Source organism: Streptomyces sp. NPDC058637 (assembly GCF_042717325.1).
GTDB lineage: Bacteria > Actinomycetota > Actinomycetes > Streptomycetales > Streptomycetaceae > Streptomyces.
Genome location: NZ_JBHXRD010000016.1, coordinates 1 through 115343 on the forward strand (window position 1 = coordinate 1; position 115343 = coordinate 115343).

The 115343-nt window shown below is 70.3% G+C and carries 90 protein-coding genes, 5 pseudogenes and 1 riboswitch (1 of these 96 running past the window's edge); of the genes and pseudogenes, 58 read left to right on the forward strand and 37 right to left on the reverse strand.

Translation table 11 applies throughout. From position 1 onward, the window contains the following. Positions 1-105: 105 nt before the first annotated feature. Positions 106-1323, reverse strand: a complete 1218-nt coding sequence (locus ACFWVP_RS17825; protein WP_384497656.1) for a trypsin-like serine peptidase — start codon at positions 1321-1323, stop codon at positions 106-108. Positions 1324-1664: 341 nt separating this feature from the next. Between ACFWVP_RS17825 and ACFWVP_RS17830 the strand changes: the two genes are divergently transcribed. The 5 genes from ACFWVP_RS17830 to ACFWVP_RS17850 are packed head-to-tail and all read left to right on the forward strand — an operon-like array spanning position 1665 to position 9938. Beyond that, positions 1665-3056 (forward strand): diaminobutyrate--2-oxoglutarate transaminase family protein, encoded by a 1392-nt coding sequence (locus tag ACFWVP_RS17830; RefSeq protein WP_384497657.1) that lies wholly within the window; start codon positions 1665-1667, stop codon positions 3054-3056. A 28-nt stretch (positions 3057-3084) separates the two neighbouring features. Next, a complete protein-coding gene (locus ACFWVP_RS17835; protein WP_384497658.1) occupies positions 3085-5016 on the forward strand; it encodes an IucA/IucC family protein in 1932 nt (643 codons plus the stop codon). 40 nt (positions 5017-5056) lie between these two features. Continuing rightward, the gene (locus ACFWVP_RS17840; protein ID WP_384497659.1) at positions 5057-5857 is read left to right on the forward strand and encodes a GNAT family N-acetyltransferase; all 801 of its coding nucleotides are present in this window, start codon (positions 5057-5059) and stop codon (positions 5855-5857) included. A gap of 59 nt (positions 5858-5916) precedes the next feature. Further along, positions 5917-7917: an IucA/IucC family protein gene (locus tag ACFWVP_RS17845; RefSeq protein ID WP_384497661.1), complete on the forward strand. Its 2001-nt coding sequence runs from the start codon at positions 5917-5919 to the stop codon at positions 7915-7917. Between the two features lie 50 nt (positions 7918-7967). After that, entirely contained in the window at positions 7968-9938 is a 1971-nt protein-coding gene (locus tag ACFWVP_RS17850) for an ATP-dependent DNA helicase (RefSeq protein WP_384497662.1), read from the forward strand. A 163-nt stretch (positions 9939-10101) separates the two neighbouring features. Here ACFWVP_RS17850 and lexA read toward each other — a convergent pair whose 3' ends face one another. Then, positions 10102-10899, reverse strand: a complete 798-nt coding sequence (gene lexA, locus ACFWVP_RS17855; protein ID WP_384497663.1) for a transcriptional repressor LexA — start codon at positions 10897-10899, stop codon at positions 10102-10104. A 671-nt stretch (positions 10900-11570) separates the two neighbouring features. On the opposite strand from lexA, the gene nrdR reads away from it, so the two are divergent. Together nrdR and ACFWVP_RS17865 are read left to right on the forward strand one after the other, a co-directional pair. Continuing rightward, positions 11571-12086, forward strand: a complete 516-nt coding sequence (gene nrdR / locus ACFWVP_RS17860) for a transcriptional regulator NrdR (protein WP_384497665.1) — start codon at positions 11571-11573, stop codon at positions 12084-12086. 158 nt (positions 12087-12244) lie between these two features. Continuing rightward, positions 12245-15154 (forward strand): vitamin B12-dependent ribonucleotide reductase, encoded by a 2910-nt coding sequence (locus ACFWVP_RS17865; RefSeq protein ID WP_384497667.1) that lies wholly within the window; start codon positions 12245-12247, stop codon positions 15152-15154. Positions 15155-15628: 474 nt separating this feature from the next. Here ACFWVP_RS17865 and ACFWVP_RS17870 read toward each other — a convergent pair whose 3' ends face one another. After that, positions 15629-16159 carry a TerD family protein gene (locus ACFWVP_RS17870; protein WP_384497669.1) on the reverse strand — a complete coding sequence of 177 codons (531 nt, stop codon included), beginning with the start codon at positions 16157-16159 and terminating at the stop codon, positions 15629-15631. Positions 16160-16361: 202 nt separating this feature from the next. Here ACFWVP_RS17870 and ACFWVP_RS17875 point away from each other — a divergent pair, with 202 nt between their 5' ends. The 4 genes from ACFWVP_RS17875 (at position 16362) to ACFWVP_RS17890 (ending at position 20807) form a co-directional block, all read left to right on the forward strand. After that, positions 16362-16967 (forward strand): YdbC family protein, encoded by a 606-nt coding sequence (locus tag ACFWVP_RS17875; RefSeq protein ID WP_384497671.1) that lies wholly within the window; start codon positions 16362-16364, stop codon positions 16965-16967. 149 nt (positions 16968-17116) lie between these two features. Next, on the forward strand, positions 17117-17776 hold the full coding sequence (locus ACFWVP_RS17880) for a histidine phosphatase family protein (protein ID WP_384497673.1): 660 nt from the start codon (positions 17117-17119) through the stop codon (positions 17774-17776). Between the two features lie 12 nt (positions 17777-17788). Next, entirely contained in the window at positions 17789-18697 is a 909-nt protein-coding gene (locus ACFWVP_RS17885) for an ADP-ribosylglycohydrolase family protein (RefSeq protein ID WP_384497675.1), read from the forward strand. Positions 18698-19019: 322 nt separating this feature from the next. Then, a complete protein-coding gene (locus ACFWVP_RS17890; protein ID WP_384497677.1) occupies positions 19020-20807 on the forward strand; it encodes a DUF4153 domain-containing protein in 1788 nt (595 codons plus the stop codon). Positions 20808-20899: 92 nt separating this feature from the next. Here the strand turns inward: ACFWVP_RS17890 and ACFWVP_RS17895 are convergent, their stop codons facing one another. Continuing rightward, positions 20900-22453, reverse strand: coding sequence for an MFS transporter (locus ACFWVP_RS17895; RefSeq protein WP_384497678.1), 1554 nt, complete (start codon positions 22451-22453; stop codon positions 20900-20902). A 195-nt stretch (positions 22454-22648) separates the two neighbouring features. Between ACFWVP_RS17895 and ACFWVP_RS17900 the strand changes: the two genes are divergently transcribed. The 3 genes from ACFWVP_RS17900 to ACFWVP_RS17910 all read left to right on the forward strand — a co-directional run bounded on the left by ACFWVP_RS17900 (position 22649) and on the right by ACFWVP_RS17910 (position 24900). Then, positions 22649-23266 carry a TetR/AcrR family transcriptional regulator gene (locus tag ACFWVP_RS17900; RefSeq protein WP_384497680.1) on the forward strand — a complete coding sequence of 206 codons (618 nt, stop codon included), beginning with the start codon at positions 22649-22651 and terminating at the stop codon, positions 23264-23266. Positions 23267-23500: 234 nt separating this feature from the next. After that, positions 23501-24211, forward strand: coding sequence for a ribonuclease HII (locus ACFWVP_RS17905; protein ID WP_384497681.1), 711 nt, complete (start codon positions 23501-23503; stop codon positions 24209-24211). 62 nt (positions 24212-24273) lie between these two features. Next, on the forward strand, positions 24274-24900 hold the full coding sequence (locus ACFWVP_RS17910) for a hypothetical protein (protein ID WP_384497683.1): 627 nt from the start codon (positions 24274-24276) through the stop codon (positions 24898-24900). Positions 24901-24981: 81 nt separating this feature from the next. Here ACFWVP_RS17910 and ACFWVP_RS17915 read toward each other — a convergent pair whose 3' ends face one another. Further along, positions 24982-25623, reverse strand: coding sequence for a hypothetical protein (locus ACFWVP_RS17915; RefSeq protein WP_384497684.1), 642 nt, complete (start codon positions 25621-25623; stop codon positions 24982-24984). A 216-nt stretch (positions 25624-25839) separates the two neighbouring features. Continuing rightward, on the reverse strand, positions 25840-28011 hold the full coding sequence (locus tag ACFWVP_RS17920) for a RecQ family ATP-dependent DNA helicase (RefSeq protein WP_384497685.1): 2172 nt from the start codon (positions 28009-28011) through the stop codon (positions 25840-25842). A gap of 110 nt (positions 28012-28121) precedes the next feature. Here ACFWVP_RS17920 and ACFWVP_RS17925 point away from each other — a divergent pair, with 110 nt between their 5' ends. From ACFWVP_RS17925 to ACFWVP_RS17950, 6 genes are all read left to right on the forward strand, one after another. Then, positions 28122-29507, forward strand: a complete 1386-nt coding sequence (locus ACFWVP_RS17925; RefSeq protein WP_384497687.1) for a DUF4192 domain-containing protein — start codon at positions 28122-28124, stop codon at positions 29505-29507. 158 nt (positions 29508-29665) lie between these two features. Then, complete coding sequence (locus tag ACFWVP_RS17930; RefSeq protein WP_384497688.1) at positions 29666-30430, forward strand: NUDIX domain-containing protein; 765 nt, start codon at positions 29666-29668, stop codon at positions 30428-30430. Between the two features lie 337 nt (positions 30431-30767). Beyond that, on the forward strand, positions 30768-32516 hold the full coding sequence (locus ACFWVP_RS17935) for an ATP-binding cassette domain-containing protein (protein WP_384497689.1): 1749 nt from the start codon (positions 30768-30770) through the stop codon (positions 32514-32516). A gap of 181 nt (positions 32517-32697) precedes the next feature. Next, on the forward strand, positions 32698-33555 hold the full coding sequence (locus tag ACFWVP_RS17940; RefSeq protein ID WP_384497881.1) for a FadR/GntR family transcriptional regulator: 858 nt from the start codon (positions 32698-32700) through the stop codon (positions 33553-33555). A 324-nt stretch (positions 33556-33879) separates the two neighbouring features. Next, positions 33880-35427, forward strand: coding sequence for an RNA polymerase sigma factor (locus tag ACFWVP_RS17945; protein ID WP_384497690.1), 1548 nt, complete (start codon positions 33880-33882; stop codon positions 35425-35427). A gap of 133 nt (positions 35428-35560) precedes the next feature. Beyond that, positions 35561-36391 carry a S1 family peptidase gene (locus ACFWVP_RS17950; RefSeq protein WP_384497692.1) on the forward strand — a complete coding sequence of 277 codons (831 nt, stop codon included), beginning with the start codon at positions 35561-35563 and terminating at the stop codon, positions 36389-36391. A 118-nt stretch (positions 36392-36509) separates the two neighbouring features. Here ACFWVP_RS17950 and ACFWVP_RS17955 read toward each other — a convergent pair whose 3' ends face one another. Continuing rightward, positions 36510-36743 carry a hypothetical protein gene (locus tag ACFWVP_RS17955; protein ID WP_014153643.1) on the reverse strand — a complete coding sequence of 78 codons (234 nt, stop codon included), beginning with the start codon at positions 36741-36743 and terminating at the stop codon, positions 36510-36512. A gap of 432 nt (positions 36744-37175) precedes the next feature. Here ACFWVP_RS17955 and ACFWVP_RS17960 point away from each other — a divergent pair, with 432 nt between their 5' ends. From ACFWVP_RS17960 to ACFWVP_RS17970, 3 genes are all read left to right on the forward strand, one after another. Continuing rightward, positions 37176-39302 carry a type IIA DNA topoisomerase subunit B gene (locus ACFWVP_RS17960; RefSeq protein ID WP_384497693.1) on the forward strand — a complete coding sequence of 709 codons (2127 nt, stop codon included), beginning with the start codon at positions 37176-37178 and terminating at the stop codon, positions 39300-39302. A 233-nt stretch (positions 39303-39535) separates the two neighbouring features. After that, the gene (locus ACFWVP_RS17965) at positions 39536-40009 is read left to right on the forward strand and encodes a DUF485 domain-containing protein (protein ID WP_384497695.1); all 474 of its coding nucleotides are present in this window, start codon (positions 39536-39538) and stop codon (positions 40007-40009) included. After that, positions 40006-41598 (forward strand): cation acetate symporter, encoded by a 1593-nt coding sequence (locus tag ACFWVP_RS17970; RefSeq protein ID WP_384497697.1) that lies wholly within the window; start codon positions 40006-40008, stop codon positions 41596-41598. The genes ACFWVP_RS17965 and ACFWVP_RS17970 overlap by 4 nt, the downstream gene beginning before the upstream one ends. Before the next feature lie 119 nt (positions 41599-41717). On the opposite strand, the gene ACFWVP_RS17975 is transcribed toward ACFWVP_RS17970, so the two are convergent. After that, positions 41718-42395, reverse strand: coding sequence for a response regulator (locus ACFWVP_RS17975; protein ID WP_384497698.1), 678 nt, complete (start codon positions 42393-42395; stop codon positions 41718-41720). Then, the gene (locus ACFWVP_RS17980) at positions 42392-44068 is read right to left on the reverse strand and encodes an ATP-binding protein (protein ID WP_384497700.1); all 1677 of its coding nucleotides are present in this window, start codon (positions 44066-44068) and stop codon (positions 42392-42394) included. Before ACFWVP_RS17980 ends, ACFWVP_RS17975 begins: the two co-directional genes overlap by 4 nt. A gap of 254 nt (positions 44069-44322) precedes the next feature. On the opposite strand from ACFWVP_RS17980, the gene ACFWVP_RS17985 reads away from it, so the two are divergent. Beyond that, positions 44323-45342 (forward strand): LacI family DNA-binding transcriptional regulator, encoded by a 1020-nt coding sequence (locus ACFWVP_RS17985; protein ID WP_384497702.1) that lies wholly within the window; start codon positions 44323-44325, stop codon positions 45340-45342. A gap of 6 nt (positions 45343-45348) precedes the next feature. Here the strand turns inward: ACFWVP_RS17985 and ACFWVP_RS17990 are convergent, their stop codons facing one another. Beyond that, a complete protein-coding gene (locus tag ACFWVP_RS17990) occupies positions 45349-46680 on the reverse strand; it encodes a citrate/2-methylcitrate synthase (protein ID WP_384497704.1) in 1332 nt (443 codons plus the stop codon). Positions 46681-46810: 130 nt separating this feature from the next. Between ACFWVP_RS17990 and ACFWVP_RS17995 the strand changes: the two genes are divergently transcribed. Both ACFWVP_RS17995 and ACFWVP_RS18000 read left to right on the forward strand, forming a co-directional pair. Next, positions 46811-47974 (forward strand): citrate synthase, encoded by a 1164-nt coding sequence (locus tag ACFWVP_RS17995; RefSeq protein WP_384497705.1) that lies wholly within the window; start codon positions 46811-46813, stop codon positions 47972-47974. A 22-nt stretch (positions 47975-47996) separates the two neighbouring features. After that, positions 47997-49115, forward strand: a complete 1119-nt coding sequence (locus ACFWVP_RS18000) for a CobW family GTP-binding protein (protein WP_384497707.1) — start codon at positions 47997-47999, stop codon at positions 49113-49115. A 44-nt stretch (positions 49116-49159) separates the two neighbouring features. Here ACFWVP_RS18000 and ACFWVP_RS18005 read toward each other — a convergent pair. Continuing rightward, a pseudogene (locus ACFWVP_RS18005) lies at positions 49160-51607 on the reverse strand (DNA topoisomerase (ATP-hydrolyzing) subunit A); the annotation flags it as partial. 246 nt (positions 51608-51853) lie between these two features. Here ACFWVP_RS18005 and ACFWVP_RS18010 point away from each other — a divergent pair. The 4 genes from ACFWVP_RS18010 to ACFWVP_RS18025 all read left to right on the forward strand — a co-directional run bounded on the left by ACFWVP_RS18010 (position 51854) and on the right by ACFWVP_RS18025 (position 56731). Then, positions 51854-53209 carry a M16 family metallopeptidase gene (locus ACFWVP_RS18010; protein WP_384497709.1) on the forward strand — a complete coding sequence of 452 codons (1356 nt, stop codon included), beginning with the start codon at positions 51854-51856 and terminating at the stop codon, positions 53207-53209. Between the two features lie 26 nt (positions 53210-53235). Beyond that, positions 53236-54618, forward strand: coding sequence for a M16 family metallopeptidase (locus ACFWVP_RS18015; protein ID WP_384497883.1), 1383 nt, complete (start codon positions 53236-53238; stop codon positions 54616-54618). Positions 54619-54810: 192 nt separating this feature from the next. Then, positions 54811-54979, forward strand: a riboswitch (cyclic di-AMP (ydaO/yuaA leader). Between the two features lie 13 nt (positions 54980-54992). After that, positions 54993-55805: a M23 family metallopeptidase gene (locus ACFWVP_RS18020; RefSeq protein ID WP_384497711.1), complete on the forward strand. Its 813-nt coding sequence runs from the start codon at positions 54993-54995 to the stop codon at positions 55803-55805. A 221-nt stretch (positions 55806-56026) separates the two neighbouring features. Continuing rightward, positions 56027-56731 carry a GntR family transcriptional regulator gene (locus tag ACFWVP_RS18025; protein WP_384497713.1) on the forward strand — a complete coding sequence of 235 codons (705 nt, stop codon included), beginning with the start codon at positions 56027-56029 and terminating at the stop codon, positions 56729-56731. Positions 56732-56912: 181 nt separating this feature from the next. Here ACFWVP_RS18025 and ACFWVP_RS18030 read toward each other — a convergent pair whose 3' ends face one another. Beyond that, positions 56913-57194: an HPr family phosphocarrier protein gene (locus tag ACFWVP_RS18030; protein WP_384497714.1), complete on the reverse strand. Its 282-nt coding sequence runs from the start codon at positions 57192-57194 to the stop codon at positions 56913-56915. A 165-nt stretch (positions 57195-57359) separates the two neighbouring features. Between ACFWVP_RS18030 and ACFWVP_RS18035 the strand changes: the two genes are divergently transcribed. From ACFWVP_RS18035 to ACFWVP_RS18050, 4 genes are all read left to right on the forward strand, one after another. Then, on the forward strand, positions 57360-60533 hold the full coding sequence (locus tag ACFWVP_RS18035; RefSeq protein ID WP_384497716.1) for a GNAT family N-acetyltransferase: 3174 nt from the start codon (positions 57360-57362) through the stop codon (positions 60531-60533). 68 nt (positions 60534-60601) lie between these two features. Further along, positions 60602-61198, forward strand: a complete 597-nt coding sequence (locus ACFWVP_RS18040; RefSeq protein ID WP_384497718.1) for a DUF5998 family protein — start codon at positions 60602-60604, stop codon at positions 61196-61198. After that, on the forward strand, positions 61198-62385 hold the full coding sequence (locus ACFWVP_RS18045; protein WP_384497719.1) for an alkaline phosphatase family protein: 1188 nt from the start codon (positions 61198-61200) through the stop codon (positions 62383-62385). Before ACFWVP_RS18040 ends, ACFWVP_RS18045 begins: the two co-directional genes overlap by 1 nt. A gap of 47 nt (positions 62386-62432) precedes the next feature. Then, positions 62433-63083 (forward strand): thymidine kinase, encoded by a 651-nt coding sequence (locus ACFWVP_RS18050; RefSeq protein WP_384497721.1) that lies wholly within the window; start codon positions 62433-62435, stop codon positions 63081-63083. Between the two features lie 29 nt (positions 63084-63112). Here ACFWVP_RS18050 and ACFWVP_RS18055 read toward each other — a convergent pair whose 3' ends face one another. Further along, positions 63113-63394: a hypothetical protein gene (locus ACFWVP_RS18055; protein WP_384497722.1), complete on the reverse strand. Its 282-nt coding sequence runs from the start codon at positions 63392-63394 to the stop codon at positions 63113-63115. A 40-nt stretch (positions 63395-63434) separates the two neighbouring features. Then, positions 63435-64211, reverse strand: a complete 777-nt coding sequence (locus ACFWVP_RS18060; protein WP_384497723.1) for a VOC family protein — start codon at positions 64209-64211, stop codon at positions 63435-63437. A gap of 257 nt (positions 64212-64468) precedes the next feature. Between ACFWVP_RS18060 and ACFWVP_RS18065 the strand changes: the two genes are divergently transcribed. Then, the gene (locus ACFWVP_RS18065) at positions 64469-65296 is read left to right on the forward strand and encodes a sulfurtransferase (RefSeq protein WP_384497724.1); all 828 of its coding nucleotides are present in this window, start codon (positions 64469-64471) and stop codon (positions 65294-65296) included. 77 nt (positions 65297-65373) lie between these two features. Here the strand turns inward: ACFWVP_RS18065 and sepH are convergent, their stop codons facing one another. Beyond that, on the reverse strand, positions 65374-66435 hold the full coding sequence (gene sepH / locus ACFWVP_RS18070; RefSeq protein ID WP_384497726.1) for a septation protein SepH: 1062 nt from the start codon (positions 66433-66435) through the stop codon (positions 65374-65376). Positions 66436-66934: 499 nt separating this feature from the next. On the opposite strand from sepH, the pseudogene ACFWVP_RS18075 reads away from it, so the two are divergent. Further along, positions 66935-68007, forward strand: a pseudogene (locus tag ACFWVP_RS18075) (hypothetical protein). Between the two features lie 33 nt (positions 68008-68040). On the opposite strand, the gene ACFWVP_RS18080 reads toward ACFWVP_RS18075, so the two are convergent. Continuing rightward, positions 68041-69360, reverse strand: coding sequence for a D-arabinono-1,4-lactone oxidase (locus ACFWVP_RS18080; RefSeq protein WP_384497728.1), 1320 nt, complete (start codon positions 69358-69360; stop codon positions 68041-68043). Next, positions 69320-70564: an MFS transporter gene (locus ACFWVP_RS18085; RefSeq protein WP_384497730.1), complete on the reverse strand. Its 1245-nt coding sequence runs from the start codon at positions 70562-70564 to the stop codon at positions 69320-69322. The genes ACFWVP_RS18080 and ACFWVP_RS18085 overlap by 41 nt, the downstream gene beginning before the upstream one ends. 171 nt (positions 70565-70735) lie before the next feature. Here ACFWVP_RS18085 and ACFWVP_RS18090 point away from each other — a divergent pair, with 171 nt between their 5' ends. Together ACFWVP_RS18090 and ACFWVP_RS18095 are read left to right on the forward strand one after the other, a co-directional pair. Further along, on the forward strand, positions 70736-71863 hold the full coding sequence (locus ACFWVP_RS18090) for a ferrochelatase (protein ID WP_384497731.1): 1128 nt from the start codon (positions 70736-70738) through the stop codon (positions 71861-71863). Between the two features lie 93 nt (positions 71864-71956). Beyond that, entirely contained in the window at positions 71957-72757 is an 801-nt protein-coding gene (locus tag ACFWVP_RS18095) for an inositol monophosphatase family protein (protein WP_384497732.1), read from the forward strand. A gap of 96 nt (positions 72758-72853) precedes the next feature. Here ACFWVP_RS18095 and ACFWVP_RS18100 read toward each other — a convergent pair whose 3' ends face one another. After that, positions 72854-73027 (reverse strand): hypothetical protein, encoded by a 174-nt coding sequence (locus tag ACFWVP_RS18100; protein ID WP_176740391.1) that lies wholly within the window; start codon positions 73025-73027, stop codon positions 72854-72856. 362 nt (positions 73028-73389) lie between these two features. Here ACFWVP_RS18100 and ACFWVP_RS18105 point away from each other — a divergent pair, with 362 nt between their 5' ends. From ACFWVP_RS18105 to ACFWVP_RS18120, 4 genes are all read left to right on the forward strand, one after another. Next, entirely contained in the window at positions 73390-74043 is a 654-nt protein-coding gene (locus ACFWVP_RS18105; RefSeq protein ID WP_056790703.1) for a response regulator transcription factor, read from the forward strand. 7 nt (positions 74044-74050) lie between these two features. Continuing rightward, positions 74051-75292 (forward strand): sensor histidine kinase, encoded by a 1242-nt coding sequence (locus ACFWVP_RS18110; protein WP_384497735.1) that lies wholly within the window; start codon positions 74051-74053, stop codon positions 75290-75292. A 403-nt stretch (positions 75293-75695) separates the two neighbouring features. Beyond that, positions 75696-75992 (forward strand): DUF4193 family protein, encoded by a 297-nt coding sequence (locus ACFWVP_RS18115; RefSeq protein ID WP_353792738.1) that lies wholly within the window; start codon positions 75696-75698, stop codon positions 75990-75992. A gap of 12 nt (positions 75993-76004) precedes the next feature. Continuing rightward, positions 76005-76955 (forward strand): hypothetical protein, encoded by a 951-nt coding sequence (locus ACFWVP_RS18120; RefSeq protein ID WP_384497736.1) that lies wholly within the window; start codon positions 76005-76007, stop codon positions 76953-76955. A gap of 4 nt (positions 76956-76959) precedes the next feature. Here the strand turns inward: ACFWVP_RS18120 and ACFWVP_RS18125 are convergent, their stop codons facing one another. After that, positions 76960-77415, reverse strand: a complete 456-nt coding sequence (locus ACFWVP_RS18125) for a DUF3093 domain-containing protein (RefSeq protein ID WP_384497737.1) — start codon at positions 77413-77415, stop codon at positions 76960-76962. A 58-nt stretch (positions 77416-77473) separates the two neighbouring features. On the opposite strand from ACFWVP_RS18125, the gene ACFWVP_RS18130 reads away from it, so the two are divergent. The 8 genes from ACFWVP_RS18130 to ACFWVP_RS18165 all read left to right on the forward strand — a co-directional run bounded on the left by ACFWVP_RS18130 (position 77474) and on the right by ACFWVP_RS18165 (position 85019). Next, positions 77474-78058, forward strand: a complete 585-nt coding sequence (locus ACFWVP_RS18130) for a PaaI family thioesterase (protein WP_384497739.1) — start codon at positions 77474-77476, stop codon at positions 78056-78058. Continuing rightward, positions 78055-78585, forward strand: coding sequence for a dUTP diphosphatase (dut, locus tag ACFWVP_RS18135; RefSeq protein ID WP_384497740.1), 531 nt, complete (start codon positions 78055-78057; stop codon positions 78583-78585). The genes ACFWVP_RS18130 and dut overlap by 4 nt, the downstream gene beginning before the upstream one ends. A gap of 1 nt (position 78586) precedes the next feature. Then, positions 78587-79363: a DUF3710 domain-containing protein gene (locus ACFWVP_RS18140; protein ID WP_384497741.1), complete on the forward strand. Its 777-nt coding sequence runs from the start codon at positions 78587-78589 to the stop codon at positions 79361-79363. Between the two features lie 185 nt (positions 79364-79548). Then, positions 79549-80283 carry an ABC transporter ATP-binding protein gene (locus ACFWVP_RS18145; protein WP_384497743.1) on the forward strand — a complete coding sequence of 245 codons (735 nt, stop codon included), beginning with the start codon at positions 79549-79551 and terminating at the stop codon, positions 80281-80283. 137 nt (positions 80284-80420) lie between these two features. Continuing rightward, positions 80421-82964: a DUF4118 domain-containing protein gene (locus ACFWVP_RS18150; protein WP_384497745.1), complete on the forward strand. Its 2544-nt coding sequence runs from the start codon at positions 80421-80423 to the stop codon at positions 82962-82964. An 85-nt stretch (positions 82965-83049) separates the two neighbouring features. Continuing rightward, complete coding sequence (locus ACFWVP_RS18155; RefSeq protein ID WP_384497747.1) at positions 83050-83742, forward strand: response regulator; 693 nt, start codon at positions 83050-83052, stop codon at positions 83740-83742. A 152-nt stretch (positions 83743-83894) separates the two neighbouring features. Next, entirely contained in the window at positions 83895-84245 is a 351-nt protein-coding gene (locus tag ACFWVP_RS18160; RefSeq protein WP_384497885.1) for an OB-fold nucleic acid binding domain-containing protein, read from the forward strand. A 3-nt stretch (positions 84246-84248) separates the two neighbouring features. Continuing rightward, on the forward strand, positions 84249-85019 hold the full coding sequence (locus ACFWVP_RS18165) for a DUF3159 domain-containing protein (RefSeq protein ID WP_384497749.1): 771 nt from the start codon (positions 84249-84251) through the stop codon (positions 85017-85019). Between the two features lie 131 nt (positions 85020-85150). On the opposite strand, the gene ACFWVP_RS18170 is transcribed toward ACFWVP_RS18165, so the two are convergent. Next, positions 85151-85831 carry a potassium channel family protein gene (locus ACFWVP_RS18170; protein WP_384497750.1) on the reverse strand — a complete coding sequence of 227 codons (681 nt, stop codon included), beginning with the start codon at positions 85829-85831 and terminating at the stop codon, positions 85151-85153. Beyond that, on the reverse strand, positions 85831-86499 hold the full coding sequence (locus tag ACFWVP_RS18175; protein ID WP_056790670.1) for a TrkA family potassium uptake protein: 669 nt from the start codon (positions 86497-86499) through the stop codon (positions 85831-85833). The genes ACFWVP_RS18170 and ACFWVP_RS18175 overlap by 1 nt, the downstream gene beginning before the upstream one ends. A gap of 344 nt (positions 86500-86843) precedes the next feature. Between ACFWVP_RS18175 and ACFWVP_RS18180 the strand changes: the two genes are divergently transcribed. Both ACFWVP_RS18180 and ACFWVP_RS18185 read left to right on the forward strand, forming a co-directional pair. Next, on the forward strand, positions 86844-88892 hold the full coding sequence (locus tag ACFWVP_RS18180) for an APC family permease (protein WP_384497752.1): 2049 nt from the start codon (positions 86844-86846) through the stop codon (positions 88890-88892). Between the two features lie 101 nt (positions 88893-88993). Beyond that, positions 88994-90337, forward strand: coding sequence for a class I SAM-dependent RNA methyltransferase (locus tag ACFWVP_RS18185; RefSeq protein ID WP_384497753.1), 1344 nt, complete (start codon positions 88994-88996; stop codon positions 90335-90337). 693 nt (positions 90338-91030) lie between these two features. On the opposite strand, the gene ACFWVP_RS18190 is transcribed toward ACFWVP_RS18185, so the two are convergent. Further along, positions 91031-91348 (reverse strand): nucleoside triphosphate pyrophosphohydrolase, encoded by a 318-nt coding sequence (locus ACFWVP_RS18190; RefSeq protein WP_384497755.1) that lies wholly within the window; start codon positions 91346-91348, stop codon positions 91031-91033. Between the two features lie 249 nt (positions 91349-91597). Between ACFWVP_RS18190 and ACFWVP_RS18195 the strand changes: the two are divergent. Continuing rightward, a pseudogene (locus tag ACFWVP_RS18195) lies at positions 91598-92032 on the forward strand (DNA phosphorothioation-associated putative methyltransferase); the annotation flags it as partial. Between the two features lie 11 nt (positions 92033-92043). Here ACFWVP_RS18195 and ACFWVP_RS18200 read toward each other — a convergent pair. The 9 genes and pseudogenes from ACFWVP_RS18200 to ACFWVP_RS18240 all read right to left on the reverse strand — a co-directional run bounded on the left by ACFWVP_RS18200 (position 92044) and on the right by ACFWVP_RS18240 (position 99116). Beyond that, positions 92044-92496 (reverse strand): DUF317 domain-containing protein, encoded by a 453-nt coding sequence (locus ACFWVP_RS18200; RefSeq protein ID WP_384497756.1) that lies wholly within the window; start codon positions 92494-92496, stop codon positions 92044-92046. Between the two features lie 132 nt (positions 92497-92628). Further along, the gene (locus tag ACFWVP_RS18205) at positions 92629-93249 is read right to left on the reverse strand and encodes a hypothetical protein (RefSeq protein ID WP_384497757.1); all 621 of its coding nucleotides are present in this window, start codon (positions 93247-93249) and stop codon (positions 92629-92631) included. After that, positions 93221-94045 (reverse strand): DUF317 domain-containing protein, encoded by an 825-nt coding sequence (locus ACFWVP_RS18210; RefSeq protein ID WP_384497887.1) that lies wholly within the window; start codon positions 94043-94045, stop codon positions 93221-93223. Before ACFWVP_RS18210 ends, ACFWVP_RS18205 begins: the two co-directional genes overlap by 29 nt. A 34-nt stretch (positions 94046-94079) precedes the next feature. Then, positions 94080-94388, reverse strand: a complete 309-nt coding sequence (locus tag ACFWVP_RS18215; protein ID WP_384497759.1) for a hypothetical protein — start codon at positions 94386-94388, stop codon at positions 94080-94082. 26 nt (positions 94389-94414) lie between these two features. After that, a pseudogene (locus tag ACFWVP_RS18220) lies at positions 94415-95221 on the reverse strand (DUF317 domain-containing protein). Further along, positions 95218-95601 carry a hypothetical protein gene (locus ACFWVP_RS18225; protein ID WP_299532935.1) on the reverse strand — a complete coding sequence of 128 codons (384 nt, stop codon included), beginning with the start codon at positions 95599-95601 and terminating at the stop codon, positions 95218-95220. Before ACFWVP_RS18225 ends, ACFWVP_RS18220 begins: the two are co-directional and overlap by 4 nt. A gap of 266 nt (positions 95602-95867) precedes the next feature. Continuing rightward, positions 95868-96437: a hypothetical protein gene (locus tag ACFWVP_RS18230; RefSeq protein WP_384497761.1), complete on the reverse strand. Its 570-nt coding sequence runs from the start codon at positions 96435-96437 to the stop codon at positions 95868-95870. A 12-nt stretch (positions 96438-96449) separates the two neighbouring features. Continuing rightward, positions 96450-96896 (reverse strand): annotated as a pseudogene (locus ACFWVP_RS18235) (hypothetical protein); the annotation flags it as partial. Between the two features lie 150 nt (positions 96897-97046). Continuing rightward, entirely contained in the window at positions 97047-99116 is a 2070-nt protein-coding gene (locus ACFWVP_RS18240; RefSeq protein WP_384497763.1) for a helix-turn-helix domain-containing protein, read from the reverse strand. A gap of 171 nt (positions 99117-99287) precedes the next feature. Here ACFWVP_RS18240 and ACFWVP_RS18245 point away from each other — a divergent pair, with 171 nt between their 5' ends. From ACFWVP_RS18245 to ACFWVP_RS18255, 3 genes are all read left to right on the forward strand, one after another. Then, positions 99288-99572: a hypothetical protein gene (locus ACFWVP_RS18245; protein ID WP_384497765.1), complete on the forward strand. Its 285-nt coding sequence runs from the start codon at positions 99288-99290 to the stop codon at positions 99570-99572. 24 nt (positions 99573-99596) lie between these two features. Next, complete coding sequence (locus tag ACFWVP_RS18250; protein WP_384497767.1) at positions 99597-99878, forward strand: hypothetical protein; 282 nt, start codon at positions 99597-99599, stop codon at positions 99876-99878. Between the two features lie 177 nt (positions 99879-100055). Continuing rightward, a complete protein-coding gene (locus ACFWVP_RS18255) occupies positions 100056-100196 on the forward strand; it encodes a hypothetical protein (RefSeq protein WP_384497769.1) in 141 nt (46 codons plus the stop codon). Between the two features lie 37 nt (positions 100197-100233). Here ACFWVP_RS18255 and ACFWVP_RS18260 read toward each other — a convergent pair whose 3' ends face one another. Then, positions 100234-100923, reverse strand: a complete 690-nt coding sequence (locus tag ACFWVP_RS18260) for a hypothetical protein (RefSeq protein WP_384497771.1) — start codon at positions 100921-100923, stop codon at positions 100234-100236. Positions 100924-102238: 1315 nt separating this feature from the next. Between ACFWVP_RS18260 and ACFWVP_RS18265 the strand changes: the two genes are divergently transcribed. Further along, complete coding sequence (locus ACFWVP_RS18265; RefSeq protein ID WP_384497773.1) at positions 102239-106561, forward strand: sacsin N-terminal ATP-binding-like domain-containing protein; 4323 nt, start codon at positions 102239-102241, stop codon at positions 106559-106561. A 258-nt stretch (positions 106562-106819) separates the two neighbouring features. Here ACFWVP_RS18265 and ACFWVP_RS18270 read toward each other — a convergent pair whose 3' ends face one another. The 4 genes from ACFWVP_RS18270 to ACFWVP_RS18285 form a co-directional block, all read right to left on the reverse strand. Further along, entirely contained in the window at positions 106820-107770 is a 951-nt protein-coding gene (locus tag ACFWVP_RS18270; protein ID WP_384497775.1) for a hypothetical protein, read from the reverse strand. After that, positions 107758-108927: a hypothetical protein gene (locus ACFWVP_RS18275; RefSeq protein ID WP_384497777.1), complete on the reverse strand. Its 1170-nt coding sequence runs from the start codon at positions 108925-108927 to the stop codon at positions 107758-107760. Before ACFWVP_RS18275 ends, ACFWVP_RS18270 begins: the two co-directional genes overlap by 13 nt. Continuing rightward, complete coding sequence (locus ACFWVP_RS18280; protein WP_384497779.1) at positions 108924-110231, reverse strand: class I SAM-dependent DNA methyltransferase; 1308 nt, start codon at positions 110229-110231, stop codon at positions 108924-108926. The genes ACFWVP_RS18275 and ACFWVP_RS18280 overlap by 4 nt, the downstream gene beginning before the upstream one ends. 392 nt (positions 110232-110623) lie before the next feature. Then, a complete protein-coding gene (locus ACFWVP_RS18285; RefSeq protein ID WP_384497781.1) occupies positions 110624-111748 on the reverse strand; it encodes a DUF4062 domain-containing protein in 1125 nt (374 codons plus the stop codon). A 65-nt stretch (positions 111749-111813) separates the two neighbouring features. Between ACFWVP_RS18285 and ACFWVP_RS18290 the strand changes: the two genes are divergently transcribed. Then, positions 111814-112266: a hypothetical protein gene (locus ACFWVP_RS18290; protein WP_381493533.1), complete on the forward strand. Its 453-nt coding sequence runs from the start codon at positions 111814-111816 to the stop codon at positions 112264-112266. 292 nt (positions 112267-112558) lie between these two features. Here ACFWVP_RS18290 and ACFWVP_RS18295 read toward each other — a convergent pair whose 3' ends face one another. Further along, positions 112559-115343, reverse strand: the 3' portion of a protein-coding gene (locus tag ACFWVP_RS18295; protein WP_384497783.1) for an N-6 DNA methylase. 470 nt of this gene lie beyond the right edge of the window; only the last 2785 of its 3255 coding nucleotides appear in the window; its start codon lies beyond the right edge, outside the window; its stop codon occupies positions 112559-112561.

A 115343-nucleotide genomic window follows, 5' to 3' on the forward strand; every position in this document is an offset into this window, starting at 1 on the left:
GGGCCGGGCCATCCGGCTGTGGGGCCTGCGGGCCGTCCGGCCCGCAGGCCCCGGCCGGCGACCGCCGTGCCGAGGACCGCGGACAACGGACAACGGACAACGGACCTACTGTCCCGCGTACTTCTTGCTGACCGAGTCGTAGATGCCCTTGGCCTCCGTACCGAGGCGGGGGCCGGCCAGCCAGCCTGCCGTCACCGGGCCGATCGAGGTGTTCGAGACCAGGGCCGGCTCACCGTCCCGGCCCTCGGCCACCCAGCCACCGCCTGAGGAACCACCGGTCATCGTGCACCCGATGCGGTACATCGTCGGCTGCCCCTCGAAGACCGAGAGCCGTCCGGGCCTGTCCGTGCACTGGAGCGCCTTCTGGCCGTCGAACGGCGGAGCCGCCGGGTAGCCGGTCGCCGTCATGCTGTCCATCTCAGGGACGGCCGGGGCGTCGAAGTCGACGGGGAGCGCCGAACCGACGGTCTCCTCCAGGGACTTGCCCGTCGAGCCCTTCTCCGGGGTGACCCGCAGGACCGCGAAGTCGTACGGGGCGCCCTGGCCGCCGGACGCCGCACCCTGGGCGATCCACTGCTCGGACGTCTGCGCCCACTGGCCCCACCACACGCCGTACGGAGCGACGTCCTCCTTGGGCGCGTTCTGCAGCTCGGCCACCGAGAGACCGGTGTTGTTGTACGACGGGACGAAGGCGATGTTGCGGTACCAGCCGCCCTTCTTGCCGGCGTGCACGCAGTGCCCCGCCGTCCACACCATGTTGGACTTCCCGGGGTTGGCCGGGTCCTTCACCACGGTCGCGGAACAGACCATGGATCCCTCGGGACCGTCGAAGAACAGCTTGCCGGACTCCGGGGCGTTGTCGTGGTACGGCGTCCGCAGGCCGGCGGCCCGGACCGGGGCGGGGGTCGGGTCGGTCACCCCGTCGTCGCCCGAGATGTCGTTGTCGACCGGGTTCTCCGGGGTCTTGTCGGCATCCCGCATCCGGTCGGGGTCCCAGAGGTCCTCGATGATCGGGTTGACGTAGTCCTTGGCCTCACGCAGCCACTTGTCCCTGTCCCAGTTCTTCCACTCGCCGTCCCTCCACTGGTCGAGGTCGATCCCGTGCTCCTTGAGCCGGTCCTTCAGATCGTCCGGGATCGTGACCTTGCCGTCGGAGGCCTGGCTCGCGGCGTCGCTCGGCGTCTTCGCCGCGTCCTCCTCCGGCCCGCAGGCGGTGGCGGTGAACGTCAGGACCGCGGCGAGGGCCGCCGCGGCGAACACGGGGGAGGTGCGGCGGGCGCTCCTCCCGCGGCGTGCGGTGTCGATCGGGCGCATGGGTCGCATCTGGTGATCCCCCTGGGACTTCGTCACTGACTTCGGTACTGCACTGCGGACGTGCCCGGTGCGTGCGGCGCCGTCCCGTGGACCCGCGGCCCGCACCGAGGGCGTCGGAGCGGGGGCCCCGTGCCGAGTGCGGCCCCCACTATGCCGGTGCCGATGGGGACGGTCTGCGGCAGGGCCACGGTTCCGTATCCGCAAGGATCTTCCGATTTACCCGTGATCCCCGGCGTCCCGCGTCGTTGGTACGTACGGGGGACACCCGGACAGCGTTCACCCGCGCGGTCCGTACCTGGGGCAACGTACCGACGTGCAACGCAACTGTTACAGCAGGAGGACCCACAGCCGTGGCCGTGACCGAACCAGCTCCGGTGGCACTTCCCCCTGCGCACGAGGGGATTCTGCGACGTCAGGCACTGCGTGAGTCGGCGGCCCGTACGTACGCGCGCTCCCTGCCGATCGTGCCGGTGCGGGCCAGGGGCATGACCATCGAGGGTGCGGACGGGCGCCGCTACCTCGACTGTCTGTCCGGGGCCGGGACCCTGGCGCTCGGCCACAACCACCCCGTGGTGCTCGAAGCCATCAGGAACGTCATCGACTCCGGCGCACCCCTGCACGTCCTCGACCTCGCCACACCCGTCAAGGACGCCTTCACCACCGAGCTGTTCGCCACCCTGCCCAGGGAACTCGCCGACAACGGGCGGATCCAGTTCTGCGGACCGGCCGGGACGGACGCCGTCGAAGCGGCGTTCAAACTGGTGCGCGCGGCGACCGGACGCAGCGAACTCCTCGCCTTCACCGGCGCGTACCACGGGATGACCGCCGGGGCGCTGGCCGCGTCCGGCGGCGCCCCGGACGTACGCGTGACCCGGCTGCCCTTCCCGCAGAACTACCGCTGCCCGTTCGGGACCGGCGGCGAGCGGGGCGAGGACATCGGCGCACGCTGGACCGAGTACCTGCTGGACGATCCCAAGGGCGGGGTGGCCTCCCCGGCCGGCATGATCCTGGAGCCCGTCCAGGGCGAGGGCGGGGTGAATCCCGCCCCGGACGGCTGGCTGCGCCGGATGCGGGAGATCACCCGGACCCGCTCCATCCCGCTGATCGCGGACGAGGTGCAGACCGGCGTCGGCCGGACCGGGAAGTTCTGGGCCGTCGAGCACAGCGGAGTCGTCCCCGACGTGATGGTCCTGTCCAAGGCCATCGGCGGTTCGCTGCCGCTCGCCGTGATCGTCTACCGCTCCGAGCTCGACACCTGGCAGCCGGGCGCCCACGCCGGCACCTTCCGGGGCAACCAGCTCGCCATGGCGGCCGGTGCCGCCACCCTCGCGTACGTACGGGAGAACCGGCTCGCCGAGCGGGCCGCGACGCTCGGCGCGCGCATGCTCGCCCGCCTGCAGGCCCTGAGCGCGGACCACCCGAGCATGGGCGACGTCCGGGGCCGCGGCCTGATGATCGGCGTCGAGCTCGTCGATCCCGAGGCCGCTCCGCGCACCGTCACCGAGGAGAGCGGCAGCGCACCGCCGCCCGATCCCGCACTCGCCGTCGTGGTCCAGCAGGAATGCCTGCGCCGCGGCCTCATCGTCGAACTCGGCGGACGCCACGGTGCCGTGGTCCGACTGCTCCCCCCGCTCACCCTCACCGACGAACAGGCGACGGCGGTCGTCGACCGCCTCGCCGACGCGCTGCGAGCCGCGGAGCGCTCCCCGCACCGTCGGGCCGCTGCCGGGCCGACCCGCTGACCCCGGACCCCTCACAAGGAAGACCGCCGTGAACCCCACCCCTGCACCCGAGGCCGACGGCCCTCCCACCAGCCAGCAGCGAGGACAGGACCTGCCGGACAGCCTCCTGACCGTCGAGTCGACGACCGTGCCGCGTCAGAAGGCGGGCCCCCACGGCACCCTGCGCGACACCGTGGGCACCTCCGCCCCCACGGGAACGCTCCAGCCCGCCGCTCCCCACGACCCGCACCCCCTCGGTCACACGGACCCGCTCGACCACCCCGACCCCGCCCGCGCCGCCGACACGGCGGGCACCGAGAACCTGCTGCGCTGCTGGGTCCGGGAGAACGACCTGCCCCGGCCGCACGGCGGCACGCTGCGCATCCCGCTCCCCGCCAGCGGCACAGCCCTCCTCGTCCCCGTCGGCCACTGGTCCGCGACGGGATGGCATCGCTTCGGCGCCCCCGTCCTGGAGAACGCACCGGCCGGCGCACCGCACGCCGACGCCGTCACCGTGGCAGCCCTCATCGGACGCGAGAGCGACCGGAACGCCGGCACGGACCTCGTGGCCCGGGTCGCCGACTCGGTGCGCCACACCGCCGCGTTCATCGCGGAGCGCAGGCGCACGCCCGACGCGTCCCCCGAGGCCGACCTGTTCCTCACCGCCGAACAGTCACTCGTCCTCGGCCACCCGCTGCACCCCACGCCCAAGAGCCGCGAAGGCCTCTCCGAGTCCGAGACGCTCCTCTACTCACCCGAACTGGGCGGCTCCTTCCCGCTCCACTGGATGGCCGTCGACCGGTCCGTGCTGGCCACCGAGTCGTCCTGGACGCGGGCGGGCCGCCCGGTCCCGGCGGAGGAGCTCCTGGCACCCCACGCCGTCGGGCTGCGCCTGCCCGACGGGGCCGCGGCCCTCCCGCTCCACCCCTGGCAGGCAGCCGAGCTCATGCGCCGCCCGGCGGTCGCCGCGCTCTTCGACAAGGGCCTCCTGTACGACCTCGGTCCGTACGGGGAACGCTGGTACCCCACCTCCTCCGTCCGCACCGTCCACCGGCCGGGTGCGGAGGTCATGCTGAAGCTCTCCCTGGGCGTACGCATCACCAACTCCCGCCGGGAGAACCTGCGCAAGGAACTCCACCGCGGTGCCGAGGTCCACCGGCTGCTCAGCACCGGACTGGCAGACCGCTGGCGGAAGGCGCACCCGGGCTTCGACATCGTCCGGGACCCCGCCTGGCTCGCCGTCGACGCCCCGGACGGCAGCCCCGTCCCCGGCCTCGACGTCATGCTCCGGCACAATCCGTTCGGCCCGGCGGACGACGCCGTGTGCATCGCCGGACTCACCGCCCCGCGCCCCTGGCCCGGACGTGCCGGGACGCACTCCCGGCTCGCGCAGACCGTCTCGGACCTCGCCGCCCGCACGGGCCGGACGACCGGAGCCGTCTGCGCCGAGTGGTTCCTGCGCTACCTCGACCGGGTGGTTTTGCCCGTCCTGTGGCTCGACGCACACGCGGGCGTCGCCCTGGAGGCCCACCAGCAGAACACCCTCGTGCTCCTCGACCGGGACGGCTGGCCCGTCGGCGGCCGGTACCGCGACAACCAGGGCTACTACTACCGCGAGTCCCACCGTGCCGCACTGGAGCGCCGGCTCCCCGGCATCGGCGCCGTTAGCGACACCTTCGTCTCCGACGCGGTCACCGACGAACGGCTCGCCTACTACCTCGGCATCAACAACGTCTTCGGTCTCATCGGCGCCTTCGGCGCCCAGCGACTGGCCGACGAACGGCTGCTCCTCGCCGCGTTCCGGCGGTTCCTCGAAGGGAATGTCCAGCTGGGCTCCCCGCTGCCGGCGTACCTGCTCGGAACCACGCGACTGCGCTGCAAGGCCAACCTGCTGACCCGGCTGCACGGCCTGGACGAGCTCGTCGGACCGGTCGACACCCAGTCCGTCTACGTCACCATCTCCAACCCCCTGCACACCTGAGAGACACGACTGCCCGCACCCACGAGAGGAGAGCGTCACGGTGCGTCCCGCCGATGCGCACACCGGGGCCGGAACCGGCGCCGCGGCCCCACCCGACGCGACCGGCGTCGAGGACACCCTGGAACTGCGGCTCACCGAAGAGCTGCTCGCCCTGCTCGGCGACGACCCGTCGGCGAGCGCACCCCGGCCCGACGCTCCCGATCGGGTCGGCGGGCCCGATCTGCTCCGCGGGCCCGATCGGGTCGGCGGGTCCGATCTGTTCGTTGCTCCCGATCTGCTCGGCGGCCCGGGCACCTGGCGCCCCGTCACCACGCCCGCGGGGGTGTTCCAACTGGTCGCGGTGGAGCTCGAACGCGACCTCGGAGTGATCAGCCGCTGGATGAACGACCCCGCCGTCGCCGCCTTCTGGGAACTCGCGGGGCCGGAATCGGTCACCGCCGGGCATCTGCGACGGCAGATCGAGGGCGACGGCCGCAGCGTCCCCTGCCTCGGTGTGCTCGGTGGGAGACCCATGAGCTACTGGGAGGTCTACCGCGCGGACCTCGACCCGCTGGCCCGCCACTACCCGTCCCGTCCCCATGACATCGGCGTCCACCTCCTCATCGGAGGTGTGGGCAACCGGGGCCGGGGCATCGGCACCGTACTGCTCAGGGCCGTCTCCGACCTCGTACTGGACAACCGTCCGCCCTGCGCCCGGGTCGTCGCCGAGCCGGACCTGCGCAACACCCCTTCCGTCTCGGCCTTCCTGAGTGCCGGCTTCCGCTTCGCCGCCGAGGTCGAACTCCCCGACAAGCGGGCCGCCCTCATGGTCCGCGACCGTGCGCACCGTGCCCAGCTGTGAACAACTCGCCGCGCCACACCCCTGCTCGAACCCCATCGGTCCCACCCGGAGGAGTCCCCGTGCCGACATACCCCGCGAGCCACACACCGGCGGAGCCTCACCTTCCGCTCGACATACCGGAGCTGAACCCGGCGGTCTGGGACCGGGTGGCGGTGCGGCTGCTCGCGAAGATGCTCGGTGAGTTCGCGTACGAGGAGGTCGTCCTGCCCGTGCCGCAGGTGGACGACGACGCGAGCGCCGGCGGCTACGCGCTGCCGCTCGACGACGGCGCCGTCCTGCGATTCCGTGCCCGGCGCGGGGTGTACGGCAGTTGGCGCGTCGACCCGGAGTCGATCCGCGAGACAGCCGCGGTGACGGCGGAGGGAGGGGCCGGGGAGACGGCCCCGGACGGGACGCCGGGGACCGGCCAGGACGGGACGCGGGGGGCGGCATCGGACCGGACACCGGGGACCGGCCGGCAGGGGAGCCCGGGGACCGCACAGGGCGGGAGCCCGGGGGCGGCCCAGGTCGGGAGCGGTCAGGGCACACCGTTCCGGGATCCGCTGAGATTCCTCGCCCGCGCCCGCCACCTCCTCGGCCTCGACGGTGCCACGCTCGGTCACCTCGTCCGTGAGCTCACCACCACACTCACGGCCGACGCCAGGCTCGACCACACCGCGCTCTCCGCGGCGCAGCTCGCGGACCTCCCGTACGCGGAGCTCGAAGGGCACCAGACGGGCCACCCCTGGCTCGTCGCGAACAAGGGGCGCCTCGGCTTCTCCGCCGCCGACGCCGCCCGCTTCGCCCCCGAAGCGCGCACGGCCACCAGACTCCCCTGGATCGCCGTAGGCAAGCACATAGCCGACTACCGGGGCGTGGCCCGGCTCGCCGCTCCCGAGCACCTCTACGCCCAGGAACTCGACCCGCCCGTCCGGGCCTCGTTCGCCGCCGCCCTGCGTGCCCGGGGCCTCGACCCCGAGGGCTATCTGCTCCTTCCGGTGCACCCGTGGCAGTGGGACGAATGGATCGTCCCCCTCTTCGCCCCGGCGATCGCCGACGGAGCCATCGTGCCCCTGCACACGGACGAAGACCTCCGGCTCCCGCAGCAGTCCATCCGTACGTTCACCAACATCGGCCGCCCGGACCGGCACACGGTCAAACTGCCGTTGTCGATCCTCAACACCCTCGTCTGGCGCGGCCTCCCGACCGCCCGCACGCTCGCCGCCCCGGCGGTCACCGCCTGGGTCCAGGGGCTGCGCGACAACGACCCCTTCCTGCGGGACACCTGCGGGGTCATCCTGCTCGGCGAGGTCGCCTCGGTGGCGGTCGAGCACCCGCTCTACGACCATCTCCCCGAGACGCCCTACCAGTTCAAGGAGATCCTCGGCGCGATCTGGCGGGAGCCCCTGCAACCCCGGCTCGCACCGGGGGAACGAGCCCGGACGCTGGCCTCGCTGCTGCACACGGATCCCGGGGGCCGCGCCTTCACCGCCGAGCTGGTCGCCCGCTCGGGACTGACCCCGGCCGTCTGGCTGACCCGCCTGTTCGCGGCGGTCCTGCCCCCGCTCCTGCACTTCCTGTACCGCTACGGCACCGTCTTCTCCCCGCACGGCGAGAACACCATCGTCGTCTTCGACGGGAACGACGTGCCGGTACGCCTCGCGATCAAGGACTTCGTCGACGACGTGAACGTCAGCGCCCGGACGCTGCCCGAGCACGACGCGATGCCGGCGGACGTCCGCACCATCCTGCTGACGGAAGAACCCTCGTTCCTGACCCAGTTCATCCACTCGGGACTCCTGGTGGGCGTGTTCCGCTATCTGTCCCCGCTCTGCGAGGAACAGCTCGACGTACCGGAGGGTGAATTCTGGTCACTCGTCCGTGCGGAGATCCTGAGCCACCACGCACGTTTCCCCGAGCTGAAGGAGCGGTTCGAGATCTTCGACATGCTGACGCCCACGATCGAGCGGCTCTGTCTCAACCGCAACCGGCTGCATCTGGACGGTTACCGTGACCGGCCGGAGCGCCCGCACGCCGCGGTCCACGGCACGGTCCCCAATCCTCTGCACCTCTCCGTGTGAGTCCGGGAGTGATCGCCGTTGTCAGTGGTGCGCCGTAGGGTGGTCGGGCTATGACGAAGCCATCTCTCCCCGAGCTCCTCCACGCCGCCGTGTCCGCCGTCGGCGGTACGGAACGCCCCGGCCAGGCCTCCATGGCCGAGGCCGTCGCCGCGGCCGTCGACGACAACGCCCACCTGCTCGTCCAAGCCGGTACCGGCACGGGCAAGTCCCTCGGCTACCTGGTGCCCGCGCTGGCCCACGGGGAGCGCGTGGTGGTGGCCACGGCGACCCTCGCCCTCCAGCGGCAGCTGGTCGAGCGGGACCTTCCGCGTACGGTCGAGGCGCTGCATCCGCTGCTGCGCCGCCGCCCCCAGTTCGCGATGCTCAAGGGCCGGTCGAACTACCTCTGCCTGCACCGGCTCCACGAAGGGGTCCCGCAGGACGAGGAGGAGGGACTCTTCGACCAGTTCGAGGCGGCGGCCCCGTCGAGCAAGCTGGGCCAGGACCTGCTGCGCATGCGGGACTGGGCGGACGAGACGGAGACAGGCGACCGGGACGACCTCACCCCCGGTGTGTCGGACCGGGCGTGGGCGCAGATCTCGGTCTCCTCGCGCGAGTGCCTGGGTGCGACGAAGTGCGCGTACGGGGCGGAGTGCTTCGCCGAGACGGCCCGTGAGCGGGCCAAGCTCGCAGACGTCGTCGTCACCAACCACGCCCTGCTCGCCATCGACGCGATCGAGGGCGCCCCGGTGCTCCCGCAGCACGAGGTGCTGATCGTCGACGAGGCCCATGAGCTGGTGTCGCGGGTCACCGGTGTGGCCACCGGCGAGCTCACCCCGGGCCAGGTGAACCGCGCGGTGCGCCGCGCGGCGAAGCTGGTGAACGAGAAGGCGGCCGATGCACTGCAGACCGCCTCCGAGGGCTTCGAGCGGGTCATGGAGCTGGCCCTTCCGGGCCGCCTGGAGGAGGTTCCGGAGGACCTCGGATACGCGCTGATGGCGCTGCGCGACGCCGCCCGCACGGTGATCTCCGCGCTCGGCGCCACCCGGGACAAGTCCGTCCAGGACGAGGACGCCGTCCGGAAGCAGGCCATGGCGTCGGTCGAGTCCGTCCACAGTGTCGCGGAGCGCATCACACAGGGCTCCGAGTACGACGTCGTCTGGTACGAGCGCCACGACCGTTTCGGGGCGTCCGTGCGCGTCGCTCCGCTCTCCGTGTCAGGGCTGCTGCGGGAGAAGCTCTTCACCGACCGCTCGGTGGTCCTCACCTCGGCGACCCTCAAGCTGGGCGGGGACTTCAACGGGGTGGGTGCCTCGCTGGGACTCGCACCCGAGGGCACCGCGGGCGACGACATCCCGCAGTGGAAGGGCCTGGACGTCGGCTCCCCGTTCGACTACCCGAAGCAGGGCATCCTGTACGTCGCCCGGCACCTGGCCACGCCGGGCCGGGAGGGATCCCGCACCGACATGATGGACGAGCTCGCGGAGCTGGTGGACGCGGCAGGGGGCCGCACCCTGGGGCTGTTCTCCTCCATGCGGGCGGCCCAGGCCGCCGCCGAGGAGCTGCGCGGCCGGCAGGACAGGACCATCCTGCTTCAGGGTGAGGAGACGCTCGGGGAACTGATCAAGAACTTCGCGGCGGACCCCGAGACCTGCCTGTTCGGGACGCTCTCGCTGTGGCAGGGTGTCGACGTCCCCGGGGCGAGCTGCCAGCTCGTGGTCATGGACCGGATTCCCTTCCCGCGGCCGGACGACCCGCTGATGAGCGCGCGCCAGAAGGCGGTCGAGGAGGGCGGCGGCAACGGCTTCATGGCGGTCGCGGCGACCCATGCCGCCCTGCTCATGGCCCAGGGCGCCGGCCGGCTCGTGCGGGCCACGGGGGACAAGGGCGTCGTCGCCGTGCTCGACCCCAGGCTGGCCAACGCCCGGTACGGGAGCTATCTGCGGGCCTCGCTGCCGGACTTCTGGTACACCACCGACCGCAACCAGGCGCGACGCTCGCTCGCGGCCATCGACGCGGCCGCCAAGGCCGCCGCAGAGTAGCCCGGCCGGGCGGGCGCGAGGGGCGGCCGGGCCCGGTCCCGTACGCGGGCACGTCCGCCCGCAACGCGTGGCGACTGTCCTTGCCGAGCCGCTCCGCGTGCGGACATCACAGGGCCCCGGGATCGGCGCAGGGATCCCGGGGCCTGGTCCGGACCGGCGGCCGTCAGACCCGCCGCAGCACCGCCACGACCTTGCCCAGGATCGTCGCCTCGTCGCCGGGAATCGGCTGGTACGCGGAGTTGTGCGGCAGCAGCCAGACATGGCCGTCCTCGCGCTTGAACCGCTTCACCGTGGCTTCGCCGTCCAGCATGGCGGCCACGATGTCCCCGTTCTCCGCGACGGGCTGGCGCCGGACCGTGACCCAGTCACCGTCCATGATCGCCGCTTCGATCATCGAGTCGCCTACGACCTTCAGGACGAACAGCTCGCCGTCACCGACCAGCTGGCGGGGCAGAGGGAAGACGTCCTCGACGGATTCCTCGGCGAGGATCGGCCCACCGGCGGCGATCCTGCCGACCAGCGGTACGTACGAAGCGGCCGGCTTACCCGTGGTGTCGGTCTGCTGAGTGCTGGGCTGGTCCGAACCGCGGACCTCGTAGGCGCGAGGGCGGTGCGGGTCGCGGCGCAGGAAACCCTTGCGCTCCAGAGCCATCAGCTGGTGGGCGACGGACGAGGTGCTGGACAGCCCCACGGCCTGACCGATCTCCCGCATCGACGGGGGATATCCCCGGCGCTGCACGGAGTCCCGGATGACCTCGATCACGCGCCGCTGCCGGTCCGTGAGCCCCGAACTGTCCGCCCGGATTCCAGGGGGGCGGCCGGGCAAGGAGCGCGCAGGCCGCGCGGGCTCTGGGCCCTCCGTGTTCGTGACTGAGTCATTCATGGCATGCACCGGCTCAAGTCGGCTCTGGGAGCGGTGGTCCTGGGCGGTGATGGTGGCACTGTCTGCGGTGGTGGTCACGTCGGCCCCTCTCGAATGGTCTCCCTAGCTAGGCAACGGTAGTAGCTTTCGAAAGGTTGCGCCAAACACACGTTCGAGTGAAAAACAAATAAAGGGCTGTTGCGGGCTGGCCGTGAGGTGTATGAGCCCGTGCTGGCCGACTAGATCCAGGGTTCTTCTCCACCGAATCGCCGACCGGATCGGCGCCGAACCGGTGCCGGATCGCCCGCCCCGGGCCGGTGCCGGGATCCGGCAGTGGGCCCGCCGTGGAACCGGCCACGGATACCGGCGGCTCCGGGGTTCACGCTAGCGCCCCCGCGCCCGCCCCGGTGTGCGGGGGTGCGCTCGCGGGCGGGCCGGCGTATGCCCGCGAGCGGCGTCGGGTGCGATGCTCCGGAGCTCCCGCGCCAGTCTGCCACCCGCGGGCCCACGGACCCGGGTGGCACGCGTTTCCCGTACCCTCGTGCCGGGCCGTACGCTGCCTCCCGGCCGCCCGGGAGGCGCGACACGCGCTAGGGCGGGAGTGGAGAAAAACCCTAGATCTAGTGGTTGGATTGCCTCGGCCACCCAGAAGTAGTGGTCCCTGGTCTCTCGGGGCCAAGCGCATCACCTATGCTGGTGACTGCCTCGAAGGGCCCGTTCCGGACCTGGGCAGGCAATTCAGTCGTGTCGTGAAGGAGGGTAGGGAAACCATGCACTGCCCCTTCTGCAGGCACCCCGACAGCAGGGTCGTCGACAGTCGCACCACGGACGACGGGACGTCGATCCGGCGCCGTCGTCAGTGCCCCGACTGCTCCCGTCGCTTCACGACGGTGGAGACCTGCTCACTGATGGTGGTCAAGCGCAGTGGGGTGACCGAGCCCTTCAGCAGGACCAAGGTCATCTCGGGTGTCCGCAAGGCCTGCCAGGGGCGCCCCGTCACGGAGGACGCACTCGCCAAGCTCGGCCAGCGGGTCGAGGAGGCCGTGCGGGCCACCGGCAGCGCGGAGCTGACCACGCACGACGTCGGTCTGGCCATACTCGGCCCCTTGCAGGAGCTCGACCTCGTCGCGTACCTGCGCTTCGCATCCGTGTACCGGGCGTTCAACTCGCTCGAAGACTTCGAGGCCGCCATCGCGGAACTCCGCGAGCAACGGCCTCCCGCAGGGAACGGCGGAAGCGGCGAGACCCTTGTGGTCCCCGTGCCCGCCGCTGTCGACGCTGACTGATCACCCGGCTGACCGGCGGGGGCGGCGAAGCCGGAAGCGGGCGGCGACAAGACCTGTTCCGTGGCGCACTACGTGGCGTCCGGAGCATTCAGACACAGACTGTGCCCTGGGAAGTTCTGGGCACTTCAGGGCGTTTTTGCCCATATATGGGAGGCGGCATGACAGAGACGGCGAGCGGCCCGGCACGAGGTTCCCGCACCAAGGGGACCAAGTCGACTGCGACCAAGCAGGGCCTGCGCATCGAGCGCATCCACACCTCTCCCGGCGTGCATCCGTACGACGAGGTCGTGTGGGAGCGCCGTGACGTCGTCATGACCAACTGGCGCGACGGCTCGATCAACTTCGAGCAGCGTGGCGTCGAGTTCCCCGGCTTCTGGTCGGTGAACGCGGTCAACATCGTCACCAGCAAGTACTTCCGGGGCGCTGTCGGTACGCCGCAGCGCGAGACCGGTCTGCGACAGCTGATCGACCGGATCGTGAAGACGTACCGGAAGGCCGGAGAGGACTACGACTACTTCGCCTCCCCCGCCGACGCCGAGGTCTTCGAGCACGAGCTGGCGTACGCCCTCCTGCACCAGATCTTCAGCTTCAACTCGCCGGTCTGGTTCAACGTGGGCACGCCCCAGCCGCAGCAGGTCTCGGCCTGCTTCATCCTGGCCGTCGACGACTCCATGGAGTCGATCCTCGACTGGTACAAGGAAGAGGGCATGATCTTCAAGGGCGGCTCGGGCGCCGGCCTGAACCTCTCCCGTATCCGCTCCTCCAAGGAGCTGCTCTCCTCCGGTGGCAACGCCTCCGGCCCGGTCTCCTTCATGCGGGGCGCCGACGCGTCCGCCGGAACGATCAAGTCCGGTGGTGCGACCCGCCGCGCGGCCAAGATGGTCATCCTCGACGTCGACCACCCCGACATCGAGAACTTCATCGAGACCAAGGTGAAGGAGGAGGAGAAGATCCGCGCCCTGCGCGACGCGGGCTTCGACATGGACCTGGGCGGCGACGACATCACGTCCGTCCAGTACCAGAACGCCAACAACTCGGTCCGCGTGAACGACGAGTTCATGAAGGCCGTCGAGTCCGGCGGGAAGTTCGGGCTGCGCGCCCGTATGACCGGTGACGTCATCGAAGAGGTCGAGGCCAAGTCCCTCTTCCGCAAGATGGCCGAGGCGGCCTGGGCCTGCGCCGACCCGGGCATCCAGTACGACGACACGATCAACCAGTGGCACACCTGCCCGGAGTCCGGCCGGATCAACGGCTCGAACCCCTGCAGCGAGTACATGCACCTGGACAACACCTCGTGCAACCTCGCCTCGCTGAACCTGATGAAGTTCCTCAAGGACGATGGCGAGGGGCACCAGTCCTTCGAGGTCGAGCGCTTCGCCAAGGTCGTCGAGCTGGTCATCACCGCGATGGACATCTCGATCTGCTTCGCGGACTTCCCGACGCAGAAGATCGGCGAGAACACCCGCGCCTACCGTCAGCTGGGCATCGGATACGCCAACCTGGGCGCCCTCCTGATGGCGACCGGCCACGCCTACGACAGCGACGGCGGCCGTGCGCTCGCCGGAGCCATCACGTCGCTGATGACCGGCACCTCCTACCGGCGCTCCGCCGAGCTGGCGGCGGTCGTCGGCGCGTACGACGGCTACGCCCGCAACGCCGAGCCGCACCAGCGCGTGATGAAGCAGCACTCCGACGCCAACGGCAGGGCCGTCCACGTGGACGAACTGGACTCGCCGATCTGGGCCGCCGCCACGGAGGCCTGGCAGGACGTGATCCGCCTCGGCGCGAAGAACGGCTTCCGCAACGCGCAGGCCTCGGTCATCGCCCCCACCGGCACCATCGGTCTCGCGATGTCCTGCGACACCACCGGCCTGGAGCCCGACCTCGCCCTGGTCAAGTTCAAGAAGCTGGTCGGCGGCGGCTCGATGCAGATCGTCAACGGCACGGTTCCGCAGGCGCTGCGCCGCCTCGGCTACCAGCCGGAGCAGATCGAGGCGGTCGTCGCCCACATCGCCGAGAACGGCAACGTGATCGACGCTCCCGGTCTCAAGACCGAGCATTACGAGGTCTTCGACTGCGCGATGGGCGAGCGCTCGATCTCCGCGATGGGCCACGTCCGCATGATGGCGGCCATCCAGCCGTGGATCTCGGGCGCCCTCTCCAAGACGGTCAACCTGCCGGAGACGGCGACCGTCGAGGACGTCGAGGAGGTCTACTTCGAGGCCTGGAAGATGGGCGTCAAGGCGCTCGCGATCTACCGCGACAACTGCAAGGTCGGCCAGCCCCTCTCCGCCAAGACCAAGGAGAAGGAGAAGGAGGCGGTCACCGCCAAGGCCGAGGACACCATTCGTACGGCCGTCGAGAAGGTCGTCGAGTACCGTCCGGTCCGCAAGCGTCTGCCCAAGGGCCGCCCGGGGATCACCACCTCCTTCACGGTGGGTGGCGCCGAGGGCTACATGACCGCCAATTCCTACCCGGACGACGGTCTCGGTGAGGTCTTCCTGAAGATGTCCAAGCAGGGTTCGACCCTCGCGGGCATGATGGACGCCTTCTCGATCGCGGTCTCGGTCGGTCTGCAGTACGGCGTGCCGCTGGAGACGTACGTCTCCAAGTTCACCAACATGCGCTTCGAGCCGGCCGGTATGACGGACGACCCGGATGTGCGGATGGCGCAGTCGATCGTCGACTACATCTTCCGCCGCCTGGCGCTCGACTTCCTGCCGTTCGAGACCCGTTCGGCACTCGGCATCCACTCCGCCGAGGAGCGTCAGCGTCACCTGGACACCGGTTCGTACGAGCCGTCCTTCGGGGACGACGAGCTCGATGTCGAGAGCCTGGCGCAGTCGGCCCCCGTGCACGTGGAGCCGTTGAAGGCGGTCGCTCCGCTCAAGGAGAGCCCGGCCGAGACGCCCGCTCCCAGGACCGCGCACACCTCGGCCGAGCTGGTCGAGATGCAGCTCGGCATCAGCGCGGACGCCCCGCTCTGCTTCTCCTGCGGTACGAAGATGCAGCGCGCCGGATCCTGCTACATCTGCGAGGGCTGCGGCTCGACCAGCGGTTGCAGCTGACGGCTGACAGCTGACATCGGACAGAAGTGAGGGGGCACCGGCCACGGCCGGTGCCCCCTTCCGCATGTCACGCCGCCGGTGGGGTCGGGGCGGGCCGATGGACGTGGGTGGCGGCGACGGGGCATCGGGCTCCGTTTCCGCCGTGGGGCGTGTGGCGGGGCTCTGCCGTCGAGGTCGACGTCGCGCATCACCGCCGGTACGCGGGCGGATCGGCCTGTTCCACCTGTCCCGCCTGTTCCAAGGGTCCGTGGGTACGTTCATGTCCCGCCGGATCCCGGCGAACCCGGCCGCCGGGCCGGTGTCCGACGGGTCCGCGTCCGCGCCGGGCCGGAATCCGGCCGTCAGTCCGTGGGAAACCTGCCCCCCGGGCCGGCGCTCATCGCCGCCGGCAGGTCGATGGAGTGCAGGTGCCGCTCGTCGTCGACCGGACTCCGGTCGTCGCCGGGACCCGGTGCGCGTGAACCCCGTCGGGTATCAGCCGGCGCGGTTTCCCATCACCGTGGCGAACGTGTCGGGATCGCCGTCGAACCCGCGAACGGCCGAGTGGAACCCCCAGGATCCCGTCTCGTCCCGGGTGAATTCCGCGACGACGGCGGCCGTAGCCGCCTGGACGCCGGAGAAGTCGTCCTCCGCCAGGTTGGTGTAACCCTCACGGATCTGCACCGCCGTCTGCTCTATGTGGCCGAAGGTCTTGTGGCCGTCACGCTGCTGGATGGCCACGCCGACGACGACCCTGGCGTACGTGTCCGAGAGCCGGTCCAGCTCGATGGTCATGACCTCGTCGAAGCCGAACCCCTGACCGGTCCTGCTGTCCCGGTTCAGGGTGATCGTGCCGTCGGGCGACCTGCTGTCGAAGTGCACGAGATACGCGGGGCTGCCGTACGGCGCGCCCGCCTCGTAGGTGGCCGCGATGATGTCGAGGTCGTTGGCCGGTTCACCGCTCGGGCTGGGGTCCCACTTGACCCTCACTTCGACCTTCTCGATGTCCTTTTTGGGAGTGCTCATCGGACTTCCCTTCCTGCTTCCGGGCCGACGGAGCTCTTGCATGACAGATCATGTCCGTAACTGTCGGTGGATCCAACCGCGTTGGGTACGGAAGGCGGAATCGGGCCATCGCGTGGCCCGATGCGGGCCGTCGCCGATGCCCTGTGCTGTCGGACCGTCATGTGCGTGACCCGTGCCACTCGGGGCGCCGTACGATGGCGCGGTGCTGGTCAAGTGGATTCGTTGCACCGTGGTGGACCGTCGCGGATTCGAGCGGGGGCAGCGAAAGTGGGCGGGGCTGGTCGACGAGCCCGGATTCAGGGGCCAGGGCGGCGGGTGGAGCCGAGGGCGGCCCGAGGTCGCCCATGTGTTCGCCTTCTGGGAGAACCGTGTCTTCTACGACTCGTTCATGGCACGCGAACACGACCGGCTGGCCGCCGGGCAGTCCGGCACGTACAAGGACATGCAGGTCAAGCTCTTCGAATACCGGTTCGACGTGAAAACCGGCTTCGAGCCGCACTTCACCGACGCGGACGTGGTCAGGGTGGCGCACAGCCAGGTGTACGAGGACCGCGTCGACCACTTCGCCCTCATACAGCGGAGGGTGTGGAACCCGGCGATGGCCGGTTCTCCCGGCATGCTGCGCGGAGTGTTCGGGGAGGCGCCGGGGCACGAGTTCCTGGTGCTGTCGATGTGGCAGTCGAGCGCCGAGCGGGGCAAGTACCGGCCCGAAAGCCTCGCCCGGCTCTCGGCGCGGGCGGAGGCCGAGAGGGACGTCGAGGCGCTGGCGGGGGATGTGGTGCAGCTGGAACCGTCCTGGACGGTCTGACCGGCGGCGTCCCGGTCGACTCCCGAGTCGCCTCGGCCGTCCCTGCTGCGGTGGTTCTCTCGGGCGGACATGCCGTTCCCTTGGTCACATACGCCGGATGGAGCCCGCACGACTGCTCGATCGCGCCGGACAGCATCTAGGGTCGACGCATGGCACGACCGCACCGCATAGTTCTCGTCCGGCACGGCGAGTCCGAGGGCAACGCCGACGACACGGTCTACGAACGGGAGCCCGACCACGCGCTGAGGCTCACCGCGGCCGGGCTGCGTCAGGCGCGGGAGGCGGGTGCCGGTCTGCGTGAACAGTTCGGGTGCGAGCGGGTCAGTGTCTACGTCTCGCCCTACCGCCGCACGCACGAGACGTTCAGATCGTTCGGCCTCGACCTGGAGCACGTACGGGTCAGGGAGGAGCCCCGGCTGCGCGAGCAGGACTGGGGCAACTGGCAGGACCGGGACGACGTCCGGCTGCAGAAGGCCTACCGGGACGCGTACGGACACTTCTTCTACCGTTTCGCGCAGGGAGAGTCCGGTGCGGACGTGTACGACCGCGTCGGAGCGTTCCTCGAGAGCCTGCACCGCAGCTTCGAGGACCCCGATCATCCTGAGAACGTCCTGCTGGTCACCCATGGACTGACCATGAGGCTCTTCTGCATGCGCTGGTTCCACTGGTCGGTGGCGGAGTTCGAATCGCTGTCCAATCCTGGGAACGGCGAGACCAGGACGCTGCTGCTCGGTGAGAACGGCCGCTATACGCTCGACCGGCCCTTCGAGCAGTGGCGCACCCCTGAGCCGTACGGGATCACCGGATAGAGTGGCAGGGCGATGACCGTTGACTCCGCTTTCGACCGACACCTCGAACGTGCCATGGCCAGCCTGCGTGGACTGTCCGTGGGAGACGCCCTCGGCTCCCAGTTCTTCGTCCCGGCCAACTACCCGCTGCTCAAGAAGCGGGCTCTGCCGCCCGGTCACTGGCAGTGGACCGACGACACGGAGATGGCCTGCTCCGTCGTCGCCGTCCTGGCCGCCCACGGGCGCGTCGACCAGGACGCACTTGCCCGCTCCTTCGCCACGCACCACGACTTCGACCGGGGCTACGGGCCCGCGGTGAACCGCATGCTCCGGCTGGTCAGGGAGGGCGGTGACTGGCGCGAGCTGTCGTCCGCGCTGTTCCAGGGGCAGGGTTCGTGGGGGAACGGTTCGGCCATGCGTATCGCACCACTGGGTGCCTGGTACGCGGGCGACCCGGAGCAGGCCACCCATCAGGCGGAGATCTCGTCGTACACCACGCATCAGCACCGTGAGGCCGTCGTCGGGGCCATGGCGGTGGCAGCCGCCGCCTCGATCGTGGCCGCACCGGACGGGCCGCCGACGCCGGAGGCGCTGCTCGACGGTGTCGTCGCTCTCGTGCCGCGCAGCGCGGTCGGGGCCGGGCTGCGCAGGGCGCGCGACATGCTGGACTACCAGGACGCGGGGACGGTCGCAGCGGTGCTCGGCAACGGTCGGCGCACGAGTGCGCACGACACCGTGCCGTTCGCCCTCTGGTCGGCCGCGCGGAGCCTCGGCGACTTCGAGCAGGCGTTCTGGGTGACGGCACAGGCGGGCGGCGACGTGGACACCACGTGCGCCATCGTCGGCGGAGTCGTCGCCGCGGGGCCGGCCGGGGCGCCGCCGGCCGACTGGCTCGCCCGGACGGAGGAGCCACCGGACTGGCTCCCGCGGTCGCTCGGCTGACCCTCTTCGCCGGACGGGCTTCCCGGCATGCCGCCGTGCGCCTTCCGGCCCGGCGTCGCGCGGCTTTCCGGCTGGGCCTCGCGCCGCTTCCGCCCCGGCGTCGTGCGTTTCGCCGATGGGCGACGGTTCCGCCCGTCATGCCCCGTTCACTGTCACGGTCCTGCCACAGCGTGCCCGCGAGCCGGTCGGCGCACCCGCGCGGGGCTACTCTTTCGGCCACACAGCCCTCATTGATCTTGAAGGGCGTGCGCCTGAAGAGAATCCGGGGACACCGCGCCGCGATGTGGCCGCGCGAGGGGACCCGGTGGGGGAGGGGTCACCCATGTCCGAGCAGCCGTCCGGGGCGAACAGCCGGCCGGAGCCGCCACCGTCGTCCGAGGACGCCGCCAAGGCCGCACCCGGCGCCGTACCACCCGCGCCGGAGAGGGACGCCTCGTCCCAGATGCCCGGGCAGGAGGGGGCCGTAGGCCAGGAATCCGCCGGGTCGGCATCGGTACCGACCCAGAACTCCGGCCCGGACGTACCGGTGGTGCCCGCGTATCTCAGGGCGCCGCCGCCGGGCGACCCGTGGCAGCGCCGGGCGCGGGCACAGGGGCAGCCACCCGCCGCGCTGTCCCGGCTGCGGCCCTCCGCGCCGTCCGCCATCGATGTCGCCACGCTCTGGTCCGTCCTCGCCACCGCCCTGCTCAGCGGCCTGCTGCTCGGTGACGGCCTGGGCCTGAACCTGCTGATCGTCGCGGTGCCCGCTGCCCTGGCGGCGTTCTTCGCCGCGCGGACGGCAGGCCGCAGACTCCGGCCGTGGACCGCTGTCTGGGCGGTCGGCGGCCTGGCACTCCTCGCCGTTCCGGCGCTCCGGGACGCGGGATGGCCGACGTTCCTCGCCGTGGTGTCCGCCCTTTCCCTCGGATCGCTCGCGCTCCACGGCAGCCGGAGCTGGCCGGGGGTGCTGCTCGGATCGCTGGGGCTGTTCCCGTCGGTCGTGCCCGGGCTGCACTGGGGCTGGCGCGGTGTGCGCGACCGGGCGGACGACTCCCGGGGCCGGGTACGGACCGCGGTGCGCACCTCCGCGGTGGCCCTCGTGCTGCTCGTCGTGTTCGGGGCGCTCTTCGCCAGTGCCGACGCCGCTTTCGCCGACCTCCTGGGCAGCCTCACGCCCGACGCGTCGATCGGTGACAGCCCCTGGCGTGTGTTCCTCTTCGTGCTCGGCCTGGCCGGCGCCCTGGCCGCCGCGTACAGCGCCGCCGCGCCGGTGCGCTGGGACGGCATCACCCTCCGTCCGGGGCGGGCCCGGAACCGGGTGGAGTGGGCACTGCCGCTGATCGTGCTCAACCTCCTCTTCGCGGCGTTCATCACCCTCCAGCTCGTCGTACTGCTCGGCGGCTACGACAAGGTGCTGGAGGAGACGGGGCTCCTCCCCGCCGAGTACGCCCGCCAGGGCTTCTGGCAGCTGCTCTGGGCCACGGTGCTGACCCTGCTCGTCATCGCACTCGCACTGCGCTGGGCACCTCGCTCCGGACCGCACGACCGAACCCTGGTCCGCGGAGTCCTGGGCGTCCTGTGCGTGCTCACGCTCGTCGTCGTGGCCTCCGCGCTGCGCCGCATGGACCTGTACGTGGACGCCTTCGGCCTGACCAGGCTGCGGATCTCCGTGACCGCCGTGGAGCTCTGGCTCGGAGTCGTACTGGTCCTCATCCTCGCGGCAGGCGTCTTCGGTGCGAAGCTGCTGCCGCGCGCCGTCGCGGTGAGCGCCGCGGTCGGCGTCCTCGCCTTCGGGCTGATATCGCCCGACGGGATGATCGCGGAGCAGAGCGTCGAGCGGCACGGCTCCGACAAGACGATCGACGTCCTGTACCTCCGCGATCTCTCCGCCGATGCCGTACCGGCGTTGGACAAGCTGCCGGAGCCGCTCCGGTCCTGTGCCCTGGAGAGGATCCAGCGCGACCTGGAGACGTCGGACACCCCTTGGTACGCCACCAGCTGGGGCGAAGCCAGGGCCCGGGACATCCTGGAGGGGCACCCCGCCAAGGACCGCGGGAGCGAGTGCTACGGCCTCGGCAGGCAGGACAGCGAGCGGGAGGGGTACGAGGAGGACTCCTACGACCCGTACTGATTCCGGCATCCGCAGTTCCTGATGTCCGGACAGCGGCGTGCGGGCCGTCCTCCGGAGACCCGGAGGGCGGCCCGCCGTCGTGTCCGGGGGTTCTACGCGCCGGGACCTGCCGCGGCGGACCTGCCGCTCAACGCGTCCAGGTCGCTCTTGCGCACCCGGACCACCAGCGCCGCGGTCAGCAGGGCGAGCACCACCATGGCGACCGCCGCGGTGAAGGCCGTGGCGATGCTCTGGGTGAGCACCTCGTGCCCCCATGGGGCCGGCATCTCGTGCGTCCGGGCGAACTCGGCCTTCTGCTCGGGCGTCGCCTGCGCCAGGAAGGACGGGAGCTGTTTCTCCGCCTCGTCGCGGCTTGCCGTGCCGAACACGGTGACCAGGATGGACAGGCCCAGCGAGCCGCCGACCTGCTGGCTGGCGTTGAGGAGGCCCGACGCGGCTCCGGCCTCGTGCTGGGCCACCCCGGAGACCGCCGTCAGGGTCAGCGTGACGAAGTTCAGCCCCATGCCGAAGCCGAAGAGGAGCATCGGCCCGAGCACACCGCTCACATAGGAGCTGTCGGGCGAGATGAGCGTCTGCCAGAAGAGGCCGAGCCCGGTGATCGCCGACCCGACGACCATGAACGGTTTCGGCCCGAGTACCGGAAGCAGCCGCTGGGAGAGCCCCGCCCCCGTGATGATCGCGACCGTCACGGGCAGGAACGCCAGGCCGGACTCGATCGGGCTGTAGTCCAGCACGTTCTGGACGAACAGCACGATGAAGAAGAACATGCCGAACATGGCCGCGGCCAGGCTGAGCATGATCAGGTAGGTACCCGCGCGGTTCCGGTCCGCGAACATCCGCAGCGGGGTGATCGGTTCCTTGACGCGCGACTCGATGACGACGAACGCCACGAGGAGGACCACCGCGGTGCCGAAGGACGCCAGCGTGAGCGCGTCGCTCCACCCTTCCTCGGAGGCGCGGATGAATCCGTACACCAACGAGGCCATGCCGAGGGTCGAGGTCAGTGCCCCGGATATGTCGAAGCGGCCCGGATGCTTCTCGGACTCGGAGATGTACATCGGCGCCAGGACCGCGATCAGCGCACCGATGGGCACGTTGACGAACAGGACCCAGCGCCAGTCGAGCCACTCGGTGAGCATGCCGCCGGCCAGCAGCCCGATCGCTCCGCCGCCCGCCGACACGGCGGCGAACACCCCGAACGCCCGGTTGCGTTCCGGCCCTTCGGGGAACGTCGTGGTGATCAGGGCGAGCGAGGTCGGCGACGCGATGGCGCCTCCGACGCCCTGCAAGGCGCGGGCCAGCAGCAGTTGCCAGGGCTCCTGTGCGAGTCCGCCCAGGAGCGACGCGGCGGTGAAGACCAGGATGCCCGTCATGAAGACCCGGCGGCGGCCCAGGATGTCACCGGCCCTGCCGCCCAGCAGCAGCAGCCCGCCGAAGGTGAGCGTGTAGGCGCTCAGCACCCAGGAGAGGTCGGTCGTGGAGAAGCTGAGCGCGTCCTGGATGTGCGGGAGCGCGATGTTGACGATTGTGGCGTCGAGTACAACCATCAACTGACATGCGGCAATGACGGTGAGGGCGATCCCCGGACGCCCCTGCCGTCGTGCCGCACCGGGTCTGCCCTGTGTTTCCAACTGAGATGTTGTCACTACGGGTCCCCCACAAGGAGTTAGTGAACGGAACCGTTCACTGTCGCGCCAACGGTAGTGAGTCCCCGTCAGTGAACGCAAGCGTTCACTGAAGTTGCTGCCATCGGTGTGATGCGTCGGGTGTGTGCGTCGTCGGTACCGGGTCCGCTCAGGCCCGCGACGGTGTGCGCCTCCCTGTTCGACGGAGAACTGCTTATGACTTCCTCGCGTCCCACGGCCGCCGCCCGGCCCGGGTCGGTGTCCCTGCGTCGCCGCGGCCCGGTGCTGGAGCGCGCCATCCTCGATGCCGCCCTCGAACAGCTGAGCACGGTGGGGTGGGGCGGGCTGACGATGGAGGGCGTCGCGGCCGGGGCCCGGACGGGCAAGGCCGCCGTCTACCGGCGATGGCCGTCGAAGGCGGACCTGGTCGCGGACGCGCTCCGGGCCGGGCTGCCGGAGCTGGAGGACGCTCCCGACCACGGCGGGATCCGTGAGGACCTCTACGACGTGTGCCGCAGGGTGCGGGACGCGATGCTGTCGGAGCCGGGGCTGGCGTTGCGGTCCGTCCTTCACCAGTGCGATGTGAATACGGCCGAACGCTTCCAGGCCGTGATCGTCGGCGGCATGATCGAACCCTCCATCGCGCTCTTCCGGGAGGTCATCAGCCGTGGTGTCGCACGGGGTGAGGTCCGGGGGGACGCCATGAGCGGGATGGTCCTCGATGTCATTCCCGCGATGATGATGTACCGCTCAAAGGTGTGCGGCAGCGAATGGCCGGACGACGAGATCGCGCAGATGATCGACCAGGTCATGGTGCCGATCTTCCGCGCGTGAGCTCCGGGTTCCGTGCGTGAGGCCTGTGGTCCCGCGTGACTGAGCTCCGGGTCCGTGCGTGGGGCCCTGCGGATTCGCGCGCGAGGCCCGCGGGTCCGTGCGTGGGGCGCCCCCGGTCGGTGATCCGGCGCACCGGGTCCGCGGCGTTCCGCGCACGGCCGGACGCGGGCGGTCGCATCGACCGGTGCCCCGGGGTGTTCTTGGCGCGGCCGTCGGCGTACCCTGGCAGGCGCCATGCCGTACGAACCACCCACGCACACCGTCGAGCGCTCACTGCGCGCTACCTCCGGTGCCAGGACCGTCGCCGGTGTCGACGAGGTCGGACGCGGAGCGTGGGCCGGCCCCGTCACCGTGTGCGCGGCCGTCACCGGGCTCCGCAGACCCCCGGAAGGCCTCACCGACTCCAAACTGATCAGTCCCAAGCGCCGTGCGGAACTCGCACCGCTTCTCGAGGGCTGGGTCACGGCCTACGGGCTGGGGCACGCCTCACCGCTGGAGATCGACGACCTCGGGATGACAGCCGCACTCCGGCTCGCCGCGGTCAGGGCCCTCGACGCGCTCCCCGTGCGGCCGGACGCCGTGATCCTCGACGGCAAGCACGACTACCTCGGCCCTCCCTGGAACGTCCGCACCGTGATCAAGGGTGACCAGTCCTGCATCGCCGTCGCCGCGGCCTCGGTGATCGCGAAGGTCCGCCGGGACACGATGATGGCCGAACTGGGCGCGGATTCGGGGCAGTACACAGACTTCGCCTTCGGCGCGAACGCGGGATATCCGTCCCCGGTACACCGGGCCGCGCTGGAGGAGTGGGGACCCACACCTCACCATCGCCTCAGCTGGGCCTACCTCGACGCGCTGCCGCGGTGGCAGCATCTGAAGAAGGTCCGTTTCTCCGCCGAGGCGGCCGCACCGGAAAGCGGGGGCCAGCTCGGCTTCGACTTCTGATCGCACAGGCGTACCCACCCGGCGTGCAACGCCGGCGATTTTCGATGGACAACCAACCACTCATGCCTCATATCCCCCAGGAGCCTCAGATTCCCGAGAGCGCCCAGGGTCCCCGCGTCACTCCGGCCGCCGGCCGCACCGCGCCGACCCCCCGTCCCGTACCTGGTCCGCGTTCCGCGGCCACGCCGCGTCCCGGACATCCGGGCCCCGGCCCCGCGCGGCCCGCGCCGCGCCCCACACCCGCCCCTCCCGCCGCGGCGCGTCCTGCCGGGCGCGACAGGCAGCCGGAGAATCGTTCCTCGGCGCAGCTCCAGCTGATCCCGGCTTCGGCCGACGGTGCGCTCGCCGCCGCCGACGAGGCCGTCGACCTGCTTCTCGACTCGGGCCGCGCGCCCGGTGACATCCTGGTCCTGACCACGGACGAGCAGCACCCCTGGGCCGCGCACGAACTCTCCTTCGGTGAGGCCGTGTACTGGGCCCAGCACGATGCCGGTGACGATGTCTTCTTCGCGCACGTGTCGAAGACCGACCGCTGCGCATCACGTTCGGTGGTCGTCGTCGCTGTGAACGGCGACGTCGACGACAGCGCGACCCGCGCGCTGTCCGTCGCGCGTGAGCGCGCCGGTGCGCTGCTGATCGTCTGCGGGGACCCGCAGAAGATCAACTCCGTGTTCGGCGCCGGCGTCTGAGTCTTGGTCCGGCGCAGTCGACCGAGCCGTACTCCGTGGGTCCTGGCCGTCCGTGAGGGCGGCCAGGACCCACGTCCCGTTTCAGCGGGCCGCGGTACGCCGCAGAGCCTCCGCCGCCCCGCCACCGGTGCGCAGCGGATCCGGATCGTGGTCGGTGAGGGCGTCGGCCAGGGCGGACGGCTGGGACAGGGAACTGGGCCTGCGGCCGCCCCTGCCCTCGCCGAGGACCTGCCAGCCGCCCCGGGTCAGGGTGATGTAGGCCCCGCAGCGAAGGCCATGGAGTGTGCAGGCGTCCCGCAGCCCCCACATCCAGGCCCCGTCCTCCTCGGTCCACCGCTCGTCCCCCTCGCGGCAGTACAGCAGGACGGCCGTCCGCACGGGGGTACGGCGGCGCAGGTCGTGCGGCACGACCCGGCGCAGATGGGCCAGCAAGGAGTTGCGGAACTCCCAGCCGTCGGCGGCCACGGTGGTCCGCCGGGCGAACGAGGCGCTGGCCGTGAGCCGCTCCTCATGGTCGAGGACGGCGACGACCGCGGTGGCCGGGGTCGGTCTGTGCCGTGCGTGGAGGCCACTGACGACCTCACGCGGGCTGCGCAGCAGTGGTATGCCGGCCGCTGCCCACTCGGCCGGTTCGAGTATCCGGGCAAGGCTGTTGACGGAGCCGGGGGATACCGGGGACGTCGACAGTGAAGTGGCCGCGGACGGAGCGAATCCGAAGGTCACGGTCCTCCCTTCGCTACGCGCCCACGGTGCGGGCAGGGTCGAGTGAGGGCGCGCCGCGGCACAGCCCTTCCGGGCCTGCGAAGGGACGGTGCTGGGAGCGATTCCAATTCTTCCTGTCGCATCGGCGGGCGGCAACGAGCAATTGGCGCGGCTGACGGAAATCGGCCGGAATGATACGGATATCCCTGCCCGTTCAGCACCGGGATGAAGCCAACATCACGCCTGAACCGCGAGGACCAGCGGAAACACCCCCTCGGCGCCCGCCCGGCACAGGAGCCGCGCGGCGACAGCGAGCGTCCAGCCGGTGTCGGAGAGATCGTCCACGAGCAGGACGGGACCGCCGGCCGAGGCGAGCGCTTCGGCCAGTGCGGGCTCCACGATCAGAGCCTCGTGCAGGGCCCTCACCCGCTGTGCGCTGTTGGTCTGCGAGAAACGGAGATCCTCTGTCCCCGGTGCGTAGGAGACCGTCCCGAGCAGGGGCATCCGGCCCACCTCCGCGATGCCGCTGCCCAGTGAGTGCACCAGCCGCGGCCTGCGACGGGACGCCACCGTCACGACACCGACGGGCCGGGGCGCCGCGTCCGGAGCCCCGGAGGCCCAACCACCCGGTCCCTTCGCCCAGTCGGTGATGACCGTGACCACCGCGCTCGCCACGTCGTCGGGAACGGAGGTGTCCGGAGCCTCGGCCGCGAGCATCGGGCGGAGCCTGTTGCCCCAGCCGATGTCGGAGAGCCGGCCGAGGGCCCGGCCCGGAAACGCCAGCTCCCCCGCCGGGATACGGCCCTTGAGATCCACCCCCACCGCCGCCAGCCCGGTGGGCCACATCTTGCGGGGCTCCACGTCCACCCCGGGACGGCCGAGCTCCCCCCGCGCCCCGTCCAGGGCCGTGGTGGAGACCTTGTCGTCGAACCGGGCCCCCGCACAGTTGTCACAGCGTCCGCACGCCGTGGCCTCCTCGTCGTCCAGCTGGCGCCGGAGGAACTCCATGCGGCAACCCGTACCCGAGGCGTAGTCCCGCATGGCCTGTTGTTCGGCGGCGCGCTGCCGGGCGACCCAGGCGTAGCGCTCGGCGTCGTAGACCCAGGGCTCGCCCGTGGAGATCCAGCCGCCCTTCACCCGCTTCACCGCGCCGTCGACGTCGAGCACCTTGAGCATCGTCTCCAGGCGGGTGCGCCGCAGGTCGACCAACGGCTCCATCGCGGGCAGCGAGAGGGGCCTGCCCGCCTGGGCGAGGACGTCCAGGGTGCGCCGCACCTGCTCCTCGGGAGGGAAGGCGACCGAGGCGAAGTACTGCCAGATGGCCTCGTCCTCCTTGCCGGGCAGCAGCAGGACTTCGGCGTGCTCGACCCCACGTCCCGCACGTCCGACCTGCTGGTAGTACGCGATGGGGGAGGACGGCGATCCCAGGTGCACGACGAACCCGAGGTCGGGCTTGTCGAAACCCATGCCCAGCGCGGACGTTGCCACCAGAGCCTTGACCTTGTTGGCCAGCAGATCGTCCTCGGCCTGCTGCCGGTCGGCGTTCTCGGTCCGGCCGGTGTACGAGGTCACCGTGTGCCCGCTCCGGCGCAGGTAGGAGGTGACCTCCTCGGCGGCCGCGACCGTGAGCGTGTAGATGATCCCGGAACCAGGGAGCTCGCCGAGGTGGTCGCCCAGCCAGGCCAGACGGTGTGCCGCGTTGGGCAGTTGGAGCACACCGAGGCTGAGGCTCTCCCGGTCCAGCGGGCCACGCAGGACCAGCGCGTCCGTGCCCGCGCCCGTGCCGAGCTGTTCCGCGACGTCGGCGGTGACTCGCGCGTTGGCTGTCGCGGTGGTGGCGAGCACCGGGACGCCGGAGGGGAGGTCCGCGAGCATGGTCCGCAGCCGTCGGTAGTCAGGCCGGAAGTCGTGCCCCCAGTCGGAGATGCAGTGGGCCTCGTCGACCACCAGCAGCCCGGTCGCGGCGGCCAGCTCGGGCAGGACCTGGTCGCGGAAATCGGGGTTGTTGAGGCGCTCGGGGCTGACGAGCAGCACATCGACTTCCCCCGCCGCCACCTCAGCCCGGACGGTGTCCCACTCCTCGGTGTTCGAGGAGTTGATGGTGCGGGCGCTGATGCCGGCCCTGGCGGCCGCGGTCACCTGGTTGCGCATCAGCGCGAGCAGGGGCGAGACGATCACGGTCGGGCCGCTGCCCTGCGCGCGCAGCAGGGAGGTCGCCACGAAATACACCGCGGACTTGCCCCACCCCGTCCGCTGTACGACCAGGGCCCTGCGCTTGTCGGCGACGAGCGCCTCGATGGCCCGCCACTGGTCCTCACGCAGCCGGGCGGCGCCGGTGGCGTCCCCGACGAGGCGGGCAAGTACGGAATCGGCCGAGGCCCTGAGCTCTGCGCGGTCTGGGTTGGTCATGCCCCCATGCAACCCGATGCCTGAGACAAAGCGCGAACGACCGTCCGTCCCTGTGGATAACTTTATCCACAGGGGTCGCGGAAATCGGCGGAGCGCGGGACGGTCATGCCATGAACAAGCACCACGAATCCACCGAACCGGCCGACGAGCAGCAGATCACCCTGCGCGGCCCCGCCGAGCTGGCCGACGCCCTCCCGTACCTGATGGGATTCCATCCGAACGACAGCGTGGTCATGGTGGCCCTCCACGGCGGCCGGGGGCGCTTCGGCGGCAGGCTCAGGCTGGGCATCCCGCAATCGCCGACCGAGTGGGCACCGATCGCGGACCAGCTGGCGCAGTGCCTGATCTCGGGCAGTGAGAAGCGCGACTCACGCCCGGACGCGATCGTCGTCTTCCTCTGCCAGGACCCTGCCGAGGGCGAGAGCGGTCATGAAGCCATGGAGCGCTTGAGGCCCTTGGCGCAGCGCCTGCGCACGGCTTGCGGGGCGCTCGACGTTCCCGTGCTCGAAGCGCTCTGCATCTCGGACGGCCGTTACTGGTCGTACTGCTGCCCCGATGAGCGCTGCTGCCCGGTCGAGGGCAATCCGCTGGCACTCCCGGGGACGACGGTGATGGCGGCGGCCGCCGCCTACGCGGGAATTCAGGTACGTGGATCGCTGCGGGACATGGAGACACGCCTCATGCCCTGGGGCTCCTCGGCGGGCGCGGATCAGGAAAGGGCACTGGACTCCGCGGGGGCCGTGATGGTGTCCAGGATCCTCGACCCGGACGGGCGGAGCGAGGTCGCGGCGGAGACCCTGCGACTGGCACGTGAGCTCATGGAACGTCTCGGGCGGGCACCCGCGGCCGTACCGGCCGACGCCGACACCCACGACGACCGCCTCATCGGCACGGACGAGGCGGCGGCCGTGATCCTCGGTCTCCAGGACCGGGAGACCAGGGACCGGGCCGCGGAGTGGATGGAGGGCCGTGAGGCGGAGACGGCCCTGCGGCTGTGGCGGGCGCTCGCCCGTCGCTGCGTCGGCCCGTACGTCGAGCACTCCGCCGCGCCGCTGGCCCTGGCCGGCTGGGTCTCCTGGTCCACCGGTGACGAACCGGGCGCCAGGGTCGCGCTGGGGCTCGCGCTGCGGGCCGATCCCCACTACACGTTCGCCCAACTGTTGCACCAGGCGTGCAACGAAGGCCTGGACCCGGAAACGCTGCGACGCTGCCTCCGCGGCGAGCGCGGCCTGCGTGCGGGGCACGTCAGTGCCGACGACGGCGCGAGTGGCGGCGACGGCGGGTGTGACGTACGCGGGGTCCGGCGGGCGGAGCCCACGCGTACATCGGCTGCGAAGCGGAGGACGTCGACCAGGCCGACGCCCGGCACCGCCCGGCCCGGCTCTGCCGTGGCCCGACGCCGTGCCCGCGGTCCGCAACGCCAGGGACAGGGGCAGGCACAGGGACGGGGGAAAGCGCAGACGCAGGGGCAGCGCGATACCGGGAGCGGCCGCTGACGGACCGCCGGCCGGACGGGTTCCACCGGGCCGCACGGGGGCGGTCGCGGCGGAAACCCCTTGTCGGGTCGGCGGGCGGAGGACCGGCCTCGTGAAAGGAGGCGGACCAACATCGCGAACGGAGTGTTTATCGTCAGGAAGACGACTATGATTTCGGCATGCCGCCCTACGACCCGTCGACGTTCCCGCCCTTCGCAGTCACCGTCGACCTGGTCGTGCTCACGGTGCGCCGTCACGCGCTCTGCGCACTGGTGGTGCGCCGCGGTGAGTCGCCGTTCCAGGGCCGGTGGGCACTACCGGGCGGATTCGTCAGGACCGATGAGGATCTCGGTGCCGCGGCAGCGCGTGAGCTCGTCGAGGAGACCGGACTCTGCGCACACGATCCAGCCACTCCCGCCGTAGGCAATGGTGCCCACCTAGAGCAGTTGGCCACCTACGGAGACCCGGGGCGTGACCCCAGGATGAGGGTCGTCAGTGTCGCGCACCTCGCGCTGGCCCCCGATCTTCCCGCGCCTCGCGCGGGGGGTGACGCCAACAGCGCGCGGTGGGCCCCCGTCGAGGATCTCCTCGGCCCCGGCGGCGGGTTCGGTCGTGACGGCGAACAGTCCGCCCCGTTGGCCTTCGATCACGCCAGGATTCTCGACGACGGGGTGGAGCGGGCTCGATCCAAGATCGAATACTCCTCGCTGGCCACGGCGTTCTGCCCGCCGGAGTTCACGGTCGGCGAGCTGCGCCGGGTGTACGAAGCGGTGTGGGGTGTGGTTCTCGACCCCCGGAACTTCCACCGCAAGGTGACAGGCACGCCCGGCTTCCTCGTCCCGTCCGGCGGGACGACCACACGACAGGGCGGCCGCCCCGCGCAGCTGTTCCGGGCCGGCGCGGCCACCGTGCTCAATCCGCCGATGCTGCGCCCCGAGGTCTGAGCCCGAGATCCGATGCGAGGGTTCCGGCGCCGGGGTATCCGACGCGGGAGATCCGGAGCTGAGGTCCGCCGCGGAGGTCTGAGGCCGAAGGCTCGATGCGAGAGGTTCGAGGCCGGTCGTGCCGAACCCGGCCCGGCGCCCGGAGCCGACGGGGCGGGTGAGAGTCCGACAAGGCCTGGTGCTCCGGAGGCGCGGACGGCTCCGACCACGGAACACCCACCGGGACGATGTCGAGCGCCACCGGAACAACGGTGCACCAAAAGTCGGAAATGTCGCGTTATCTTGCTTGGGTACCCCACCCTGCCGCCGAGCGGTCTCACCCTCTGCGAGAGAAGCGATGCTCCAGGCCATCGGACTCACCAGCACCCCCCGCCGCGACCTTCCCTCCGCCGTGGACGACCTGACCTTCGAAGCCCCCTCCGGTCGCGTCACCGTACTTCTCGGCGCTCCGGGCTCCGGCAAGACCACCGCCCTTCGTCTGATGCTCGAACTCGAATCCGGACGGGGCGTCACCTACTTCCGCGGTCGGCCCCTGCACCGCATCGGCCACCCCGCCCGCGAGGTGGGTGTGCTTCTCGGTGACGTACCGGGCCACCCCGCGCGCACCGCCCGCGGCCAGCTCCGGATGCTCTGCGCCGCCGCGGGGGTTCCCGCGTCACGAGCCGACGAACTGCTCGACGTCGTCGGTCTGGCCGGGCTCGGGGACCAGCGCATCGGCGCCCTCTCGGCCGGCATGGACCGTCGCCTCGGTCTCGCGTCCGCGCTCCTCGGAGATCCGCACACGCTCGTTCTCGACGAGCCCGCCAAGGGCCTCTCCCCGCGGGAGAAGAGCTGGCTGCACGGTCTGCTGCGCGCGCATGCCGCCGAGGGCGGCACCGTCCTGCACACCACCAGTGACCCCAAGGAGGCCGCGCGCGCCGCCGACCGTGTGGTCACCATCGACGACGGACGCCTCGTCGCCGACCAGGACGTCGCCGACTTCTCCCGCACCCGTCTGCGGCCCAGGGTCGCCGTGCGGACACCGCACGCCGCCCGGCTGGCCGCCGTCGTCAGCCGTGAGGCGCGCGCGGCCAGGCGCTCGGTCGAGGTCGTCGCCGAGGGCGGCAGCCGGCTTTCGGTGTACGGCAGTAGTTGCGCGGAGGTCGGGGACGCGGCGTACCGGCACGGCGTACCCGTGCACCAACTCGCCGACGAGACCGGCGATGCGGGTCCGGTCGCGGTTCCCGGCGCGGGCCCGGCGAGAACGGCCGTACCGCGCCCCGCGTCATCGGTGGCGGTCTCGGAGCTGCCTCCGCCGATTCCCGTCCGCCCCGCCCGCGGCCCTCTCCGGCCCGTGCGGTACGAACTGCGCCGTCTCTTCGGCGTCAGGACGACCACCCTGATCATGGCGACCGTCCTGTTGGTATCGGCGGCCCTCTCCGTCTTCCTGGCCCGCTCGGGCCGCACGCCCCTGCCCGATCTCCTGGTCGCCTGGCCGGACCTGCTGCCTCTCCCGCCCGCGGCCTTCGGTGCCGGTCTGCTCGGCGCCCTCTCCTTCGGCGACGAGTTCCGCTACCCGGCGCTCGCCGCGGGGCGGGGAACGGTCCCGCGGCGCCTCGGGCTCCTGCTGGCCAAGCTCGGGGTGTCCGCCGCTGTCGCGCTGCTGCTGGCCCTGTTGTCCGTCCTGGCGGATGCCGAGGCGCTGCGCCTCGTGTACGGCGGTGACTTGGTCCACGTACCGGCCAACGCTCCGCAGCTGGCCGCAGGTTGGGCAGGTCTGTCGGTCGGGTGCGCCTGGGCCGGGCTGCTGGCCGCCGGCGTCTTCCGCGTGACGGGCGCCGGGGTCGCCGCGGTGCTCGCCGTTCCCGTACTGGTCGTCCCGTTGGTGCAGAAGCTGCTCGCGGGACCGTCCGTCCGTTCGATCGCCGGGCTCCCCGGCCGACTGCGTGAACTCGCCTGGCTGCAATGGCCGTACGAAACCGACCGGTGGGCCATGGCCGCGGTGAGGGTCGTGGCCCACCCCGTGGGGGTGGCGCTCTCCCTGTCGCTGTCCGCCCTGATCTGCGCGTATGTGTTCACCAGCCTTCGAGGGAGAGCCCGTTGGTGAGTGCGGTGCGCCGATATGGCGGCCGAGCGCGCGCAACTCTCCTGGGAATGTGCAAATTCCCCCCATTACGCGTCAATTGTGGGGCGGGTGCCGATCACCCTTTCGTGTGCTTTTCACCAAAGACCTCAAGGGCTGCGCGAGCCACGCCGACAAAGGATGCGTGAGTACCCTTGCGCACACCATGATGACCGCCGCCCGCTCCGCCGACTCCGGCCCGGGCGAACTCGACCGCTATCCCTGCGCGGAGACGCCGGCCGGCGAGCGCGCCGCCCTCCGTTCATGGGGAGGTTCCGATTCCGAACTGGGGCGGGCGAGCCGGCGCGGCACGGCCAGCCGCGGCCGTGGGCTTCACGGCCAACTGGTCCAGCAGCTCGGCCAGATGATCGTTTCCGGTGACCTCGGTGCCGACCGGCCGCTCGTTCCGGAGGAGATCGGCCAGCGATTCGAGGTCTCCCGCACCGTCGTGAGGGAGTCCCTGCGTGTCCTCGAGGCCAAGGGCCTGGTCAGTGCCCGGCCCAACGTGGGCACCCGGGTCCGGCCGGTCAGCGACTGGAACCTCCTGGACCCCGACATCATCGAGTGGCGGGCCTTCGGTCCTCAGCGTGACGACCAGCGTCGAGAGCTGGCTCAGCTCCGTTGGACGATCGAGCCGCTGGCCGCCCGGCTGGCCGCCGGTCATGGGCGTGAGGACATCCAGCAGCGCCTCGGCGAGATGATCGAGATCATGGGGCACGCGATGGGGCACGGGGATGCCATCACGTTCTCCCGGGCGGACGCGGAGTTCCACTCCTTGCTCATCCAGGCGGCGGGCAACCGCATGCTGGAGCATCTGTCGGGCATCGTGTCGGGGGCTCTGCACGTCTCCGGTGGGCCCGTCACGGGGTGTGACCGACCCGCGGAGGCATCGCTCGGACATCACGCGCGGATCGTCGAGGCCCTGGCGTCCGGAGACTCCGCCGCCGCCGAAGCGGCGATGAGGCAACTGCTCGTCGTCCACCTGGACGGGGAGCCCGTGGTTCCCGCGCCTCGCGAGCACTGAGCGCGACACGGCCGGGGCGTGCGGACCGTATGCCGCCGGACTCCCATAGTCCGGCGGCATAATTATAGGTATATATGAAGTTTGGTTCTGTCTGTCGCAAATGAGGTGTGACTGGGGCCACGCGGTTTGGGCGTAACACTCCTCGAAACAGTGCGATGACTTAAGAGGTGACCGCCGCGGAAGGAATACAGCAGCCACACAGTGTGCTGTGCAGTTCCGAGGCCAAGCCCGCGCCGTCGGCGACATCCCCAGCCGCCGGTCGTCGGTTCCAGCCCTCTCCAGGGCCGGGCCGGAAGCCGTTTCCATCGTTCCGAGAGGTTGTTCGTGTCGGCCAGCACATCCCGTACGCTCCCGCCGGAGATCGCCGAGTCCGAGTCTGTGATGGCGCTCATCGAGCGGGGAAAGGCTGATGGGCAGATCGCCGGCGATGACGTGCGTCGGGCCTTCGAGGCTGACCAGATTCCGCCAACCCAGTGGAAGAACGTTCTGCGCAGCCTCAACCAGATCCTCGAGGAAGAGGGTGTGACGCTGATGGTCAGTGCCGCGGAGTCGCCGAAGCGCGCCCGCAAGAGCGTCGCAGCGAAGAGCCCGGTCAAGCGCACCGCCACCAAGACCGTCGCGGCCAAGACGACCGTGACGCGGACCGTCGCGGCCACTGCCGCCCCGGCAGCCGGGAGCGCGGACGCGGCGGCCGACGACGCTGCCGTCGCCGCTCCGGCGAAGAAGACGGCGGCCAAGAAGACGGCTGCCAAGAAGACCGCCGTGAAGAAGACAGCGGCCAAGAAGACGGCTGCCAAGAAGTCCGGCAAGCAGGACGACGAGCTCCTCGACGGCGACGAGGCGGCCGAGGAAGTCAAGGCCGGCAAGGGTGAGGAAGAGGAGGGCGAGGGCGAGAACAAGGGCTTCGTCCTCTCCGACGACGACGAGGACGACGCGCCTGCGCAGCAGGTCGCCGTCGCCGGCGCCACGGCCGACCCGGTCAAGGACTACCTGAAGCAGATCGGCAAGGTCCCCCTCCTCAACGCCGAGCAGGAGGTCGAACTCGCCAAGCGCATCGAGGCAGGCCTCTTCGCCGAGGACAAGCTGGCCAACTCCGACAAGCTCGCACCGAAGCTCAAGCGCGAGCTGGAGATCATCGCCGAGGACGGCCGCCGGGCCAAGAACCACCTGCTGGAGGCGAACCTCCGCCTCGTGGTCTCGCTGGCCAAGCGCTACACCGGTCGCGGCATGCTCTTCCTGGACCTGATCCAGGAGGGCAACCTCGGTCTGATCCGCGCGGTGGAGAAGTTCGACTACACCAAGGGCTACAAGTTCTCCACGTACGCCACCTGGTGGATCCGTCAGGCGATCACCCGCGCCATGGCCGACCAGGCCCGCACCATCCGTATCCCGGTGCACATGGTCGAGGTCATCAACAAGCTCGCGCGGGTGCAGCGCCAGATGCTCCAGGACCTGGGCCGTGAGCCCACCCCGGAGGAGCTGGCCAAGGAGCTCGACATGACCCCTGAGAAGGTCATCGAGGTCCAGAAGTACGGCCGTGAGCCCATCTCGCTCCACACGCCGCTGGGTGAGGACGGGGACAGCGAGTTCGGAGACCTCATCGAGGACTCCGAGGCGGTCGTCCCGGCCGACGCGGTCAGCTTCACGCTGCTCCAGGAGCAGCTGCACTCCGTTCTCGACACGCTCTCCGAGCGTGAGGCGGGCGTGGTCTCGATGCGCTTCGGCCTCACCGACGGTCAGCCGAAGACGCTGGACGAGATCGGCAAGGTCTACGGCGTGACGCGCGAGCGCATCCGTCAGATCGAGTCGAAGACGATGTCCAAGCTTCGTCACCCGTCGCGTTCGCAGGTACTGCGCGACTACCTCGACTAGGACCGAGGACGGACACGGACGAAGGGCCCGGAACCTCACAAGGTTCCGGGCCCTTCGTCCGTGTGCGGGTGCGGCCCGCCCCCGTGCGGATGACGCTGAGTGGGCACCGTTCACCTCGGCGTCAGGAGTCCTCATGTCCCGCGTTGTCGTCCGTGCCCTTCCCGTGGCGTTCGCCCTGTCGGCCGTTGCGACCGTCATACCGGTCGGCCCACCAACCCCTGCCGCCGCGGACAGCATCGTCGTGGGTGGCAGGCCCGTTCCTGTCGCCGACAGCCCCTGGGCCGTGGCTCTGTCGAGCCGTGACCGGTTCGGGGGAACACGCGCGGGGCAGTTCTGCGGCGGGGTGGCGATCGCGCCCACGAAGGTCCTCACGGCCGCCCACTGCCTGCGGCAGGACGTCCTGGGTGCGGCCGTCCCGGAGGTGCCCGATCTGCGGGTCATCAGCGGCCGGGACGAGCTGAGCGGACCCGGCGGTCAGGAGACCCCGGTGCGCTCGGCCTGGGTCAATCCTCGGCACGACCCGCGGACCAACGCCGGGGACCTGGCGGTGCTCACCCTGGACCGGGCACTGCCGGCGGGCAGTGTCATCCCGATGGCCGGGGCCGGGAGCGCGGCCTACGAGCCGGGCACGGCCGCGACGGTGTACGGCTGGGGGGACACGACGGGCTACGGCGCTTACGCGTCCGTCCTGCACGCCGCGAAAGTGCGGGTGCTGTCGGACAGCGCGTGTACGCGGGCCTACCCCGGAGGCCTGCAGGGCTCGTACGACGCCTCGACGATGCTCTGCGCCGGTAACACGGCCGGGGGGAGGGACGCGTGCCAGGGCGACAGCGGAGGCCCGCTGGTGGCCCGTGGGCGCCTCGTCGGCCTTGTCTCCTGGGGCGGCGGCTGCGGGAGTCCCGGCAGCCCCGGTGTGTACACCCGCATCTCGGCGGCCATCCGGTGGATGGCCGCTCAGCGCTGACTGCCAGGCCTGCCGGCCGCCGCGGTCCGGAGGTACGAGAACGGGCGGCCTCCCCGCGGGGAGGCCGCCCGTCGGCCGGTCCTGGACCGGACCCCTGGCTCGTCGTGGATGCGAGGTGTCAGTGTTGTTCCTCGTCGGCGGCACTTGCCTGTACGGCAGTGAGCCGATCTGTCTCATCCTGTATTTCCGCGGCGATCTTCTTGAGTTCCGGCTCGAACTTGCGTCCATGGTGGGCGCAGAAGAGCAGTTCACCGCCGCTGATCAGGACGACGCGCAGATATGCCTGGGCGCCGCAACGGTCACAGCGGTCTGCTGCGGTCAGCGGGCTCGCGGGGGTCAGAACAGTAGTCACGTCGCCTCTTCTCTAGCTCGACGAGCTGTCGTACCAGGGTCAACATCCAACCAGGCCGAAAACGTTCCCGCTCGTGGCTTTTCTTCGAAACTTCTTCTCGGGATGGCTGTCTGTTGCCGGTTGGCGGCGAATGTGCCGTATTGCGTAGCGCTACGGTTTCGCGTTGCTTGTGTGGGCCCGTCCACCGGCCGGCTTGCCGGTTGTTCATGAGGACGTGCCCGGAGCCTAAATGGTTCATGCCTCGAAGGGAACGTGATGTGCACGTCACTCCAACGAATGATCGAACGCGTATACGAAGCTGGACTAGCATAAGGATTCCCCCTGGGTGGCGTTACAACCGCTCTACCAGGCCTCGGTAGGCTCTCAGCGGCTACCGAGGCCGAGCCCGTTACCCTCTGGGCCCCGAATGAAATTCAGCGAGGAGCGAACCGCGTGACCGCCGATTCCGTGCCGTCCACTGCGCTGCTGACCGGAGCAGGCGGCGCAGACAGGGACAGCTCCAACTACACCGCGCGGCACCTTCTCGTACTCGAGGGGCTCGAAGCGGTCCGCAAGCGTCCCGGGATGTACATCGGGTCCACGGACAGCCGCGGACTCATGCACTGCCTCTGGGAGATCATCGACAACTCGGTCGACGAGGCTCTCGGCGGCTACTGCGACAGCATCGAGGTCATCCTCCACGACGACAGCTCGGTCGAGGTCCGCGACAACGGCCGGGGCATCCCGGTGGACGTCGAGCCCAAGACGGGGCTCTCCGGCATCGAGGTCGTGATGACCAAGCTGCACGCCGGCGGAAAGTTCGGTGGCGGCTCCTACGCCGCCTCCGGCGGCCTGCACGGCGTCGGTGCCTCGGTCGTGAACGCGCTCTCCGCGCGGCTCGACGTCGAGGTCGACCGCAACAGCTCGACGCACTCGATCAGTTTCCGGCGCGGGGTTCCGGGCATGTTCACCGAGCAGGGGCCGGACAGCCCCTTCGACCCGGCCAACGGCCTGCGCAAGGGGAAGCGTGTCCCGAAGACCCGTACGGGTACCCGGGTGAGGTACTGGGCGGACCGGCAGATCTTCCTCAAGGACGCCAAGCTCAACCTGGAGACGCTGTACCAGCGTGCCCGCCAGACCGCGTTCCTCGTCCCGGGCCTCACCATCGTCGTGCGGGACGAGCGGGGCATCGACGGTGAGGGCAAGACCGAGGAGACGTTCCGCTTCGACGGCGGAATCAGCGAGTTCTGCGAGTACCTGGCCCAGGACAAGGCCGTCTGTGACGTCCAGCGCCTGACCGGCACCGGGACCTTCAAGGAGACCGTCCCGGTCCTGGACGAGCGCGGTCACATGACGGCGACCGAGGTCACCCGCGAGCTGGCCGTCGACATCGCGCTCCGCTGGGGCACCGGATACGAGACCAACGTCAAGTCCTTCGTCAACATCATCGCCACCCCCAAGGGCGGCACCCATGTGTCCGGTTTCGAGCGCTCCCTCACCAGGACGGTCAACGAGGCCCTGCGCTCCGCGAAGCTGCTGCGCGTGGCCGAGGACGACGTCGTCAAGGACGACGCCCTCGAAGGCCTCACCGCTGTCGTGACGGTACGGCTGGCGGAGCCCCAGTTCGAGGGGCAGACCAAGGAGGTGCTGGGCACCTCCGCGGCCAACCGGATCGTGGCCAACGTGGTGTCCAAGGAGCTCAAGGCATTCCTGACCTCCACCAAGCGTGATGCCAAGGCCCAGGCCAGGGCCGTGCTGGACAAGGCGGTGGCCGCCGCCCGTACGCGCATCGCGGCCCGTCAGCACAAGGACGCGCAGCGTCGCAAGACCGCGCTGGAGTCCTCCTCGCTTCCGGCCAAGCTCGCCGACTGCCGCAGCGACGACGTGGAGCGGAGCGAGCTCTTCATCGTGGAGGGCGACTCCGCGCTCGGTACCGCCAAGCTGGCCCGGAACAGTGAGTTCCAGGCCCTGCTGCCGATCCGCGGGAAGATCCTCAACGTCCAGAAGTCGTCCGTGTCGGACATGCTCAAGAACGCCGAGTGCGGTGCGATCATCCAGGTCATAGGAGCGGGTTCCGGACGCACCTTCGACATCGACGCCGCCCGCTACGGCAAGATCGTCCTGCTCGTCGACGCCGATGTCGACGGCGCCCACATCCGATGCCTGCTGCTCACGCTCTTCCAGCGCTACATGCGCCCCATGGTCGAGGCGGGGCGGGTCTTCGCCGCGGTGCCCCCGTTGCACCGGATCGAGCTCGTCCAGCCCAAGAAGGGGCAGGACAAGTACGTCTACACCTACTCCGACAACGAACTGCGGCAGACGTTGCTGGAGCTGCAGCGCAAGAACGTCCGGTTCAAGGACTCGATCCAGCGCTACAAGGGCCTCGGCGAGATGGACGCCGACCAGCTGGCGGAGACCACGATGGACCCGCGGCACCGGACGCTGCGACGGATCAACATCGGCGACCTGGAGTCCTCCGAGCAGGTCTTCGACCTGCTGATGGGCAACGAGGTCGCGCCCCGCAAGGAGTTCATCACCAGCTCGGCGGCCACACTGGACCGTTCGCGTATCGACGTCTGAACCGTCCCCACCCGTGGGTGGAGGCGGTGTCTCCACCCACGATCGACCCGTGCGCCGATCCTCTGACCCGGACGTTTCCGTGCGCTACGCGTACGGGCGGGGTCTCGCACGGCCGCCCGGGGCTTCCTTCACCTGAAATGGTGAAGCCAGGCGAATGAAGTGCCCGGGATCTTCCCGATCTGCCCATTCTTGGCTACGCGGCCGAAAAGGCTCGTGGACAAGGGAGTTGTTCGGTGGAGAAGGAAGCAGGGCCGGATGCCGCAGCGACGCGGCTCGACGACCCGTGGTACGACGCGCCGGTCCCGGAGTGGGGTGAGCCCGACGGCCCTGCGGGCTCCGTGCCCGAAGCGCGGCCCGGGCAGGCGGCGCAACAAGGCCACAGCGCGGCCGACATCTATCTGGAGGTGCAGCGCAGCGCGGCCTTCCGTGAGGTGCGCCGCCGCTACCGGAGGTTCGTGATTCCTGCGGCGGCGGCCTTCCTGCTCTGGTACCTCGCCTACGTGGTCGCCGCCACCTCCGCCCCCGGCCTGATGGCGCGTCCCGTCGTCGGCGCCCTCAACGTGGCGATGATCGCGGGCCTGGGACAGTTTCTCACCACGTTCCTGCTCACCTGGGCGTACGCGCGTCATGCGCGACTGCACCGCGACCGGGCCGCGCTGGAACTGCGGTGGGACACCCAGGAGATGACGAGAGGGATCGGCCGGTGAGCGGGGACCACCAGACGCTGGCGTTGCTGCTGTTCAGCGTTTTCATCGCCGTGACGCTCGGCATCACCACCTGGGTGAGCCGGAACAGGCAGGGATCCGCCGAGGAGTTCTACGCGGGCGGAAGGCTGTTCTCACCCATGGAGAACGGATTCGCCATCGCCGGTGACTACATGTCCGCCGCGTCGTTCCTCGGTATCTCCGGTCTGATCGCCCTCTTCGGCTACGACGGCATGCTGTATTCGGTCGGCTTCCTCGTGGCCTGGCTCGTCGTCCTGCTCCTCGTCGCCGAACTGGTACGCAACTGCGGTCGGTTCACCCTCGCCGACGTGGTCGCCGCGCGCATGGCCGAGCGTCCGGTGCGCACCGCCGTGGGCACGTCGTCCGTCACCGTCTCGGTGCTGTACCTGGTGGCGCAGATGGTCGGTGCCGGCAGCCTCGTCGCTCTGCTCCTGGGCGGCACGAGTGACACGGCGCGGTCCTGGACCGTGGTCGGCGTCGGGGCGCTCATGGTGATCTACGTGTCGCTCGGCGGTATGCGCGCCACCACCTGGATCCAGATCGTCAAGGCCGTCCTGCTGATGGCCGGAGCCGTCGTGCTCACCGTGCTCGTCCTCGCGCACTTCCACGGCAACGTGAACGCCCTCCTCGACACCGCGGCCGAACGCAGCGGACACGGCAGGGACTTCCTCTCTCCCGGGCTCAGGTACGGCGGGAGCTGGACCGCGCGCTTCGACTTCATCAGCCTGGGCCTGGCGCTCGTGCTCGGCACCGCCGGTCTGCCGCACATCCTGTCGCGCTTCTACACCGTGCCCACCGCCCGCGCGGCCCGGCGTTCCGTCGTCTGGTCCATCGGGCTGATCGGCAGCTTCTACCTGATGACGATCGTGCTCGGGTTCGGAGCGGCCGCCCTCGTGGGTTCCGCGGACGTTCGGGCGTCCAACGCCTCGGGGAACACCGCGGTCCCGCTCCTGGCGCTCGTACTGGGAGGCGGTGAGGGATCCACCGGGGGCACGGTGCTCTTCGCCGTCGTCGCCGCCATCGCCTTCGCGACGATCCTCGCGGTCGTCGCCGGGATCACCCTGGCCTCCTCCGCGTCCGTCGCCCATGACCTCTACGCGACGTTCAGGCGTCCGGGGGCCAAGCAGCGCAGCGAGGTCGCCGTGGCCAGGGTCGCCGCCGCGGGCGTCGGCGTGGTGGCCATCGGCCTCGGCCTGCTCGCCCAGAATCTGAACGTCGCGTTCCTGGTGGGGCTGGCCTTCGCGGTCGCGGCTTCGGCCAACCTCCCGGCACTGCTCTACTCGCTGTTCTGGCGGAACTTCACCACCCGGGGAGCGGTCTGGGCCGTGTACGGCGGGCTGATCCCCGCTGTTCTCCTCGTCCTGCTCTCGCCCGTCGTGTCGGGAAGCCCGGCCTCGCTCTTCCCGGGGGTGGACTTCCAGCTCTTCCCTCTGGAGAACCCCGGGCTGGTGTCCGTTCCGGCGGGTTTCCTCGCCGGCTGGATCGGCACGGTCACCTCGCACGAGCCCCCGGACGAGGCCAAGCACGCCGAGACGGAGGTCCGGTCGCTCACCGGGGCGGGCGCGGCCTAGATCCGGCTCCGGCAGGGGCGACGGCCTCCCGGCAGGGCGCCGGGATCCGGCAGGGCGCCGGCCTCCCGGCCGGGCAACGGCCTCCCGGCAGGGCGACGGGATCCGGCAGGGCGCCGGCGTCAGGAGTCCGCGGCCCAGGTGTACCGGTGTTCCGGGCGGCCCGTCTCGCCGTACCGCAGGGACAGTCGTACCCGGCCGGTGCGTTCCAGCAGCTTCAGGTAGCGCTGGGCGGTCTGCCTGCTCATCCCCGCGCTCTCCGCGATCTCCTGCGCGGAGAGCGGCCCGCCGGCGGTGCGCAGGGCCTGGCGGACCAGTTCCGCGGTCGTGGGCGAATGGCCCTTGGGCAGATCGGCCCCCTCCGTCGCCCACAGGCCGCCGAACAACCGGTCCACCTGCGTCTGCTCGGCCTCGCCGCCGCCCTCGAAGGTGCGGCGCAGCGCCGCGTACGCCTCCAGCTTGGTACGCAGCCCCGCGTACGCGAACGGCTTCACCAGGTACTGCAGCGCACCGTGGCGCATCGCGGCCTGCACCGTCGCGACATCGCGTGCCGCCGTCACCATGATCACGTCGGTGTGGTGTCCGAGCGCGCGCAGCTCGCGCACCACGGCCAGACCGTTGCGGTCCGGCAGGTAGTGGTCGAGGAGGATCAGGTCGATCGGCACCTCGCCGATCCGGGTGAGGGCCTCCGTGGCGGAGTGGGCCAGGGCGGCCACCCGGAATCCGGGCACCTTCGCGACGTAGGCCGCGTTGATCTGTGCGACCCGGACGTCGTCGTCCACCACCAGGACCTGGATCACGGGGAGTCTCCTGTTGTCGCCGGTTGTACGCGTGCCGACGGGTCGCCGTCCGGTCCCGGTCCGCCCAGCGCTTCGGGGAGGACGACGGTGAACACCGCCCCGCCGTCGGGCGAGTCCGACACGGACACGCTGCCGCCCTGACGTTCCGCGAGCCGCCGTACGAGTGGCAGCCCCAGGCCGCGCTTGCCGTGGGTGGGGAGGTCCTTGGTGGACCAGCCCTCCATGAAGATCGACTCAAGGCGGCCGGACGGCACGCCCGGACCGCTGTCGCGCACGCGCAGCACCACGGTACGGCCTTCGGCCCGCAGCCCGACCTCGATCCGGGCGTCCGTGGATCCCGCCGCCGCGTCCAGGGCGTTGTCCACCAGGTTGCCGACGACCGTGACGAGGCCGCGTGGGTCCACCAACCGGTCCGGCAGCAGTGTCCCGGGCGCCATGCGCAGGGAGACGCCCCGTTCCGCGGCCACCGTCGCCTTGCCGACCAGGAGGGCGGCCAGCAGCGGGTCGTGGACCTTCTCGGTGACCTGCTCGGCGGTGGCCCGGTGGACGCCGACGACCTCCGTGACGAACTCCATCGCGTCCTCGTGCATCTCCAGCTCCAGCAGTCCCAGGAGGGTGTGCAGCCGGTTCGCGTGCTCGTGGTCCTGGGCGCGGAGCGCGTCGATCAGGCCGCGGGTGGAGTCGAGCTCGCGGCCGAGGTACTCCAGCTCGGTACGGTCGCGCAGGGTGGCCACGGCCCCGCCGTCGTCGGTGGGCATCCGGTTGACGAGCAGCACACGGCTCCCGCTGACCGCCACGAGGTCGTCCCCGACGACCCGTCCTGCCAGTACGTCGGCGGTCCTGCCCGCCCCCAGGGCCTCGTCGAGCGGCCGGCCGGCGGCGTCGGGCCCGAGGCCGAGCAGGCGCTGCGCCTCGTCGTTCAGGAGCCGGACGCGCCCCGCGCGGTCGAGCGCGACGACGCCCTCACGGATGCTGTGCAGCATGGCCTCGCGCTCCGTGAGCAGGGCCGAGATGTCGGAGAACGCCAGATCGTGGGTCTGCCGCTGGAGGCGGCGGGAGATGAGATAGGCGGCCAGCGCCCCCACGGCCAGCGCCCCGCCCGCGTAGGCCAGCAGCCCGGGGATCGTCGCGAGGAGCCTGGCGCGGACGCTGTCGTACGCGATCCCGACGGACACGGCGCCCACGATCCGGTCCGAACCGTCACGCAGTGGCACCTTGCCGCGGGCCGAGCGTCCGAGGGTGCCGTTGTCGATCTCCATCACGGACCTGCCCGCGAGCGCGGTACTTGGGTCGGTGGACACGACCTGGCCGATCCGGGCGGCGTCCGTGTGGGACCAGCGCACGCCACGCCTGTCCATGATCACCACGTACTCCGCGCCGGTGGAGCGCCTGATCCGCTCGGCCACGGTCTGGACGGGGCCGCCGGGGGCCGGTTCGGTGGTGAGCAGCGACACGGCGATCTGCTGCTGGGCCGCCGTGCTCTGCGCGATCGCCAGGGCCCGGCGCATCGCCTGGTCGTCGAGCTGGGCGCTGAGCGGCGCCAGGAAGAGGCCGGTGGCCAGCACCGTGACGCCGGTGATGATGGCCAGCTGCATCAGCAGGACCTGGGAGAAGACCCGCTTCGGCCAGCCGAGCCGGCGCAAGACCCGCGGGGTGGTCGGTGGGGCGCTCATCGTACGAACGGTAAGGGGCGATCCGGCGTTCCTGAAAATTCCCGCCCGATGATCTCCGTAGCCGCGGTCGCCTCCGCGGGAGTCCCGGGGGCCGCCTCCGCGAAGGGCGCGGAGCAGGACCGGCAGGCCCGGGGTGGGACCGCAGCCATTCGTACACGGCCGGACCCCTTGCCTCCGGCCCTTCCGTCTGTGAGCGTTGCGAGGGTTCGCCTGCAACGCAATCATCTTGCGTTATTTGCGCTAATCTTGCGTTCATGACGCGACGACTTGCTCAAGTTGCCAAGAAGGTAGGAGTCAGCGAGGCCACGGTCAGCCGGGTGCTGAACGGCAAGCCGGGCGTCTCCGACGCCACTCGGCAGTCCGTCCTCTCCGCGCTCGACGTCCTCGGCTACGAGCGTCCCACGCAGTTGCGTGGCGAGCGGGCGAGGCTGGTCGGGCTGGTCCTCCCCGAGCTGCAGAACCCGATCTTCCCGGCGTTCGCCGAAGTGGTCGGCGGCGCGCTCGCCCAGCAGGGGCTGACCCCGGTGCTGTGTACGCAGACCAAGGGCGGGGTCTCCGAGGCCGACTACGTCGAACTCCTCCTCCAGCAGCAGGTCTCCGGGGTCGTGTTCGCGGGCGGGCTCTACCACCAGGCCGACGCCCCGCACGACCACTACAAGGTGCTCGCCGACCGCAGGATCCCGGTCGTCCTGATCAACGCGGCCATCGCGCACCTCGGGTTCCCGGGCGTCTCGTGCGACGACTCGGTCGCCGTCGAACAGGCCTGGCGCCACCTCGTCTCGCTCGGACACGAACGGATCGGCCTGGTCCTCGGCCCGTCCGACCACGTGCCCTCGCAGCGCAAGCTCGCCGCCGCCCGGGCGCTCGCGGAGGAGTCCGGTACCACCGTGCCCGACGAGTGGGTGGCCCGGGCGATGTTCTCGCTGGAGGGCGGGCAGGCCGCCGCCATGCGGCTGCTCGACCAGGGGGTCACCGGCATCATCTGCGCCAGTGACCCGCTCGCCCTGGGCGCCGTGCGCGCGGCACGCCGCCGCGGGCTGTCCGTGCCCGCCGACGTCTCGGTCGTCGGCTACGACGACTCGGCGTTCATGAACTGCACCGAGCCTCCGCTGACCACCGTGCGCCAGCCCATCGAGGCCATGGGCCGGGCCGCGGTCGAGCTGCTCTCGGTACAGATCGGGGGGCGTACGGTGCCGTCCGACGAGCTCCTGTTCGAACCGGAACTGGTCGTGCGCGGTTCGACGGCCCAACCGCCCCGCGAAAATTCCCGCTGATTGTAGCTAAATTGCAGGATCGGCCCCTGGCGGGCTGGGCAGTGGCTGCGGCGGGCGCGGACCCGTGTACTGGCCGCTGGGCCGCATCCGCAGGGGCTGTTCCGCGTACTCCTCCAGCGCGTGGGCGATCCAGCCGGCTGTGCGGGACACCGCGAACACCGTCTCGCCGGCCTCCGCGGGCATGCCGCACGCGACCGAGAGGACGGCCAGCGCGAGGTCGACATTGGCGTGCAAGGGGGTGTGCCGGGCAGTGGTGGCGACCACGTCACGGGCCGCCTCCAGTGCCGGTGCCGCCCTCGGTAGGTCCGCGAGCAGGGCGAACAGCAGCCGGGCCCGTGGATCCTCGCCCGTGTAGAGACGGTGCCCCAGCCCCGGCACCCGGCGGCCGGTACGGAGGTGGTCCGCGACGACCGGGGCCGCGGCGCCCCGCTCCAGCACCTCGGACAGCATCCGGTGCGCCAGGCCGCTCGCGGCGCCGTGCAACGGCCCCTCCAGGACGCCCAGCCCGGCGGAGACCACCGCGTACGGATGCGCGTGGGCGGACGCGGCGACGCGTGCCGCCAGTGTCGAGGCCGCCAGATCGTGATCGGCCAGTAGCGCCAGGGCGGTGTCGAGCACGGTCAGCGCCGCCGCGTCGACCGGCCGGCCCGAGAGCCTCGGCCACAGCCTGCGGGCCAGCCGGTCGCCGTCACCGGCCTCCTCGCCCCTCACCGGCAGGGCACCCACCAGGGTGGGGATCAGGCCGCGTGCGCTGCTCAGCACGCCCCGGGGGGAGAGGTCGAACCGCAGTGGATCGGCGGCGGCGGCAGCGGCGACGGCCACCCGCAGCCGGTCCGTCGGGCCGCTGTGCGCCGGCAGGGCCGCGACCGTCCGCCGTGCGGCCGTGAGCGATTCGGCGGGCGCCCGGAAGTGGACGTCCGGGCGCAGCTCACCCGTCCAGATCCACTCGGCGACCTCCTCGTAGCCGTGGTGGCGGGCCAGTTCCGTCGCATCGACACCGCGGAAGTAGTACCGGTCGTGCTCGATGAGCGTGATGCCGGTACGGAAGGTCAGGTCACCGGCCGCGGGGGAGTGCTCCCGGCGCCCGGTGTGCCGCGCCAGCGCTTCGACCTCGGCGGCGTCGAACATGCTGCCGCGCCCGCCCGGAGCGCGCCTGCTGCTGAGCTGCCCTCTGCTCACGTACGCGTACACGGTCTCGGGCTTCACACCGAGCAGCCCGGCCGTCTCCCGGGTCGTCAGCCTGCGTACCTCCCCGGCGGTCCCGGATTCGGGCCCCGATCCCGATGTCGATTTCACGTGTCCCGTACCGGCCCCGTGCGGCGCCGCGTCGTGCGTCATGCCCTCACCGTATCCATGTCGACCCGTATCCATCCTGGTTGCACATTGATTCAATCAATATTGAAATGCATGAAGTCAATCATGGACTGTTGAATCAATATTCGACTCATGGTTGAGGGAGAGACCGGCAATGCCTGCTCCGAGCACCGAAACCGCCCCGCTCGACGTGCCTCGCGGCCTCGCCGGTGTGATCGTGACCGACACCGCCCTCGGCGACGTCCTTGGGCGCGAGGGCTTCTACCACTACCGGCACTACTCGGCGATCGAGCTGGCGCAGCGGCGCAGCTTCGAAGACGTCTGGTACCTGATGTTCCACGGCGAGCTCCCCGGCCGGGCCGCGAGCGCCGACTTCGCGGCCCGTACGGCACGCCTGCGCCACCTGCCCGCCGAGGTGCGGGATGCGCTGCCCGGCATCGCCCGGGCGGGCGTCGTCTCCGGCCCGCTGGCCGGACTGCGCACCGCGCTGTCGCTGCTCGGGGCCTCAGCCGGATTCCGCCCCGTCTACGACATCGACGCCGACCGCCGCCGCGACGACGCGCTCGCCCTCTGCGCCGCCGTACCCACCCTGCTGACCGCCCTGCACCGGCTCGGCCGGGGTCTCGAACCGGTCGAACCGCGTGACGACCTGCCCTTCGCCGCGAACTACCTCCACATGCTCACCGGCGAGGAACCGGACGCCGCCCGGGCCGGGGCCGTCGAGCAGTACCTCATCTCCACCGTCGACCACGGCTTCAACGCCTCGACGTTCACCGCCAGGGTGGTCGCCTCCACCGGCGCCGACACGGCGGCCTGCCTGGTGGCCGCGGTCGGCGCGCTGTCCGGCCCGCTGCACGGCGGAGCGCCCAGCAGGGCCCTGGACACCCTGGACGCGATCGGGACCCCGGACCGCATCGACGGCTGGATCCGCGAACAGGTCCTCGCCGGTGGCCGGATCATGGGTTTCGGCCACCCCGTCTACCGCACCGAGGACCCGCGCTCACGCATGCTGCGCTCGATCGCCCAGGGCTTCGGCGGCCCGCTCGTCGACTTCGCCGTCGAGGTGGAACGCCAGGTGGAGGCCATCCTCGCCGAGCTCAAGCCGGGGCGTGAGCTGCACACCAACGTGGAGTTCTACGCCGGGGTCGTCATGGAGCTGTGCGGTCTGCCGCGCGAGATGTTCACCCCCACCTTCTGTGCGGCGCGGGTGGTCGGCTGGAGCGCCAATATCCTTGAGCAGGCGGAGGACTCGAAGATCATCCGCCCGGCGGCCCGCTATGTAGGGACCCCGCCGCCGCACCCCGTACCGGCACCCTGACCGACCCCGAGGAAGGCCCCCGTTGACACCGCCCCGCACCCCGCAGATCCCGGTCGTCGTCCTGGCGGGGTTCCTGGGATCCGGCAAGACGACCCTGCTCAACCATCTGCTGCGCAATCGCGCGGGCAACCGGATCGGGGTGATCGTCAACGACTTCGGGTCCATCGAGATCGACGCCATGACCGTGGCGGGGCAGGTCGGCTCGACGGTCTCCCTGGGTAACGGCTGCCTGTGCTGCGCCGTCGACGCGAGCGAGCTCGACACCTTCCTGGAGACCCTGACCAGGCCGGCCGCCCGCCTCGACGTGATCGTCATCGAGGCGAGCGGCCTCGCCGAGCCCCAGGAACTCGTACGGATGCTGCTGGCCAGCGACAATCCGCGCATCCGGTACGGGGGACTGGTCGAGGTCGTCGACGCCGCCGAATTCATGACCACGCGGGAGCGCCACCCCGAGATCGACCGCCACCTCACGGTCGCCGACCTCGTCGTGCTGAACAAGACGGACCGGGTGGCGGAATCGGATCTGGACGCCGTCCGGGAGGCCGTGGCGGCGTCCGGGGGGCGGGCGGCGGTCATCGGCGCCGCGTACGGGCGGATCGACCCGGAGCTGCTCTTCGATCCGGCTCTCGGGGCGGACGAGGACGACTCCGTCCGCCAGCTGACCTTCGAGGACCTGCTCCGCGAGACGGAGGACGATCACGGCAGCCACCTGCACACGGCGTACGAGAGCGTCTCCTTCACCGCCGACGTGCCGATGAACCCCCGCCGCCTCATGGCGTTCCTCGACTCCAGGCCCGAAGGCCTCTACCGCATCAAGGGCTTCGCCGACTTCGGCGCGGCCGACCGGGGCAACCGCTACACCGTGCACGCCGTCGGCAGATTCCTGCGCTTCGTCCCGCAGCCGTGGGCGCGGGACGAACCACGGCTCACGCAACTGGTGCTGATCGGCTCCGGCATCGACGCCGAGGCGCTGCACAAGGAGCTCGCGGACTGCCGGGAAACACCGCAGGACGCCCCCGAGGCGCTGGAGCGCGCCATGTGGGGCGTCCTGCGGTACGTACAACAGCCGGAGGAACAACAGCCGGGAGAGCAGCCGGACGAGTATCCGGAGCGACAGCCGGCCGCCGACGAGGCCGTGTGACGATCGGGCAACGACAGGGCAGGGCCGGGCCCCGGACCGTGTGACGGCGGGCCGGCGATCACCGCGACCGGTCCGATCAGCGGCGTCCCCGAACCGTCGCGACGCGGATCCGGGGCCGGCAGCTCCGCCGGCGCGCCGTTCTTCTGCGCGGCCCGGGCCGGGACACCGCCCGCCCAGGCGAACACCAGGACGTCCTCCCCCTTGAGGAAGCGCTGACAGCGCACCCCGCCGGTGGCCCTGCCCTTGCGCGGGTACTGGTCGAACGGGGTGAGCTTCGAGGTCAGCTCCGAATCGTAAAGCGTGCCGTGCGACCCGGCCACCGTGAACACCACGGCGTCCACCGCCGGATCCACCGCCGTGAACGAGAGCACCGTGGCCCCCGCCGTGAGCTTGACGCCCGCCATGCCGCCCGCCGGACGGCCCTGCGGACGCACCTGCGCCGCCGGATAGCGCAGCAGCTGGGCGTCGGACGTGATGAAGACCAGGTCCTCCTCGCCCGTACGCAGCTCCGTCGCGCCGACGATGCGGTCACCTTCCCTGAGGGTGATGACCTCCAACTCGTCCTTGTTCGCCGGATAGTCGGGCACCACGCGCTTCACCACCCCCTGCAGGGTGCCGATGGCCAGCCCCGGCGACTCCTCGTCCAGCGTGGTCAGACAGACCAGCTCCTCGTCGGTCTCCAGCGTGAGGAACTCCGAGACCTGCGCCCCTCCCGAGAGATTGGGAGCCGCGTGGGTGTCCGGCAGCTGCGGGAGGTCGATCACCGACAGCCGCAGCAGCCGCCCGGTGGACGTCACCGCGCCCACGTCACCGCGCGCCGTCGCGGGGACGGCCGAGACGATCACGTCGTGCTTGGTGCGCTTGGCGTCCTCGGCCGCGACGATCGGGTCGGCGTTGGCCGTACGGGCCAGCAGGCCCGTCGAGGAGAGGAGCACCTGGCACGGGTCGTCCGCGACCTCCAGCGGCACGGAGGCCACCTGCGAACCGGCCGACTCCAGCAGCACCGTGCGCCGGTCGGTGCCGAACTTCTTCGCGACCGCGGCCAGTTCGGCGGAGACGAGCTTGCGCAGCTCCGCGTCCGAGTCCAGGATCGCCGTCAGCTCGGCGATCTCCTCGGCGAGCCGGTCGCGCTCGCCCTCCAGCTCGATCCGGTCGAACCGGGTGAGCCTGCGCAGCGGCGTGTCCAGGATGTACTGCGTCTGGATCTCACTCAGCGAGAAGCGCTCCATCAGGCGCTCCTTCGCCTGCGCCGAGTTGTCGCTGTCCCGGATGAGACGGATGACCTCGTCGATGTCGAGCAGGGCGACGAGGAGGCCCTCGACCAGGTGCAGCCGGTCGCGGCGCTTGGTCCTGCGGAACTCGCTGCGCCGGCGCACGACCTCGAAACGGTGGTCGAGGTAGACCTCCAGGAGCTCCTTGAGCCCCAGGGTGAGCGGCTGCCCGTCGACCAGTGCCACGTTGTTGATGCCGAAGGTCTCCTCCATCGGCGTCAGCTTGTAGAGCTGCTCCAGCACGGCCTCCGGCACGAAGCCGTTCTTGATCTCGATCACCAGACGCAGTCCGTGCGCCCGGTCCGTGAGGTCCTTGACGTCCGCGATGCCCTGGAGCTTCTTCGACCCGACGAGGTCCTTGATCTTGGCGATCACCTTCTCCGGGCCGACGCTGAAGGGGAGTTCCGTCACGACGAGACCCTTGCGGCGGGCCGTGACGTTCTCTATGGCGACGGTGGCACGGATCTTGAACGTGCCACGCCCGGACGCGTACGCGTCCTTGATGCCGCCGAGACCGACGATCCGCCCGCCGGTGGGCAGGTCGGGACCGGGGACGAAGCGCATCAGGGTCTCGAGGTCGGCGGCCGGATGCCTGATGAGATGGCGGGCGGCCGCGATCACCTCTCCCAGGTTGTGCGGGGGCATGTTGGTCGCCATGCCGACGGCGATCCCGGACGCGCCGTTGACCAGGAGGTTCGGGTACGCCGCGGGGAGGACGACCGGTTCCCGCTCCTGGCCGTCGTAGTTCGACTGGTAGTCGACGGTGTCCTCGTCGATGGACTCCGTCATCAGTGACGTGGCGTCGGCCATCCGGCACTCGGTGTACCGCATGGCGGCCGGCGGGTCGTCGTTGCCGAGCGAGCCGAAGTTGCCGTGACCGTCGACGAGGGGCAGACGCATCGAGAACGGCTGTGCCATGCGCACCAGTGCGTCATAGATCGACGCGTCACCGTGCGGGTGCAACTTGCCCATCACTTCGCCGACGACGCGGGCGCACTTCACGTAGCCGCGGTCGGGGCGCAGCCCCATCTCGTTCATCTGGGACACGATGCGGCGGTGCACGGGCTTCATGCCGTCGCGGGCGTCGGGCAGAGCGCGGGAGTAGATCACCGAGTACGCGTACTCGAGGAAGGAGCCCTGCATTTCGTCGACGACGTCGATGTCGAGGATCTTCTCCTCGAAGTCGTCCGGCGGCGGGGTTTTCGTGCTGCGGCGGGCCATCGCGGCTGCGACTCCTTCACAGATTCTGTCGGGCAACCTCAGGTTCTGACGCCGACCATTGTGGACCGCCGTACCGACAACGCCGACCTCGACCCGTCCGAAGTGGTCTCCAGGGCCTCCCCGGAGCCCCTGTTTACGGCAGCATCTACGACAACATGCACGGAACGGGAACTTCGCCAGGTGCCCGTGCGCTTGCTTACAGTGGCAGGTCCGGCAGGAAATCCTGTATCGATCGAAGGGACGTACATGCCCATGGGTCACACGGCCACAGCCCAGGCCGGTTCCGGCGGCTTGACGGCGACCGAGCACCGCTTGGCCAACGGCCTGCGCGTGGTGCTCTCCGAGGACCATCTGACCCCGGTCGCCGCGGTCTGCCTCTGGTACGACGTCGGTTCCCGCCACGAGGTCGAGGGCCGTACCGGCCTCGCCCACCTCTTCGAGCACCTGATGTTCCAGGGCTCCGGCCAGGTCAAGGGGAACGGCCACTTCGAGCTGGTGCAGGGGGCCGGGGGCTCCCTCAACGGCACCACCAGCTTCGAGCGCACCAACTACTTCGAGACGATGCCCACGCACCAGCTGGAGCTGGCCCTGTGGCTCGAGGCCGACCGGATGGGCTCCCTGCTCGCCGCGCTCGACGAGGAGTCCATGGAGAACCAGCGCGACGTCGTGAAGAACGAGCGCCGCCAGCGGTACGACAACGTCCCGTACGGCACGGCGTTCGAGAAGCTCACGGCCCTCGCGTACCCGGAGGGCCACCCGTACCACCACACGCCGATCGGGTCGATGGCCGACCTGGACGCCGCCACGCTGGACGACGCGCAGGCGTTCTTCCGCACGTACTACGCGCCGAACAACGCGGTGCTCTCCGTGGTCGGGGACATCGACCCGGAGCAGACGCTCGCCTGGATCGAGAAGTACTTCGGTTCGATCCCCTCCCACGACGGCAAGCAGCCGCCGCGCGACGGCACGCTGCCCGGCACCATCGGTGAGCAGCTGCGCGAAGTGGTCCACGAGGAGGTCCCCGCGCGCGCCCTGATGGCCGCCTACCGGCTGCCGCACGACGGCACCCGTGAGTGCGACGCCGCGGACCTGGCGCTGACCGTGCTGGGCGGCGGCGAGTCGTCCCGCCTGCACAACCGCCTGGTCCGCCGCGACCGTACGGCGGTGGCCGCCGGGTTCGGGCTGCTCCGGCTCTCCGGAGCGCCCTCGCTGGGCTGGCTGGACGTCAAGACGTCCGGTGGCGTCGAGGTGCCGCAGATCGAGGCGGCCGTCGACGAGGAGCTCGCCCGGTTCGCCGCCGAGGGCCCCACGCCCGAGGAAATGGAACGGGCGCAGGCCCAGTTGGAGCGGGAGTGGCTGGACCGGCTCGGTACGGTCGCGGGCCGCGCCGACGAACTGTGCCGGTACGCCGTCCTGTTCGGTGACCCGCAGCTCGCCCTGACCGCGGTGGGACGGGTGCTCGACGTCACCGCGCAGGAGGTCCAGGAGGCCGCCCGGGCGCATCTGCGTCCCGACAACCGTGCCGTCCTGGTGTACGAGCCGGTCGACGCAGACGCCGACGAGTCGGACGGCACCGACGCGCCCGAGGGGGCCGACAAGTGAGCGACGCCGCCGTGACTGGAGTAGCGATGGAGTACCACCCGCAGCCGACCGCAGGCGAGGCCAGGCCCTGGGCCTTCCCCGCACCCGACCGCGGCGCCCTGCCCAACGGCCTGACCGTGCTGCGCTGCCACCGCCCCGGCCAGCAGGTCGTCGCCGTGGAGATCTTCCTGGACGCGCCCCTGGACACCGAGCCCGAGGGCCTGGACGGCGTTGCCACGATCATGGCGCGTGCGCTGTCCGAGGGCACGGACAAGCGCTCCGCGGAGGAGTTCGCCGCCGAGCTGGAGCGCTGCGGCGCCACCCTCGACGCGTCCGCCGACCACCCCGGGATCCGTGTCTCCCTGGAGGTCCCGGTCTCCCGGCTGGCCAAGGCGCTCGGCCTGGTCGCCGAGGCGCTGCGGGCACCCGCCTTCTCCGAGAGCGAGGTGGAGCGCCTGGTCGGGAACCGTCTCGACGAGATCCCGCACGAGCAGGCCAACCCGGCCCGGCGCGCGGCCAAGCAGCTCTCCAAGGAGCTCTTCCCCGCGACGGCGCGGATGTCTCGCCCGCGCCAGGGGACCGAGGAGACGGTGCGCCGCATCGACGCCGCGGCCGTACGCGCCTTCTACGACGCGCATGTCCGCCCGTCCACCGCGACGGCCGTGATCGTCGGTGACCTCACCGGGGTCGACCTGGACGCGCTGCTCGCCGACACCGTCGGTGACTGGTCGGGCAACGCCGCCGTGTCCCGCCCGGTACCGCCCATCACCGCGGACGACACCGGCCGTGTGGTCATCGTCGACCGCCCGGGAGCCGTCCAGACCCAGCTGCTGATCGGCCGGATCGGCGCCGACCGGCACGACAGCGTGTGGCCCGCCCAGGTCCTCGGCACGTACTGCCTGGGAGGCACGCTCACCTCCCGGCTGGACCGAGTGCTGCGCGAGGAGAAGGGCTACACCTACGGGGTCCGCGCGTTCGGTCAGGTGCTGCGCTCGACCGCACCCGGATCGGCCTCCGGGGCGACCGGTGCCGCGATGCTCGCCATCAGCGGTTCCGTGGACACGGAGTCCACCGGACCCGCGCTGGACGACCTCTGGAAGGTCCTGCGCACCCTGGCGGCCGAGGGGCTCACGGACGCCGAGCGCGAGACCGCCGTGCAGAACCTCGTGGGCGTCGCTCCGCTGAAGTTCGAGACGGCCGCCTCCGTCGCCGGCACCCTGGCCGACCAGATGGAGCAGCACCTCCCGGACGACTACCAGGCCCAGCTGTACGCCCGCCTGGCCGAGACCGGCACGGTGGAGGCCACCGCCGCGGTGGTCAACGCGTTCCCCGTCGACCGGCTGGTCACCGTCCTCGTCGGGGACGCCGCACAGATCGCGGACCCCGTCAGGGCGCTCGGGATCGGTGAGGTGTCGGTCGTCAGCGGCTGACGTATCGGAGCAATCCGGACCCCGGCGAGGACGTTCTCGCCGGGGTCCTCCCGTTTGTCCGTGTTCGCGATGAATGTCGCCCCATCTTCTGTGGGATGTGCGACAAAAGGCCTGATCCGTTTGGCGTCGGAAAGCCGTCCGGCCTAGCGTCGGGCCGGCTGTCCGCCAGACATATGCCGCGTCCGCGGCGCCGGACAGTCATCGCCGAGTCCCCGTCAGGCGCGAGCCTGGGGAGCCGGGGACCCACGAAGTCCCTGGGGTGAATCGGATGCCTGCGTCCCCGCACGGGGCGGAGGAGTCCGTAGGAGACCTTCCTGCTCCGAACCCGTCAGCTAACCCGGTAGGCGAGAAGGAAGGAAAGGATCAGCCCCTCCATGGCGTTCACCCGTGCCACCGGGAAGCACCGTGCCCCGAGCCGCCTGACGCGCAGGAGCGCCCGGGTCGCCGGCATCGCGGCTCTGGCCACCACCGGCGTCATCGGCGGTGTGTCCTCCCCGGCCCTCGCCGCGGACTCCGAGGCCCTCACCGCGGCCGGCACCGGCCTGACCCAGGCCGTCGCGATCGACTCCACCCTCGCCGACCAGATCGCCGCGCAGGCGAAGGCCCAGCAGTACCAGGCCGACCTCGCCGCCGAGGCCGAGGCGAAGGCGAAGGCCGCGGCCAAGGCGAAGGCCGAGGCCGAGCGCAAGGCCGAAGCCGAGCGCAAGGCCGAAGCCCGTGCGGCCGAGGTCCGTGAGGCCGAGGCGCGCGCCACCCGTGCGGCCGAGCGCGCCCGGCTGAACGCCTTCCACCTCCCGGTCGCCGGCTCCCAGGTGACCACCGGCTACAGGTCCGGCGGTGCTCTCTGGTCCTCCGGCAGCCACTCCGGTGTGGACTTCCGGGCCGCGTCCGGCAGTTCCGTCGTCGCGGTCGGAGCCGGCACGGTCGTCGAGGCCGGCTGGGGCGGGGCGTACGGCAACAACATCGTGCTCCGGATGACGGACGGCACGTACACCCAGTACGGCCACCTCTCCTCCATCGGCGTCTCGGTCGGCGAGAGCGTCACGTCCGGCCGGCAGATAGGCCTGTCCGGCTCGACCGGCAACTCCACGGGACCGCACCTGCACTTCGAGGCGCGGACCACCCCCGAGTACGGCTCCGACATGGACCCCGTCGCCTACCTCCGCGCGCACGGCCTCCAGGTCTGACCCCGCCCCGCGCCACACCGTCGGCGAAGGCCCCGGCACCCGCCGGGGCCTTCGTCATGCCACCGGGGGAGGCGCGCGCCGAAGCTCCGCGGAAGTGCTTTCCGGTCAGAAGATATGCATGGATTCCGCTCTGCCGTCGGAAATTGCGGAGGATTGCAATAGAGTCACAGAACAGGCGTCGATCGGCCGCGTTTCGCGGGGATTAAGGCGGAGGTTCGGACATGCGCATTCCCGCGCATTCGGTATGCACGGCAATCCGTGACGACATCGTCTCCGGTGTCTTCGAGCGGGGCAGCCGCCTCACCGAAGAGGTGCTCGCGCGTCGCTACGGGGTCTCCCGTGTCCCGGTACGCGAGGCACTGCGCACCCTGGAGTCCGAGGGGTTCGTCGTCACCCGTCGGCACGCCGGGGCCTGCGTCGCCGAGCCCACGGAGCGGGAGGCCGCCGACCTCCTGGAGATGCGGATGCTCCTGGAGCCCCTGGGTGCCGCGCGCGCCGCCCAGCGCCGCACGGAGGCGCACCTCAAGGTGCTCCGCGGCCTGGTCAGGCTGGGGCAGGAGCGGGTGCGCCGGGGCGAGGGGGAGGACCTGCGCTCCCTCGGCGGCTGGTTCCACGAGACACTGGCCCAGGCTTCGGGCAGCCCGGCGCTGATCGCGCTGCTCACCCAGCTGCGGCACAAGATCGCCTGGATGTACGCGGTCGAGCAGCCGGCCCGCCCCGCCGACTCCTGGGCCGAGCACGGTGCCCTCGTGGACGCCGTGGCACGCGGCGACGCGGAACGGGCCAGGACCATCGCCGCCCAGCACGCGGAGCGCGCCACGGTCGCACACCGGCTGCGCCGCACGGACCGGGCGGGGAACACGGTGGGTCCGTCGCGGGTGAGGACTTCGCAACAAGCCGTAAACATCGGGGGCGTCCGTCATTAACAATTGCGCCGTATACAAAGAAGGTAATTGTCGAGGGGCTTTCTTTTTGCTGCCCTGATTCGGATCGACCGGGCATTTTTCCCCGTTGCTCTTTCGGCCCTTCCGTGAACAGAAAAGCCGCGGTACCCCGAGGGGTACCGCGGCTTTGCCGCAGAAAGAATTACGGCGCGGGCCGGCCGGTTCAGACGGTCTCCGGAAGCTCCTCGAGCCCTTCGGCGACCAGCTTCGCCAGACGGTCCAGGGCGGCCTCGGAGTTGTCCGCCTCGGACGCGAGCACGATCTCCTCGCCACCCTGCGCGCCCAGGCCGAGCACCGCGAGCATGGACGCGGCGTTCACCGGGGAGCCGTCGGCCCTGGCGATCGTCACGGGCACACCGGAGGCCGTGGCGGCACGGACGAAGATGGAAGCGGGGCGGGCGTGCAGGCCCTCGGCCCAACCGACGTTGACGCGGCGCTCAGCCATTGGTTCTGCCCTTCACGTGTCGATAGGTTGTCTAGACCAGTCTCTCATGCAGTGCGTACTGCTGTGCCCGGCCTCCGGCCCGGAGGGCCACCGTCGATCGGCCCCCTCAGCGTGCCCGCGCACCGAACCCTCCGCTACCGGTGCGACGGGCCGTAGGCTTTGCCCATGGAGCCCATGCCGGAGCAGAGTCCGCACCATGCGTACCCCGATCACTGGGAGGCGGACGTGGTGCTCCGCGACGGTGGCACCGCGCGGATCAGGCCCATCACCACGGACGACGCCGACCGGCTGGTCAGCTTCTACGAGCAGGTCTCCGACGAGTCGAAGTACTACCGCTTCTTCGCCCCGTATCCGCGTCTCTCGGCCAAGGACGTGCACCGCTTCACCCATCACGACTACGTCGACCGGGTGGGTCTGGCCGTCACGATCGGCGGGGAGTTCATCGCCACCGTCCGCTACGACCGGATCAACGAGCAGGGCAGACCCGCCTCCGCGCCCGCCGACGAGGCCGAGGTCGCCTTCCTCGTCCAGGACGCCCACCAGGGCCGTGGCGTGGCCTCGGCGCTCCTCGAACACATCGCGGCGGTCGCCCGTGAGCGGGGCATCCGCCGCTTCGCCGCCGAGGTGCTGCCCGCGAACAACAAGATGATCAAGGTGTTCCGGGATGCCGGATACACCCAGCAGCGGAGCTTCGAGGACGGGTCCGTCCACCTCACGCTCGATCTGGAACCGACCGCCGAGTCCCTCGCCGTCCAGCGCGGCCGTGAGCAGCGGGCCGAGTCGCGCTCCGTTCAGCGGCTGCTGGCCCCCGGCTCCGTCGCCGTCGTCGGCACCGGGCGCGCGCCCGGCGGAGTCGGCCGCACCGTGCTGCGCAACCTGCTCGGATCCGGCTTCACCGGGCGCACGTACGCCGTGAACCGGTCCTTCGACGAAGGCACGGCCACGGTCGACGGCGTCCCCGCGCACCGCTCCGTCGGCGAGATCGGCGAACAGGTCGACCTCGCGATCGTCGCCGTCCCCGCCGACCGGGTCCCGGAGGCCGTCGCCGACTGCGGTGAACACGGGGTCCAGGGCCTCGTCGTCCTCTCCGCCGGTTACGCCGAGCGCGGTGCCGAAGGACGGGAACGGCAGCGTGAACTGGTCCGGCAGGCACGCTCGTACGGCATGCGGATCATCGGCCCGAACGCCTTCGGCATCATCAACACCTCCGACTCCGTCCGCCTGAACGCCTCCCTCGCCCCCGAGTCGCCCGAGGCCGGCCGCATCGGCCTCTTCACCCAGTCCGGCGCGATCGGCATCGCCGTCCTGTCCGGCCTGTACCGGCGTGGCGCGGGACTGTCGACCTTCATCTCGGCGGGCAACCGCGCCGACGTCTCCGGGAACGACTTCCTGCAGTACTGGTTCGAGGACCAGGACACCGATGTGGCCCTGCTCTACCTCGAATCGCTCGGCAACCCCCGCAAGTTCACCCGGCTCGCGCGCCGGACCGCCGCGGTGAAGCCCGTGGTCGTGGTCAAGGGAGCCCGGCACAGCGGCTCCACCCCGCCCGGGCACGCCGTGCCGGTCAGCCGGATCCCCGACGCCACGGTCTCCGCGCTGATGCGCCAGGCCGGTGTGATCCGCGTCGACACGGTGACGGAGATGGTCGACGCGGGGCTGCTCCTCGCCGGACAGCCGCTGCCGGCCGGCCCCAGGGTGGCGATCCTCGGCAACTCCGAGTCCCTCGGCCTCCTCACGTACGACGCCTGTCTGGCCGAGGGGCTGCGCCCGCGACCGCCCCGCGACCTCACCACGGCGGCAGGACCCAAGGACTTCCGGTACGCGCTGGCCGAGGCGCTCGCCGACCGGACCTGCGACGCCGTGATCGTGACGGCGATCCCGTGGGTGGGGGAGAACGGCGAGGCGGAGACCGGCGACGGCGAGGTGCTCGCCGCCGCGCTGCGCGAGGCCGCGGCCACGGGGCCGGCCAAGCCGGTGGCGGTCGTGCACGTGGAGATGGGCGGCCTGGCACAGGCCCTGGCCGCCGCGGCGAGCACGGCCACCCCGCCGGTGAACGGCACCCCGTCCCGGAACGGCACCCCGGCACCCGGTGGCATCCCGTCGCCCGGACCGGACAACCGCCCCACGCGCCCCGCGGAATCGGCCCCAGCGGGTCCGGGCGCGGCAACGGGCCCGGCCGCAGCGGGAGCGCCGCCATCGCAAGGCCCCACGGACACGGACGGGCGGGGCACGAGCGCCCGGGGCACGGGCGCCCAGGACACGGATGCCCCCCCGGCGAGTACGGGCCCCGGCTCCCGCCCGCCCCAGGCGCCGGACGCGCCCCGGACCAGCAGCACCCCCCGGCCGCCCGGCACCCCGCCCGCCCCTCCCGTCGCGGCCGGCACGGCGGGGCCCGGGACCGGTACGGCCGGGCCCACCCCCGGCGCGGTGGACGCCGGCGCACGCGCCCCGGAGCCCCGTATCGGGCGCATCCCCGCCTACCCCGCGGCCGAGCGGGCGGTCCGGGCCCTCGCCGAGGCAGTGAAGTACGCCCAGTGGCGGCGCCAGGCGGCCGCCCCCGGCAAGGTCCCCGAATTCCTGGACGACACCATCGACGAGCCGGGCACCGCCGCCCTGATCGAGCGGCTGCTCGGCCCCGGGTCCGCCCCGCGGGGCCGCCCGCTCACCCCTGACGAGGCCCGCGAACTGCTCGGCCTCTACGGGATCTCCGTACGGCCCGCCCTCCCGGCCCCCGACGCGGAGGCCGCCGTCACCGCCGCCGCGCCGCTCGGCTACCCGGTGGCGCTCAAGACCACCGCCCCCCACCTCCGCCACCGCGCGGACCTCGGCGGTGTCCGGCTCGACCTCGTGAACGAGAGCGCCCTGCGCCGCGCCTACGAGGAACTGACCGACCTGCTCGGCACCCCCGCCGAGCTGCGGCCCGTCGTCCAGGCCATGGCCCCGCGCGGGGTGGACACCGTCGTACGCGCCACGATCGACGCCGCCGCCGGAGCCGTGCTCTCCTTCGGCCTGGCCGGCGCGCCCTCCGAACTGCTCGGTGACACCGCCCACCGGCTCGTGCCCGCCACCGACCGCGACGCCGCGGAACTGATCCGCTCCATCAGGGCGGCGCCGGTGCTGTTCGGCTGGCGTGGTTCCGCGCCGGCGGACACCGCGGCGCTCGAAGAGCTCCTGCTGCGGGTCTCCAGGCTGGTCGACGACCACCCCGAAGTGGTCTCGGTCGCCCTGGAGCCCGTCGTCGTCGCCACACACGGGCTGACCGTGCTCGGGGCGAGCGTCCGGCTCGCCCCGCCGCCCGCCCGCACCGACCTGGGTCCTCGCCGCCTCCCCAGTTACTGACCGCTCACCCGTCCCGGAGCCGCGCACGGCGTCCCCGGCAGTCACCGGCCCCCCGTAGGATGGTCCGCATGGCAAAGACCGGTACGACGACCCAGGGGCTGCGCGCGGCGATCGAGCGCAGCGGCTACTACCCGGCCCTCGTGGCCGAGGCGGTGGAGGCCGCCGTCGGCGGGGAGCCGGTCGCGTCGTACCTGGTGCACCAGGAGACCACCTTCGACTCCAACGAGGTGCGCCGCCACGTCACGGTCCTCGTCCTGACGGACACCCGCTTCATCGTCAGCCACACCGACGAACAGGCGGCCGACACCAGCTCCCCGACGCCGTACGCCACGACGTCCACCGAGTCGGTCAAGCTCGACCGGATCTCGTCCGTCGTGGTCTCCCGGGTGGTCGCCAACCCCGAGAAGTACGTGCCCGGCACCCTGCCCCGTGAGGTCGTCCTGACGATCGGCTGGGGTGCGGTCTCCCGGCTCGACCTCGAACCCGCCGCCTGCGGCGACCCCAACTGCGAGGCCGACCACGGCTACACGGGCAGCTCCACCGCCGACGACCTGAGCCTGCGCGTCAGCGAGGCCGGGGACGGCCCGGACACCGTGCGCCAGACCCTCGCCTTCGCCCAGGCACTCTCCGAGGCCACCGCGGCGACGCCGGCGACCGGTCGCTGATGGTCCAGCCGGCCTGGCAGGACCCCGTTCTGCTCGCTCCCGACACCGCTCCCGCGCCCGAGTACGGCAGCGGCTCGCTCGCCGACCTGCTGCCGACGCTCGCGGCGGGTCAGGGCGTCCCCGGCTTCGAGGCGACGATCGCGGAGCTCACGCCCGCCGACCGGAACTGCGTCTTCCTGATCGACGGGCTCGGCTGGGAGCAGATCAAGGCCCACCCGGACGAGGCCCCCTTCCTGCACTCCCTGCTCCCCACCTCCCGCGGTGGCACCGGCCGCCCGATCACGGCGGGCTTCCCGGCCACGACGGCGACCTCCCTCGCCTCGGTCGGCACGGGGCTGCCCCCCGGTGAGCACGGCCTTCCCGGCTACACCGTGCGCAATCCGGAGACCGGCGCGCTGATGAACCAGCTCCGCTGGAAACCGTGGACCGAGCCCAAGGTCTGGCAGCCGTACCCCACCGTCTTCAAGCTCGCCGACGCCGCGGGCGTGCGCACCGCCCAGGTCTCCGCGCCCGACTTCGAGCAGACCCCGCTCACCAAGGTCGCGCTCAGCGGCGGGTCCTTCCTCGGCCGGCTGTCCGGCGAGGACCGGATGGACCTCGCCGCCGAGCGGCTCGCCGCCGGTGACCGGTCCCTCGTCTACACGTACTACAGCGAGGTCGACGGCAAGGGGCACCGCTTCGGCGTCGACTCCGACGCCTGGCGGGGCCAGCTGATGTACGTCGACGGGCTCGCCCGGCGCCTCGCCGAGCAGCTCCCGCCCCGCTCGGCGCTGTACGTCACCGCCGACCACGGCATGATCGACATCCCGTTCGACGAGCAGTCCCGGATCGACTTCGACGAGGACTGGGAGCTCCGCGCGGGAGTGGCCCTGCTCGGCGGCGAGGGCCGCGCCCGTCATGTGTACGCGGTCCCCGGGGCCGCCGCCGACGTGCTGACCGTCTGGCGTGAGGTGCTCGGCGAGCAGTTCTGGGTGGCGAGCAGGGACGAGGCCGTCGCGGCCGGCTGGTTCGGCCCGCGGATCGACGAGCGCGTGTACGGCAGGATCGGCGACGTGGTGGCGGCTGCCCACGACGACGTGGTGATCACCGCCTCGGTCAACGAGCCCCACGAATCGGCCATGGTCGGCATGCACGGCTCGCTGACACCGGTGGAGCAGCTCGTCCCGCTCCTCGAAGTACGCTCGTAACCCCTTTCTCCCCCACCGCACCGCACCCGAAAGGCGCTCGACTTCTCATGCCCGAGCTTGTGTTCTTCTCCGGAACGATGGACTGCGGGAAGAGCACGCTGGCCCTCCAGATCGGCCACAACAGGTCGGCCCGCGGGCTGCAGGGCGTGATCTTCACCCGGGACGACAGGGCGGGTGAAGGCAAGCTGTCCTCGCGGTTGGGACTGGTGACGGAGGCCGTCGAGGCGGACGAGGGGATGGACCTGTACGCGTACCTGGTCGCCCAGCTGACCAAGGGCGGCAGGGTCGACTACGTGATCGTGGACGAAGCGCAGTTCCTGGCCCCGGCTCAGATCGATCAACTGGCCCGTGTCGTGGACGACTTGGACATGGACGTCTTCGCCTTCGGTATCACGACGGACTTCCGCACGAGACTGTTTCCCGGTTCGCAGCGACTGATCGAGCTGGCCGACCGGATCGAGCAGCTGCAGGTCGAGGCCCTCTGCTGGTGTGGAGCCCGCGCCACTCACAACGCGCGGACCATAGACGGCGAGATGGTCGTCCAGGGGGCACAGGTCGTGGTCGGTGACGTGAACCGGCCGATGGGCGAGATCGGCTACGAGGTGCTCTGCCGCCGTCATCACCGGCGCCGGATGACTGCCGCGTCCGCCCGTACGGGTGCGCTGTCTCCGGACGTTCTGCCTGTGTCATCCGCCTGATCTCGAAATCGACGTGGGGTCGCGCGGCGTCACGACGCGTGCTCGACTCCGACGCCCACCGTGCCGGCCGGATCCGCACCGTGGCGGAGCCGATCGATATCCACCCGCCGTCGGACACCTCGTGGAACGCGGGCGCGTTTCCACGCGCCGCAACCGCCGCGATCGAGGCTTCCCGCGAAACGGGTCTCCACCAGCAGGTCGTCATCGACGACGTGCTGGTGGACGAGGTCGGTCCCCAGGTGCCCGGCCGGCGCAACCACCGGCGCGGGAGCCCGTGCGGCGGCGCTGCCGCCGGACGTGCTGCCCGTCACCTCGGCCTCACCCTCCGCCGCCGCCCCGGCGGGCCGTGGTTCAGCGGTCCGCCGACCGCACCATCGTGAACACCGCGCCCTCCGGGTCCGCGACGGTGGCCAGCCTTCCGCTCGACGCGTCGCGGGGCGGCTGCACCACATGTCCGCCGAGCTCCACCACGTGCGCGGCGGCCTCGTCGGTGTCGGAGACCTCGAAGTAGGTCATCCAGTGCGGCCCCCGGTCACGTGGCAGGGCGTGCCCCACACCGTGCAGGGCGGCCACCGGCCGGCCCTCCAGGTGCAGCGTCTGGTAGTCGAAGTCGGCCGAGACGACCGCCTCCGCCTCGAAACCGAAAACGGCCTGGTAGAACTTGGCGACCGAAGAGGTCTCCCGGGTCACCAGCTCGTTCCACACCGGGGTGCCCGGAGCACCGGCCAGGGCCGTGCCGAGGTGCTCGGCCGCCTGCCAGATGCCGAAGACCGCCCCGCCCGGGTCCGAGGCGATCGCGAGCCGTCCCGCGCGGCCGGCGTCGATCGGCCCGACGGCCACGGTGCCGCCGCAGGAACGGATGGCCTCGGCGGTGGCGTCGGCGTCCTCCGTGGCGAGGTAGGTCGTCCAGGCGATCGGAAGGTGCCGGTCGGGCGGAAGCTGCCCGATGCCCGCCACCTCCTTCCCGCGCAGCATGGCACGGACGTACGGCCCCAACTGCTCGGGGCCCGGCCGGAACTCCCAGCCGAACAGCCGGCCGTAGAAATCCTGGGTCGCGGTCAGGCCGTGCACGATCAGACTCACCCAGCACGGTGCGCCGGGCGTGCGCCGGGTGGCAGCCTCGGTCATCTTCTTCTCTCTCCTCGTGCCATCGGGGCGGCCGTACGGGGACGGGAGCGGCCGTCGGGGGGGCGGGGCCGGTACGCCGTCCAGCGGTACGGATACGGTCGTGTGCGCTCCGTGCAGATGCTCGCACCACAGGGCTCCCCAGACACCCCGGCCGCGCCGCGTTTCGGCGTACCGGTCGCCAGGAAGCCGAATTTGGTGCGGTACGTCCCTTTCGGATTCGCGCCGCGGGGGCCGCCTGCTGCGCGAAGATGGCAGCTATGAAGCCCATCATCACCGCATCCGAATATGTGAGCGAGTCGGCGGGAGCGCGTCCGCCGGTACTCCTGGACATCCGATGGCAGCTGGGCGGTCCGCACGGCCGTCCCGACTACGACGCCGGACACCTCCCCGGCGCGGTGTTCGTCGACCTCGACACGGAGCTCGCCGGCCCGGCGGGCAGCGGCGGCCGCCACCCCCTGCCGGACCTGGAGACCTTCGGGGCCGTCATGCGGCGTACCGGGGTCTCCCGGGACACTCCGGTGGTGGTCTACGACGGCGGACAGGGCTGGGCCGCGGCCCGTGCGTGGTGGCTGCTGCGCTGGACGGGGCACCCCGATGTCAGGGTGCTGGACGGAGGTCTCGGGGCCTGGGCCGGTGAGCTCGACACGAAGACGCCGGAGCCCGCCGAGGGCGACTTCCGGCCGGTTCCGGGGGCGGTTCCCCTGCTGGACGCCGACGGGGCCGCCGCGCTGGCCGACTCCGGTCTGCTGCTCGACGCGCGGGCCGCGGAACGCTACCGGGGTGACGTGGAGCCGATCGACCGGGTGGGCGGCCACATTCCGGGAGCGGTCTCCGCACCCACCGCCCTGAACGTCGCCGAGGACGGACGCTTCCTTCCCGCCGACGCGCTCGCCTCCCGGTTCTCCGCCCTGGGAGCCGACGGCGACACGGAGGTCGGTGTCTACTGCGGTTCGGGTGTCTCGGGCGCCCACCAGGTGCTGGCACTGGAGATCGCCGGACACCGCGCGGCCCTGTACGCGGGTTCCTGGTCGGAATGGTCCTCCGACGAGTCCCGCCCCGTCGCCACCGGCCCGGACCCCCGGTAACGCACCGCGGACGGAGCGAGGCCCCGTACGCAGCCGCGTACGGGCCCTCGTCATGCCACGGTCACCCGGACCGGACCTCAGTCCTGCTTCTTCCGGCGTGTGCCGAAGACGATCTCGTCCCAGCTGGGTACGGCCGCCCGCCGTCCCGGACGGACACCGTCCGCCTCGGCCTGCCGGTCCGTCGTACCGGTCAGCCGGTCGCGATGGCCGGCCACCGCACGGGGCATCAGGACGTCCGCGTAGGCGGAACCGGCACCTGCGGAGGCCGCCGGAGCCGGGGGCTCGTCGACCTCGGGATCCTGGGAAGCGGGCTCGATCGCGGGCGGCTCGGGCTGGGTCGGCCGCTCGGGCACGACCATGTCGCCGCGGAAGCTCGGCACGGCCTCCAGGAGGCTGGTCAGCGAGTCGCGCTCGACAGCCGAGACACCGCCGATGCGCTCCTCCGGCTCCGGTGCCGGGGGAGCGGGACGCTCGATCTGGCGATCGAGCGCACGGTCAAGCGGCCGGTCGCGCGGCAGCCGGGCGATCCGGGGCACGAACGGGAAGCTCGGCTCGGGAGCGGTGACGTCGTCGGTCTCGCCGATCAGCGAACGGGCTTCCTCGTCCACCGCCTGGACCAGGCGGCGCGGGGGGTCGTACGTCCAGCTCGCCGAGTGCGGTTCGCCCGCGACCCGGTAGACGAGGAGGACTTCCCAGGTGCCGTCGTCCCGGCGCCAGGAGTCCCACTGGACCGTCTCCCGGTCGGCGCCGCGCAGCAGGAGCCGCTCCTGCACCGCCTCGCCGAGCTGGGGGCCGGTGTTCTCGCCGGGACGGCGCACAGCGGTCTTCCGGGCCCGCTCGGCCATGAAGGCACGCTCCGCGAGCACGGGGCCCTCGAAGCGGCGCACACGGTCCACCGGGATCCCGGCGAACTGGGCGACCTCCTCCGCGGAGGCACCGGCTCGTATCCGGGCCTGGATGTCGCGGGGACGGAGGTGGCTCTCCACCTCGATCTCGATCTGGCCGAGCCGGGCGCGGTCGTTGCGCACGGCGGCGCGCAGCCGCTCATCGATCGGAAGGGTGTACTCCGTGCTGTCCGCAGCCTTGAGCACCAGTCGTGTGCCGTCGTTTGAGACGGCCACGACACGCAGTTCGGGCATGGGAACCTCCCGGGTGGTGCCTGCCGACGTCACGTGCGTCGCTGCTTCCGCTAGTCGAGTGTGACCTGCCCGGGTTCAGCCTGTCACAACCTTGCCAAGTTACCCGGCGTGTCGGGCGTTGGCCCTGGATCGCCGCGCCGGTCCGGTCGCCTGTCGCGCGACGGAGGCTGACCTGGCTGGTCACTCCATCTCGCAGACGCCCGTGCGATGCCGCGGTGCCGCCGGTTCGAGTGCCGCCTTCGGCCCCCTCCCGCCAGGTCCGGATACCCATGTGGGAGTCCGGCCCCAGGGCTCGCCACAGTACTCCATTCGGGCCACCGGGGTGGACCGGCGCGCCGCCGAAGTTCTCGCCGGTCACGGGGGTCGGGTTACCCGGTTGTCTGCTGTATGCCCCCAATGCGTGTGCTGCTTCACAGAATCTCCAGGAGCGGAACTATTCGCTTCGCTCATATGTCCCTTCCTGGTGCAAGGTGGGGTGGTTGTCGAGCAAGGGTTGGAAATGGTTCAGAAGCCGCGAAGTGATGCGGAACACAAGGAAAGGCGCATAGATCTGAGTCTCCCGCAGGTCGCGGGCAGCGCCGTCGCGGCCGTCGCGGCAGCGGTGATGGCCTCGCAGCTGGGTGTGTACGGCACGATCGCCGGCGCCGGTGTGATGAGCGTGGTGGCCACCTGCGGAGGATCGGTATTCCAGCACTCTTCCGGCGCACCGGGGAGCAGATCCGCGAGGTCACCGTCCAGGTGAAGCATCCTGGCGGCCGTCAGGTGACCGTGCGCACACGGGAGACGGCTCCGGCGGGGCGGAGCGGCGGGGCGGGGACGCGGGCCCCCGCGCCGGCGACCCCGTCGGACGACCGTGCCACGACGGTCCCGCGCACGACGGAACCCGACCCCGGGCGGACGCGACCGCCGCGGCCGGACCCGGAGCGGACCCAGCTCCCGCGCACGACGGAACCAGACCCGGAGCGGACGCGACCCCTCCGCACGACGGAACCCGACCCCGACCGGACCCAGCTCCTGAGGCCCGACCCCGAGCGGATGCGGTCGCCCGGCTCAGGCGGGTCCGACGACGCCTACTCCGACGGGCACACGCACGGCACCCGTATCCGGGGCTGGAAGCGCTCGGTCCTGGCCGCAGCCGCGGTCTTCGTCGTGTCGATGACCGGCATCACCACGTACGAACTGGTCTCCGGCAACGGCCTCGGCGGCAGTGGGGCGACGACCGTCGGCTCCGTCGTGCGCGGCGACCGGGACGCCGCGACGGCCGACCCCACGCCCACGTCCGGCACCGACCAGGAGCAGGACGGCGAGCAGGAGGCCCCCTCCGGGAGCGGCACGGGGACGGCCCCCGGGACCGACCCGGGTGCCGGGACGAGCGCGACGCCGGACACCGGTACGGGTGATGCGTCGACGGACGCCCCCGCCCCCACGCCCTCCGGCAGTGCCGCGTCGCCCGATCCGACCGCCACGCCGACGGCGCCCGGGGAAGGCGTGCCGGCCGCACCGGACCCGTCCGGCGAAGCGCCGACGCGGCGGCAGGACGGCGCCACGGCGGAGACGGACACCGCGCGGTGACCGGGGCGGGTGCTCGGACCCGGCCGCCCCGGCTCAGTCGCCGAGCACCCGGCGCAGGTAGTCGTTGGCGAACAGCCGGTCCGGGTCGAGCCGGTCGCGTACGGCGGTGAACTCACCGAACCTCGGGTAGGCCCCCGCCAGGTAGCCGGCGTCCCGGGTGTGGATCTTCCCCCAGTGCGGACGGCCCTCGTACCCCGTCATGATCCGCTCGACCGCGGTGAAGTACGCCTGGTACGGCGCGCCCCGGTACATGTGCACCGCGATGTACGCGCTCTCCCGGCCCGAGGCCGTGGAGAGCGCGATGTCGTCCGCGGGTGCCGTGCGGACCTCCACCGGGAAGCCCACCCGCAGCGGCGAGTGCTCGACCATGGCCCTGACCTCGCGCAGCGCCTCGACCGCGGACTCGCGCGGCAGGGCGTACTCCATCTCGACGAAGCGCACCCGCCGGGGGCTGGTGAAGACCTTGTAGGGGATGTCGGTGTACGTGCGGGCCGACAGCGCGCGGCTGGAGATCCTGGCGATGGCCGGGACGGTCCGGGGGACGGCACGGCCGACCGAACAGGCGACCTGGAAGACCCCGTTGGAGAGGAGCTCGTCGTCGATCCAGCCGCGGATCCTGCCGGGCGGGGCCACGGGGCCCGCGCTGCGGTTGTTGCGCTTGGTGTTGCAGTTGCCGGTGTGAGGGAACCAGTAGAACTCGAAGTGCTCGTTCTCGGCGACCAGCTGATCGAAGTCGGCCGTGACCCGGTCGAAGGACATCGGTTCCTCACGCGCCGTCAGCAGGAAGACCGGTTCCACGGCGAAGGTGATCGCGCTGATCACGCCGAGTGCTCCGAGCCCGATCCGGGCGGCGGCGAAGACATCGGGATTCTCGTCCGGCGAGCAGCGCAGGACCGTGCCGTCGGCGGTGACCAGCTCCAGCCCGCGGATCTGCGCCGAGACCGACGCCGAGTCGCGGCCGGTGCCGTGGGTCCCCGTGGAGGTGGCCCCGGCGACCGTCTGCTCCATGATGTCGCCCATGTTGGTGAGCGACAGCCCCTCCCGCGCGAGTACGGCGTTGAGCCGCTTCAGCGGGGTCCCCGCCTCGACGGTCACCGTCATCGCCGAGCGGTCGATGTCCCGGATGCCGGTGAGCAGGTCCGGACGTATGAGCACACCGTCGGTGGCCGCGGTCGCGGTGAAGGAATGACCGGTGCCGGCCGGCTTGACCTTCAGCCCGTCCTCCCCGGCCCCGCGGAGCACCTCGGCTAGCTCGTCGACGGAGGCGGGGGACACGGTCCGTACGGGCCGGGCGGTGACGTTGCCCGCCCAGTTACGCCACGTGCTCGTCGTCCGTGCGTAGGTCTCGGTCATCTTCCCCGCGCCCTCCCGTAGGCACCGGCCCGGTGAGCCGGCGATACCCCAGGAACGCCACCGCGGCCGCGAGCGCTCCGGCCGCGACGGGCACCACGTACCCCGCCTCGGCCCCGGAGGCGTCGACCACCCAGCCGGCGGCGGAGGAGCCGAGCGCCACCCCGACCGAGAGTCCGGTACTGGTCCAGGTCATGCCCTCGGTCAGCTGGGCGCGCGGTACGTGCTGCTCGACGAGGGCCATGGTGATGACCATCGTCGGTGCGATGGCGAGACCCGCGACAAAGAGCGCCACGGCCAGGAACGGCAGGCTCCCGGCCATTTGGAGGGGGATCATACTCACGGCCATCGCGCAGACCCCCAGCAGCCATCTGGTGGACGGCTTCCCCTTGAGGTGCAGCAGACCGAAGACGGCACCCGCGAGGCAGGACCCCAGGGCGTAGACCGCAAGCACCAGGCTGGCCGCCGCCTTGTGGCCCCGCTCCTCGGCGAAGGCCACCGTCACCACGTCGACCGCGCCGAAGATCGCGCCCGTCGCGACGAAGGTGACCACCAGGACCTGGAGGCCGGACGAGCGTAGTGCCGAACCACCGGAGTGGTGCTCCTTCGGGTGCGGACGCGGCTCGGTGGCGCGCTGGGCCGTCAGCCAGAACACGCCGATCAGCAGGAACACGGCGGCGATCAGCGGCCCGGCCTCCGGGAACCAGGCGGTGGACAGACCGATGGAGATGATCGGGCCGAAGATGAAGCACGCCTCGTCGACGATCGACTCCCAGGCGTACGCGGTGTGCAGCTGACGGCCCCCGCCCCGGTAGATCTCCGCCCAGCGGGCCCGCACCATCGACCCCACGCTCGGGACGCAGCCGGCGCCCGTGGCGAAGACGAACAGGGTCCAGTCCGGCAGTCGCTGCTGGGCGCAGATCAGCAGACCCGCGACCGCCGCGGCCGAGAGCAGGGTGGCGGGGCGCAGTACCCGGCGCTGCCCGTACCGGTCGACCAGCCTGGAGACCTGCGGCCCCATCACCGCGGCGGCCATGGCGAGCGTCGCGGAGAGCGCGCCCGCCAGCCCGTAGCGGCCGGTGATCTGGGACACCATCGTCACCACACCGATCCCCATCATGGACAGCGGCATCCGGCCGAAGAATCCGGCCGCCGAGAACGCCCGGGTTCCCGGGGCGGCGAAGATGGCGCGGTAGGGGCTGGGCACGAGGACTCCGGTGAAGCCTGTCAGGTGTGTAGTTGGCCGATACAGCTTACGGGTGGCGAAGGGTGCCCGGGACCGTGCCGACGCCGGTTGCCGGACCGTGCCGACGTTCACCGGCGGACCGCGCCGATGTCGGTTGCCGGACCGTCGGAGGCAAGTGGCAGGATCGGGTACATGTCCGATCTGCGCGGTCCCGCTCCCTACGACGCCCTCCTCCTGCTCTCCTTCGGCGGTCCCGAAGGCCCGGACGACGTCGTCCCGTTCCTGGCGAACGTGACACGCGGCCGGGGCATCCCCGAAGAACGGCTGAAGGAGGTCGGCAAGCACTACTTCCTCTTCGGCGGGATCAGCCCGATCAACGCGCAGAACCGGGCGCTGCTCGACGCGCTGCGCGAGGACTTCGCTGACCACGGCCTCGACCTGCCGGTGTACTGGGGCAACCGGAACTGGGCTCCCTACCTCACCGACACCCTCCGCGAGATGACCACGCACGGGCACCGCCGGATCGCCGTCCTCGCCACCAGCGCCTACGCCTCGTACTCGGGCTGCCGCCAGTACCGGGAGAACCTCGCGGAGTCGCTGGCCGCCCTGGAGGCCGAGGGGCTGCCGGTCCCGCGGGTGGACAAGCTGCGGCACTACTTCAACCACCCCGGCTTCGTACGGCCCATGGTGGACGGTGTGCTGGCCTCGCTGGCGGAGCTCCCCGAGGACGTCAGGGCGGGCGCGCACCTCGCGTTCACGACGCACTCCATCCCCACGGCGGCGGCCGACACCTCGGGCCCCGAGGAGACGCACGGCGACGGCGGCTCCTACGTGGCCGAGCACCTCGACGTCGCCCGGGTGATCGTCGAAGCCGTGCGCGAGGAGACCGGCACCACCTACCCGTGGCAGCTCGTCTACCAGTCACGCAGCGGCGCCCCGCACATCCCGTGGCTGGAGCCCGACATCTGCGACCACCTGGAGGCCCTCCACGGCGACGGTGTCCCGGCGGTCGTCATGGCCCCCATCGGTTTCGTCTCGGACCACATGGAGGTCCTCTACGACCTCGACACGGAGGCCACCGAGAAGGCCGCGGAGCTGGGACTGCCGGTGCGCCGGTCCGCGACGGTCGGCGCGGACCCCCGGTTCGCCGCGGCCGTGCGCGAGCTCCTCCTGGAACGCGCCGCCACCGAGCAGGGCCTCCCGGCACGACGGTGCGCCCTGGGAGAGCTCGGCCCCTCCCACGACCTCTGCCCGGTCGGCTGCTGTCCGGCCAGGGCCCTCAAGCCGGCCGCCGCGGGCGCCGACAGCCCGTACGCCTAGCCCTCCCGCTCAGGCCTGCCGTCCGGACCCTGCCGGGCCGTCGATCCGAACGGAAGAGCCTGGTCAGCCCGTGAACCCTCACCCTGGAGCGTTGTGACCGACCCCTTCCTGTCCGAACTGCTCGACCTCGCCCTGGAAGCGGCCCGCCGGGCCGGAGCCCTGCTGCGCGACGGCCGCCCCGCCGACCTGGGGGTGCACGCGACGAAGTCCAGCCCCATCGACGTCGTCACCGAGATGGACATCCGGGCGGAGAAGCTGATCACGGGCTTCCTCGCCGGGCACCGGCCGGGCGACGGCTTCCTCGGCGAGGAGGGCGCCAGCTCCGAGGGCACCAGCGGCATCCGGTGGGTCATCGACCCCCTCGACGGCACGGTGAACTACCTCTACGGGCTGCCGACCTGGGCCGTCTCCATCGCCGCCGAGCGCGACGGCGAGCGGGTCGTCGGGGTGGTCGAGGCCCCGATGCGCCGCGAGACCTTCCACGCGGTGCTCGGCGGCGGAGCGTACGGGAACGGGGAGGCGCTGCGCTGCCGCCCCGCACCACCGCTCGCCGAGGCACTCGTGTCGACCGGCTTCAACTACGTCACCGAGGTACGCACCCACCAGGCGGCCGTAGCCCAGCGGCTGATTCCGCGACTGCGCGACATCCGGCGCGGCGGATCGGCCGCGGTCGATCTCTGCGACGTGGCCGCGGGACGGCTCGACGGCTACTACGAACGGGGCCTCCACCCGTGGGACCTGGCCGCCGGCGACCTCATCGCCCGGGAGGCGGGCGCGCTCACCGGAGGCCGCCCCGGGCGGCCCGCGGACCGGGATCTGACCGTCGCCGCGTCACCCGGGGTCTTCGAGCCCCTGCAGGTGATCCTGGAAGACCTCGGGGCCTGGCACGACTGACCCCGCTCCCGAGCCCCTGACGGGGGCTGGGAGCCCACGGAACGCGAAGAGGGCCCCGGGTGCCGACAGCGGCACCCGGGGCCCGCTCCTGGCGGCTCAGACGCTTGTGGCGCCGATTTCGACGCCGTGCTCGGCGGCGAGACGGTGCAGGTCGTCCAGCTCTCCCTGCTCGACATCCGCGAGGAAGTCGTCGCCCGTCTCACGAGCCTTCGTGAGATCCGATTCGGTGGTCTTGATTCGTTGCAGCAGACCTGCGGTGAAAGCGTCCATGAAGCGCCCCCTCATCGTGGGTCGGTGGCACGGGGGTGTGCCCGGATACCCCCGGCCGGTGACCGGAGGGCGGGTGATCACGCGCAGTCCCTCCGGGAGCGGAGCGGGCTGTGGTGCGCCACAGGCATGGCGTGATCGCGGGTGTGCACTCGTCTTCCCCTGGCCGGGCGCCGGAGAAACCTCAACTGGCCCGGGAATCCGACGGTTTCCCCGGAGCCGCGGTCCGGCCCGGGTCGTCTTACCGCCGGTTTATGCGCGTTACGGGCAGGATGGGCGCGCACAGTCGGTGCCGCTGACGTGCGGCGAGCGGCCACAACGGGGCCGCTCGCCGTTTTTCTGGAGATCTAGGGAAGGACTGCGCCGTGCGCGTACTCGTCGTCGAGGACGAGCAGCTGCTCGCCGATGCGGTGGCCACCGGACTGCGCCGGGAGGCCATGGCCGTCGACGTCGTCTACGACGGGGCCGCGGCTCTGGAGCGCGTCGGGGTCAACGACTACGACGTCGTCGTGCTGGACCGGGACCTCCCGCTGGTGCACGGTGACGACGTCTGCCGGAAGATCGTCGAGCTCGGAATGCCCACCCGGGTGCTCATGCTGACCGCTTCCGGTGACGTCAGCGACCGGGTCGAGGGCCTGGAGCTCGGCGCGGACGACTATCTGCCCAAGCCCTTCGCCTTCAGTGAGCTGACCGCCCGGGTGCGGGCCCTGGGGCGCCGCACCACGGTCGCGCTGCCGCCCGTGCTGGAGCGGGCCGGCATCAAGCTCGACCCCAACCGCCGTGAGGTCTTCCGGAACGAGCAGGAGATCCAGCTCGCCCCGAAGGAGTTCGCCGTGCTGGAGGTCCTGATGCGCAGCGAGGGCGCGGTCGTCTCGGCCGAGCAGCTGCTGGAGAAGGCCTGGGACGAGAACACCGACCCCTTCACGAACGTGGTGCGGGTGACGGTCATGACCCTGCGCCGCAAGCTCGGCGAGCCGCCCGTCATCGTCACCGTCCCCGGCTCCGGCTACCGGATCTGAGGACGTGATGGCAGCGTCCCCGGGGCCGGTACCCGTGCCCCCGAAACCCACCTGGGAGCCCAAACAGCAGGAGGCCCCCTACCCGTGGCTGCGTCCGACCATCCGGATACGGCTCACGCTGCTGTACGGCGGCATGTTCCTGATCGCGGGCATCCTGCTGCTCTCGATCATCTACATGCTGGCCGCGCAGGCCCTCAACGACGCCGGCGGCCTCGTCTTCCAGGTCTCCGGCACGAGCGTGCGGATCTCCAGCGACACCTGTCCGCAGCTCGGCTCCGCGCAGACCAACGGCCAGCTCAACGAGATGATCAAGGACTGCACCGCCGCCCAGCGGCAGCACGCCCTGGACAGCCTGCTCAACAGGGCGCTGCTGGCCCTCGTGGGCCTCAGCATCATCGCCTTCGCGTTCGGCTACGCCATGGCGGGCCGCGTCCTGTCCCCGCTGGGCCGGATCAACCGCACCGCCCGCAGGGTGGCCGGCACGGACCTGTCCCGCCGGATCGAGCTGGACGGCCCGGACGACGAGCTCAAGGAACTCGCCGACACCTTCGACGAGATGCTGGACCGTCTGGAGCGGGCCTTCACCGCCCAGCAGCGGTTCGTGGGGAACGCCTCCCACGAGCTGCGCACACCGCTCGCGATCAACCGCACGCTGCTGGAGGTCCACCTCTCCGACCCGGACGCCCCGCCGGAGCTCCAGCAGCTCGGCAAGACGCTCCTGGCGACCAACGAGCGCAGCGAGCAGCTGGTCGAGGGTCTGCTGCTGCTCGCCCGCAGCGACAACCAGATCGTCGAACGCAAGCCTGTCGACCTGGCGGAGGTCGCCGACCGCGCCATCGACCAGGCCCGCGCGGAGGCGGCGGCGAAGGGCGTGGAGGTGCGCGGGGAGCGCGTCCCCGCCGTCGTGCAGGGCAACGGCGTCCTCCTGGAACGGATCGCGCTGAACCTCGTGCAGAACGCCGTGCGCTACAACGTGCCCGCGGGCGGCTGGGTGGAGGTCGACACGGAGATCCAGCCCGGGCAGGCGCTCCTGGTGGTCTCGAACACAGGTCCTGTGGTGCCCGCCTACGAGATCGACAACATCTTCGAGCCGTTCAGGCGGCTGCGTACGGAACGCACGGGCAGCGACAAGGGGGTGGGGCTCGGCCTGTCGATCGCGCGGTCCGTCGCGCGGGCGCACGGAGGCCGTATCATCGCGGAGCCCCGCGAGGGCGGTGGTCTCGTGATGCGTGTCACCCTGCCGGTCTGAGAGGCTTCGCCTGTGAAGCCGCATTGGATCGCTCTGTTCGCTTTGGGCGGAAAATGCGAGACCTGTTTCGGTTCTGTCCCTGTGTGATCGATCACAGGAGCGATTTTCGGTCTCTCTACTCTCCGTGATCGCAGATCTGCCCGAAAGCCGGTAAACGTCCGGGTTTTCAGGGGGCATTATCACGGGAAGTACACGGGGTGGCGCCCGTGAAGCATGGCAATCGGACCGTGTACGGTCCCCATCGCCACCCAAGCTGATCGCTCTCGAGAGGTCCGGTTGGGTGTCGATTGAGTAACAGACCTTGATGTGAGGCAAAATCTCCGCCTCAGGTCGGGCACAAGTCCGGCCTCTCACGCGTTACGAGCGCTGAGACACCGCAGCAACCCATGAGGGGGAGAGCGACATGGCAACGGATTACGACACCCCGCGGAAGACCGACGACGACGTCGATCAGGACAGCCTCGAAGAGCTCAAGGCTCGTCGGAGCGACAAGTCGGCATCCGCCGTCGACGTGGACGAGTTCGACGCGGCGGAAGGACTGGAGCTGCCCGGCGCAGACCTGTCCAACGAAGAGCTGGCCGTGCGGGTCCTGCCCAAGCAGGCCGACGAGTTCACCTGCATGAGCTGTTTCCTCGTGCACCACCGGAGCCAGCTGGCGCGCGAGAAGAACGGCCAGCCCATCTGCCGCGACTGCGACTGAGGCAGGCCGGCCGTGGCAGGCGACACACCGTTCCGGAAGCGGCGCTTGCGGCGCACGAAGGCGTCGGAGGCGCATCAGGGCGGCACAGGCCCGGCAGAGGGCGCGAGCCCCACTGCCGAGCATCAGGCCGCCCTGCCGACCTCCGGTGCACCTGACGACGAGCGGGGCCGTCCGGCCTCGCTCGAAGCAGTCCGGACAGCGGGCCCGTCACAGGGGCCCGGGCAGGACGGCCCGACGGGATCGACGGGGTCAGGCCGTCTGCGCACACTGAGACGAGGCGTACGCAAGGGCGGGGAGAACGCCAGAGCCGTCGTCGGCCAGCTGGCCGACCGGATCATCGACGTGGCTCCCCGCATCCCTGTGCGCGACCTGGCGACCCTGCGGAAGCAGTTCCCGGGGCTAGGCCCCGAAGAGCTCGCCGACAAGCTCGTCGCGGGCGCGTGCAACGCCACCGCGACCGTCGGCGCGGGCATCGGGGCGGCGGCCATGATGCCCGTACCCCCGGCGATGCTCGCCGAGCTGGCCGCCGAGATCACCGGCGTGGCGGCCATCGAGATGAAGCTCGTCGCCGAGCTCCACGAGGTCTACGGCCGGCGCCCGCCGGGCAACGTCGGGCAGCGCAGCACCGCGTATCTGACGTCCTGGACCGAGGAGCGCGGCATCGACGTCTCGCGCCCCACCACACTGAACGCCGCGCTCGGCGGGCAGATGAAGCGCGAGCTGCGCCAGCAGATCATGAAGCGCATGGTGCGCGACCTGCCGAACCTCATCCCGTTCATGATCGGCGCAGCGGTCGGCGCGATGATGAACCGCCGGGACACCAGAAAGCTCGCCGACCGGATCAGGAACGACCTGCGGCGCCATCGGGTCGACTGGGACCGGCTCCCGGAGCTCCCGCCGCTGGAGCAGCCCGCGGTACCCGCGGAGGAACTGCCCGAGGGGCTCGAGGGCCCGGGCCGCTGAGGAATCAGGCAGGCACGGCCGCGAGCGCCGCGACCAGGGCCTGCGGCTCCCGGGTCGACAGGTAGACGTACGGCGTCGGGTCGGCCGGATCCGTGACCTTCACCCGCACCGCCGTGGGGATGTAGCTGCGCAGCACCATGAACGCGCGGGCGTCCGCCTTGTGCGAGCGCCAGGCGCGCGCCTCCTCCCCGTCCAGCACCTCGGCGTCACCGAGCGCCGAGAGCGGGATCCGCGCGTCGCCCGCGACCAGGGCGCCCGCCACGACCCGGATGCGCGCCGAGCCGTACGAGCTCACGGCCAGGGCCGACGCCACCGTGCCGCCCGCCAGGCCGCCGAGCATGGGCAGGACGCCGAGCGGCAGGAGCATCAGGGCACAGGCGACGCCGACCCCGAAAGCGATGAACCACCACGAACGGGGTGCGGTGAGACGTTCGTCGAAGGGCGGTGCGGAAGGCTGCATGAAACCAAGCTTGGCACGGCGCGACCCGCGGTCGGCAGCGCGGGTAAGGTCTGCGCCTGTGAGTGGAACATCTACACGCCTGACACCCCCGGCCGACGCCGTGGGGCCGGTCCGGCATCCCGACGCCCCGGCGCCCGGTGAGCTCCTCGGTTCGCACTACGAACACTGTTTCGGCTGCGGCAGTGGACAGCCGCACGGGCTGCACCTCCAGGCTCGCGCCGGAGAGGGTGTGAGCGTCACCGCGGAATTCACCGTGAAGCCCGCCCACCAGGGCGCTCCGGGACTCGCGCACGGCGGTGTCCTGGCCACGGCGATGGACGAGACGCTCGGCGCGCTGAGCTGGCTGCTCCGGGTGATCGCGGTGACCGGCCGGCTGGAGACCGACTACGTCCGGCCGGTGCCGGTCGACACGGTGCTCTTCCTGGAGGCCGAGGTCACCGCGGTGCACGGGCGGAAGATCTACTGCCGGGCGACCGGCCGGACCGGCGGCCCCGAGGGGCCCGTGGCGGTCCGTGCCGAGGCCCTCTTCATCGAGGTCAAGGTCGACCACTTCATCGAGAACGGCCGGCCCGAGGAGATCGAGGCCGCCATGTCCGACCCGGACCAGGTCCGCCGTGCCCGCGCCTTCGAGGTGAACCCGTGACGCGCCACCCCGTCGACGTACTGATCCGCCGGGTCGATCCGGACGTGCCGATTCCGGCGTACGGACACCCGGGCGACGCCGGTGCCGACCTGGTGACCACCGAGGCGGCCGAGCTCGCCCCCGGCGAACGGGCGGTGCTCCCCACCGGGGTGTCGATCGCGCTGCCCGACGGGTACGCGGCCTTCGTGCACCCCCGCTCCGGCCTCGCGGCCCGCTGCGGAGTGGCCCTCGTGAATGCCCCCGGGACGGTTGATGCCGGGTACCGTGGGGAGATCAAGGTAATCGTGGTCAATCTCGACCCACGCGAGACCGTGCGGTTCGAGCGGTTCGACCGGATTGCCCAACTGGTCGTCCAGCAGGTCGAGAAGATCCGCTTCCACGAGGTGGCGGAACTCCCCGGTTCGGCGCGGGCCGAGGGTGGCTTCGGGTCCACGGGCGGTCATGCCGCGGTGGATGGCGTCACGGGCGGTAACACCCAGGGTGGGAACAGCTACGCTTCGGTCGTATCCGACCGGGAAGGACAGTGACGTGTTCGGACGTCGCAAGAACAGTGGTTCCGCCGAGGACAAGGCGGACGAGACGCGCGAGGCCGAGCAGGTCGCCGACGAGCTCGACGGTAGTGACGGGTCCGCGGACAGCGGCTCGCGCCGGACGAACCTCCCCCCGGCCCCCCGGCCGGACGGTCCGTGGGACATCTCCGAGGTATCCCAGCCCGGCGAGGGCCGGGTGGACCTGGGCGGCATCTTCGTGCCCGGGGTCGAGGGCATGGAGCTGCGGGTGGAGGTGGCCGGCGACGCGATCGTCGCGGCGACCGTCGTGCTGCGTGACAGCGCGGTCCAGCTGCAGGCCTTCGCCGCTCCCAAGAAGGAGGGCATCTGGGGCGAGGTGCGCGAGGAGATCGCCTCGGGCATCACCCAGCAGGGCGGGATCATCGACGAGGTCGAGGGTCCGCTGGGCTGGGAGCTGCGCGCACAGGTCCCCGTACAGCTCCCCGACGGGACGAACGGCGTGCAGCTCGTGCGCTTCATCGGGGTCGACGGGCCGCGCTGGTTCCTGCGCGGTGTGATCTCCGGTCAGGGCGCCGTGCAGCCGGAGGCCGCCGGACTGCTGGAGACGATCTTCCGGGACACCGTGGTGGTCCGTGGCGACGGCCCGATGGCCCCGCGCGACCCGATCGTCCTCAAGCTCCCCAACGACGCCCAGATGGTGCCCGAGGGTGTGCAGCAGGAGGACCAGGAGAACTCGAAGTTCTCCGGTGGCATGGGCCAGCTCCAGCGCGGACCCGAGATCACCGAGGTTCGCTGACCGCGCGCGACGGTACGTTCCGGCCGGTGGGCCGTACTCCTCACGGGGTACGGCCCACCGCCGTTCGCGGATCCCGCAGCGGCGGCCGTCACGGCCCGGGGCCGTTGCCCCGGCGCGTGCCTCATGCACATACTGGCGGCGGCCGAGAGGCGCCGCGCGAGGCGGCGTACGCACGGGGGAGAGCGATGACACAGAGCACCGGCGGACAGAGCGGCACGGCCCTGGCCGAAAGCCCGGCCGACGGGCCGATGGTGCGGGTCGAGGACCTGCACCGCTCCTACGGGACCGGCGCCGCCGCCGTGCACGCCCTGCGCGGGGTCTCCTTCGAGATCCCCCGGGGCGAGCTCGTGGCGCTCAAGGGCCGGTCGGGCTCCGGCAAGACGACGCTGCTCAACCTGGTCGGCGGCCTCGACGCCCCGGACCGCGGCCGGATCACCGTCGGCGGCACCGAGCTCTCCGGGCTCGGCGAGGACGGGCTGCTGGAACTGCGCAGGGACCGGATCGGCTTCATCTTCCAGTCGTTCGGCCTGATCCCGATCCTGACCGCGGCGGAGAACATCGGCGTACCCATGCGGCTGCGCAAGGCCGACCCGCGCGAGCGCGAGGACCGGGTCGCGCTGCTGCTCTCCCTGGTGGGCCTCGGCGACCACGCGCAGCAGCGCCCCGGAGAGCTCTCCGGCGGCCAGCAGCAGCGCGTCGCCATCGCCCGCGCGCTCGCCAACCGGCCCGCCCTCCTGATCGCCGACGAGCCCACCGGGCAGCTCGACGCGGAGACCGGCCTCGCCGTCATGGAACTCCTGCGCGCCGTGGTCCGCAGCGAGGGCGTCACCGTCCTCGTGGCCACCCACGACCCGCAGCTGCTCGGCTTCGCCGACCGGGTCCTGGAGCTGAGCGACGGGCACATCGTGGAACAGGTGTGACCTGCTGAGTCGCGTCAGAATTCCGTCAATACGGACCCCTTGCACACCCCCGCGACCAGGATGCCGGAAATTCTCGGGGTAGCTTCGGGGATGGCTCCCCGATCGGCGGCGGCCGGTTCAGAGAAGACAATGGGGCCATGGCGCGCGGCAAGCTTCGGATCTACCTGGGTGCGGCACCCGGCGTGGGCAAGACGTACGCGATGCTGTCCGAGGCCCACCGCCGGGTGGAACGGGGCACGGACTGCGTCGTCGCGTTCGTGGAGCACCACGAACGGCCCCGCACCGAGGTCCTGCTGCACGGTCTGGAGCAGATCCGACGACGCGACATCGCCTACCGCTCCACCGTCTTCTCCGAGATGGACGTCGACGCGGTCCTGGAGCGGGCGCCCGCCGTGGCCCTCGTGGACGAGCTGGCCCACACCAACGTGCCCGGGTCCCGCAACGCCAAGCGCTGGCAGGACGTCGAGGAGCTGCTGCGGGCCGGCATCGACGTGATCTCCACCGTCAACATCCAGCACCTGGAGTCCCTCGGCGACGTGGTCGAGTCGATAACCGGTGTACGGCAGCAGGAGACCATCCCCGACGAGGTCGCCCGCAGGGCCGACCAGATCGAGCTCGTCGACATGTCTCCCCAGGCGCTGCGCCGCCGCATGGCCCACGGCAACGTCTACCGGTCCGACAAGGTCGACGCGGCCCTGTCCAACTACTTCCGCCCCGGCAACCTCACCGCCCTGCGCGAGCTGGCCCTGCTATGGGTCGCCGACCGTGTCGACGAATACCTTCAGCAGTACCGCGGCGAACACGACATCCGCACCACCTGGCAGGCCCGCGAACGCATCGTCGTCGGACTGACCGGCGGCCCCGAGGGCCGCACGCTCATCCGCCGCGCGTCCCGGATGGCCGCCAAGGGCTCCGGCAGCGAGATCCTCGCCGTGTACATCGCCCGCAGCGACGGACTGACCTCCGCCTCGCCCAAGGAGCTCGCCGTCCAGCGCACCCTCGTGGAGGACCTGGGCGGGACCTTCCACCACGTCATCGGCGACGACATACCCTCGGCGCTCCTCGCCTTCGCCCGGGGCGTCAACGCCACCCAGGTCGTCCTCGGCTCCAGCCGTCGCAAGACCTGGCAGTACATCTACGGACCGGGCGTCGGCGCCACCGTCGCCCGCGAGTCCGGCCCCGACCTGGACGTCCACATCGTCACGCACGAGGCGGTCGCCAAGGGACGCGGGCTGCCCATCGCCCGGGGCGCCCGGCTCGGCCGCACCCGGATCATCTGGGGCTGGGCGGTGGGCGTCGGCGGACCGGCACTCCTCACGCTGGTCCTGTACGGCATGGAGAACGGGCCGGGGCTCGCCAACGACGTGCTGCTCTTCCTGTTCATGACCGTCACCGCGGCGCTGCTCGGCGGGCTGGCCCCCGCGCTGGCCTCCGCGGCCGTCGGTTCCATGCTCCTCAACTACTGGTTCACCCCGCCCACCCACACCCTGACCGTGCAGGACCCGGAGAACTTCGTCGCCATAGTGATCTTCTTCGCGGTGGCGGTCGCGGTCGCCTCCGTCGTGGACCTGGCGGCACGGCGTACCCACCAGGCCGCCAGACTGCGTGCCGAGTCGGAGATACTCTCCGCCCTGGCCGGGAGCGTCCTGCGCGGCGAGACGGCCCTGGACGCCCTGCTGGAGCGGGTCCGGGAGACGTTCGGCATGGAGTCCGTCGCGCTGCTGGAGCGGCAGAGCGACGTCGATCCGTGGACCTGTGCCGGATCCGTCGGGCCCGCCCCGGTGGCCAGGCCCGACGACGCGGACGTGGACATGCCCGTCGGCGACCACATGGCGCTGGCCCTGTCCGGACGGGTGCTGCCCGCCGAGGACCGCCGGGTGCTCGGCGCCTTCGCCGCGCAGGCCGCCGTCGTGCTCGACCGGCAGCGCCTTGTGGGGGAGGCGGAGGCCGCCCGCCGGCTCGCCGAGGGCAACCGGATCAGGACCGCGCTGCTCGCCGCCGTCAGCCACGACCTACGCACCCCGCTCGCCGCGATCAAGGCCGCGGTCAGTTCGCTGCGCTCCGACGACGTCTCCTGGTCCGAGGAGGACGAGGCCGAGCTCCTCGCGGGCATCGAGGACGGTGCCGACCGCCTGGACCACCTGGTCGGCAACCTGCTCGACATGTCCCGCCTGCAGACCGGCACCGTCACCCCGCTGATCCGCGAGATCGACCTCGACGAGGTCGTCCCGATGGCACTCGGCGGCGTCCCCGAGGGCAGTGTCGACCTCGACATCCCCGAGACGCTGCCCATGGTCGCCGTCGACCCGGGACTGCTGGAACGGGCCGTCGCCAACATCGTCGAGAACGCCGTCAAGTACAGCCCCGACGGGGAACGCGTCACCGTCGCCGCCAGCACGCTCGGCGAACGCGTCGAGCTGCGGGTGGCCGACCGGGGCCGTGGCGTCCCCGACGAGGGCAAGGAACGCATCTTCGAGCCCTTCCAGCGGTACGGCGACGCCCCGCGCGGCGCCGGGGTCGGCCTCGGCCTCGCCGTCGCCCGCGGCTTCGTGGACTCCATGGGAGGCACGCTGGGCGCCGAGGACACCCCCGGGGGCGGTCTCACCATGGTCCTCACGCTCAGGGCCGTACCGGGACAGGTGCGGGACGGCCCCGCGCCGCCCGAGCAGGACATCCCATGAGGGACCGGGCGTGCCCCCGACACCTCAGACGGCCCCAGGGGCACGCCCCCACCCCGTACACACCCTCCGGAAAGGCAGGACCGCGATGACCCGGGTGCTTGTGGTCGACGACGAGCCGCAGATCGTACGCGCCCTCGTGATCAACCTGAAGGCGCGCAGGTACGAGGTGGACGCCGCGCCCGACGGCGCGACGGCCCTGCAGCTCGCCGCAGCCCGGCACCCCGACGTCGTCGTCCTGGACCTCGGCCTGCCCGACATGGACGGCGTCGAGGTGATCAAGGGGCTGCGCGGCTGGACCCGCGTACCGATCCTCGTGCTCTCCGCCCGGCACACCTCCGACGAGAAGGTCGAGGCCCTGGACGCAGGCGCCGACGACTACGTCACCAAGCCGTTCGGCATGGACGAGCTCCTGGCCCGTCTACGGGCCGCCGTACGCCGGGCCGAACCGGTCGGCCCGGACGGCGCCGACGACCTCGTGATCGTCGAGACCGAGGGGTTCACGGTGGACCTCGCGGCGAAGAAGGTCCACCGGGAGGGCCGTGACGTGCGGCTCACCCCCACGGAGTGGCACCTCCTGGAGGTGCTGGTCCGCAACGCGGGCCGGCTCGTCAGCCAGAAGCAGCTGCTCCAGGAGGTCTGGGGCCCGTCCTACGGCACCGAGACGAACTACCTCCGGGTCTACATGGCGCAACTGCGCCGCAAGCTGGAGGCCGATCCCGCGCACCCCCGGCACTTCGTGACCGAACCCGGCATGGGGTACCGCTTCGAGCGCGGCTGACCCGCTTCCCCCGGCCACTCGGGTCCCCCGTTCGGGTGACATCCCGGGGGACAGCCCCTGTCACAGGAGACCGGTACGCTTCGGGTATGAGCGCTGTTCCCCGATTCGAGAAGGCCGGCAAGGTTTCGAGGCCGTCCGGCCGCTTCCGCCGCATGCTCGACCGGCTGTCCAGCTCCCAGGAGGACCTTGAGTCCGAGGAGCTGCAGGAGGACACGCACGCGTCGGGCTGCACGCGGATCTCCGAGTGCACGGACCGCCAGATCGTCAAGGTGACTGGTACCTTGCGGACCGTCACCCTGCGCCCGCGGGCCGGAGTGCCCGCCCTAGAGGCGGAGCTCTTCGACGGCACCGCACCGCTCGACGTGGTCTGGCTGGGCCGTCGCTCGATCGTCGGCATAGAACCGGGCCGTAAGATCATCGCCTCGGGCCGCATCGCCATGAGTCACGGGCGCCGTGTGCTGTTCAACCCCACATACGAACTCCGACCGCTCGGCAAGGAGTAGCCGGTGACGTCTCTCGACAAGCCGACATCCGACATGGACCAGCCTCACCGCACCGACCAGCAGGACGCCGAGGCGAAGGCCGTCACCGAAGCCGCGCTCTTCGAGGCCTTCGGCGGCGTGCGCGGCATGGTGGAGACAGTCCTGCCCGGGCTGCTCTTCGTCACGATCTTCACCCTCGACAAGGACCTGAAGGCCTCGGCCGTCGCCGCGCTGGCGCTGTCCCTGGTCCTCGTCGTCGTACGCCTGGTCCGCAAGGACACCGTCAAGCACGCCTTCAGCGGCGTCTTCGGCGTGGCCTTCGGTGTGGTCTTCGCGATGATGACGGGCAACGCCAAGGACTTCTACCTGCCGGGCATGATCTACACGCTCGGCCTGGCGCTGGCCTACCTCGTCACGACCCTCGCGGGGGTGCCGCTGATCGGCCTGATCCTCGGCCCGGTCTTCAAGGAGAACCTCTCCTGGCGCACCAGGAATCCGGGGCGCAAGAAGGCCTACGCCAAGGCCAGTTACGCCTGGGGGCTGATCCTCCTCGCCAAGTGCGCGATCCTCTTCCCGCTGTACTGGTGGGCCGACACCACGCAGCTCGGCTGGGTGCTGGTCTCGCTCAAGATCCCGCCGTTCCTGCTCGCGGTGTATCTGACCTGGGTCTTCCTCGCCAAGGCGCCGCCGCCCATCGACGTCTTCGCGGAGATGGAGGCGGAGGAGGAGGCCGAGAAGGCCCGTAAGGCCGCGCAGAGCGACCGGGCCGCCGAGGCCCGCAACCACGACGCCTGACCGCACCCGGACGTCGGTACCCCGCAGGTACGGGAGAGGGGCCCGGAACCATGACTCATGGTTCCGGGCCCCTCTCCCGTGTCCGCGCTGCCGTCTGACGCGGCTGCCGTCCGGATCGGTTCCCGCCCGGCTCAGCTCTCGTCGGAGGGATCGCGACGGACCGACAACAGGTCCTCCAGTTGCTCCTCGCGCGCCTGGGCGGCCACGAACAGCAGCTCGTCACCGGCCTCCAGGGTCTCCTCGGGGCTCGGCGTCAGGACGCGCGTACCCCGGATGATGGTGACCAGCGAGGTGTCCTCGGGCCAGGCCACATCGCCGATCCGCGTGCCGGCCAGCGCCGACTCCGGGGGCAGCGTCAGCTCGACCAGGTTGGCGTCGCCGTGGCTGAAGCGCAGCAGCCGGACCAGATCGCCGACGCTCACCGCCTCCTCGACCAGGGCGGACATCAGCCGCGGTGTGGAGACCGCGACATCGACACCCCAGGACTCGTTGAACAGCCACTCGTTCTTGGGGTTGTTCACCCGGGCGACGACCCGCGGCACGCCGTACTCGGTCTTGGCGAGCAGCGAGACGACCAGATTGACCTTGTCGTCGCCGGTCGCGGCGATCACGACGTTGCACCGCTGCAGCGCCGCCTCGTCGAGCGAGGTGATCTCACAGGCGTCCGCGAGCAGCCACTCGGCCATCGGGACCCGCTCCACCGAGATGGCGGTCGGCGCCTTGTCGATCAGCAGCACCTCGTGACCGTTCTCCAGGAGCTCGGCCGCGATGGAACGGCCCACCGCACCCGCCCCGGCAATCGACACGCGCATCAGTGACCGCCCTCCTCAGGACCTTCGGCAAAGGCCTCCTCGACCTTCGCGATCTCGTCCGTCCGCATCATCACGTGGACCAGATCGCCCTCCTGCAGCACCGTCTGCGACGTCGGCAGTATGGCCTCGCCCAACCGGGTGAGGAAGGCCACGCGGACACCCGTCTCCTCCTGGAGCGTGCTGATCTTGTGGCCGATCCAGGACGGCGTCGTGTGCACCTCCGCGAGCTGCACACCGCCGCTCGGGTCCCGCCACAGCGGCTCGGCGCCCGACGGCAGCAGCCGCCGCAGCATCTGGTCCGCGGTCCAGCGCACCGTGGCGACGGTCGGGATACCGAGACGCTGGTACACCTCGGCACGCCGGGGGTCGTAGATGCGGGCCGCGACGTTGTCGATGGAGAACATCTCGCGGGCCACCCGGGCCGCGATGATGTTGGAGTTGTCGCCGCTGCTCACCGCCGCGAACGCCCCCGCCTCCTCGATCCCGGCCTCGCGCAGCGTGTCCTGGTCGAAACCGACCCCGTTGACCCGCCGGCCGCCGAACCCGGCGCCGAGACGGCGGAAGGCCGTGGGGTCCTGGTCGATCACGGCGACCGTGTGTCCCTGCTGCTCCAGGGTCTGTGCGAGAGCGGCTCCGACGCGCCCGCAGCCCATGATGACGATGTGCACCGTGCGCCTACCTCGCCGTCCTGGTCGTCCGGATGACCTGCGAAAACACCCTGCTCACACTTCTTTCTCCGCCTGCGGGGCAAACCGATGGGGCCATCGCCTTCGACGCTGCCCGGGGATGAGCTTATGCGGCCGGGTATCCGCCGCCTCATCCGAGTGTGCGCATCCCGGGCGCATCGGGCAAAGGAGGGCCCCGAAGGGGTCCACGGACCGTCCGGCCCGCAAGGATTCCGTTAAGGATTCCATGGACTTTCGCGGTGAGCGCGGGTAATTATGAAGGTTTTCCCGGTACCGAGCGGGTGGTGCCTCGGTCGCCTGTCGCGACAGCGCTTACGATCCTCAGCGTGTCCAAACTGACCGACCTGCCCAAACGGATCCTGATCGGCCGGGCGCTGCGCAGCGACAAGCTCGGGGAAACACTCCTCCCCAAGCGCATCGCGCTGCCCGTCTTCGCGTCCGACCCGCTGTCCTCGGTGGCGTACGCACCCGGCGAAGTCCTCCTCGTGCTGTCCATCGCGGGCGTGTCGGCGTACCACTTCAGCCCGTGGATCGCCGCCGCCGTGGTGGTCCTCATGTTCACCGTGGTCGCCTCCTACCGGCAGAACGTGCGTGCCTACCCGAGCGGTGGCGGCGACTACGAGGTCGCCAACACCAACCTGGGGCGCAAGGCCGGTCTGACCGTCGCCAGCGCGCTCCTCGTCGACTACGTCCTCACCGTCGCCGTGTCCATCTCCTCCGGCGTGGAGAACCTCGGCTCCGCGATCCCCTTCGTCGTCGAGCACAAGACGTTCTTCGCGATCGGCGCCATCGTGCTGCTGACGCTGATGAACCTGCGCGGGGTGAAGGAGTCGGGCAAGCTCTTCGCCATCCCGACGTACCTGTTCGTGGCCGGGGTCTTCATCATGATCCTCTGGGGCGCCTTCCGCGGGCTGGTCCTCGGCGACACCATGCACGCGCCGACGTCGGACTACGAGATCAAGCCCGAGCACCAGGGGCTGGCCGGCTTCGCCCTCGTCTTCCTGCTCCTGCGGGCCTTCTCCTCCGGCTGCGCGGCGCTCACCGGCGTCGAGGCGATCAGCAACGGCGTACCCGCCTTCCGTAAGCCGAAGAGCAAGAACGCGGCCACCACCCTCGCCGCGATGGGCCTGCTGGCCGTCACCATGTTCTGCGGCATCATCGGCCTGGCCATGGCCACCGACGTCAAGATGGCGGAGAACCCCGCGAAGGACCTGCTCCTCGACGGCACCGCGGTCGGCGCCGACTTCGTCCAGGACCCGGTGATCTCCCAGGTCGCGGCAGCGGTCTTCGGCGACGGCACGTTCTTCTTCGTGCTCCTGGCCGCGGCCACCGCCCTCGTGCTCTTCCTCGCCGCCAACACCGCGTACAACGGCTTCCCGCTGCTCGGCTCGATCCTGGCCCAGGACCGTTACCTGCCGCGCCAGCTGCACACCCGCGGCGACCGGCTGGCCTTCTCCAACGGCATCGTCCTGCTGGCCGGAGCCGCGATCCTCCTCGTCTGGATCTACGGGGCCGACTCGACCCGGCTCATCCAGCTCTACATCGTCGGTGTCTTCGTCTCCTTCACGCTGAGCCAGACCGGCATGGTGCGGCACTGGAACCGCCACCTGCGCGGCGAGCGCGACCCGGCCAAGCGCCGGCACATGGTCCGGTCGCGGGCGATCAACACCTTCGGCGCCTTCTTCACCGGCCTGGTGCTCGTCGTCGTCCTGGCCACGAAGTTCACCCACGGGGCGTGGGTGGCGCTGCTCGGCATGGTCATCTTCTACGGAACGATGACGGCGATCCGTAAGCACTACGACCGGGTAGCCGAGGAGATCGCGGCGACCGACGCCCCGACCGACGACACGCTCCGGCCCTCGCGCGTCCACTCCATCGTCCTCGTCTCCAAGCTCCACCGGCCCACCCTGCGCGCGCTCGCCTACGCCAAGCTGGTGCGCTCGGACCAACTGGAGGCGCTCTCCATCAGCGTCGACCACGCCGAGACCAAGGTGCTCAAGGAGGAATGGGAGCGGCGTGGCATCGACATCCCGCTGAAGATCCTCGACTCGCCGTACCGCGAGGTGACCCGGCCGGTCATCGAGTACGTGAAGGGCCTGCGCAAGGACCGGCCCCGTGACGTGGTCAGCGTCTACATCCCCGAGTACGTCGTCGGCCACTGGTACGAGCACCTGCTGCACAACCAGAGCGCGCTGCGGCTCAAGGGCAGGCTGCTGTTCACACCGGGTGTGATGGTGACCTCGGTGCCGTACCAGCTGGAGTCCTCCGAGGCCGCGAAGCTGCGGGCCAGGAAGCGCGCTGACTGGACCGCGCCCGGCTCGGTCCGCCGGGGCCCCGTGGAGCGGCGGCACAAGGAACCCGGCCACCGGAGCTGACCGGGCACACCCGCTCGTGGTAAGCGGTCGGCCGGTACCCACGTAGACTCGTGGGTTGTTGTCCGGCCGCTTTCCCTTTGATCTCTGGAGCCACCCCCCTTATGCAGAACGAATCCACATCGTCGCAGGCCGGGGAGTCTCTGATCGGTCGGGAGTACGAGGTCGAGGTCGGCCCCGTCGCCCACGGCGGCCACTGCATCGCGCGCACCGACGAGGGCCAGGTGCTCTTCGTACGGCACACCCTCCCCGGTGAGAAGGTCGTCGCCCGGGTCACCGAGGGCGAGAGCGACTCCCGGTTCCTGCGCGCCGACGCGGTCACCGTCATCGACGCGTCCAAGGACCGGGTCGAGGCCCCCTGTCCCTACGCGGGCCCCGGCAAGTGCGGCGGCTGCGACTGGCAGCACGCCAAGCCCGGTGCCCAGCGCCGCCTCAAGGGCGAAGTGATCACCGAGCAGCTCCAGCGTCTCGCGGGCCTCACCCCCGAGGAGGCCGGCTGGGACGGCACCGTCATGCCGGCCGAGGGCGACAAGCTCCCGCCCGGCCAGGTCCCGGCGTGGCGCACGCGCGTCCAGTACGCGATCGACCAGGACGGCCTGGCCGGACTGCGCAAGCACCGCTCGCACGAGGTCCAGCCGATCGACCACTGCATGATCGCCGCCCCCGGCGTCTCCGAGCTGGGCATCGAGAAGCAGGACTGGCCGCAGATGGCCACGGTGGAGGCCATCTCGGCGACCGGCTCCCACGACCGTCAGGTCATCCTGACCCCGCGCGAGGGCGGCCGGCTCCCGCTGGTCGAGCTCGACAAGCCCGTCTCCGTCCTCCGCGTCGACGAGAAGGACGGCGGAGTCCACCGCGTCCACGGCCGCGCCTTCGTCCGCGAGCGTGCCGACGACCGTACGTACCGCGTCGGCTCGGGCGGCTTCTGGCAGGTCCACCCGCAGGCGGCGGGCACCCTCGTCCGCGCGGTCATGCAGGGCCTGCTGCCTCGCAAGAACGACATGGCGCTCGACCTCTACTGCGGGGTCGGCCTCTTCGCCGGAGCCATCGGCCAGCGCATCGGCGAGAAGGGCGCGGTGCTCGGCATCGAGTCCGGCAAGCGCGCCGTCGAGGACGCCCGGCACAACCTGAAGGACCTGGACCGGGTCCGCATCGAGCACGGCAAGGTCGACCAGATCCTGCCGCGCACGGGCATCACCGAGTGCGACCTGATCGTTCTGGACCCGCCGCGCGCGGGCGCGGGCAAGCAGGTCGTCAAGCAGCTCTCGACCCTCGGCGCCCGCCGCATCGCGTACGTCGCGTGCGACCCGGCGGCACTGGCACGGGACCTGGCGTACTTCCGGGAGGGCGGGTACAAGGTGCGGACGCTGCGGGCGTTCGATCTGTTCCCGATGACGCACCACGTGGAGTGCGTCGCGATCCTTGAACCGGTCGCAAAGGGCGCCTGACCTGGGGTTTTGTTCGTGCGCATTATGTGCGGTGTGGGCGTTACGGGCGATATCTTGACGCTGAAATGACGCTCGTGACGCTCATTTGACGCTCGTTCTGAGGGGTCGTCAGGCACTTCTTTCCCCTGGTCGGGCAGCCTTCTGGCAATGTGGGTACGGCAGGGCGTCGAGGGTCTCAGGACGGCTAGCGGGGTGCTTCCTCACGCGTGCGCTACGTCCGGCAGGATTCTCGGTTCCCCGGCGGCATCCACCCTGACCTCTAGCGGCGGCTGGATCGCTGCTCCTTGGCTATTTTGGTCCACACTCGGTCCGGATCTTGGCCCGTGGGGCCAGCGAGAGGGCGTCTCTCCTGGCACTACAGGGCGCAGGCATTGCAAGTATCTTGTGGGGGCAGACGTTCTAGCCCGGGGCATAAGCGCAGGTCAGGACTTGTGCTGCTAGGGAGTCACTGGTCAGTGGACGCCGAAACTCGTTCCTGCATCGTGGCCACGAGCGCAGCCGCCTGTTCGGTCAGCGCCTCGTCGTCGGTCTCGCTGAGCGCGGCAACCGCCGCCGTACCGAGCGAGATGGCTTCCTCTGGGTCCGTCGCCCACAGAGCCGAGGAAAGCAGGAAGAGTGCTCTCCCCTCCCCGTGGCGGTCCCGGGCCGACCGGTAGAGCGTGATTCGGGCTGGACAGCGTTGGGATCGGCGGATCAGTGGTTGCCGGACCAGACGACCCGATTGGTGAAACTGCCCCGCTCCCGCGCTTTCGCCAGGCGGATTCCTTCCAGTCCTGCCGAGTCCACGCCTAGGTCCTCGGCAAGCGCGTACACAACCTCTAGCACGTCAGCGAGCTCATCCACTGCCGTCGCCTCATCCGCCGCAAGGAACTCAGCTACTTCCTCGCCCAGCTTGTCTCGCAGCCTGCTGTGGTATTCCTCAGGCCCGGCGATGTAAGTGATCGGCTTGGCTCCGGCAGCCCGAATAATCTCAGGGACCCGGTCCCTGACCAACTTGCTGTAACTGTCCAATTGCTCCCGCTCCTCGCCTCGCCCCACGGGTGCACCAGCGCTGCCCGCATGCTGCCGCAGCGTACGTTTCATCGAGAGGTTAAGACGTGCGGACTCGCAACCAGTTGGCGGGTTCGGACACAGGCGGGGTACCTGCAGCGGCCGTGAGCTGTCGGAAAGCGCAGCGTCGATAAACGGATCTCGGAGTCGTCCCAGCGTAAGGTGCGGTGATGTCGCGTGCTGGCCGGTCCGTTGTATAAGGGGACACCGATGACACAGCAGCTCTGGAGCAGCCAGAGGCATCAGACCGCAATCGGCCGTGTCGGACTCTCACTCCCGGCTCGTCGTGCACTTGGCGACCTCCGGCTGGAGCCTGCGAGGAAAGTCCTTGACTACGGGTGTGGGCGCGGTGGCGATGTGCGTGTACTTCAGCAACTCGGTCTCGACGTCACGGGTTGGGACCCAGTGCACTTCCCCGAGGGACTGCTCAGGCCGGCCGACGTCGTCCTCCTCACCTATGTCCTGAACGTCATTGAAGACCCCGCCGAACGGCGTCAGACACTGCTGCGAGCGTGGGAACTCACCAGCTCCGTGCTTGTGGTGTCTGCACGGCTGCGGTGGGAGCGCAACCAGATCAAGGGGACAGAGCACGGTGACGGCATCCTGACTCAGCGCCGCACCTTCCAGCATCTCTACGCTGCCGGAGAACTGCGCGACTACGTCGAGGAAGCAACGGGCGTCCGCTGCGTGTCGGCGGCGCCGGGTCGGGTGGGGGTGTGCTCACCGAAGCGGGCCTGCCACACCGGCCGGTTCGGGGCGAGGGTGGCGGTGGCGAACCAGGCTCCCGGGTCTTCCGCGCTGCCCAGCCGCTGGAGGTACGCGGTGCCGTCGGGTGACGCGAGGCCGTTGTCTGTGGAGGTGGGCGACCAGCCGATCTGGCGAAGGGGCTCGTACGGATCGGAGGAAGCGTCCATTGGCGTGGCGGGGTCGGTGAGGGCGTCGGTGGCGGCGGCGATGAGTTCGACAGGGGTATCGGCGCCGAAGCTCGCGTACCAGGCGGGCCTGTTCGGCTCTGCGGCGTGGTGCAGGATCCACCACTGGTCGGCGGGGTCGGGCTCCAGGCGCAGGAGGGCCTTCTGGTCGGGGCTGGAGAGAAGGACGCGAGGCATCAGGGGGTCGTGGCCGTGGCTCCAGCCGCATGCCCGGTGGAGGGCAACGGTGATCCAGGCGGGGTCCGCCGCCGGCGAGGTGGCGCGGGCTGATGAAGTCGACCTCGACGGTCTCGGGACTCGGGGACACGTTCACCTCCGCACGGGGGTCCGCCGGCCAGGTGCGGGGACCGTGGTCGGGGGCGGGGCCAGGGGCGAGGGGGTGTTCCGGGCGGTGGAATTGATCTCGCGCAGGGCCTTGCCGTGACAGGCCCAGTCGTCGAGGTAGCTCCACGATTCGGCGTGGTGCTCGGCGAGTGCGTCATCGAAGACAGGGGTTCCGGGCTTGGCGTTGGCGGGGAGGCTGTCGCGGGTTGCCAGCCACTGCTCGTGCAGTTCGTCGAGCCGGTCGAGTGCGGTCTGCAGGACGCCCAGTTGGTAGACCCAGCGGTTCTGCACCGCGGTGGTGGGGAGATTTCCGAGCTGTACTTCGGCTGTGGCCAGTAGGTGGCGGGCGCCGTCGCGGAGGTCCTCGAACGCTTCGGCGGTGTCGGCGTCGCGCTGGCTGGCGCGCATGCCGTAGGCGTGGTCGTCATGGGGCCAGCCGTCGAGGTCGGTGTGTTCGTCGGAGTAGACGTCCCACGCGTCGAGGATCTTCTTGCTGTCGCTCAGGTAGCGGTCGAGGTGACGGAGGAGCTTGCGGTGTGCGGTGTGGTCGGCGGAGATGGTGAGGGTCCTGTCGGGATCAGCGGCGAACGGCCGGGCGGACGGCACGGGCCGTGGCTGGGGTGACTGCGGGCTGGGTCCGCTGCTGGCGGCGGGCGGCGCGGGCCTGTGCTCGGATGGCGTCGAGCCGGGTGCTGTGGGCTGCGACGACATCCTCGGGCGTGAGCAGGCTCCGGCTCTGTTCGGCGCTGTAGTGGGCGGTCCAGTCGTACATGGCGCGCTGGAGCGGGGCAGGGTCGGCGAGCGCGGCGGCGAAAGCACCGACGAGGTGTTCGGGCATCGACTCGTCGACGAAGGCGTGCCAGATCCGGGGCCCCATCGGCGTTTCGAACCCGGGCTCGCAGGTCTCGACACGCCAGGAAGACCGCCATACGCCTTCGTCCGTTGGCCGGTGTACGTGGCACATTCCGTCGGGGGAGTGGGCTGTGCTCTCTGATTCGAGAATCCATCCCGCCGACTCCAAAGCCTGGAACGGATCGACGTGCTCCGGGGGTGTCGGGGCGATGAGGGCGTCGGTGAGACGCCCCAGGATTTCGGCGGGGACGAGTTCGCCGAACTCTGCGTACCAGCCCCGCTCGGTGCGGGTGGGTTCGGCCTGCAACCGCCACCATGCGGAGGTGGCGGACTGCGGGTCGAACTGCATGCTGTAGCGGTGGTCCGGGCTGCGCAGCACGATCTCGGGGCTGAGCGGGTCGGTCGTGCAGTTCCATCCGGCGGCGGCGAGGCCGTGGGTGACGTGGCGGGCGTCCCCGGGGCCGGCCAGGTGACGGGGGCTGGTGTCGAACGGAATCTGGGTGGCGTGCCTGTGGGCGAAGGCGGCGAGCTGCCGCTCGCTCACCGGCACCAGCTGCACCCCTGCTCGCTGTCGTACGCCTCGTTCAGGGAGCGCAGGTCATCGACGATGTAGTGGAGGTGTGCTGGTCGGACTGCTCCAAGGCGGCGGTCCGCAACTCTGCCACGAGGAGGGCGGTCTCGGCGGTGCGCGAGTCGTCGGGGCGGGTCTGTACCGTGCGGGCCAGGGCGCGCAGGACGTCGGCGAGCTGGACGGGGATGCCGGTGTACTCGTCGAGAAGCGGCTCGACGAGCGCGAGGGCTTCCTCGGGGTCGGGGTCATCGCGCAGGTAGTCGGTAAGGTCGGCGAGCGTTTCGGTCAGGGTGCGGATGGTGTCCGGGGTGGGTGCGGGCATCGGGCTCCTTCGAACGGGGAGGCGGGTCAGCGGCGGGTCCGGGCGCCGCCGGCCGAGGTGTACGGACGGGTTTTGGTTTGGGGCCGGGTGCTTTGCGCGCTGTTGCGGGCCCAGGTGGCGGCGCGGGCGGCTGTGATTCGGGCCTGCTGCCACGCGCTGAGCTGGGAGGGCTTGACGGAGACCGACCAGGTACGGATCTGCGCGCTCATGGGGACGCGTCCGCGCGGGCGCATCACGGGATCGGGCCCGGCGAGTTCGGCCGAGAAGGCTTGCACCAGGTGCATCGGCGTGTTCGGCGTGAAGGTGGCAGTCCAGCCGTTGCCCTGCTGGTCCTTCGCCCCGGTCCACCACATTGCCGAGCCGTCGGGGCTGTGGTGGTACTGCATCCACGCGGTGCCGTCAGGGCTGGTGGCCATGTAGTGCTCGCCCTGGAAACCCATGTCCCACTCCTGCTCCTTCAAAGGCGCCCAGACGTTGGGGGCGTGCGCGGAGCGGGGACGGGTGAGCGCGTCGGTCAGACCGGCGACGATCTCCACCGGCGTCTGCCGGCCCAGGTGAGCCGCCCACTCCCCGTTCGCCCCGTCCGCCCTGCCGTGGATGGTCCACCCACCGGGCAGGACGTAAGGGTCGTAGGCGACACGAAGGGTGCGGTCCGGGCTCTCCATGTGCAGAGGGCCGCCTGTCTTGGATTTGTCCCGCCACCCCTAGGCGCGCAGGAACTCCGAGACGTGCCGGACGTCCCCGCCGCCGGCCAGGGCCCGGGGCTGGACCAGGTAATGCTGCTCGGCCTGTTCCCCCGGACCCCAGCCGGACCACTGCTTCCTCTTCTTCACCGGCGCCGCCGGACCACGAGCGGTGCGGGGGCCGGAGGCTTAGCCGCAGTAGTGGAGGGCTGGGCGCCGACCTGCCGCAAGGTGTCTTGGTGTTCGTCCAGGTCGAGGGCGATGTCGTGCAGTTCGTTCGAGGCGCGGCCCAGAGCGAGCCACACCTCCGGGGGCAAGAGACCGCGTTCGGCCTGATCCTTGGCGAACACACCGCCGGTGATGACGAGGTGGGTCATGCCGCCGAGCACTCCGGCATCTGGATCGAGAATGCGGGCGATGACCCGTGCGGCCTGGGGCGGGGGAAGCTGAGAAAGGTGGTCGGCGAGCTGGCCGAGCCGGCGGGTGATGTCGTCGGCCAGTTCTACCGGGCAGGGGGCGGGGTGGGACATGCTCCTCCGGGTCGGTGGACGATCAGTGGTGGTGGCGCTGTCCGACGCGCTGCGTCTCGGCGAGGACGGCCTCTGGGCGAGCACCGGCCAGGGGAGAGGCACGGTCGGAGCCGGCCAGGATGCAGGCGCGCAGGTAGCGGCGGAACAGAGCGGTGGCAAGGCGGGGCTTGAGCCGGTGGCTGATGGGCGGGGGCGTTCGGGCTACGGGTTTCTCCGGGAATCGAGCGGGGCGGGGTGGCCCCGGCGCGTGCCGGGGCCAGCCGGGTTTACGGGTTTCGCGGCGGGCCGGCGCGAGAGGGAGCTGGCGCCGGGTTCAGCGGCGGCGGGAGGCCGGGGGCCGGGTGGGACTCGGCGGTGTGGAGGCCGGCCGCCGTTTGTGCAGTGGAGGCGGCGTGGGCGTGGAGGATCACGTGCATGGACGACAACTTCCCTGGTGAGGGGCAGCAGCCCGGTGACCGGCGCGGCGATCTCGTCAGCACCCCAGCCACCTCGCTGCCGCTCTCAGCGGCGGCGACCCGCTCGCCGAGCTGGGCGAGGTAGCGCAGGGCCGCATCGCGTTCGCCGTTCGGGGTGGACAGCGTGTTCAGCGCGGGATCGAGGTGGACGCTGTGACCAGCGGCCCGCAGGGAGTGCCAGGCGGTGGTCGCCCTCAACTGCTGCTGCTCGATGGGCAGGCCGTGGGGAAAGCCGTCATAAGCCCCTGCGGCAGCGGAGAGGAACCCGTCGGTTCGCTGGAGGATGTCGGCCGCCTTGTCGGTGCCGCCGATGGCGAGGACCAGGTCGGTGCGCGGATCCTTGGTGATGGTGACGTACTCCCGCACCCGGAAGTCAGGCACTTTCTGCCTGCTTCATCGCCCTCGGGTCGCCGGCACGCGGGTTCCTGCGGGCACTGGCGGCACGGCGGCCGGGGCGGACGTGGGTGCGGCCCGGCCTGCGGGATGCTGAAGGGCGGTCCCGATACCGATCGCCTCCAGCTGCGGGCCGATCTCACGCAGGGCACGAGCCTGCGCCTGCGTATCGTCGCTGTTGAGGCTGTAGATGCCGCTCTGCGGGTCCTGGACGAAGCCGTTGGAGACGAGGACCGCTCCGGCCCGGCCGTCGACCGGTGCGGTGGCGACGCTGCCGTCCGGCTGCCAGGTCAGGACGACCCGGTCGGCCTGGGAGGGCTGGATGCCACCCAAGGCGTTGTGCCGCACCTGGGCGAGCGCGGTGTCGTAGCGGGGGAGCAGGTCGCCGGCAACCTGCTCGGCGCTCAGGAACGGGTCGTCAGTCAAGGCGATGCCGTTGGGTTTCGATGCGGAACGTGCTGTGAAGCGCGTTATCGCCGGCGAGGCTATGGAGGCAGTCCGCTCCGCGTGCGTCGCCGAGCTCGGCAAGGTACTCGGCCGCTGTCACGCGTGCGTCGTTTGGGTCAACGAGGACCGACTTGGGGTCCTCGCCCTCATCTAGGATGTCGTCGATCTCGGCGGGGTCAATTCCGAGGCTGGTGTCGTGAGCCAGAGACGCGAGGAGGTCGCTTCCACGCGCAGCGTCCAGGTCGTATAGCGTTCGGGCGGCCGCCACGCGTGCCCCGCTGCTCCTGGTTGCGTCACGGGCGAAGTCGTCAAGCCTCGTGGCGGCAGCGTCGGTGAAATGGGGACGGGGACCCGCGTCCCCACCGATGCAAGCTGTGTGATGATCTCGCACCCCTCTGGCCAGCCGACGGTGATCAGAGAGTTGAGGACTCGGGGTGCGTCTTGATCGGGCGCAGCGTCGAGGAAAAAGCCAAGATAGGACGCACCCAAGCGCACGAGTTCCCAATAGGTCCGGTCCCAGACGTCGGATGTGCTCACAGACCCTGTAGACAGCAGCTGGGTGATCTCTGGATCGTTGAACAGGCTGCTGATGGTGAGGGACCGGTCTCCTTGATCGTAGACGGCACGGTAGGCAGCGAAGTACTCCAAGAACGTCTGGTGCAGGAATACGAAGTCGCCAGCGTGCAGGGTAAGGATGCCGGTGCCGCGCAGGCAGCCGGTGAGGAACCCTTCCCATTCCAGTTGGGGCACCGCCTCCGGGCGTTGCACGTCGGGGTGGTCCGCAAGGATGCGGAGCGCCGAGTTGCGGTTGCCGCTATGGCGCTGATGGGCGAGGTAGCGGACCAGTCGGGGAAGGATGCCGATAATTTCCCGGCCCCGTTCGCAGGCTGCCTTGCCGTACCTGTCTAGGGCTTGGATGACCTGCTTTTCAGGTGCGTGCTGGTACTGGCGCCCTTGGAGGAGATCAGCGAATCGTCCGTAGATGTCACCACGGCTTGCAGGGAGCGGTTCATCCGGACGGTCGGCGAACAGTTGGCACAGCATGGTGGCCATCAGCGGGGTGCGTGCCAGGTCGGTGACGCCGATCCGTTTGAGAGCAGAAATAAACAGCTGTGTGAGGTTGGCCGGGTCGGTGAGCTGCTGGGCAGTGAACCAGGATTCGGCAAAGACGGGCAGGTCCTGTGGAGTGAACGGCTCCAGTTCGTAGCGGGGGACTTGCCTGCCAACGTGATTGAGTTCACTTTCAGGCAGGGGGCGGCTGGTCACCACGAAGCGATGCCACCCGTGTGGGTCGGCGACTGCCGTAGATACGGTGTCCAGGATCCGTCGGCGTTGTTCAACATCTACGACCTCGTCCAAGCCGTCAATGAGTACCAGCCACGAGGCCCCTGGTCTCGGACGATCGGCGAAAAACCCCGCGCTCAAGTCCTGGGACAGCCCATATGGGGGGAGTTCACGGTTGGTGTACCGAGCCAGTGCATCCGCCAGCCGTAGTCCGCCGGTCAACTCCACAGCGGGTAGTAGCACCGGGACCTCAACTGGCCCGTCGCCCAGACGGCTGATCACCGTGTCCATTTGGCGCCTGAGCAAGCTGGACTTCCCGACTCCAGGCGCTCCAAGCACGGTGCAGATGGGGCTGCCGCTGGTGAGCGCCTCATCGGCGGGCACGAGCGGGCCCACATGATGGTCCTCCCGCTGAGGAGCCGGTCCGGGGGTGGGTTCGGAAGTGCGGAGGCGAACGAACTGGGGCCGATAGATCTCGAACAGCGGTGGGGCGTCCCCACGCCGGATCCCCAAATACGGGTGCTCTTCGGCCTCACGCCGCGCCGCCTTGAGGTAGTAGGCGAGTCGGCCGGCAGATCGCTGGGATTCCGGCGCAGCCTGCCCGGTGCTGACGTCATGTTGTCCGTCCCGGAGCTGATCGTGCAGCTGCATCAGCCGCTCCAGCTCGGCTGTCCACCAGTCAATCGTCAGCAGCCACGATGGCTCTCCAGGAGCCTTCGGGGCCCGCTGGATGCACTCCTTCGCCCAGGCGGTAACAACATCGCGGTCCGGAGGTGTCCGGAACTTCCCGCCCTCGATTTCGGAGATCCAGGACTTTCTCAGCCCGACCTTCTGCCCCAATGCCTCCTGCGTCAGCCCGGCCCGCTTCCTCAGCTGCCGCAAACAGTCGCCGAACCGCGCGGCCGCCTGAGTCCAGGAGGCCGATGAATTGGTCATCCCGCAATCCTGCCAGGTGCTGTTCGGCGATGTTCGGTGTTCGCCTTCTCCCTCACGGTGCTGGCCTGCGGCGCTGAGGTTCGGTGTTCGGAGAAGTTCGGCATCGCCCCTGCACGCCGTCGTCGACGGAGATCGTCATGCCATCCGACACGAACCGAAGGAGCGATCACGATGGATCTCCGCGAGCTGATGCTGGCCACGACTACGCTCATGTCCCCGAGTACGAACGAGTCGTCGCTTTTGCTGATCGTCCTGCTGACAGGCGTGCTGTTGCTGTTCTGCGGCGCCATCTTGCCGATCTCGAAGATGCTGAGAATCAAGCTCACCCCGCGCACTGTCCGCCGTGTGCGCCGGACGATGGCTCTGTCGTTCCTCGGCGGAGCCGCAAAGGCCCTGGGTAGCGCCGTCGTGCTCGCCTTGATCTGGTGGGCCCAGCAGAACTTCTGGCTGTACTGAGCTGCTGACCGCCTCGACAGACTGGTGTGCGCGCTCTCGTGGGGTTCAGACTCCCTCCTCCGTCGCCGCTCGCCGTGGTGCAGCCCCCTCAAACGGACGAAGAGTGAGGGAGCCCTCAACTTCAACGCGCCCGGCTTCGTTCTCACGCTCGCACAGAAGGTCAACCACCTGACATCGTCGGCGGCACGGGCGGCGTACGAACTGCCGACCCTCGACGAGGTTGGTGATCGTCTGCAGCTCGTAGGGCTGAGCCTCAAGGCCATCACGCTGGTCAACCGTGGCGGGCAGGTGGCGTACGAAGGATAGGTGGGCGCTTTGCATGGGGACCGGCTCCGTCACCTCAGCGAATCCCTCGGACCGGGAACCCTGGTCAAGACACTCGAAGCAGCCTTGCCTCCAAGTGGCGTACCGGTGAGGTACAACTTCTCCACCCGGACTGCCTCGGTAAAGCCGCCCCGCGGCAGTGTCCCCCTACTGGACCTCGTGAACACGTCCATTCGACTCTTCACGGATCTATCCCAAGCGGAGGAGGAACGCCTCGTCGAGGTGATCCCGTCGGGCGGCCGCACCCTGCATGCCGGAATCGAGCACGACATGCCGGGGGCAGAGTCACCCGCCGACTGACCCGCGGTGGGTCCACTCCAGAGGACCAGCCTCTGTCCTACTGGGATTCCTCGGAACCGTTTTCGCTCGCTCCAGCGATCTTGCCGCCGACGTATACCACGCTCAGCGCGAGGGCGGCTGCACCGGCGGTTGCCACCAACTTCATCCCCGCCCCCAGGAAGTGCTTGTTCTCGCTGTCCTTCTCGCCTACCCGCTGTACGTTTCGGTCGAAGCGGTCATAAAGGGCCTCCCGTTGCTCCCAGCTAAGGTTGTCCCGACCGAGGTCGGCCTGCAGAGCGTCCCGCTGGTCCTGCGAAGCCTTATAGAAGTGATTCTGACTGTTCTCGTTGGCTGCGAGAGTGGACTTGTGGGCCTCTGTGACCGCATCGATGTCGGCCTTGCCCAGGTCCTTGAAGGCAGGGAACTGCTCGATGAGCTTGAGCCGCACCTCGGTGGCCATCTCGGGCATGGCTGCTGCGAACTTGAGCACCTTGTCCTTGGACAGGTTCCGCCAGTTCGGGATACCCAGCTTCCGCTTGACCGCCGCTTCGTTCACGTAGCCCATTCCCTGACCCCGTTCGTCGTGCCGTGAGGATCCTGGATAGTAGCGGTCCCCACCGACAAGCCCCTCTTCCTCGTCCTCGGCCTGCTCGCCACGACTCTGTGAGCCGTATCCGGGGGGCAGGTGCACCCACTGTGCGCCAGTCAACGGCACGACCCGACCGATGGTCGCATGGTCGGACAGCACGACCGCAGGAACCAGCTCGTCTCCGAAGGCCGGTCACGGTCGAGAACTGGGGCCGGCCCCAGTTCGAATCCGCAGATATCCATCTCGGCGAACGAGGCATGGGAGGCTCCTCGTAGTGGAAAATCATTCAGGCAGCGACCGTTGCGCGGCCAGCTCCCCCTGCCCGTCCACGAGACGGCGACCCCTTGCACCCCCGTCGCCTGTATGGCCTTGAGCAGGTCGACGGTCGCGACGTTAGGGGAAACACCCCACAGCATGTTCGAGCCCAAGATGATCGCAGTAGGTAGCTCCGTCCCTGGGCGGCATGCAACAGGCGGGACGGACCTCTCAGGCTCGAAGCGGCCTCGTCAGCGGTTCTCGATCACACTGCTCCTTTGACGGCGGGACTTCCCTACGCACTGGGCGCACCGGCGTGAGACTCCCTACCGGTGGAGGCGCTGCGTACTACGGGAGCCAGACGCGCCAGAGTTCCGGTGCCGAACCGACGTAGGGCCGTGACGCTCATTTGACGCTCCGGGCGTCTGGCGGCTCTCATCCGGGACCCAAAAGCATCTCTGACCTGCTGCTTTCCTGCCCGCGTCCAGGCCCACAGCTTTCCGATGACCTCGCATGTTGAGTGCGTGGCCATCTTGGAGCCTGCTGCAAAGGGGCTTTGACCTGCGGCTTTCTTGGGCTTTCCAGATGTGGTCGGTGGTGCTCGACCTGTTTCCCGAAGTTCACCGCGTGGAGCATGTTGTAGGTAGCCGCCACGTGGCTCACCTGCGGTTTCGCAGCGGGAGCGTGAGTCCAGAACGCTCTGCTCAACTCCGTTAGAGACGGGTTCGGGAAATGTCTTGACGCTCGTTTGACGCTATTTCTGAGGGAGTGTGAGGTGGTCTTCCGGGACCAGATGGCGCGGGTCAATCGACTTGGCGGGCTCAACCCGTCGAGTAGCGCGTTAGGTCTGTTCTTTGGGCTTGGGCTATACGGCGACAGGTCTCGGATAGACGTGTGCTGATTGCGCTGGCCTCGTTACCCTGTGTCGCAGGGAGTGGCGGGGTACGTGGGGGCGGAGATGAGCACGGGGGATGCGGTGCGTCGAACGGCTGCGGTGGAGCGGGGAATTGCGTCCGCCGATGCGCTCTTCTCCATGGAGGGCATCCCAGAAGGAGCCGTCGTACCGGAGCCGGAGGGTGAGGCGGCGACTGAGGCGGCGGTCGAGCGACTCGGCAGCCGGTTCGCCCGACTGGACGGTCAAGTACGGCACGCGCTGAGACGTACCCGAGACCATGCGGGGAATCTATCGAGCGACCGTCTCCAGGGACTCTCGGAGATCGTGCAGAACGCCGAGGACCTCGGCGCCACCGATGTACGCATTCTGACGAGGGGACGGGAACTCCTCGTCGCCCACAACGGCAGTGCCGTACGGTTGCCGGACGTTCTGGCCCTGGCGATGCCCTGGCTGACGAGCAAGGCAGAGCAGGCGGAATCCACCGGTAGGTTCGGGATCGGCCTGATGACCCTCCAGTCCCTCTCCCCGCATCTGGAGGTTCACTGCGGGCATTACCGGTTCCGGGTCGGCGATCCTGACATCGCCGTGGCCAGGCCGTTCCCGTTGCCTGACTGGTTCGCGGGCGACACCTGGACGGTTCTACGGGTTCCTCTGGAGCCGGGCGTGCTCGGCGCGGACGAGGTGGACGCGTGGCTTGCCGAGTGGGGGGACAGCGCGCTGCTCTTCCTCGGCAGTGTCGGCAGCGTCACGCACCTGGACGAGCAAGGTCGTGTCCAGCACCGGCTGGCGCTCGACCGTGAGACCGGCGAGCCGTTCGAGGCCGTGGTGGGCGGGCGGAGCGCCGACGTGGAGACCGGCGAGGCACGTGCCGGCGACGGGTCCCGGTGGCTGATTTGCCGTACGACCGTTCCCAGCCCCCCTGGGATCACCCGGTCTCACAAGGCGGTGGGGTCCACCACCGCAATCGCTGTGGCTCTTCCTCTCGGACCCGATGACGCCGGGCGGATCTACGCCGGTCTTCCGGTCGCGGGCACCGCTCTGTCCCTCTGTATCAGCGCCCAGTTCGATCCGATCGCCAGCCGTCAGGCGCTCGACGACACCCCGTGGAACCGCGCACTGAATGAACTGGTGGGCGACCTGTGGACGGCCGCCGCCCTGTGGCAGTTCCGGCGGGATCCGGCACGGGCCTGGCGCGCCGTGCCGCTCCCCGACGACATGCGCGACTCCCGCGACCCGGTCGCCGCGCTGGAGCGACTACTCCTCGACCGTGCCAGGGCGGGCGTGTCCCACGGTCTCGTCCTGGACGTCCCGGGCTACGGGCCGCTCAGCCTGGATGATCTCGCGGTGGAGGACGAGACGCTGGTGGGCGTGGTCACCGAAGAAGAGATCTCCCGCGTCGCCGAGCGGACCGCCGTGCTGCCCAAGATGACGCGGGACGAGGACGGTCGATGGCGCGAGGTGCTGGCGGACTGGGAGAACCACGACAGTGCGGTTCCCGTGACGGTGGACCTCTACGACGCGCTACGCCTCCTCTACGACGAAACCCGGTCGCCGCAGGCGAACATCCGCCTCGCCGCGGTGGGACTTGCCTCGAATTTCTACTCTTCCTTGCTGTCGAGCCGGTGGCTCGTGGACAGCTCAGGGGGCCGCCACCGTGTGCCCCGGTCCGCGGAACCAGCGGTGTTCACCGACGCCCCGCGGGGCCTCGGCGCAAGTCTCGGATTCTCCCGGGAAATCCATCCGGCATTCCTCGCCGACACCGAGGAGGCGCGGTCGGTGAGGACATGGCTCCGTAAGCGGGAGGCGCTGCTGACCGACGCGGACGCGGTGGCCGTAATCCGGCGCCTCGCGGCCATCGGCGCGGCGGGGAGCAGCGGCCCGAACGTACTGCGGCTGACAGATGACCAGCTCATCGACCTGCGCGACGGGTTCGCACGCGTGCCGGACCACGAGCGTGAGACCTTGGGGCGCGACGTGGGCCACGCAATCCGGCTGCAGGGGCATCGCTATGACCGGGCCGGAAAACGAGAAGACATCGACGTCGCTCCCGCCCGGGCGTACCTACCTGCCCGACTGGACAGTTCGGAACGCGAGGAGAGCTTCGCCTTCGCCGCCGGTCGCACGGCCGGGCTGGTGTGGCTGCGGCCCCGGTACGCCGAGGTCCTGCAGCACGGCGGCGCCGGGATGGGCGCCCGTAAGTTCCTGAGGCTCCTGGGCGCGGAGACCGCGCCCAGGTTGCGCAGGCACCCGGGGGCGCGGGAACGCTTCACGCAGAGCCCGAAGGGGCTGCCGGCGGAAGTCATTTCGGGACCTCGAGCACGCACTGATGCCCTGCGCGTTCTGGAAGCGACTTTCACGCTCGACGACTACGAAAGCCCCGACCTACGTGCCGTCGTTTCTGGCATAACGGCGGAGCAGGACCCGCAGCTCCGCAGGCGCAGGGCGGCAGCGCTGTTTCACGTCCTCGGGCGGGCATGGAGCCGCTTCTCCGATCACGACGAGGTGGATGCCGTCTACGACTACTACGCATGGCAGAACCGGGGCAAGACTGCAGCTTTCTGGCTGTGGCAGTTGCGCGACATACCATGGCTGGACGCCGGTAACGGCGCACTGTCTGCCCCGGATCGACTCCGCATGCGGACCACCGGCACGGTCGCGGTGTACGGGGCGGACGACGAGCGATTCCTCCATCCCGAGATCCAGCAACTGGTCGGCAGACGCAGTGATGTGCTGCGCGCCCTGGGCATTTCTGCAGAGGCCCGCACGGAGGACCTCGTGGAATGTCTGCAGCGCCTGCGCCGACGGGAGGAAGAGGTCGGCGACCGGGATGTGCCCGCGGCGCTGATCCTCTACCAAGCCCTGGCAGAGCGCGCCTTCCGCCGTGGCGAGAGAGCCTCGGGGGAGATGCCCCTGGGCTCGGTCCTCCGGGCATTCGGCGAGGGGAGTGGCCTCGTCCTCACGGACTCCGGCTGGCGCCGGCCGAGCCAGTGCCTGCGCGGAGCGCCGCTCTTCGGTCCGCTCCGTGCGTTCGCTCCCACGTTTCCAGGCAGCGAGGAGTTCTGGCAGCGGCTCGCAGTGCGCCTGCCGACTGTGGACGACGCCACGGCCGTGATCAAGGAGCTGGCACAGCAGGACCGGAAGCAGGGTCGGGACGAGCCGGACGGGACGACCCAGTCCATCGTCCTGGAGACCCTGAAGATGCTCGCCGCTCTGGGCCGTACCCATCCCGGCGCGTTGACGGCCAAGCGCCTGGGACGCCTCCCTCTTTGGACGAGCCAGGGTTGGCGAAGCAAGCGGCCCGTGTACGCCGTCGAAGACCCAGTGGTAGCCGAGGCGCTGGGCCGGGAACGTGCGGTGTGGTACCCGGGAGCCGAATTGGAGCAGTTCCGACCGTTGATCGGAGCCCTGCGCGTGAGCGAGCTCGCCGCAGAGCATGTCACCGTGTACAGCCCTGCCCCGGCCCCGGCGGACCCGGCCGCCACAGCGCTGGTCCGGTCAGCCGTCACCCACCTCCGCGAGGACCTGCAGCGCAACGCCGCGAGCGTTGCGCAGTCCCTGGACTGCTCGTGGGACCAGCTGGCTGACCTGACTGTATGCATCGCCCCTCACCTGGCCTGTTGCCTCCATCTTCGGGACACGGGCGAGACGGTGCACGTGCCCGTGGACGCCGGGATCGACTGGCCCTCGGGCACGTTGTACGTACGTGACACTGCCGCTCTGACACGCACATCCGGGGTGGGTCGGTCGATCGCCGACCGGTTTCCGGGCAGCCGCCGCGAGGTGGCCCTCGCCTGGGGAGCAGCGTGTGACCAGGCCGAGAAGGGCCGTACGGCCGTACAACTGAGCCTTGCCGACGACCAGGTGCGGCGCGACCGGGAAGCGGCGGAGGCCGAACGCGAACGACGGCTCCTGGAACTCGGAAACGAGGTGGGCCAACGCCGTACCGAGACCAAGGCGCAGGCCGGCACGGCAGCCGGTACCTCACGCACGGCGGTGATCCTCCCGCTTGTCCCCGGGGGGCCGCCGCCCGCGACGGGGCCATCAGCCCCGCCTGCGGCTCCCGCCGCTCCACCGCGCAAGCTCGTTGACCCCGGCAGACTCCGGCTCGTCGACCCGAGCGGCATCATTACGCCACCGAGGCCCTCGGCCGCGGACGCGCCCACCGCACGGCCGAGCGGGTACACCTCGGGAACGTCCGGCCTGCCGCAGCCCCGCGCCGGATCAGCGATCCCCCAACAGCACACGCCACCGCGCGCTTACACGAGCCTGGAGCAGGAAAAGGTGGCTCTGGACGTGGTGCGCAAGGCACTCGCCGCCGACGATGACTGGCTGCGCGACCTACGAGCCCAGCGTGGCCTCGGCGCCGACGCGGTGGACGCACTGTCGAGGTTCTACGAACTCAAGGCATACAAAGACACCGAGCCGGACACGGTGCTGCTGACGCCCGCGGAATTCCAGAGAGCAGTGGAGAGTGACGACTTCTTCCTCGTCGTCGTCTCCGGGCTGGAGTCCGGGGCCGGCCCCGTCTCTGTACGCATCATCCCACAGCCGCTCCAGCAGCTGACTTGCCGTCCTAGCAGCAGTGTGACGGTTACGGGCATCAGAGGGGCGCACAGCCGGGTGTACCAACTCGAGGAGGATAGATAGGCAGCCAGCCGTGGTGCTCCTAGATGGGGCGCCGGAGGCGATCACATCCGCCAAGAGCTGCGTGTACAGCCCGGCGACGGCTTGCGATCTGGTGTGTCGGCGCCCAGCCTTTGAATCGGAGATGGTGCTGTTGAACAGGGATTGACGGGCGATGGTTGCGAGCCCGGCGGACAGCCTGTCCCAGCCGCCCTTGCCCTTCGGACTAACTAGCTCTCTGACGCCGTGGGCATTCAGTTTCCGTACTCTCGTAGCACGCCTCTAAGTGCACCACTCCGTAGGCATCTCCCGCACGAGGTAGCTCCACGGGTCGTTCCGAAGAGCCGGTGGTGGGTTTTCCTCGTACAGCAGGCGAGAGACCTCCTGGCAGACGAACTGCGTGAGGCCACGGAGGGTCACCCGCAGGTGCTCCCAGCCATGCGTGTCCTCGACGACTTTCACGAACCGTTCTGGACGACGCGCATCGTCCGTGACGTGTGACAGGGCGTTCCGGCGCGCCCCGAAGCGGCTGAAGTGGTTGTTGAGCTGGGAGAAGACTGGCTGCGAGAGCAACGGCCGCGATTCCGCAAGCAGTTCCAGAAGTGCTCGGCCGCCATCCCCGGCCCCCGGTTTCAGTGCCTCTGCGATCCCGTAACCGCGCCAGTAAGTGGACGTCTGCATCATCTCGGGCCACGGCTCGGCCATGCCCTCCAGCGCAAGGACGTGGTTGACGAGCCCGAGGTACGCCGCGACGAGGTTATCGTCGTCAGGCATGCTTGCCGGAGCGACGGGTTCGACCGGTACGTCAGTCGAACTTAGGCTGACGACTTTGCCGAAAGTCCACCCATATATGACCGGGTTGAGGACCGATGGCAGAGGCATCTTGAGGTCGGGGACCTCGCTGATCGCACGCCTAAAGACGTTCGCCCTGAGCGCCGAACTCAGCGTGTTGTCGTCGCCTGTGTTGCGAAGGCCGGCCAGTATCCAGGTAGCCAGGAGGGCATGCTCGGAACTCCCCACCGAGATGTTCCCGACGCCTTCCGCACCGGCCAGTTCCAGCTGCATCGCCCAGTACTCGTCGTAGGCGTCGGCAGCGGTACTCAGCCACGCGGGGGCGTACCCGATCTCGCTCAGCCGCTCTTCGATGTCGTCGTGCCGCTGCTTGTCCGCGGCAAGCAACCGGTACAACTCCGCGTAGACGAGGGGTGAAAGCGTGCAGCTCATGCCGTCCACAAGACCTGCTCCAATTGGTCCGCCAACCCCACGTCCGGATCGACGTCTCCTTCGAACTCGAGGGCTTCTGCAGGGATCGGGAATCTCTCGATGTCCGCCCTCCGCAAGGACGGAACCGTCATGCCCCGCAAGAACATGCGCCTCCTGGTCTGCCCCTCGCGCCCGTTCAGGAAGTGCGCGAGCGCAGGTCCTTGTGACTGGTCACGCAACCGGAGGACGAAGATGCCCGGATCCGCGACGGCCGGACGTTGTACGACGGTGGCGTACGAGTACTCGCCCACGCGGGAGATCAGGAGGTCGCCCGGGGTGATGAGGGTGACGGCGGTGGACTGCGGCGCGGCCCATCGCCGGGTCGGACGGCCCCCCAGGACACTTACGTCCACGACCGGAAGCGTGCCCGGCAGTTCCGTCGGCACCTCGAAGCTGCGGGTTGAGCGGGACGGCTTCATCTCGCGTACGAAGGAACCGAGCGGTTCGCCGTCCTCCAGGAGCTCGGGACGAGGAGTGGCGAGCATGATCCCCCAGTCGTCCCGGAGCCGAAGGTCGGCCGTGACCCACCACGTCGACTCCGACGGCTCCTCCTCGCGATGTGTTTTCGCCTCGATCGAAGCCAGCACTCCGTCGAGCCGCTGGACCTCCACAAGGGGCGGCAGGGGCACGCCCATCTCCAGCAAATCCGGCATCTTCACGGACGCCATGGTGGTACCTGTCGCCAGCGACGCCCGGCGAGCTTGTCCCGCCCGCGAGTTCAACACGGCCCAGATCCACCGGGAAAGCACCGGTTCGAGAGGCCGGAGGGCTATGAACCGGGATGAGAGGAGCGCACCGTTCAGCCGGTCGTCGACAAGAACGGCCGGCCCGGACGGCGAGGGCGGCACCAGGACATCACCACGCCGAAGGCCGCGCGTCCCGATTGTGAATGCCTTGCCTTGGTACTTGGTGCTCCGCCGCCGAATCGCCCCGGTGCGCGCCACCAGGCCAGCGGGCGCGATGACCGGGGAACCAGCGGTCGCGACACTCCCCGCCCGGACAGTGGTAACTAGTTCCCGCAATGGGACCACCGGCGCCGCTGTCGGCCAAGCGAAGGTGGAACCAACCAGGCGTCCTGGATCCCAGTCGGCCTCGCTCCGCAGATCAACTGCCAAGAAGCTGCTCATGACCGTCCTGCGGTACGTGGCCGGTCGTCTTCTGCGTCGACGAACTCCAGGACGGCGTTCAGCCCGGGACCTTCCGGGCCGAGTTGCGTCTCCCAGTCCTCACCGAGATGGGTGACCAGCGTCTCCGCGGGCTCAGCGCGGTCGATGACGACGAGAACGGAACGAACACCGGTGCCCGTGATCGCTCCTGCCGGAAGCCCGATAAGAGCGGCTACGTGGAAGTTCTCGGCCAGGAACATCCTGTACGCCGCGTACCGGTCCGCGAAGGTGAACGAGTGAGCGATATGCAGGACAGCGCGTCCTCCGGGCTTCAGCGCCCGCACACACTTGTCCAGCGCTGCGACATAGCCCTCGGACGTGGTCGATCCGTCCAGGAGAAGGTGGCGGTCGGCCAGGGAGAGACCGACAGGCGGCGCCGTGACAACGACGTCGGCTTCCGCGAAGTCCCTCTGGAAGGAGTCGCCCTTCTCGATCACCACGCGCCTCGGCGCGTCCCGACCGATCCCTGCCGCGAGTTCGGCGAGTTGTGCGTCGAATTCGTAGCCGATGAACTCCGCCGCGACACCATGCTCCGCAGCACGGTCCAAGGCCGCCCAAAGGAACGATCCGGTTCCGCAGAACGGATCCAAGACGGCGCCAGCCAGATGCTTCTCAACCAGCGCCGAAACGGCGGAGGCAACCACTCGGGGTGAGCTGAACTCTCGGTGTCTGCCACGAGAGGCGAACTCGGTCAACGCGTCCCGCTTCGCGCGCCAGAGTACGTCTGCCCGAACCGGCACGAACCCACCGTCGGGCAGTTCGATACCCGGCCTCCCATTTCGGGACGACGTCAGGACGTCCCCGGAAGGAAAGTACCGCTCGGCTGAGACCCCGGAGTTGCGGAGACGGTCCGCCTCGAACCATAGACGTTGCACCAGGAGGGAGGTAGCCAGCGACCGGTCGGTGACCAAGCCTTGCGAGCCGTGCTCGGGCGGAGTCGGGCCGTCGACCGGCTGCAAGGAACGGACACCACGGTCGGCCTTGAACCACTGCCCATTGATCACCGCGTAGTGCTCGAGCGTACCCAGCAGGTCCCGGCTGCCCGCCAGGGAGGGAAGGACGAGCTCGGGCTGCCGGAGCTTCTTGTTCTTGTACTCGACAACCGCCCACGGCACGAGTTCCCCGTCGGCATTCGACGCCCACGCCAGTACATCCGGCCGAAGGTTCGACAAGTTTTCAAGCCGCGGCTCGACCTGCAGAATCGTGTAGCCGACGGCACGCATCGCGGCACGAACCTCGGCGATGACGGACCTGTGATTCGGCATGGGGGCTCCCCTCCCTTCTGCCGCCTTCCGCAACAAGGCAGCCCGGCAGGCTATCGCGTCTGATCATGCCCTGCCAACAGAGGCGCGACATGTACGGAGGCCGGTCCGCGCCTTCGACTCGGGCACCGGTGTCGAGGCTGGGCGCGATCGGCCCGTGCGGCCCCGGAGACACGAGGTGACACTGGCGTTCGAATTGCACCCTTCCGGCCGGTACATGATTCACGCGGTGGAACTCGTCTGGACGGTCCGGTCAGGGTGGTGTGCTCAGTAGGTCGACCATCCGCTTCAGCCGCTGGCAGAAGAGGGCGTCGATCGCCAAGCCGGGGTTCGGACCTTGTCAAGCGTCAAACGAGAGCAGGCGGCGGCCGTGCCCGCTTGCTGTCGAAACGGCCTCAGGCAGCGGAGGGGTGGCGCGCGATCAGTGCCCGCGCGAGATGTTCGGCGACTTCATCGGCTCCGGCCTGCAGGGCCGCCAGGGTGACGGACTCATCGGGTTCGGTACGCAGGGCGAATGACCTGCCGAAGCCAGCCAGACTGGCTGTGCGCCGTGACTGACGTGGGTCGAAGGTATCGATGCTGGTCATAGCGGGCTCCGACACGCCAGCAGCCACCACGATGCGGTCCTGCATGATGATGTTCAACGAGCCGGTGAACTTGAGCAGTTCTGCGATCTGCTTGGGCAGGGCATGGGGATCGAGGATGGGCCCCATACTGTCCTGGGGGAGCAGGGCCCGGGTGGAGAGCTGGCCCGTCTTGTACAGGCGGACCTCTACGAACTGGCCCGGACGGGGCGTGTCCCACGAAGGGGGGCGGCTGGCCGGGACGGAGACGGCCATATGGTCCTGCGATCGGGAAGAGCTGAGGGGGACATCGTCCTCGACCATTCCGGTGAGGCGCACACGGCCCGGCAGCGAGTGGCCGAGCGCCTCCAGTTCCCTGGCCGAGTAGCCAGCAGAGTCCAGTGGTAGGACGTGCAGTTCCAGAAGGGTGGTCACGCCGGCGGTCTGCAGGCCGCCTGTACCCTCCTCGAGAGTCCAGTGCAGGGTGGGTGGTTGGGCCAGCTTGGCGAAGGCTAGGGGGGACGGGCCCGACTCCAGCTCCCGGATCTTCCCGGCGACCTTAGGGAGCAGGTCCGCGGCCGTGCGGAAACTGTCGCGGAATAAACCGGTGGCGTACGCCTCCACTACGCGTACGAACTCGTGCTGGCTGGGCTCGAAGGTCACGTTCAGCTTGCGGTAGACGAGGCGGGGCATACCTGCTTGCTGGGCTGCTACCCACTCGTCATGGGTTGCTGACTGCCCTGTCTCGGGGAACACGTGGCCGTAGTTCGGGCCTAGGAGGAAGAGGCAGGCGTCGGCGGTCGACAGAGCTTTCAGGCAGGCTTCCCGGCTCGGCGTGGTCTGAGCTGAGAAGTCCTCGAATCGGACCGGGGTGTGACCGAGAGCGCGGACCAGCCCGTCAAGGGCGTCGCGCTCCTCCTCCAGACCCTTGCGGGCACTGCTGATGAAGATCCTCACGCTACGGTGTCTCCACTGCTGAGGGTTCTGCTGGTGGCTGGTGCCAGCATTCAACTGGGGGTTTGATGGCCGAGACGTCGGAAGAGGCGATACGCGCCTATTGGAAGGAGCACCGCGAGCAACTGCGGCAGTGTGAGACCCAGCGCTCCACATTGACGAACCTCCTGCTCATCGTCACGGCAGCCCTGAGCGGTCTGATCGTCCAGCAGAAGTTCACGCTGAACGTCCTGCCTTTGTGCCTCTTCGTCGCGACGACTGGAGTCTACGGGGCTGTGGCGGTGGCCAAGTACTACGAGCGGGCCTCCTACCACCTCACCCAGGCACGGGCGTTGACCCGCGACCTGGCGGACCGGGGCGTGCTGGGGTCCGATGAAGGGCTCGCCCGAGCACGCGCGGCGCACTACCGCGAGTTTCCCCGGCTGCACCGCATTCGGCTTCACCGCCTGTGGGTGGGGCTGCACCTCGCTATAGCCCTGTACGGGCTCTCCCTCCTTCTCGTCTGTGTGATTGTCGCCTGACGACTCAGGGAGAAGGAGCACAACACACGTGCGGCGATCTGGTGCGGTCAATTGCCGCCTGAGCAGAGGCTGTCACGCTACCTGCCTGGGTCCTGTGGTCCGCTCCGCTCCTTCGCAGCACCGCCAGGTTGTCGGAGTTTCTTGATGACGACGAGTTAGGCGCCCTGTTCCCGGAGCAGCGTCGCCGTGGAATGGCAGCATTCGTGAAACCGGATCGGCCGGAGGTGGGCGTCGCCTAGAGCCGGTCCGCACCCGGCGCAGCCGCGCCAGGTCGCTCAGCCTGGCCCTGCCGCTACTCGGGCGGGCCGTACGTCATCTCCAGCGAATGCTCCTCCAGGCTGCGGAGCGTCAGCTGGTCGTCCCGGGCTTCATTAAGCAGGAAGAGCTCCCGGGTTCGACACTCCTCGCACAGGCTGACGACAGCGAACGGCCAGAGATCGACCGGAGCCCCGTAGGGGGCACTGTCCACGTAAATGCGGTCGGGCCGAAGCGGCTGGGTGCTCGACCGCTCGAACGGCTCCCAGCTCGGATGGCTGCCCCTCAGCCGGAGCCCGACTATCCGGTACGAGCCCTCGTCGAGGTACTCGCACCGCTCCACCCAGTCCCAGTGCGTCCCAGAGAGCCAGCTGACCGCACTGATCGCCCGCACGATGTGCGGTTCCAGCCGCTCGACGTCCTCCGCCAGCTGATGGCTGGCGCGGACGCCGTGCGCGTGGTGCGAGGTGTTTCTGAAATCCTTGATGTGGCCCAGTAGCGCGCGTGCGTTTCCCCGGCCGCGTACGGTGGCGAGCTGTTGGATGCGGGGCTCGATTCCCTCGGCCTCCAGCCGATCGAGGATCCAGAGCCAGGTGCCGAAGGTGGCGCCGGTCCGGAACTGCTTGCGCAGGTTCCGGGAGAAGCCGTTCGATGCGGCGAGCTCGGTGAGCGCCAGCACACCTAGCACCCGGGCCAGGCCCTCGCCCAGCTTGAGCAGTCCGTCCTTCCGCTCCGCCGGGTGCGTGCTGACCCGGTACCGACGGGACAGCGCGGCGGCGTGGTACGGAAAGCTCCACTCGGCGCGCGAGATTGGGTCGTCCAGCGGGCGCACAAGTTCGCCGATCAGGCCGGCCTCGTGGGCGGCGGCCCTGATCTCGTTCCGAACCCCCTGGACGTCCCTTTCGCCGCTGCCGAAGACGTTGGGCAAGATTCCCGACATCGTGGTCCGCAATGCGCGCCGCCCCTCCTGCACGGTCTCCAGGAGACTCTCCACCTCACTGTCGGTCACCAGGTCGACGGGGACGTGCGTGTCCAGCAGATCGCGAGCGCTGGGGTACTGACCGTTGTCCTTACGGGAGTTCAACCACTCGCAGAGCGCCTGGCCGCTACCTCGGAGCGGCTGCAGCACGAAGAGCGAGGTCGCCGCCTCGCCGAAGCCCTGCGGCAGCAGGCGCCAGTTGCCCGTCCGTCCGACGAGCATGCCGCCCGAGCACAGGGTCAGCGCCACCCCATCCTCCGGCGCGTCCGGGAGCTCAACGGCCGAGTCCGCCTCATGGAGGTCCTGGGCGCGCAGGTGCTTGGGCCGGTCGGCGCCGTCCTCCTGCTCCTCGCCGCGCTGCGGCGGGTGGACCCGCGTGGTCTCCAACCTGGCCAGGTTACGTAGAAGTTCGAACTCGCCGTCCAGTTCCGGCCGGTAGAAGAGCGCGGATGGGATCTCGCAACCCACCCGCGTCCTGCTGTCGTCGATCCAGGCATCCGGAGCGGTCGGGTGCACGTCGCGTCGGAGGTGGTCCATCGCATCCACCTGCAGCGGCAGGTGGACGAACTCGCGCAGCTCGGGATCCGGCTCGTACGCCTCGCCGATCCGCTGCGGCTCTCCGTCGCCATCGCGTACGCCGACGGCCTTGCGGACCGCCGCCTCGAAGACCTTCCCGCGCGGCCAGCTCACGCCGGCCGAGGCGACCGCCCGGCGTAGCGCCGTGACGGCCTCCTGGCCCCTCGTCCACGTCGAGCCGACCAGCGGACGCAGGGCGGCCACCAGGGCAGCTGGATCATGGGTCTTCTGTATCACGCGCGATTCGGCGAGCCGAGTCAGGACCTCCTCGGACAGCTCGTACCTGAGCCGCAGCGGTTGATCGATCGTGACGCGCTGGTACATCAGTTCGTGGGTGGAGACGACGCGGACCCGGTCGTCCGGCTGCTGGGCGGGGTCGGCGGATATGGTTTCCAGGTAGAGCTCGGTGATCTCGGCGATCTGGTCCGACGTGATGTATTTGCGCTTAGAACCGATGGAGCGGCGCATCCGCTGCCACTGGTCCTGAGCGTTCAGCAGCAGCACCTGGCCCCTGCGCTGTGCCGGCTTGCGGTTGCTGAGGACCCACAGGTAGGTGCTGATGCCGGTGTTGTAGAAGAGGTGGTCGGGCAGCGCGACCACGGCCTCGAGCCAGTCGTTTTCCACGATCCACCGCCGGATGTCCGATTCGCCGGACCCCGCACCCCCGACGTACATCGGGGAGCCGTTGAAGATGACCGCGATTCGGCTGCCGCCCTCGCCCGAGGCGCTCACCGGCTTCATCTTCGCCAGCATGTGCTGCAGGAAGAGCAGTGAGCCGTCGTTGATCCGGGGAAGACCGGCTCCGAAGCGGCCCGCGAAACCGAGCTGCTCGTGCTCCGACCGGACCGCGTACTCGCTCTTCTTCCAGTCAACGCCGAACGGCGGATTGGCGACGAGGTAGTCGAAGGCAGTTCCCTGGTGCCCGTCCTCGGCGAAGACGTTCCCGAAGGCGATCGTCGAGGTCCGGCGGCCACTGGTCATCATGGTGGCACGGGAGATCGCCCATGACTCCCGGTTTATCTCCTGGCCGTACAGCGTGACGTCCGCCTGGGGGTTCATCAACGCGATGTACGAGGCAGCCTCGGTCAGCAGGCCGGCCGTCCCGCAGGCCGGATCCAGGATAGTGCGGACGGCATGCGGCGACGTCAGGAGGTCCGAGTCGGCGGCAACGAGGAAGCCGGCCATCAGGTGGGCGACGTCCCGGGGGGTGTAGTGCTCCCCGCTCGCCTCGTTGCCGCTCTCCGCGAACCGCCGGACGAGCTCCTCG

Bases quoted from the DNA above. Each gene is read 5' to 3' on its own strand.
- ACFWVP_RS17900 (WP_384497680.1), top strand. From the start codon at position 22,649: ATGACTTCCTCGCGTCCCACGGCCGCCGCCCGGCCCGGGTCGGTGTCC.
- nrdR (WP_384497665.1), top strand. From the start codon at position 11,571: ATGCACTGCCCCTTCTGCAGGCACCCCGACAGCAGGGTCGTCGACAGT.
- ACFWVP_RS17910 (WP_384497683.1), top strand. From the start codon at position 24,274: ATGCCTCATATCCCCCAGGAGCCTCAGATTCCCGAGAGCGCCCAGGGT.
- ACFWVP_RS18215 (WP_384497759.1), bottom strand. From the start codon at position 94,388: ATGCCCGCACCCACCCCGGACACCATCCGCACCCTGACCGAAACGCTC.
- ACFWVP_RS18040 (WP_384497718.1), top strand. From the start codon at position 60,602: ATGGCAAAGACCGGTACGACGACCCAGGGGCTGCGCGCGGCGATCGAG.
- ACFWVP_RS17870 (WP_384497669.1), bottom strand. From the start codon at position 16,159: ATGAGCACTCCCAAAAAGGACATCGAGAAGGTCGAAGTGAGGGTCAAG.
- ACFWVP_RS18020 (WP_384497711.1), top strand. From the start codon at position 54,993: ATGGCGTTCACCCGTGCCACCGGGAAGCACCGTGCCCCGAGCCGCCTG.
- ACFWVP_RS18035 (WP_384497716.1), top strand. From the start codon at position 57,360: ATGGAGCCCATGCCGGAGCAGAGTCCGCACCATGCGTACCCCGATCAC.
- ACFWVP_RS18050 (WP_384497721.1), top strand. From the start codon at position 62,433: ATGCCCGAGCTTGTGTTCTTCTCCGGAACGATGGACTGCGGGAAGAGC.
- ACFWVP_RS18030 (WP_384497714.1), bottom strand. From the start codon at position 57,194: ATGGCTGAGCGCCGCGTCAACGTCGGTTGGGCCGAGGGCCTGCACGCC.
- ACFWVP_RS17990 (WP_384497704.1), bottom strand. From the start codon at position 46,680: ATGACGCACGACGCGGCGCCGCACGGGGCCGGTACGGGACACGTGAAA.
- ACFWVP_RS18015 (WP_384497883.1), top strand. From the start codon at position 53,236: ATGGAGTACCACCCGCAGCCGACCGCAGGCGAGGCCAGGCCCTGGGCC.
- ACFWVP_RS18240 (WP_384497763.1), bottom strand. From the start codon at position 99,116: ATGACCAATTCATCGGCCTCCTGGACTCAGGCGGCCGCGCGGTTCGGC.
- ACFWVP_RS18045 (WP_384497719.1), top strand. From the start codon at position 61,198: ATGGTCCAGCCGGCCTGGCAGGACCCCGTTCTGCTCGCTCCCGACACC.
- ACFWVP_RS17940 (WP_384497881.1), top strand. From the start codon at position 32,698: ATGATGACCGCCGCCCGCTCCGCCGACTCCGGCCCGGGCGAACTCGAC.
- ACFWVP_RS17925 (WP_384497687.1), top strand. From the start codon at position 28,122: ATGAACAAGCACCACGAATCCACCGAACCGGCCGACGAGCAGCAGATC.
- ACFWVP_RS17865 (WP_384497667.1), top strand. From the start codon at position 12,245: ATGACAGAGACGGCGAGCGGCCCGGCACGAGGTTCCCGCACCAAGGGG.
- ACFWVP_RS18155 (WP_384497747.1), top strand. From the start codon at position 83,050: ATGACCCGGGTGCTTGTGGTCGACGACGAGCCGCAGATCGTACGCGCC.
- ACFWVP_RS18275 (WP_384497777.1), bottom strand. From the start codon at position 108,927: ATGAGCAGCTTCTTGGCAGTTGATCTGCGGAGCGAGGCCGACTGGGAT.
- ACFWVP_RS18160 (WP_384497885.1), top strand. From the start codon at position 83,895: ATGCTCGACCGGCTGTCCAGCTCCCAGGAGGACCTTGAGTCCGAGGAG.
- ACFWVP_RS18115 (WP_353792738.1), top strand. From the start codon at position 75,696: ATGGCAACGGATTACGACACCCCGCGGAAGACCGACGACGACGTCGAT.
- ACFWVP_RS17905 (WP_384497681.1), top strand. From the start codon at position 23,501: ATGCCGTACGAACCACCCACGCACACCGTCGAGCGCTCACTGCGCGCT.
- ACFWVP_RS17885 (WP_384497675.1), top strand. From the start codon at position 17,789: ATGACCGTTGACTCCGCTTTCGACCGACACCTCGAACGTGCCATGGCC.
- ACFWVP_RS17825 (WP_384497656.1), bottom strand. From the start codon at position 1,323: ATGCGACCCATGCGCCCGATCGACACCGCACGCCGCGGGAGGAGCGCC.
- ACFWVP_RS17850 (WP_384497662.1), top strand. From the start codon at position 7,968: ATGACGAAGCCATCTCTCCCCGAGCTCCTCCACGCCGCCGTGTCCGCC.
- ACFWVP_RS18245 (WP_384497765.1), top strand. From the start codon at position 99,288: ATGGATCTCCGCGAGCTGATGCTGGCCACGACTACGCTCATGTCCCCG.
- ACFWVP_RS17980 (WP_384497700.1), bottom strand. From the start codon at position 44,068: ATGAGCGCCCCACCGACCACCCCGCGGGTCTTGCGCCGGCTCGGCTGG.
- ACFWVP_RS18110 (WP_384497735.1), top strand. From the start codon at position 74,051: ATGGCAGCGTCCCCGGGGCCGGTACCCGTGCCCCCGAAACCCACCTGG.
- ACFWVP_RS17920 (WP_384497685.1), bottom strand. From the start codon at position 28,011: ATGACCAACCCAGACCGCGCAGAGCTCAGGGCCTCGGCCGATTCCGTA.
- ACFWVP_RS17880 (WP_384497673.1), top strand. From the start codon at position 17,117: ATGGCACGACCGCACCGCATAGTTCTCGTCCGGCACGGCGAGTCCGAG.
- ACFWVP_RS18080 (WP_384497728.1), bottom strand. From the start codon at position 69,360: ATGACCGAGACCTACGCACGGACGACGAGCACGTGGCGTAACTGGGCG.
- ACFWVP_RS18060 (WP_384497723.1), bottom strand. From the start codon at position 64,211: ATGACCGAGGCTGCCACCCGGCGCACGCCCGGCGCACCGTGCTGGGTG.
- ACFWVP_RS18170 (WP_384497750.1), bottom strand. From the start codon at position 85,831: ATGCGCGTGTCGATTGCCGGGGCGGGTGCGGTGGGCCGTTCCATCGCG.
- ACFWVP_RS17935 (WP_384497689.1), top strand. From the start codon at position 30,768: ATGCTCCAGGCCATCGGACTCACCAGCACCCCCCGCCGCGACCTTCCC.
- ACFWVP_RS18025 (WP_384497713.1), top strand. From the start codon at position 56,027: ATGCGCATTCCCGCGCATTCGGTATGCACGGCAATCCGTGACGACATC.
- ACFWVP_RS18200 (WP_384497756.1), bottom strand. From the start codon at position 92,496: ATGCCTCGCGTCCTTCTCTCCAGCCCCGACCAGAAGGCCCTCCTGCGC.
- ACFWVP_RS18090 (WP_384497731.1), top strand. From the start codon at position 70,736: ATGTCCGATCTGCGCGGTCCCGCTCCCTACGACGCCCTCCTCCTGCTC.
- ACFWVP_RS18290 (WP_381493533.1), top strand. From the start codon at position 111,814: ATGGCCGAGACGTCGGAAGAGGCGATACGCGCCTATTGGAAGGAGCAC.
- ACFWVP_RS18125 (WP_384497737.1), bottom strand. From the start codon at position 77,415: ATGCAGCCTTCCGCACCGCCCTTCGACGAACGTCTCACCGCACCCCGT.
- ACFWVP_RS18010 (WP_384497709.1), top strand. From the start codon at position 51,854: ATGCCCATGGGTCACACGGCCACAGCCCAGGCCGGTTCCGGCGGCTTG.
- ACFWVP_RS17930 (WP_384497688.1), top strand. From the start codon at position 29,666: ATGCCGCCCTACGACCCGTCGACGTTCCCGCCCTTCGCAGTCACCGTC.
- ACFWVP_RS17890 (WP_384497677.1), top strand. From the start codon at position 19,020: ATGTCCGAGCAGCCGTCCGGGGCGAACAGCCGGCCGGAGCCGCCACCG.
- sepH (WP_384497726.1), bottom strand. From the start codon at position 66,435: ATGCCCGAACTGCGTGTCGTGGCCGTCTCAAACGACGGCACACGACTG.
- ACFWVP_RS18280 (WP_384497779.1), bottom strand. From the start codon at position 110,231: ATGCCGAATCACAGGTCCGTCATCGCCGAGGTTCGTGCCGCGATGCGT.
- ACFWVP_RS18150 (WP_384497745.1), top strand. From the start codon at position 80,421: ATGGCGCGCGGCAAGCTTCGGATCTACCTGGGTGCGGCACCCGGCGTG.
- ACFWVP_RS17950 (WP_384497692.1), top strand. From the start codon at position 35,561: ATGTCCCGCGTTGTCGTCCGTGCCCTTCCCGTGGCGTTCGCCCTGTCG.
- ACFWVP_RS18065 (WP_384497724.1), top strand. From the start codon at position 64,469: ATGAAGCCCATCATCACCGCATCCGAATATGTGAGCGAGTCGGCGGGA.
- ACFWVP_RS18145 (WP_384497743.1), top strand. From the start codon at position 79,549: ATGACACAGAGCACCGGCGGACAGAGCGGCACGGCCCTGGCCGAAAGC.
- ACFWVP_RS18100 (WP_176740391.1), bottom strand. From the start codon at position 73,027: ATGGACGCTTTCACCGCAGGTCTGCTGCAACGAATCAAGACCACCGAA.
- ACFWVP_RS17985 (WP_384497702.1), top strand. From the start codon at position 44,323: ATGACGCGACGACTTGCTCAAGTTGCCAAGAAGGTAGGAGTCAGCGAG.
- ACFWVP_RS18185 (WP_384497753.1), top strand. From the start codon at position 88,994: ATGCAGAACGAATCCACATCGTCGCAGGCCGGGGAGTCTCTGATCGGT.
- ACFWVP_RS17995 (WP_384497705.1), top strand. From the start codon at position 46,811: ATGCCTGCTCCGAGCACCGAAACCGCCCCGCTCGACGTGCCTCGCGGC.
- ACFWVP_RS18225 (WP_299532935.1), bottom strand. From the start codon at position 95,601: ATGTCCCACCCCGCCCCCTGCCCGGTAGAACTGGCCGACGACATCACC.